Annotated in this window: 113 protein-coding genes, 1 tRNA gene and 1 riboswitch (2 of these 115 only partly in view); of the genes, 59 read left to right on the forward strand and 55 right to left on the reverse strand. The window is 58.1% G+C overall.

Annotation, left to right across the window (positions count from 1 at the left end):
* Window positions 1–2,473, reverse strand: partial view of a helicase-related protein gene (locus ACR0AH_RS05125; RefSeq protein ID WP_480590717.1) — the 5' portion only. It extends 344 nt beyond the left edge of the window; only the first 2,473 of its 2,817 coding nucleotides appear in the window; it begins with the start codon at window positions 2,471–2,473; the stop codon falls past the left edge of the window.
* 23 nt (window positions 2,474–2,496) lie between these two features.
* Complete coding sequence (locus tag ACR0AH_RS05130; protein WP_170405089.1) at window positions 2,497–3,105, reverse strand: tetratricopeptide repeat protein; 609 nt, start codon at window positions 3,103–3,105, stop codon at window positions 2,497–2,499.
* Window positions 3,106–3,135: 30 nt separating this feature from the next.
* Between ACR0AH_RS05130 and ACR0AH_RS05135 the strand changes: the two genes are divergently transcribed.
* From ACR0AH_RS05135 to ACR0AH_RS05145, 3 genes are all read left to right on the forward strand, one after another.
* Complete coding sequence (locus ACR0AH_RS05135; RefSeq protein ID WP_170393409.1) at window positions 3,136–3,426, forward strand: SCP2 sterol-binding domain-containing protein; 291 nt, start codon at window positions 3,136–3,138, stop codon at window positions 3,424–3,426.
* The gene (locus ACR0AH_RS05140; protein ID WP_170595926.1) at window positions 3,426–4,397 is read left to right on the forward strand and encodes an alpha/beta hydrolase; all 972 of its coding nucleotides are present in this window, start codon (window positions 3,426–3,428) and stop codon (window positions 4,395–4,397) included. The genes ACR0AH_RS05135 and ACR0AH_RS05140 overlap by 1 nt, the downstream gene beginning before the upstream one ends.
* 79 nt (window positions 4,398–4,476) lie before the next feature.
* Entirely contained in the window at window positions 4,477–6,297 is a 1,821-nt protein-coding gene (locus tag ACR0AH_RS05145; RefSeq protein WP_170731900.1) for a M3 family oligoendopeptidase, read from the forward strand.
* Between the two features lie 27 nt (window positions 6,298–6,324).
* Here the strand turns inward: ACR0AH_RS05145 and ACR0AH_RS05150 are convergent, their stop codons facing one another.
* Genes ACR0AH_RS05150 through ACR0AH_RS05160 form a run of 3 tightly spaced genes read right to left on the reverse strand, consistent with a single transcriptional unit; the run spans window position 6,325 to window position 8,534 of the window.
* Window positions 6,325–7,218, reverse strand: a complete 894-nt coding sequence (locus tag ACR0AH_RS05150; RefSeq protein ID WP_480590719.1) for a DMT family transporter — start codon at window positions 7,216–7,218, stop codon at window positions 6,325–6,327.
* Window positions 7,219–7,233: 15 nt separating this feature from the next.
* Complete coding sequence (locus ACR0AH_RS05155) at window positions 7,234–7,503, reverse strand: DksA/TraR family C4-type zinc finger protein (RefSeq protein WP_170393417.1); 270 nt, start codon at window positions 7,501–7,503, stop codon at window positions 7,234–7,236.
* 56 nt (window positions 7,504–7,559) lie between these two features.
* On the reverse strand, window positions 7,560–8,534 hold the full coding sequence (locus ACR0AH_RS05160; protein ID WP_170731899.1) for a Gfo/Idh/MocA family protein: 975 nt from the start codon (window positions 8,532–8,534) through the stop codon (window positions 7,560–7,562).
* 339 nt (window positions 8,535–8,873) lie between these two features.
* Between ACR0AH_RS05160 and ACR0AH_RS05165 the strand changes: the two genes are divergently transcribed.
* Window positions 8,874–9,941 (forward strand): fasciclin domain-containing protein, encoded by a 1,068-nt coding sequence (locus tag ACR0AH_RS05165; RefSeq protein WP_480590721.1) that lies wholly within the window; start codon window positions 8,874–8,876, stop codon window positions 9,939–9,941.
* A gap of 47 nt (window positions 9,942–9,988) precedes the next feature.
* On the opposite strand, the gene rpoH is transcribed toward ACR0AH_RS05165, so the two are convergent.
* Window positions 9,989–10,885 carry an RNA polymerase sigma factor RpoH gene (rpoH, locus tag ACR0AH_RS05170; protein ID WP_170393423.1) on the reverse strand — a complete coding sequence of 299 codons (897 nt, stop codon included), beginning with the start codon at window positions 10,883–10,885 and terminating at the stop codon, window positions 9,989–9,991.
* Between the two features lie 147 nt (window positions 10,886–11,032).
* A complete protein-coding gene (locus ACR0AH_RS05175; protein WP_480590723.1) occupies window positions 11,033–12,067 on the reverse strand; it encodes an RluA family pseudouridine synthase in 1,035 nt (344 codons plus the stop codon).
* Between ACR0AH_RS05175 and ACR0AH_RS05180 the strand changes: the two genes are divergently transcribed.
* A complete protein-coding gene (locus ACR0AH_RS05180; RefSeq protein WP_170563212.1) occupies window positions 12,066–12,368 on the forward strand; it encodes a DUF6476 family protein in 303 nt (100 codons plus the stop codon). The genes ACR0AH_RS05175 and ACR0AH_RS05180 overlap by 2 nt on opposite strands.
* A gap of 2 nt (window positions 12,369–12,370) precedes the next feature.
* Here ACR0AH_RS05180 and ACR0AH_RS05185 read toward each other — a convergent pair whose 3' ends face one another.
* The 5 genes from ACR0AH_RS05185 to ACR0AH_RS05205 form a co-directional block, all read right to left on the reverse strand.
* Window positions 12,371–14,371: a tetratricopeptide repeat protein gene (locus tag ACR0AH_RS05185; protein ID WP_480590725.1), complete on the reverse strand. Its 2,001-nt coding sequence runs from the start codon at window positions 14,369–14,371 to the stop codon at window positions 12,371–12,373.
* A 155-nt stretch (window positions 14,372–14,526) separates the two neighbouring features.
* On the reverse strand, window positions 14,527–15,660 hold the full coding sequence (gene nagA, locus ACR0AH_RS05190) for an N-acetylglucosamine-6-phosphate deacetylase (RefSeq protein ID WP_170510523.1): 1,134 nt from the start codon (window positions 15,658–15,660) through the stop codon (window positions 14,527–14,529).
* Window positions 15,657–16,685, reverse strand: a complete 1,029-nt coding sequence (locus ACR0AH_RS05195; protein WP_170510526.1) for an SIS domain-containing protein — start codon at window positions 16,683–16,685, stop codon at window positions 15,657–15,659. The genes nagA and ACR0AH_RS05195 overlap by 4 nt, the downstream gene beginning before the upstream one ends.
* Before the next feature lie 12 nt (window positions 16,686–16,697).
* Window positions 16,698–17,453, reverse strand: coding sequence for a GntR family transcriptional regulator (locus ACR0AH_RS05200; protein WP_480590727.1), 756 nt, complete (start codon window positions 17,451–17,453; stop codon window positions 16,698–16,700).
* Window positions 17,440–18,327 carry a BadF/BadG/BcrA/BcrD ATPase family protein gene (locus tag ACR0AH_RS05205; RefSeq protein ID WP_170731894.1) on the reverse strand — a complete coding sequence of 296 codons (888 nt, stop codon included), beginning with the start codon at window positions 18,325–18,327 and terminating at the stop codon, window positions 17,440–17,442. The genes ACR0AH_RS05200 and ACR0AH_RS05205 overlap by 14 nt, the downstream gene beginning before the upstream one ends.
* A gap of 159 nt (window positions 18,328–18,486) precedes the next feature.
* On the opposite strand from ACR0AH_RS05205, the gene ACR0AH_RS05210 reads away from it, so the two are divergent.
* From ACR0AH_RS05210 to ACR0AH_RS05235, 6 genes are all read left to right on the forward strand, one after another.
* Complete coding sequence (locus ACR0AH_RS05210; protein ID WP_170662210.1) at window positions 18,487–19,410, forward strand: N-acetylmuramic acid 6-phosphate etherase; 924 nt, start codon at window positions 18,487–18,489, stop codon at window positions 19,408–19,410.
* Window positions 19,407–20,657 (forward strand): ABC transporter substrate-binding protein, encoded by a 1,251-nt coding sequence (locus tag ACR0AH_RS05215; protein WP_170393441.1) that lies wholly within the window; start codon window positions 19,407–19,409, stop codon window positions 20,655–20,657. The genes ACR0AH_RS05210 and ACR0AH_RS05215 overlap by 4 nt, the downstream gene beginning before the upstream one ends.
* Window positions 20,658–20,723: 66 nt before the next feature.
* On the forward strand, window positions 20,724–21,638 hold the full coding sequence (locus ACR0AH_RS05220; protein WP_480590729.1) for a carbohydrate ABC transporter permease: 915 nt from the start codon (window positions 20,724–20,726) through the stop codon (window positions 21,636–21,638).
* A 10-nt stretch (window positions 21,639–21,648) separates the two neighbouring features.
* Complete coding sequence (locus tag ACR0AH_RS05225; protein WP_170393445.1) at window positions 21,649–22,488, forward strand: carbohydrate ABC transporter permease; 840 nt, start codon at window positions 21,649–21,651, stop codon at window positions 22,486–22,488.
* Window positions 22,485–23,519 carry a Gfo/Idh/MocA family protein gene (locus ACR0AH_RS05230; protein WP_480590731.1) on the forward strand — a complete coding sequence of 345 codons (1,035 nt, stop codon included), beginning with the start codon at window positions 22,485–22,487 and terminating at the stop codon, window positions 23,517–23,519. The genes ACR0AH_RS05225 and ACR0AH_RS05230 overlap by 4 nt, the downstream gene beginning before the upstream one ends.
* On the forward strand, window positions 23,516–24,511 hold the full coding sequence (locus ACR0AH_RS05235; RefSeq protein ID WP_480590733.1) for an ABC transporter ATP-binding protein: 996 nt from the start codon (window positions 23,516–23,518) through the stop codon (window positions 24,509–24,511). Before ACR0AH_RS05230 ends, ACR0AH_RS05235 begins: the two co-directional genes overlap by 4 nt.
* A 27-nt stretch (window positions 24,512–24,538) precedes the next feature.
* Here the strand turns inward: ACR0AH_RS05235 and ACR0AH_RS05240 are convergent.
* A tRNA-Leu gene (locus ACR0AH_RS05240) sits at window positions 24,539–24,625 on the reverse strand.
* 129 nt (window positions 24,626–24,754) lie between these two features.
* Here ACR0AH_RS05240 and ACR0AH_RS05245 point away from each other — a divergent pair.
* Both ACR0AH_RS05245 and lipB read left to right on the forward strand, forming a co-directional pair.
* Window positions 24,755–25,414, forward strand: coding sequence for a DsbA family oxidoreductase (locus ACR0AH_RS05245; protein WP_480590735.1), 660 nt, complete (start codon window positions 24,755–24,757; stop codon window positions 25,412–25,414).
* A gap of 39 nt (window positions 25,415–25,453) precedes the next feature.
* The gene (gene lipB, locus ACR0AH_RS05250) at window positions 25,454–26,110 is read left to right on the forward strand and encodes a lipoyl(octanoyl) transferase LipB (protein WP_170393453.1); all 657 of its coding nucleotides are present in this window, start codon (window positions 25,454–25,456) and stop codon (window positions 26,108–26,110) included.
* Window positions 26,111–26,424: 314 nt separating this feature from the next.
* Here the strand turns inward: lipB and ACR0AH_RS05255 are convergent, their stop codons facing one another.
* Together ACR0AH_RS05255 and ACR0AH_RS05260 are read right to left on the reverse strand one after the other, a co-directional pair.
* The gene (locus ACR0AH_RS05255) at window positions 26,425–27,360 is read right to left on the reverse strand and encodes a cation diffusion facilitator family transporter (RefSeq protein WP_480590737.1); all 936 of its coding nucleotides are present in this window, start codon (window positions 27,358–27,360) and stop codon (window positions 26,425–26,427) included.
* Window positions 27,361–27,846: 486 nt separating this feature from the next.
* Window positions 27,847–28,266: an HIT family protein gene (locus ACR0AH_RS05260; protein WP_170393458.1), complete on the reverse strand. Its 420-nt coding sequence runs from the start codon at window positions 28,264–28,266 to the stop codon at window positions 27,847–27,849.
* A 278-nt stretch (window positions 28,267–28,544) separates the two neighbouring features.
* Here ACR0AH_RS05260 and ctaD point away from each other — a divergent pair, with 278 nt between their 5' ends.
* The 5 genes from ctaD to ACR0AH_RS05285 all read left to right on the forward strand — a co-directional run bounded on the left by ctaD (window position 28,545) and on the right by ACR0AH_RS05285 (window position 32,610).
* Window positions 28,545–30,203, forward strand: coding sequence for a cytochrome c oxidase subunit I (gene ctaD / locus ACR0AH_RS05265; protein ID WP_170393460.1), 1,659 nt, complete (start codon window positions 28,545–28,547; stop codon window positions 30,201–30,203).
* A 162-nt stretch (window positions 30,204–30,365) separates the two neighbouring features.
* A complete protein-coding gene (locus ACR0AH_RS05270; RefSeq protein ID WP_480590739.1) occupies window positions 30,366–31,124 on the forward strand; it encodes a bestrophin family protein in 759 nt (252 codons plus the stop codon).
* Window positions 31,102–31,395 carry a hypothetical protein gene (locus ACR0AH_RS05275; protein WP_480590741.1) on the forward strand — a complete coding sequence of 98 codons (294 nt, stop codon included), beginning with the start codon at window positions 31,102–31,104 and terminating at the stop codon, window positions 31,393–31,395. The genes ACR0AH_RS05270 and ACR0AH_RS05275 overlap by 23 nt, the downstream gene beginning before the upstream one ends.
* An 83-nt stretch (window positions 31,396–31,478) precedes the next feature.
* Window positions 31,479–32,078 (forward strand): 2-hydroxychromene-2-carboxylate isomerase, encoded by a 600-nt coding sequence (locus ACR0AH_RS05280; RefSeq protein WP_170393465.1) that lies wholly within the window; start codon window positions 31,479–31,481, stop codon window positions 32,076–32,078.
* A gap of 46 nt (window positions 32,079–32,124) precedes the next feature.
* Entirely contained in the window at window positions 32,125–32,610 is a 486-nt protein-coding gene (locus ACR0AH_RS05285) for a DUF2244 domain-containing protein (RefSeq protein WP_170510555.1), read from the forward strand.
* Here the strand turns inward: ACR0AH_RS05285 and ACR0AH_RS05290 are convergent, their stop codons facing one another.
* Entirely contained in the window at window positions 32,611–33,093 is a 483-nt protein-coding gene (locus ACR0AH_RS05290) for a GatB/YqeY domain-containing protein (protein ID WP_170393469.1), read from the reverse strand.
* A 182-nt stretch (window positions 33,094–33,275) separates the two neighbouring features.
* Between ACR0AH_RS05290 and carA the strand changes: the two genes are divergently transcribed.
* The gene (gene carA / locus ACR0AH_RS05295; protein WP_170510981.1) at window positions 33,276–34,442 is read left to right on the forward strand and encodes a glutamine-hydrolyzing carbamoyl-phosphate synthase small subunit; all 1,167 of its coding nucleotides are present in this window, start codon (window positions 33,276–33,278) and stop codon (window positions 34,440–34,442) included.
* A 62-nt stretch (window positions 34,443–34,504) separates the two neighbouring features.
* Window positions 34,505–36,433 carry a glycosyltransferase family 2 protein gene (locus ACR0AH_RS05300; RefSeq protein WP_480590743.1) on the forward strand — a complete coding sequence of 643 codons (1,929 nt, stop codon included), beginning with the start codon at window positions 34,505–34,507 and terminating at the stop codon, window positions 36,431–36,433.
* Here ACR0AH_RS05300 and ACR0AH_RS05305 read toward each other — a convergent pair.
* Entirely contained in the window at window positions 36,390–37,037 is a 648-nt protein-coding gene (locus ACR0AH_RS05305; RefSeq protein ID WP_170393473.1) for a GntR family transcriptional regulator, read from the reverse strand. The two genes, ACR0AH_RS05300 and ACR0AH_RS05305, sit on opposite strands and share 44 nt — an antisense overlap.
* 100 nt (window positions 37,038–37,137) lie before the next feature.
* Between ACR0AH_RS05305 and ACR0AH_RS05310 the strand changes: the two genes are divergently transcribed.
* The 3 genes from ACR0AH_RS05310 to ACR0AH_RS05320 all read left to right on the forward strand — a co-directional run bounded on the left by ACR0AH_RS05310 (window position 37,138) and on the right by ACR0AH_RS05320 (window position 39,387).
* Entirely contained in the window at window positions 37,138–37,782 is a 645-nt protein-coding gene (locus ACR0AH_RS05310; protein WP_480569200.1) for a pyrimidine 5'-nucleotidase, read from the forward strand.
* 87 nt (window positions 37,783–37,869) lie between these two features.
* Complete coding sequence (locus tag ACR0AH_RS05315; protein ID WP_170405023.1) at window positions 37,870–38,118, forward strand: hypothetical protein; 249 nt, start codon at window positions 37,870–37,872, stop codon at window positions 38,116–38,118.
* Between the two features lie 72 nt (window positions 38,119–38,190).
* Complete coding sequence (locus ACR0AH_RS05320; protein ID WP_480590745.1) at window positions 38,191–39,387, forward strand: UbiH/UbiF family hydroxylase; 1,197 nt, start codon at window positions 38,191–38,193, stop codon at window positions 39,385–39,387.
* A gap of 31 nt (window positions 39,388–39,418) precedes the next feature.
* Here ACR0AH_RS05320 and ACR0AH_RS05325 read toward each other — a convergent pair whose 3' ends face one another.
* On the reverse strand, window positions 39,419–40,546 hold the full coding sequence (locus ACR0AH_RS05325; protein ID WP_480590747.1) for an aminotransferase class V-fold PLP-dependent enzyme: 1,128 nt from the start codon (window positions 40,544–40,546) through the stop codon (window positions 39,419–39,421).
* Window positions 40,547–40,778: 232 nt separating this feature from the next.
* On the opposite strand from ACR0AH_RS05325, the gene ACR0AH_RS05330 reads away from it, so the two are divergent.
* On the forward strand, window positions 40,779–41,480 hold the full coding sequence (locus ACR0AH_RS05330; protein ID WP_170393483.1) for a GntR family transcriptional regulator: 702 nt from the start codon (window positions 40,779–40,781) through the stop codon (window positions 41,478–41,480).
* On the opposite strand, the gene ACR0AH_RS05335 is transcribed toward ACR0AH_RS05330, so the two are convergent.
* Both ACR0AH_RS05335 and ACR0AH_RS05340 read right to left on the reverse strand, forming a co-directional pair.
* Window positions 41,477–41,935 (reverse strand): Lrp/AsnC family transcriptional regulator, encoded by a 459-nt coding sequence (locus ACR0AH_RS05335; protein ID WP_170393485.1) that lies wholly within the window; start codon window positions 41,933–41,935, stop codon window positions 41,477–41,479. The two genes, ACR0AH_RS05330 and ACR0AH_RS05335, sit on opposite strands and share 4 nt — an antisense overlap.
* Window positions 41,932–42,387, reverse strand: coding sequence for an Lrp/AsnC family transcriptional regulator (locus ACR0AH_RS05340; RefSeq protein WP_170393487.1), 456 nt, complete (start codon window positions 42,385–42,387; stop codon window positions 41,932–41,934). The genes ACR0AH_RS05335 and ACR0AH_RS05340 overlap by 4 nt, the downstream gene beginning before the upstream one ends.
* Window positions 42,388–42,518: 131 nt before the next feature.
* Between ACR0AH_RS05340 and ilvC the strand changes: the two genes are divergently transcribed.
* The gene (gene ilvC, locus ACR0AH_RS05345) at window positions 42,519–43,541 is read left to right on the forward strand and encodes a ketol-acid reductoisomerase (protein WP_170393489.1); all 1,023 of its coding nucleotides are present in this window, start codon (window positions 42,519–42,521) and stop codon (window positions 43,539–43,541) included.
* Window positions 43,542–43,586: 45 nt separating this feature from the next.
* Here ilvC and ACR0AH_RS05350 read toward each other — a convergent pair whose 3' ends face one another.
* Window positions 43,587–44,042, reverse strand: a complete 456-nt coding sequence (locus ACR0AH_RS05350) for an SRPBCC family protein (RefSeq protein WP_170626055.1) — start codon at window positions 44,040–44,042, stop codon at window positions 43,587–43,589.
* Window positions 44,039–44,347, reverse strand: a complete 309-nt coding sequence (locus tag ACR0AH_RS05355; protein ID WP_480590750.1) for an ArsR/SmtB family transcription factor — start codon at window positions 44,345–44,347, stop codon at window positions 44,039–44,041. Before ACR0AH_RS05355 ends, ACR0AH_RS05350 begins: the two co-directional genes overlap by 4 nt.
* Window positions 44,348–44,425: 78 nt before the next feature.
* Between ACR0AH_RS05355 and ACR0AH_RS05360 the strand changes: the two genes are divergently transcribed.
* Window positions 44,426–45,328: a DMT family transporter gene (locus ACR0AH_RS05360; RefSeq protein ID WP_170405007.1), complete on the forward strand. Its 903-nt coding sequence runs from the start codon at window positions 44,426–44,428 to the stop codon at window positions 45,326–45,328.
* Here the strand turns inward: ACR0AH_RS05360 and glmM are convergent.
* The 9 genes from glmM to ACR0AH_RS05405 all read right to left on the reverse strand — a co-directional run bounded on the left by glmM (window position 45,325) and on the right by ACR0AH_RS05405 (window position 57,557).
* Window positions 45,325–46,668 carry a phosphoglucosamine mutase gene (glmM, locus tag ACR0AH_RS05365; RefSeq protein WP_170393497.1) on the reverse strand — a complete coding sequence of 448 codons (1,344 nt, stop codon included), beginning with the start codon at window positions 46,666–46,668 and terminating at the stop codon, window positions 45,325–45,327. The two genes, ACR0AH_RS05360 and glmM, sit on opposite strands and share 4 nt — an antisense overlap.
* Window positions 46,669–46,701: 33 nt before the next feature.
* Window positions 46,702–47,700 carry a dihydropteroate synthase gene (gene folP / locus ACR0AH_RS05370; protein WP_170563320.1) on the reverse strand — a complete coding sequence of 333 codons (999 nt, stop codon included), beginning with the start codon at window positions 47,698–47,700 and terminating at the stop codon, window positions 46,702–46,704.
* Window positions 47,697–48,617 (reverse strand): dihydroneopterin aldolase, encoded by a 921-nt coding sequence (locus ACR0AH_RS05375; protein ID WP_170393501.1) that lies wholly within the window; start codon window positions 48,615–48,617, stop codon window positions 47,697–47,699. Before ACR0AH_RS05375 ends, folP begins: the two co-directional genes overlap by 4 nt.
* A gap of 105 nt (window positions 48,618–48,722) precedes the next feature.
* Window positions 48,723–50,096 carry a multicopper oxidase family protein gene (locus ACR0AH_RS05380; RefSeq protein ID WP_480590752.1) on the reverse strand — a complete coding sequence of 458 codons (1,374 nt, stop codon included), beginning with the start codon at window positions 50,094–50,096 and terminating at the stop codon, window positions 48,723–48,725.
* A gap of 73 nt (window positions 50,097–50,169) precedes the next feature.
* A complete protein-coding gene (locus ACR0AH_RS05385) occupies window positions 50,170–50,808 on the reverse strand; it encodes a cell wall hydrolase (RefSeq protein ID WP_170393504.1) in 639 nt (212 codons plus the stop codon).
* 186 nt (window positions 50,809–50,994) lie between these two features.
* Entirely contained in the window at window positions 50,995–53,556 is a 2,562-nt protein-coding gene (locus ACR0AH_RS05390; RefSeq protein WP_170393505.1) for a pyruvate, phosphate dikinase, read from the reverse strand.
* A 36-nt stretch (window positions 53,557–53,592) separates the two neighbouring features.
* Window positions 53,593–55,812, reverse strand: a complete 2,220-nt coding sequence (gene glyS, locus ACR0AH_RS05395; RefSeq protein ID WP_480590754.1) for a glycine--tRNA ligase subunit beta — start codon at window positions 55,810–55,812, stop codon at window positions 53,593–53,595.
* Between the two features lie 9 nt (window positions 55,813–55,821).
* Window positions 55,822–57,030: a sodium/glutamate symporter gene (gene gltS / locus ACR0AH_RS05400; RefSeq protein ID WP_170732432.1), complete on the reverse strand. Its 1,209-nt coding sequence runs from the start codon at window positions 57,028–57,030 to the stop codon at window positions 55,822–55,824.
* Between the two features lie 5 nt (window positions 57,031–57,035).
* On the reverse strand, window positions 57,036–57,557 hold the full coding sequence (locus ACR0AH_RS05405) for a DUF6446 family protein (protein ID WP_170731879.1): 522 nt from the start codon (window positions 57,555–57,557) through the stop codon (window positions 57,036–57,038).
* A 78-nt stretch (window positions 57,558–57,635) separates the two neighbouring features.
* Between ACR0AH_RS05405 and ACR0AH_RS05410 the strand changes: the two genes are divergently transcribed.
* Window positions 57,636–58,268 (forward strand): MarC family protein, encoded by a 633-nt coding sequence (locus ACR0AH_RS05410; protein WP_170626061.1) that lies wholly within the window; start codon window positions 57,636–57,638, stop codon window positions 58,266–58,268.
* Window positions 58,269–58,276: 8 nt separating this feature from the next.
* On the opposite strand, the gene ACR0AH_RS05415 is transcribed toward ACR0AH_RS05410, so the two are convergent.
* A complete protein-coding gene (locus ACR0AH_RS05415) occupies window positions 58,277–59,206 on the reverse strand; it encodes a glycine--tRNA ligase subunit alpha (RefSeq protein ID WP_480590756.1) in 930 nt (309 codons plus the stop codon).
* 205 nt (window positions 59,207–59,411) lie between these two features.
* On the opposite strand from ACR0AH_RS05415, the gene ACR0AH_RS05420 reads away from it, so the two are divergent.
* The gene (locus ACR0AH_RS05420) at window positions 59,412–61,151 is read left to right on the forward strand and encodes a serine protease (RefSeq protein WP_480590869.1); all 1,740 of its coding nucleotides are present in this window, start codon (window positions 59,412–59,414) and stop codon (window positions 61,149–61,151) included.
* A gap of 56 nt (window positions 61,152–61,207) precedes the next feature.
* Here ACR0AH_RS05420 and ACR0AH_RS05425 read toward each other — a convergent pair whose 3' ends face one another.
* From ACR0AH_RS05425 to metZ, 5 genes are all read right to left on the reverse strand, one after another.
* Complete coding sequence (locus ACR0AH_RS05425) at window positions 61,208–62,782, reverse strand: thiamine pyrophosphate-binding protein (protein ID WP_480590758.1); 1,575 nt, start codon at window positions 62,780–62,782, stop codon at window positions 61,208–61,210.
* Complete coding sequence (locus ACR0AH_RS05430; protein WP_480590760.1) at window positions 62,782–64,230, reverse strand: TrkH family potassium uptake protein; 1,449 nt, start codon at window positions 64,228–64,230, stop codon at window positions 62,782–62,784. Before ACR0AH_RS05430 ends, ACR0AH_RS05425 begins: the two co-directional genes overlap by 1 nt.
* Before the next feature lie 51 nt (window positions 64,231–64,281).
* Window positions 64,282–65,049 (reverse strand): hypothetical protein, encoded by a 768-nt coding sequence (locus tag ACR0AH_RS05435; protein WP_480590762.1) that lies wholly within the window; start codon window positions 65,047–65,049, stop codon window positions 64,282–64,284.
* A gap of 281 nt (window positions 65,050–65,330) precedes the next feature.
* Entirely contained in the window at window positions 65,331–66,434 is a 1,104-nt protein-coding gene (gene folE2 / locus ACR0AH_RS05440; RefSeq protein WP_170404973.1) for a GTP cyclohydrolase FolE2, read from the reverse strand.
* A gap of 181 nt (window positions 66,435–66,615) precedes the next feature.
* Complete coding sequence (gene metZ, locus ACR0AH_RS05445) at window positions 66,616–67,806, reverse strand: O-succinylhomoserine sulfhydrylase (protein WP_170421071.1); 1,191 nt, start codon at window positions 67,804–67,806, stop codon at window positions 66,616–66,618.
* Between the two features lie 62 nt (window positions 67,807–67,868).
* A riboswitch (SAM riboswitch) is annotated at window positions 67,869–67,946 on the reverse strand.
* Between the two features lie 130 nt (window positions 67,947–68,076).
* Between metZ and ACR0AH_RS05450 the strand changes: the two genes are divergently transcribed.
* From ACR0AH_RS05450 to ACR0AH_RS05465, 4 genes are all read left to right on the forward strand, one after another.
* On the forward strand, window positions 68,077–68,766 hold the full coding sequence (locus tag ACR0AH_RS05450; RefSeq protein WP_170421069.1) for a glutathione S-transferase N-terminal domain-containing protein: 690 nt from the start codon (window positions 68,077–68,079) through the stop codon (window positions 68,764–68,766).
* Window positions 68,767–68,879: 113 nt separating this feature from the next.
* The gene (locus ACR0AH_RS05455) at window positions 68,880–69,713 is read left to right on the forward strand and encodes a TPM domain-containing protein (RefSeq protein WP_480590764.1); all 834 of its coding nucleotides are present in this window, start codon (window positions 68,880–68,882) and stop codon (window positions 69,711–69,713) included.
* Between the two features lie 183 nt (window positions 69,714–69,896).
* Window positions 69,897–70,220 carry a 2Fe-2S iron-sulfur cluster-binding protein gene (locus ACR0AH_RS05460; RefSeq protein ID WP_170404961.1) on the forward strand — a complete coding sequence of 108 codons (324 nt, stop codon included), beginning with the start codon at window positions 69,897–69,899 and terminating at the stop codon, window positions 70,218–70,220.
* A 92-nt stretch (window positions 70,221–70,312) separates the two neighbouring features.
* A complete protein-coding gene (locus ACR0AH_RS05465; RefSeq protein WP_480438415.1) occupies window positions 70,313–71,011 on the forward strand; it encodes an FG-GAP repeat domain-containing protein in 699 nt (232 codons plus the stop codon).
* A 94-nt stretch (window positions 71,012–71,105) separates the two neighbouring features.
* On the opposite strand, the gene purD is transcribed toward ACR0AH_RS05465, so the two are convergent.
* Window positions 71,106–72,368, reverse strand: a complete 1,263-nt coding sequence (gene purD / locus ACR0AH_RS05470; protein ID WP_170465494.1) for a phosphoribosylamine--glycine ligase — start codon at window positions 72,366–72,368, stop codon at window positions 71,106–71,108.
* A 74-nt stretch (window positions 72,369–72,442) separates the two neighbouring features.
* Between purD and xseA the strand changes: the two genes are divergently transcribed.
* On the forward strand, window positions 72,443–73,927 hold the full coding sequence (gene xseA, locus ACR0AH_RS05475) for an exodeoxyribonuclease VII large subunit (RefSeq protein WP_480590766.1): 1,485 nt from the start codon (window positions 72,443–72,445) through the stop codon (window positions 73,925–73,927).
* A 3-nt stretch (window positions 73,928–73,930) separates the two neighbouring features.
* Window positions 73,931–74,593, forward strand: coding sequence for a glutathione S-transferase family protein (locus ACR0AH_RS05480; RefSeq protein WP_170596025.1), 663 nt, complete (start codon window positions 73,931–73,933; stop codon window positions 74,591–74,593).
* Here the strand turns inward: ACR0AH_RS05480 and ACR0AH_RS05485 are convergent.
* Entirely contained in the window at window positions 74,569–74,964 is a 396-nt protein-coding gene (locus tag ACR0AH_RS05485; protein ID WP_170393540.1) for a hypothetical protein, read from the reverse strand. The two genes, ACR0AH_RS05480 and ACR0AH_RS05485, sit on opposite strands and share 25 nt — an antisense overlap.
* 141 nt (window positions 74,965–75,105) lie before the next feature.
* On the opposite strand from ACR0AH_RS05485, the gene ACR0AH_RS05490 reads away from it, so the two are divergent.
* The 5 genes from ACR0AH_RS05490 to ACR0AH_RS05510 all read left to right on the forward strand — a co-directional run bounded on the left by ACR0AH_RS05490 (window position 75,106) and on the right by ACR0AH_RS05510 (window position 79,333).
* Complete coding sequence (locus ACR0AH_RS05490; RefSeq protein WP_480590768.1) at window positions 75,106–75,744, forward strand: lysoplasmalogenase family protein; 639 nt, start codon at window positions 75,106–75,108, stop codon at window positions 75,742–75,744.
* A 58-nt stretch (window positions 75,745–75,802) separates the two neighbouring features.
* Window positions 75,803–76,942, forward strand: coding sequence for a signal recognition particle-docking protein FtsY (ftsY, locus tag ACR0AH_RS05495; RefSeq protein ID WP_480590770.1), 1,140 nt, complete (start codon window positions 75,803–75,805; stop codon window positions 76,940–76,942).
* Window positions 76,943–77,030: 88 nt separating this feature from the next.
* Window positions 77,031–77,933: an EamA family transporter gene (locus ACR0AH_RS05500; RefSeq protein WP_480590772.1), complete on the forward strand. Its 903-nt coding sequence runs from the start codon at window positions 77,031–77,033 to the stop codon at window positions 77,931–77,933.
* 16 nt (window positions 77,934–77,949) lie between these two features.
* Entirely contained in the window at window positions 77,950–78,555 is a 606-nt protein-coding gene (locus ACR0AH_RS05505; RefSeq protein ID WP_170393548.1) for an inner membrane-spanning protein YciB, read from the forward strand.
* A gap of 109 nt (window positions 78,556–78,664) precedes the next feature.
* Window positions 78,665–79,333, forward strand: a complete 669-nt coding sequence (locus tag ACR0AH_RS05510; RefSeq protein ID WP_170393550.1) for a Crp/Fnr family transcriptional regulator — start codon at window positions 78,665–78,667, stop codon at window positions 79,331–79,333.
* Between the two features lie 229 nt (window positions 79,334–79,562).
* Here ACR0AH_RS05510 and ACR0AH_RS05515 read toward each other — a convergent pair whose 3' ends face one another.
* The 6 genes from ACR0AH_RS05515 to rpiA all read right to left on the reverse strand — a co-directional run bounded on the left by ACR0AH_RS05515 (window position 79,563) and on the right by rpiA (window position 85,763).
* On the reverse strand, window positions 79,563–81,005 hold the full coding sequence (locus ACR0AH_RS05515) for a Do family serine endopeptidase (protein ID WP_480503421.1): 1,443 nt from the start codon (window positions 81,003–81,005) through the stop codon (window positions 79,563–79,565).
* Between the two features lie 179 nt (window positions 81,006–81,184).
* Window positions 81,185–81,379, reverse strand: a complete 195-nt coding sequence (locus tag ACR0AH_RS05520) for a DUF2065 domain-containing protein (RefSeq protein WP_170393554.1) — start codon at window positions 81,377–81,379, stop codon at window positions 81,185–81,187.
* Window positions 81,379–82,275 carry a protease modulator HflC gene (gene hflC / locus ACR0AH_RS05525; RefSeq protein ID WP_170393556.1) on the reverse strand — a complete coding sequence of 299 codons (897 nt, stop codon included), beginning with the start codon at window positions 82,273–82,275 and terminating at the stop codon, window positions 81,379–81,381. Before hflC ends, ACR0AH_RS05520 begins: the two co-directional genes overlap by 1 nt.
* Window positions 82,275–83,417, reverse strand: a complete 1,143-nt coding sequence (hflK, locus tag ACR0AH_RS05530; RefSeq protein WP_170393723.1) for an FtsH protease activity modulator HflK — start codon at window positions 83,415–83,417, stop codon at window positions 82,275–82,277. The genes hflC and hflK overlap by 1 nt, the downstream gene beginning before the upstream one ends.
* 72 nt (window positions 83,418–83,489) lie before the next feature.
* Complete coding sequence (gor, locus tag ACR0AH_RS05535; RefSeq protein ID WP_170735319.1) at window positions 83,490–84,848, reverse strand: glutathione-disulfide reductase; 1,359 nt, start codon at window positions 84,846–84,848, stop codon at window positions 83,490–83,492.
* 129 nt (window positions 84,849–84,977) lie between these two features.
* Complete coding sequence (gene rpiA / locus ACR0AH_RS05540; protein ID WP_170645840.1) at window positions 84,978–85,763, reverse strand: ribose-5-phosphate isomerase RpiA; 786 nt, start codon at window positions 85,761–85,763, stop codon at window positions 84,978–84,980.
* A gap of 167 nt (window positions 85,764–85,930) precedes the next feature.
* On the opposite strand from rpiA, the gene ACR0AH_RS05545 reads away from it, so the two are divergent.
* Genes ACR0AH_RS05545 through ACR0AH_RS05560 form a run of 4 tightly spaced genes read left to right on the forward strand, consistent with a single transcriptional unit; the run spans window position 85,931 to window position 89,411 of the window.
* The gene (locus ACR0AH_RS05545; RefSeq protein WP_480590775.1) at window positions 85,931–86,632 is read left to right on the forward strand and encodes a glutathione S-transferase family protein; all 702 of its coding nucleotides are present in this window, start codon (window positions 85,931–85,933) and stop codon (window positions 86,630–86,632) included.
* Between the two features lies 1 nt (window position 86,633).
* Complete coding sequence (locus tag ACR0AH_RS05550) at window positions 86,634–88,007, forward strand: L-serine ammonia-lyase (protein ID WP_480590777.1); 1,374 nt, start codon at window positions 86,634–86,636, stop codon at window positions 88,005–88,007.
* 27 nt (window positions 88,008–88,034) lie between these two features.
* Window positions 88,035–88,451 carry a GFA family protein gene (locus ACR0AH_RS05555; RefSeq protein WP_480590779.1) on the forward strand — a complete coding sequence of 139 codons (417 nt, stop codon included), beginning with the start codon at window positions 88,035–88,037 and terminating at the stop codon, window positions 88,449–88,451.
* A 45-nt stretch (window positions 88,452–88,496) separates the two neighbouring features.
* Window positions 88,497–89,411, forward strand: a complete 915-nt coding sequence (locus ACR0AH_RS05560; RefSeq protein ID WP_480590781.1) for a DMT family transporter — start codon at window positions 88,497–88,499, stop codon at window positions 89,409–89,411.
* Here ACR0AH_RS05560 and ACR0AH_RS05565 read toward each other — a convergent pair.
* The gene (locus tag ACR0AH_RS05565; RefSeq protein ID WP_170645837.1) at window positions 89,356–90,063 is read right to left on the reverse strand and encodes a thiamine diphosphokinase; all 708 of its coding nucleotides are present in this window, start codon (window positions 90,061–90,063) and stop codon (window positions 89,356–89,358) included. The two genes, ACR0AH_RS05560 and ACR0AH_RS05565, sit on opposite strands and share 56 nt — an antisense overlap.
* Window positions 90,064–90,183: 120 nt before the next feature.
* Between ACR0AH_RS05565 and ACR0AH_RS05570 the strand changes: the two genes are divergently transcribed.
* Window positions 90,184–91,857 (forward strand): hypothetical protein, encoded by a 1,674-nt coding sequence (locus tag ACR0AH_RS05570; protein WP_480590783.1) that lies wholly within the window; start codon window positions 90,184–90,186, stop codon window positions 91,855–91,857.
* A gap of 98 nt (window positions 91,858–91,955) precedes the next feature.
* Here ACR0AH_RS05570 and ACR0AH_RS05575 read toward each other — a convergent pair whose 3' ends face one another.
* The 6 genes from ACR0AH_RS05575 to nthA all read right to left on the reverse strand — a co-directional run bounded on the left by ACR0AH_RS05575 (window position 91,956) and on the right by nthA (window position 96,112).
* On the reverse strand, window positions 91,956–92,663 hold the full coding sequence (locus tag ACR0AH_RS05575) for a YfaZ family protein (protein ID WP_170645835.1): 708 nt from the start codon (window positions 92,661–92,663) through the stop codon (window positions 91,956–91,958).
* A gap of 79 nt (window positions 92,664–92,742) precedes the next feature.
* A complete protein-coding gene (locus ACR0AH_RS05580; RefSeq protein WP_170393574.1) occupies window positions 92,743–92,985 on the reverse strand; it encodes a DUF2842 domain-containing protein in 243 nt (80 codons plus the stop codon).
* Window positions 92,985–94,277, reverse strand: coding sequence for an adenylosuccinate synthase (locus ACR0AH_RS05585; RefSeq protein ID WP_170465502.1), 1,293 nt, complete (start codon window positions 94,275–94,277; stop codon window positions 92,985–92,987). Before ACR0AH_RS05585 ends, ACR0AH_RS05580 begins: the two co-directional genes overlap by 1 nt.
* Window positions 94,278–94,497: 220 nt before the next feature.
* Entirely contained in the window at window positions 94,498–94,827 is a 330-nt protein-coding gene (locus ACR0AH_RS05590) for a nitrile hydratase accessory protein (RefSeq protein WP_170510675.1), read from the reverse strand.
* Complete coding sequence (gene nthB, locus ACR0AH_RS05595) at window positions 94,824–95,501, reverse strand: nitrile hydratase subunit beta (protein WP_480590786.1); 678 nt, start codon at window positions 95,499–95,501, stop codon at window positions 94,824–94,826. Before nthB ends, ACR0AH_RS05590 begins: the two co-directional genes overlap by 4 nt.
* On the reverse strand, window positions 95,498–96,112 hold the full coding sequence (gene nthA / locus ACR0AH_RS05600; RefSeq protein WP_170393582.1) for a nitrile hydratase subunit alpha: 615 nt from the start codon (window positions 96,110–96,112) through the stop codon (window positions 95,498–95,500). Before nthA ends, nthB begins: the two co-directional genes overlap by 4 nt.
* Window positions 96,113–96,263: 151 nt before the next feature.
* Between nthA and secG the strand changes: the two genes are divergently transcribed.
* The 6 genes from secG (at window position 96,264) to ACR0AH_RS05630 (ending at window position 100,629) form a co-directional block, all read left to right on the forward strand.
* Window positions 96,264–96,632 carry a preprotein translocase subunit SecG gene (gene secG, locus ACR0AH_RS05605; RefSeq protein ID WP_010439184.1) on the forward strand — a complete coding sequence of 123 codons (369 nt, stop codon included), beginning with the start codon at window positions 96,264–96,266 and terminating at the stop codon, window positions 96,630–96,632.
* A gap of 159 nt (window positions 96,633–96,791) precedes the next feature.
* A complete protein-coding gene (locus ACR0AH_RS05610; RefSeq protein ID WP_480590788.1) occupies window positions 96,792–98,435 on the forward strand; it encodes a CTP synthase in 1,644 nt (547 codons plus the stop codon).
* A gap of 102 nt (window positions 98,436–98,537) precedes the next feature.
* Complete coding sequence (locus ACR0AH_RS05615; RefSeq protein ID WP_170393586.1) at window positions 98,538–99,314, forward strand: isocitrate lyase/PEP mutase family protein; 777 nt, start codon at window positions 98,538–98,540, stop codon at window positions 99,312–99,314.
* A gap of 71 nt (window positions 99,315–99,385) precedes the next feature.
* Complete coding sequence (locus ACR0AH_RS05620; protein WP_480590790.1) at window positions 99,386–99,679, forward strand: DUF1330 domain-containing protein; 294 nt, start codon at window positions 99,386–99,388, stop codon at window positions 99,677–99,679.
* Between the two features lie 41 nt (window positions 99,680–99,720).
* Window positions 99,721–100,170, forward strand: coding sequence for a tellurite resistance TerB family protein (locus ACR0AH_RS05625; RefSeq protein WP_170393590.1), 450 nt, complete (start codon window positions 99,721–99,723; stop codon window positions 100,168–100,170).
* 21 nt (window positions 100,171–100,191) lie between these two features.
* A complete protein-coding gene (locus tag ACR0AH_RS05630) occupies window positions 100,192–100,629 on the forward strand; it encodes a tellurite resistance TerB family protein (protein WP_170393592.1) in 438 nt (145 codons plus the stop codon).
* A 31-nt stretch (window positions 100,630–100,660) separates the two neighbouring features.
* Here the strand turns inward: ACR0AH_RS05630 and ACR0AH_RS05635 are convergent, their stop codons facing one another.
* Both ACR0AH_RS05635 and ACR0AH_RS05640 read right to left on the reverse strand, forming a co-directional pair.
* Entirely contained in the window at window positions 100,661–101,239 is a 579-nt protein-coding gene (locus tag ACR0AH_RS05635; RefSeq protein ID WP_170393594.1) for a disulfide bond formation protein B, read from the reverse strand.
* A gap of 9 nt (window positions 101,240–101,248) precedes the next feature.
* Window positions 101,249–101,404, reverse strand: a complete 156-nt coding sequence (locus ACR0AH_RS05640) for a DUF5993 family protein (RefSeq protein ID WP_223118239.1) — start codon at window positions 101,402–101,404, stop codon at window positions 101,249–101,251.
* 366 nt (window positions 101,405–101,770) lie between these two features.
* Between ACR0AH_RS05640 and ACR0AH_RS05645 the strand changes: the two genes are divergently transcribed.
* The 4 genes from ACR0AH_RS05645 (at window position 101,771) to ACR0AH_RS05660 (ending at window position 105,101) form a co-directional block, all read left to right on the forward strand.
* A complete protein-coding gene (locus ACR0AH_RS05645; protein WP_170393596.1) occupies window positions 101,771–102,547 on the forward strand; it encodes an ABC transporter ATP-binding protein in 777 nt (258 codons plus the stop codon).
* A 33-nt stretch (window positions 102,548–102,580) separates the two neighbouring features.
* On the forward strand, window positions 102,581–103,330 hold the full coding sequence (locus ACR0AH_RS05650) for a transporter substrate-binding domain-containing protein (protein WP_170393598.1): 750 nt from the start codon (window positions 102,581–102,583) through the stop codon (window positions 103,328–103,330).
* A gap of 80 nt (window positions 103,331–103,410) precedes the next feature.
* Window positions 103,411–104,298: an ABC transporter permease gene (locus ACR0AH_RS05655; RefSeq protein WP_170393600.1), complete on the forward strand. Its 888-nt coding sequence runs from the start codon at window positions 103,411–103,413 to the stop codon at window positions 104,296–104,298.
* Window positions 104,295–105,101 (forward strand): ABC transporter permease, encoded by an 807-nt coding sequence (locus ACR0AH_RS05660; RefSeq protein ID WP_170393602.1) that lies wholly within the window; start codon window positions 104,295–104,297, stop codon window positions 105,099–105,101. Before ACR0AH_RS05655 ends, ACR0AH_RS05660 begins: the two co-directional genes overlap by 4 nt.
* On the opposite strand, the gene ACR0AH_RS05665 is transcribed toward ACR0AH_RS05660, so the two are convergent.
* The gene (locus tag ACR0AH_RS05665; protein ID WP_480590792.1) at window positions 105,098–105,907 is read right to left on the reverse strand and encodes a M90 family metallopeptidase; all 810 of its coding nucleotides are present in this window, start codon (window positions 105,905–105,907) and stop codon (window positions 105,098–105,100) included. The genes ACR0AH_RS05660 and ACR0AH_RS05665 overlap by 4 nt on opposite strands.
* 211 nt (window positions 105,908–106,118) lie before the next feature.
* Between ACR0AH_RS05665 and ACR0AH_RS05670 the strand changes: the two genes are divergently transcribed.
* The 5 genes from ACR0AH_RS05670 to ACR0AH_RS05690 form a co-directional block, all read left to right on the forward strand.
* A complete protein-coding gene (locus tag ACR0AH_RS05670; RefSeq protein WP_480590794.1) occupies window positions 106,119–107,438 on the forward strand; it encodes a glutamine synthetase family protein in 1,320 nt (439 codons plus the stop codon).
* A gap of 58 nt (window positions 107,439–107,496) precedes the next feature.
* Complete coding sequence (locus tag ACR0AH_RS05675; protein WP_480590796.1) at window positions 107,497–108,177, forward strand: type 1 glutamine amidotransferase; 681 nt, start codon at window positions 107,497–107,499, stop codon at window positions 108,175–108,177.
* Window positions 108,177–109,535 carry a glutamine synthetase family protein gene (locus ACR0AH_RS05680; RefSeq protein ID WP_170731847.1) on the forward strand — a complete coding sequence of 453 codons (1,359 nt, stop codon included), beginning with the start codon at window positions 108,177–108,179 and terminating at the stop codon, window positions 109,533–109,535. Before ACR0AH_RS05675 ends, ACR0AH_RS05680 begins: the two co-directional genes overlap by 1 nt.
* Before the next feature lie 12 nt (window positions 109,536–109,547).
* Window positions 109,548–110,852 (forward strand): NAD(P)/FAD-dependent oxidoreductase, encoded by a 1,305-nt coding sequence (locus ACR0AH_RS05685; RefSeq protein WP_480590799.1) that lies wholly within the window; start codon window positions 109,548–109,550, stop codon window positions 110,850–110,852.
* A 112-nt stretch (window positions 110,853–110,964) separates the two neighbouring features.
* Window positions 110,965–112,155: the 5' portion of a DegT/DnrJ/EryC1/StrS family aminotransferase gene (locus ACR0AH_RS05690; protein ID WP_480590801.1), read on the forward strand. Its footprint extends 9 nt past the window's final position; the window shows 1,191 of its 1,200 coding nt (coding positions 1–1,191); its start codon is at window positions 110,965–110,967; its stop codon lies off the right edge, out of view.

Here is a 112,155-nt window from a genome sequence, read left to right on the forward strand (position 1 = left end):
TACCGACGTCATCCGCTTCGGCATTTGCGGTCGGTGTCTCATCGACGACGGGTTGTTCCTCAGCTTCCGCCACAGGCTGCTCCGTGGGGACCGGTTTGGCCTTCTCACGTTCGCCGCGTTCGGCCTTGTAACCCAGTCCCTGCATCAGGTCTGCAAACTGTTCCAAGGTCATGCCGGTAATTGACAACATGTCGGGTTTGGCTTCGAACCCACCGCGGCTATCCTCGGACCGCAGCATGTCGGCCAACCGTTCCAGCATATCGATCCGGATCGAGCGTTCGCCCGCATCGCGGTAGCCGCACATGGTGTCATAGCCCTGCGGCGCGTCCTTGGCGACCGGAACGGTAACCAGACCCGGAGGTGGTGCTTCGGGGAACTCCTGCAAGCCACCGGACAATGCCCAAAGTACCAGACGCAGGCGCGTTGGCGCGGGTTTCAGCAGCAGCGGCATGAAGATGGTGAATTGACCGAACCGGATGCCATGTTTACGCAGTGCACCACGGGCATCCTGATCCAGATCCTTGACCTCTTGCGCGACCTGCGCGCGCGGCAGAACGCCCAGCGCCTCGACCATGCGGAAGGCAAAACCTTTGGCCAGACCGCTCAGCTCCTCATCCCGCGACAGGTTCAGCAGCGGCTCGAACAGGGCTGCCACTTTGCGGTCGATGAAATGCTGCAGGCGGCGCTGAACCTTCTGTTCCACGTCCGGCCCGGCGGCCTCATCGACAAAAACCTCGACCACAGGCTTGAGAGGCTCGGCACCGGCAACAAGTTTGCCCACGGCATACTCGCCCCACATCAGGCCACCCTGATCGGTGAAATCAATTTCGGTATCGGGCGCATTGTAGAAGCGATCGGCACGCAGATGGAATTGCGGCGCGAGTGCTTGCAGAGAGGCTGACTTCAAGGCTTTCGCTTCAGTCCCCTGCGCGCTTTTGTCCGGGGTAAACCGGAACCCTTCCAGACGACCGACGAATTCGCCTTCGACGGTCACTTCACCCTTGTCATTTACTTCGGCCAAAAGGGCCTCCTTCTGTTTGAGCCGGCGCAGCAACACTGACGTGCGCCGGTCCACAAATCGCTGAGTCAAACGGTCGTGAAGAGCGTCCGACAGCCTGTCTTCTACAGTGCGCGTTTCCTCGCGCCAATGGGATTCGTCACGCACCCAACCATTTCGTTGCGCAACATATGTCCAAGTGCGAATATATGCCAACCTTTTGGACAATGCATCAATGTCGCCATGGGTTTGGTCGATACCGCGGATTTGCCGCGCCATGAAATCATCGGGTATACTTCCGCGCTCATGCAGGTGGCCATAGATCACCTCAAGCAGGCTGGCATGTTCGGCATGGCTGATGCCGCGAAAATCGGGGATTCTGCACACATCCCATAGCAAACGGATCGACGGTCCATCGCTGGCACGGGCAACGACTTCGGTGACTTGGGACAGAGATTTCAGGACGTTCAGATCGTCAGCTGGCCGCGCTTTGATCAGGTGCTCATTGTCTGGGCTGACCTCAAGCGAGTCGACTAGTGCGTCGATTGAGCCGAACCGCAAAGCGGCATTCCGCCAATTCAACTTTTTCATAGGCGTGAACCGGCCGTCCATAATGGCTTGGGCTACGCCCTCATCCAGCGGCGGAGCCTCGCCCGTCACACCAAACGTGCCATCCGACATGCCGCGCCCGGCCCGTCCTGCAATCTGGGCCAACTCGTTGGGGGCCAGAGGCCGCATTCGGCGGCCATCAAACTTGGTCAGAGATGAGAACGCCACATGGTTCACATCCAGGTTCAACCCCATACCGATGGCATCCGTAGCCACCAGATAATCAACCTCACCGTTTTGATAGAGGTCAACCTGCGCATTCCGCGTGCGAGGGCTGAGCGCCCCCATGACGACCGCCGCCCCGCCCTTTTGGCGACGAAGCAGCTCGGCGATGGCATAGACATTGTCGACCGAGAATCCGACGATCGCACTGCGCGCAGGCATTCGGCTGATCTTTTTCGAACCGGAATAGACCAGCTGAGACATCCGTTCACGCCGGATGAACTGCGCTTCGGGCACAAGGGCCGCGATGGGGCCGCGCATGGTGTCAGAGCCGAGAAACAGCGTTTCATTGGTGCCGCGCGACCGCAACAGGCGGTCAGTAAAGACATGGCCGCGCTCGGGATCCGCGCAAAGCTGAATTTCGTCAATCGCCACAAAATCAGTGCCCATGCCTTCTGGCATCGCCTCAACTGTACAGACCCAGTATTGGGTGCGCGGCGGTACGATCCGTTCCTCGCCTGTCACCAGCGCCACAACAGACGGACCGCGAATAGCGACAATCTTGTCATAGACTTCGCGCGCGAGCAGCCGCAGCGGCAGACCGATGACACCGGTCCGGTACCCCAGCATACGTTCAATCGCGTAGTGAGTTTTACCTGTGTTCGTCGGGCCAAGTACGGCCACTACCCGGGATGACCCGCTCACCTTTGCCCCCTGCGCCCTGAGACTTACAGCGCCTTGCCTTCAACCTGAGGCTTCAGCCGATTCACGGCATTGGTTACTTCTTCATGATGGGGATGTATAGCCAGCGCACGTGAATAGGCCTCAAGTGCTTGTTCTGGCTTGCCCACGATCTCAAAGATGAGGCCAAGGCCGTAGATAGCGTCGTAGTTGTTCGGATTCAGCGTCAATGCCTGTTCAAGATCCGCCGCAGCCATGCCAAACCTGTCAATGCCGAAGAAAACCGAAGCGCGCACATGCCAACCCTCGGCAAATTCGGGTGCGTGATCGGTAAGCGCCGTCAAATGATCAAGCGCGGCCTCGACATCCCCGTCATCCAGCGCTTCGCGTCCGCGTTCCAACAGCAAATCCGCCGAAGCCGAACCTGATTGTGACCACAGCGCCTGCAATTGCCGATCCAATCCGATGGCCTGTTCGGGCGTCGATTGCGCCAGTTGCTGCAACAGTGATGCCTCGTCCCGCGAATCCGCCTGCTGCGCGATGCAACTGGTGGAAAACGTGACTATGACGGCAAGTGCCGCGACGGTACGTTTGAGATTGGTGATTGCAATACCCATAACAATGGTCAGTGTAGCGTAGCGACCGGGGATGTCCATTCACGGCGCATGAACAATATGAGGAAGACCATGAGCGATATTCTGGAAAAAGCCGCGGCGGCATTGAATGAGAAACTGTCGGGCGGCGATTTCGATGCGTCAGCCAAATTTGCCATTGCCGATCTGGGTTCTATCATTCTGGATGCAAGCGGTGCGCGGGTAAGCGACGAAGATGCTGATGTGACCCTCAGCGCCGATGCGGACACCTTTGAACAGATCCTCAGCGGCGACCTGAACCCAACCGGCGCGTTTATGTCCGGCAAGCTGAGCGTTGACGGAGACATGGGTATCGCCATGAAACTCGCCTCGGTGCTGGCCTGATGGAGTTTTCGCCGGCCCCCTTATTCGAAGACGTGGCCGGCGGCCCTGCCGATGGTGCGGCGCATTGGCTGATCACCGAAGATCGCAAACGTATCCGCGTGGCACATTGGCTGCCCGGAGGCGATACGCACGGCACGGTGATGCTGTTCCCCGGTCGCACGGAATACATCGAAAAATATGGTGATACCGCCAAGGAATTTGTGAACCGGGGCTTTGCAAGCCTCGCGGTCGATTGGCGCGGGCAAGGGCTTGCAGATCGCCTGCTGGATGATCCGCGGATCGGTCATATCGAACAATTCACCGATTACCAGCACGACGTTCGCTCAATACTGAAACTGGCCGAAAAACTGGAGTTGCCCAAGCCCTGGTACGTCATAGGCCATTCCATGGGCGGGGCTATCGGGCTTCGCGCCGTTCTGGAGGGGGCTGATTTTGCGGCCTGCGCCTTTACGGGCCCGATGTGGGGGATTTTCTTTACACCAATCATGAAGCCGCTCAGCCAGCTAACTGCCTATTGGGGGCCACGCTTGGGCTTGGGCGAGAAAACACCGCCCACCACCACGCTGGAGAGCTATGTGGCCTCACAGCCCTTCGAAGGAAACGTGCTGACACGCGATCCGGCGATGTACCGAATGATGCAGGATCAGTTGGCCGCACACCCTGAACTTGCTTTGGGCGCACCGTCTACCATCTGGCTGCGCGAGGCGCTGGATGAATGCACCTGGCTGATGGAGCAGACCGCGCCCGAGATCCCTGCCCTGACCTTCTTGGGTAGCCATGAACAGATCGTAGACCGCAAGGCCATTCGGGCACGTATGGCCAACTGGCCTAGCGGTACTCTGGTCGAGATCCCCGACGGCGAACACGAAGTTCTGATGGAGGCACCCGAGGTGCGCGGGCCGGTCTTTGATCAACTTGCTGCACATTTCGCGGCAGCCGCGGCGAAACCAAAACCCGAGCCCTGTCATTAAGGTTTGACCAGACAGCTTGCTTGTGATCCGGACGTGCCGCGCCTAAATGTTTGCCAACGCAGTTTATTCGAGGTGTTCCATGCGCGACCTTCCCTTTCCCGTCCGTGACGCAAATGCAGGCGGCGGTACCGATGATCTGGGCAATTTGCCGGAATGGGATCTGACGGACCTCTATGCCTCGGAAGATGCACCCGAACTGGCCCGCGATCTGGACTGGCTGGAAGGCGAATGTGCGTCCTTTGCCACAGATTATGAGGGTAAGCTGGCCGAATTGGACGCAGCTGGCCTACTGACCTGCGTGCTGCGCAACGAAAAGATCAACGCCATCGCCGGGCGGATCATGTCCTTTGCCGGATTACGCTATTACCAACTGACCACCGACGCGGATCGCGCCAAGTTCCTGTCTGACATGCAGGAGAAGATCACCGTCTTCACCACGCCTCTGGTGTTCTTCACGCTGGAACTGAATCGCATCGACGATGACGCGCTGGCTGCTCATTTTGCCGCCAATGCCGATCTGGCGCGATACGAGCCCGTGTTCCGTCGCATTCGCGCGATGAAACCCTATCAACTGTCTGATGAGTTGGAAAAATTCCTGCACGACCTCGGCGTTGTCGGCGACGCGTGGGAACGCCTATTCGACGAAACAATCGCGGGCCTGACCTTCACCGTCGATGGTGAAGAGCTGAATATCGAAGGTACGCTGAACCTGCTGACCGAGCAGGATCGCGCCAAGCGTGAAGCCGCAGCGCGCGAACTCGCCACCGTTTTCCAAAGCAATATCAAAACCTTCGCGCGCGTTCATAACACGCAAGCCAAAGAAAAAGAGATCGTTGATCGCTGGCGCAAAATGCCATCTGCCCAGACCGGTCGTCACCTGTCGAACGATGTCGAGCCCGAAGTGGTCGAAGCCCTGCGCGAGGCCGTTGTGGCCGCCTACCCCAAGCTGAGCCATCGTTACTACGAACTGAAACGCAAATGGCTTGGTCTGGACGTGATGCAAGTGTGGGACCGTAATGCTCCGTTGCCGATGGAGGACACCCGCATCGTCGATTGGTCCGAGGCCGAGAAGACGGTGATGGACGCCTATAACGCGTTTGATCCTCGGATGGGTGAGATCGCAGCTCCCTTCTTCTCGAAGGGTTGGATCGATGCGGCCGTGAAGCCCGGCAAAGCGCCTGGCGCCTTTGCGCATCCCACCGTGACCGAAGTTCATCCCTACGTGATGCTCAACTATCTGGGCAAACCGCGCGATGTGATGACCTTGGCGCATGAATTGGGCCACGGCGTGCATCAGGTATTGGCCGCCGATCAGGGCGAGATGCTTTCATCGACCCCGCTGACCTTGGCCGAAACTGCTTCGGTCTTTGGTGAAATGCTGACCTTCCGCAAAATGCTGGATCAGGCCGAGACAGCGGAACAGCGCAAGGTGCTTCTGGCCGGTAAGGTCGAGGACATGATCAACACAGTCGTTCGCCAGATCGCCTTCTACGACTTCGAATGCAAACTGCACGCCGCCCGTCGTGAGGGCGAGCTGACACCAGACGACATCAACGCCCTTTGGATGAGCGTTCAGGCTGAAAGCCTTGGCCCCGCATTCGAATTCATGGACGGGTACGAGACCTTCTGGGCCTATATCCCGCACTTCGTCCACTCACCGTTCTACGTCTATGCCTATGCGTTTGGCGACGGCTTGGTGAACGCGCTCTATTCGGTTTACGAAAGCGGTGCGGACGGGTTCGAGGACAAGTATTTCGAAATGCTGCGTGCCGGTGGCTCCAAGCACCATAAAGAGCTTCTGGCCCCGTTCGGACTGGACGCCAGTGATCCCGAGTTCTGGGACAAAGGCCTGTCGATGATCTCGGGATTTATTGACGAACTGGAAGCGATGGAAAGCTAAAGTTGAAAGGCAGCCTGTATGGCTGCCTCATTTCTCTTTGGCTGATTTCATCGTCGTCACGAAAATGGCCGTGACAATCAATATCGCGCCAACAATCGAAAGCGGTGTGATCGTTGCGCCCAGAAACAGTGCCGAGTTGACAAAGGTAAACACAACCGAGGCGGCGAATAGCAACGTCGCCGTCAAAGTCGACACGCGGGCGGCGGCCTCGTACCAAAGATAATAGGCAAGCGCGGTCGGCAAAACGCCCAGAAGGATCAAGAAGATCACGTCGTTTGCGGTCGGCATCTGAATAGAAAAAGCCGCCAGTGGCACCAGCAAAACGCCCGAACACAAAAAGATGCCAAACAGGAAGTTCAACCTTTCGGCAGTGGTCTCCGATGACTGCATCGCGCGGCTGCTGGAAATCAGGAACACCGCCCAGCTAAGTCCCGCCCCGATTTCCATCAGATCGCCCAGCAGGGGTTCTCCCCCGCCTTGAAAATCCCGATAGACGGTTAGAAACACACCGAGGATCGCCAGCAGGGTTGCCAATACATCAGTCCGGCCAACGGTGGTATCCGCGAAGAAATACAGAAATATCAACACGAAGAACGGCGCGGTATTCTCAAGCACCATCGCATTAGCAGCACCTGTATGTTCCAAACCTATGTGGAACAGGATATAGTTCACCACCGTCGACAACACCGCCAGCCGGAAGTTCCAATCCCTGTACTGGATTGAAACCCGTGCGCCCATCACCCGCAACATGCAGTAAATCGCAAAAGCAGCAATGAACAGGCGAGACACGGCAATCTGTAACCCGCCGAGATCACTAGTCAAATATCGCACGATAACGCTGTGCGTGCCCCATAGAAACGCGGCTAGGAACCCAAGAACCAACCCGTTTTGCAGTACTGATCTCTGCGGCTGATCCTTCACCGGGTGCTCCTCGCGTTATTTCAACTGACTGTCTTTCGAACCCCGCCGATTGATCCCGCCGCGAGATTTGAAGCTGCTGTCACGCTCTTGCTGGCAATCCAGGCACAGCTTTACGCCGGGCAGAGCAAGGCGGCGTTTTTCGGGGATCGGTTCTTCGCATTCGGCACAATGGGTCAGGCTTTCGCCCACAGGTCGCTTTTGCGCCTGCATCCGCGCCAGTTCATCTGAAATCGACGCTTCGATCTGTTCACTCACCGCGCCATCGCGCGCCCAGCCGCCTGCCATTTAGCCCTCCTGATCCGGTCGGGACAGGATACGCGAGACACCACAGGCGTGGCAAGCTAGAGCGAAACGGCGGCGTCAAAGACCTGATCGATAACCTCTTGTGTACCCCTCACGAATTCCAACGAACAGGGATATTCGACCCCTTCGCGAACCGATCGGCAGAACGCTTCGACCTGCAATTGATAGTGGTTGTCCGCTGGAAACCGGGGCACCAGAACTTCAAGGCCCGGTCGGTGCAGTTCAACCCGCGCCTCGCCGAACACACGGGCATTGAACGGAGCGGTTAGACGGATCATGCCACCTTCTCCGTGAAACACCATTTCCTGATGTGGATGCATGCGTGTAGAGACGTAGGCGGAATAGGTAAATTCGGGAAACTGCGCGCGTATCTCGGTGAAGACATCCACGTCATTTTCCCACCGGATCGCACCGTTGACCGAGACCGGCTCTTGCCCAGTCGCAAACCGAGCGCTGCCGATAACATACACCCCGATGTCACGCAGCCCGCCCCCACCGGTTTCCGCACGGTTGCGGATGTTGCCCGTGTCCGCCCGGTTGTCATAGCTGAACGCCCCGGTGACATGGACCAGCCGGCCGATCACTCCGTCCGCGATCAGTTTACGGGTCAGATGCCACTGAGGGTGATGCACGATCATATATGCTTCGGCAGCCAGCAAACCCGTCTGGTCCCTCTTTGCGATCAGCGCGTCAAACTCATCGGCCCGCATGGTCATCGGCTTTTCGCACAGCACATGCTTGCCCGCATCCAGCGCCTTCAGGCTCCATTCGACGTGAAGATGGTTGGGCAGCGGGATGTACACCGCCTCAATCTCAGGATCGGCTAGCAATGCCTCATAGCTGTTGTAGACATTCAAATCAGGGCAATATCTGGCAAAGGGCTCGGCCTTGGCCGTATCCGAGGTCGCCAACCCCGCCAGCCGCGCGCCCTCTGCCGCATGGATGGCGGGCGCCATGTGTTGTCGTGCGAATCTGGCTGCACCCAGAACACCCCAATTGACCGGTTTATGCATGCGCCCCCCCTAAAAATTGATGTAACCCGCTCACGGCGAGCTCAATGTAATTCAGTTCCTGATCTGTCTATCAACCACCTGCCAATAAGTCAGTCCCTTCTCTATCTATTTGAAAATCATACGCCTCGGTAAATTTTTTGATGAGATTAAAAAAACCCGATAACCTTATACTTTATATCGATAATCTAAAATCGATTTGCGTCAAACCTGCCCTCGCAAATCAGTTTTGTTGATCCAGTCTGATACTGCCGCCGTAGCTCAAACATCGACTGAATCATGCTCGGATGGTGCTCTGGCAACATCCGGAGCAACGGCAAACAGGGTGGGAGGCTTAATGAAATGCCAGCAACACATACGATTACAGGAACAGTGCTAAAAAGCGGTGATCCCGGAACGTTTGACAGCGACAATCAGGATTTCGACATTCTCCGCGAAGCGGTGATTGCAGCCGGGCTGGCGGAAACGCTGGACAATCCTGAGGCAGAACTGACCGTCTTTGCCCCAAATGACGCCGCCTTTATTACTCTGGCACAAACACTTGGGTATAAAGGGGATGACGAGGCTGGAGCATTGGGCCACATCATCAAGGCGCTCACCCTGCTTGGCGGCGGAGACCCTATCCCTTTGCTAACCAACATTTTGAAGTATCACGTGGTCGATGGTGAGTTCGACAGCACCACAGTGGTCGGTCTAGGCGACGGGGCTGAAATCCAAACTCTGCTTGGGTCGTCAGTCGAACTGAACCTTGAAAGCGATCCCCCCAGTCTGGGCGATGCCGATCCGGGCATCGACGATCCCGGCTTGATCGCGTTCGACGTGGATGCGTCAAACGGTATCATTCACGTACTTGACGGCGTACTTCTACCCGTCTCGGTGTCGGGCATTCTGGGCAAAAAGAACACGGACTTTATCCTGGGTGACAGCAGCGATGAATTCATCTTTACCGGACGCGGCAAAGACTTTGTTCACGGTGATGGTGGCAATGACGTGATCAAAACCGGCTCGGGCAATGATGTGGCGCTTGGCGGTGCCGGGAACGACATAATCTTCGGGGGGCGCGGAAAGGATATTCTGCGTGGCGATGAAGGCCATGACAAAATCTTCGGAGGTCGTGGGAAAGACATCATCGACGGCGGCGAAGGCAATGACAAACTCTTTGGTGGGCGCGGTAAGGACACGTTTGTGTTCGATGAAGGCGACGGTCACGACTGGATTGTCGATTTCCGCGTCGGCAAGGACAAGATCGACCTGTCCGAATACGATGGCATCACCAGCTTTGAGGACATCGAAGACGATATCGACGGAAAGCTCTTCGGGACCAAGATCGAGTTGGACGACGGAGACAGCATCTATCTATCAGGCATCTGGGCAAGCCACCTGTCCGAGTCCGATTTCATTTTCGCATAACTAAAAAAATCAGCCCGCTCATATGGCGGGCTGATATCAGTCTGGGGTTAGTTTGAACCCAGCATACCTTTTTCGCGCGCAAGCTCTCGCATCTTCTTTTGCAGCTTCTCAAATGCGCGCACTTCGATCTGACGAATACGTTCACGGCTGACATTGTACTGCGTGCTCAGCTCTTCCAGCGTAACAGCCTGGTCCATCAGACGGCGCTGAGTCAGGATGTCTTTCTCGCGATCGTTCAGAACATCCAGCGCAGCAGCGAGCAATTCGCGCCGGGCTTCCAATTCATCGCGCGCCTCGTAGTCACCAGCCTGATCGGCATCTTCATCTTCCAGCCAATCCTGCCACTGCATGGTGCCTTCGCCTTCGGACCCCACGGTCGCGTTCAGCGAAGCATCGCCACCGGACATCCGACGGTTCATGCTGATCACTTCTTCCTCGGTCACTCCGAGGTCTTCTGCAATCTTGGCCACGTTTTCAGGACGCAGATCACCTTCTTCCAGCGCGCCAATGCGTGCCTTTGCTTTACGCAGGTTGAAGAACAGCTTTTTCTGCGCCGATGTTGTACCCAGTTTCACCATCGACCACGACCGAAGGACGTATTCCTGGATCGAAGCGCGGATCCACCACATGGCATAGGTCGCCAACCGGAAGCCTTTTTCGGGGTCAAATTTCTTGACCGCCTGCATCAGGCCCACATTGGCTTCGGAAATCACCTCGGCCTGCGGCAAGCCATAGCCGCGATATCCCATGGCGATCTTGGCCGCCAAGCGCAGATGAGACGTGACCATTTTATGCGCGGCCTCGGTATCCTGTTCCTCGACCCAGCGCTTGGCCAGCATATATTCTTCCTCCGGCTCCAGCAGAGGAAACTTGCGAATCTCCTGCATATAGCGGTTCAGCCCACCCTCGGGTGTCGGCGCTGGAAGATTTGAGTAATTTGCCATTTATTTCTGCCCCTTGGACAAATGTTTAAGCCCTTAACATGGGATATGGGTACCAGACCCGATACATTCAAGAGGATCTGTTAACAGTCTGAGATTAACCCTATGTAAAGGAAAGCTGAAAAGGCCTTTTTCACAAGCCTTTGCAGTTTATTTCAGTGGTTTTCTGAGATTTTCCAGCAGGTCCGCCATATCCTGCGGCAGCGGGGCTTCAAAACGTAATGCCTGGCCCGAAACCGGGTGTTCGAAGCCTAACACTGCTGCGTGCAGAGCTTGGCGGGGGAAAGCCTGCACCGCCTCGGCGGTTTCGGGCGTGAATGCCCGCGCGGCCAGTTTGCGCTTTCCGCCGTAAACCGGGTCTCCGACAAGCCCGTGGCCGGCATGGGCCATATGGACACGGATTTGATGCGTTCGGCCCGTCTCAAGCCAGCATTCGATCAAGGACAGACCGCCGGGCGTTCCAAAAACTTCGACAATCCGCGCCCGTGTCACTGCGTGGCGGCCTCCGTGAAACAGCACGGCCTGCTTTTGCCGATCCGTCTTGTGCCGCGCCAGTTGAGTTGTTAGGCGCATGATGTTGCCGGGCTCAAAACTGACACCCTTGATCCCACGCAACCGAGGGTCATTGGCATCCGGCACACCATAGCAGAACGCGCGATAATAGCGCTCGACGCTATGCGCCTCGAACTGGGCAGCCAGCCCGTGATGCGCCGCATCCGATTTCGCCACAACCAGCAACCCGCTGGTTTCCTTGTCGATCCGGTGCACGATGCCCGGGCGCTTGACGCCCCCAACACCCGAGAGATCATCCCCGCAATGATGCAGCAGCGCATTGACTAGCGTACCGTTCGGCGAGCCCGGCGCCGGATGCACGACCATCCCTGCTGGTTTGTTGATCACGATCAGATCGTCGTCCTCATAGACGACTTCAAGTGGGATATCCTCAGCGCCGATATGACTATCTTCGGCCTCGGCCACGGTGATCCCAATCTGCGCGCCTTCGGTTATCTTAGCTTTGGGGTCTTCAACGGCGACGCCATCAACGGTGACGGCACCCTCATTGATCAGTCGGGCCAGCCGGGTGCGCGACAGGTTCTCTTCCGCTGGCACATCCCGCGCAAGCGCCTTATCAAGGCGGGGCGGCGGAGCGGCCGCGATATGAAACTCTATCAGGCGGGTGCCCATGACTGTCCCTTCCGAACCTCAGGAACCGCAGGAAACACCGCAGCTTCGACTGCTGCGGCGTATGGTCATGCTGTTGACCGCGGTAATGATTGGCGGGGTTCTAGTGACATTCGCCCTGATTGTCATCCGCCTATCGGACCGCACTCCGAAGCTGCCCGACCAGATCGAACTTCCGGACGGCGCAAAAGCGCAAGCGTTGACCATCGGCAACAACTGGTATGCGGTCGTGACCGAGGACAATCGGATTCTGATCTTCGACAAGACAACCGGAAAACTACGGCAAGAGGTCGCGCTGGATTAGCGTCAGGCCTGACCCGAAAGCCGGTTCAGCTGATTGGTAAAGCGCTTGTGAGGCGGATAGAGATCGCGCGCTTTCTCAAGATAGGGACGTGCCTTGTTCTTGTTCCCGCGCCGCATGTGTATCTGGCCCGCCATGCCCTGAATAACGACGGTCACGTCATCAAGATCGGCAGCTTTCAGAATAAGCTTCTCGCCCTGCCCGATCTTGCCCGTCCGCTCAAGCAAGTGACCCATGGCGAACATGAGAAACGGGCTTTCCGGGTCACAAGCCAGCGCCTCAGCCATCGTTCGATGCGCAGCTTCGGTATCGCCTTCTGCTTCGTAAAGTTCGGCCAGCCGCTTTTGGTACAAGGCACTTTCCGGCACACCAGCTACGATCTGGCGGGTTTTATCGATCGCCTGAGCTCCGGATATTTCCCCTAGATGCCTCTGTAGTATCACCCTCGCGCCCAACAATCGCGGGTCGTCTGCTGGCACGTCGTGAACCTCATCGAGTGAGGTAGAAAGCGCTTCCAATCTTTGTTGGTGATCAAAGATACGACTTGCGCGTTGATCCAGCGCCAACTCGGCCCAATCCAAGAGTATGAAATCGAAGTTGCAAGGACGCCTGACAACAACATTGCGCTGAACCAGATACAGGTTATTGAACGGTGGAAATCGGCGTTGCCGAACGACCTTCTGCAACGACCAATCCACAGGCGGCATTAGCCTAAGCGCAAGTTGGGCGCAGTAGAGCATTCTGGACCCCAGCACCACAACATCCGGCCGTAAGGGTTTGGACCAGAACGCTTTAGCAAAGTGCAGCGTCGCCGCACCGCGCTTGCCCTGCATGCCAAGAACAGCGCCGCGCAACGCGCACAAAACAGTATAGTCTTCGGGCCAGAGATGCGGGTTCTGCAATCCCTCTTTGGCATGTGCCTCGCTTTCCTGCCACTTCGACAGGTAAAAACAGTTCAGGGATTGCAGAAGTGGCATAAAGGCGTTGTCGGCCCCGGCGTCCAGAATAGGTTTCGCATTATCATACGCCTCTTCGCAGCGATCCTGCGCTGACAGATGTTGCACCGCCTTTGAATAGATATGCGCCGCCTCTGAGGGATTCAGAAAGGCCGATGGCCCCTTCGCAACCCGTTCGATGAACCGCGCATTGGCCGCCTGCATCTCATCCTTGGACAATACATCGCGGAACACTTTACGCTGCTGCCCCGAAATCCGGGCTGCAGCCATTGAAAAGCCAGATATGTGTGGCGCGATCACCTGATCCGCCCGTGACATCGCAAAAAGCTCCAGAAAGTCCCGCTGCGCCCGGGTCAGAGCCGACAGATCAGCGATATCCGACATCTGCATGAGCTCCGGAAACCGTTGCTTGAAACGGTCTATCACCTCTGGCTGATCCGAAAACATGATCGCCGTCTGGCCCTTGGATTTCTCCAGATGGGCCTCGTAAAACTCGTCAGGTTCGATCTTGGCGGGCCAGATCGAATGCTTCCATGGTAATCCGTTCAGGATTTCTCCGCGCCGAATGTGGTAAGCCGAAACCCCCTGCCCCGAGAGCTTCTGATCCGCGCGATCCATGATCTGACGAACCTCATCCACAAATCCAACGCTATGTATGAAATCGCGATAGCGGGGACGGATGGTTTCGATATCTTCCCACGGGAAGCCAAATATCTCGCTCGCTTCTTCGACCAGAACCGAACGGCCAGAAGCCAAATGGTCGATCAGCCGCTCGGGCGATGGATCGTGTTGGAAGGCCCAAATTGGCAGAGCGGTCGCGCTTATCGCGTCGAACTCTGCCTGATCAAGGAAATGCGCATCCATCCAGTCTTTGGTGAATAACTCCTCAGGATGATCCAACTCCGGCGCATCGGCGCCTTGCGGGAACCAGTTCACCCGGTATTCCGTCCCAAAGTCTTCGGCCAGACGGATACAGGTCAGGATCATCAGCAGGCGCGCGCCCAAACAATCCGTACGCTGACCAATGAAAACGCCACGCGTTTGGATCATTGCGCGATCCGGGTGGTCAATGCCCTGCCAACTATTCCAATTATCTGATACATACAGACATTCCCAAACCACGTTCGCCTAAGGTCTTACACAACCGCTACAGTTGAGGCGAGATGCGAAAAACGCGGTGTTTCGCAATTTGTTGCAATGCGAGGTTAAGCAACCGCCGGACGGGCCTGCGACAAGTCCGGAGAAATGCGAATGGCCTGCGAGATCAAGTTCAGGCGCGCGATTGAGCGCTGGGAAATGATATCCGCCGGAATGCGTGTGGCCGCTGCCAAGGCGTCCGTCAGTGAAACGCCGACATCCGTTGTCAACACGCGCAGCGCGGTGGTCAGGTTCAGATCGGCCCCGGCCAGGGTTCCATCCGGTAAGGTCAGCCTGCTGTTTTCACGTTGGATGACACGCCCTTCCAGCTTGAATTCCCGCAGATCCGTTCCAGCAACGGCCATCGCGTCGCTCACCAGAAACAGATGCCCCGGCCCCTGTTTAGCTGCAAAGGCGGCGCGCATCGTCTGCGGGTGAACATGGATTGCATCCGCTATCAACCCGGCAGACATCGCACCGCTGGACAAGACTGCGCCAACCAGCCCCGGTTCGCGGTTGCCCAACTGACTCATCGCGTTAAACAAATGGGTGGCGCAGTGCGCGCCCGCCTGTGCGTAAGCCACGCAGGTTTGAAACTCGGCATCACTGTGCCCCAACGACACGATGACCCCCGCCTTGCTGAGCGTTTCGACCTGAGCAATCGTGACACTTTCAGGCGCAAGCGTAACCATCAATGCAGGCAACGCCCCTGCCGCTTCTATCAGCTGTGCAAGATCAGCGTCCTGCATCCGGCGGATCAGCCCGCCGTCATGCGCGCCCTTGCGTCGCACCGAGAGATGCGGCCCCTCAAGATGCAAGCCGACAATCCCCTGAACTCCGCGCTGAATGGCCTGAGAAGCAGCAGAAATGGCAGCCGTTGTCTTTTCGGGCGTGTCCGTGATCAGCGTCGGAAGGATCGACGTCGCGCCAAGCTTGCGATGAGCCGCCGCAATACGCTGTACTGTCTCGACCGATGGATCGTCGTTGAACATGACGCCTCCGCCGCCATTCACCTGCAAATCTACATAGCCGGGGCTTAAAATATCGCCCGACAGATCCTGAACCATCTCATCCGAAGGCAACTCGGCTTCGGGCAAAATACTGTCGAGCAGCCCGCCGACGAAACGGGCGGCGTGGCCGTCCTTCAGGGTTTTACCATCAAAGATAGGCCCACCCGCGAAGGTGATCGTCGCATCGGTCATACCGTCTCCGTCACTTTCCGCAGGTGACGCGGCGCATCGGGATTGATGCCCCGGCGCGTGGCCACAGTTTCGACCATACCGTAGAACGAAGCGATTGAGGCTACCGGATCTGTCATCCAGTGCGTGGTGCGGACATGTGGTAGCCTCACGGCATCAGACACCTGATTGGTCGTTGCGAAGACTTTTGCGCCCTTAGCTGCGAGCGCATCGGCGACTTCGGCGATGTTGGCCTCAGCCGCGTCTCCGGACGAGAACGCAATCACCGGAAAGCCCTGATCCACGATCGAAACCGGGCCATGCAGAACTTCGGCCGAGGAATAGCTTTCCGCATGAATCTGGCAGGTTTCCTTGAATTTCAGCGCCGCCTCATTCGAAATTGCCCAGGACATCCCACGTCCCAACGTGAACAGGGATTGTCCATCGACTGCCTCGACCACCGCGCTCCAATCGCAGGTGATCGCCCGCGATAAATCTTCCGGCAATTTGTGAATTGCAGCCAGCAAAGTGTCATCACCCTTTACCTCGGCCAACAGCCAAAGCCCGGCGACCAGAGAGGTGACGAAAGTCTTGGTGGCAGCCACGCTAAGCTCGGGGCCTGCAAGGATGGGCAGAGCCGAGGTGGCGTTCTGGGCCAGTGCAGACGTGGTATCGTTCGTGATCGCCACCGAACATGCGCCGCCTTCTGTCAGGGACTTCGTCAGCTGTACGATGTCGGGGCTTTGACCCGATTGAGATACCGAAATACACAGCGCACCGGGGCATCGCATATCGACCCCGTAGATCGATTTCACGCTCGGCCCAACCGAGGCCATGGGCAGGCCCAGCAGCAGTTCCGAAGCGTATTTCAGATAGCTGCAGGCATGGTCCGACGAACCTCGCGCAACCGAAATCAGGAAGCCGGGATCGTGCGCGCGGATCGCGCTGGCCGTCTTTGTAATCGCCGTGGCACCATCAGTGAGAAGCCGATCAACGGCAAAAGGTATCTCATTGATTTCCTGCCGCATTTGAGTTGTATCGCTGGACATGAGCCCCGCCTTTCAGGTTGACAGACGCAGCTCTGCCACGAAATCGTAAGCATCGCCGTGATAGATGGATCGGGTCAGTTCAGCAACGCGCCCGCTTTCTAGATACGAGGTCCGCTGAATGCGCAGCCCCGCCGTACCTTCTGCAACATCAAGCAATCCAGCCTCGGTTGCTTCGAGATTGATGGCCGAGATTTTCTGGATCGCGCGCACCGGACGATTGCCTGAGTGTTCGAGTAAGGCATAGAGAGATCCGGTAACCTCAGTCGGGTTGGGCAATATATCCAGCGGCAACGCCGCGCGTTCCAGCGCCATCGGTCGCCCGCCAGCCGCGCGCAGACGATGAATGCGGGCGACCTGATCACTCGCCGATAGGCCCAGCGCCAGCATCTCATCAGGTGACGGCAGGAATATTCCGCGCTCCAACCAGGTTGAAGTCGTTTCAAAACCGCGCCTCTCCATGTCTTCGGTAAACGAGGTCAAATGCGACAGCGACTGCTCAACCCGCGCAACCGCTTGACGCACGAATGATCCCGAGCCTTGCCGCTGTTCAATCGCGCCTTTGCGCACAAGTTCCTGAATCGCCTTGCGGACCGTCACCCGCGACAGGTCTGTCAGTTCGGCAATCTCGCGCTCGGGCGGGAGTGAACTGTTCGGGGCCAGAATACCCTCTTCGATCCCCTGCTCCAGCCGCTGCCGCAACTGCACGTAACGCGGACCGGCAGTCTGACCCAGCCAACCCTCGGGCCGCAAGAAGTCAGCAACGCTCATGTCGGGTCTCCTTTTGAAAGGCGTGGGCCAACGCGGTGGCACCGGTCAACGGATCGCCCAGCGGTTCGGCCAATTCCTGTTGCATTGGCGCAGGCAGAAATTCCGCATATTGCGGGCCGATGCCGCCGGTCAGGCAGATCGAAAGGCCGGGCATCCAGCCCATCGCCAACATCTGATCCGCCAAATACTGCGCACTATCCTCCATGATCGACAGCGCAAGCGCATCCCCTTGCTTTGCGTGTTGCGTGACAACAGGCGCCAGCGCTCCGAACTCGGTAGGCGACATCTTGGAGGCGGTCCTGACAATCCCAGCAGCGCCATCAAAACGCGACAACAGGCTGTCCGCCAATTCAGACGCAGGCTTCAGAGCGTCCACACAGTCAAGCGTAAAGGCCAAAGCCCGCCGCCCAACCCATTGCGCCGAGGCCTGATCCCCGAGAACAGGTCCCCAGCCCCCGGCAAATGACCTGCGATCCCCATTCTGGACCGCCAGAAAAGAACCCGTTCCGCAATGCGCTACGAAACCGTCTTTCGAACCCAACGCACCACGTAATGCGGCGGGCCTGTCATCTTCAATCAGAACATGGTCAAATGGCAGCTTTTCTGCCAGCCGATCAGCCAGCGCGCGCCCCGTGATACCGGCCAGCCCCAAGTAGGCTGGCGCACGAGCGATTTGAGTTGCCTCTAGTCCGGCACGTCGGGCCAAAGCAGCAATTCCGTGCATCAACTCAGCGCAGGCTGCGTCAAAATCGGTTGATACATTTGCCGCACCAACCTCGACACACTGAACCGCAGAGCCGTCTGAAACAGCAAGACGGCAGCGTGTTCCACCGCCATCAGCGGCCAGCACAATGGTATCAGAAGGGCGACTCATGGAGATACCTTTATAATACCTATTTCTAATTTTGAAGACCAAATTCCACAATAATGCAGTAATAATTGTCTAAATCTTGAAAATAGTGGGTATAAAAATAAAATGGTAGACTAATGGTATCTAAAAGGTATGATATTCAAAATCTCGGGGGAGAATCACGTGACCAAGCCAGTTACCGAACAGCTACATCAAGACGCGATCGGACTTGACGCCCGACCGCTGACTGAGGTAGCCGAGCTGCTGGCCCGCTCGCAAGCCGACGCTGCCGCTGCCCCGCTTTCCTCGCTGCCCACCCTCTGCGCAGGCGCAAAAGCTATGGCGCAATCCATCCGATCGGGCGGGGTTTTGCGCTATTTGGCGGCAGGCTCTTCCGGCTTGATGGCCGCCTCGGATGCGCTGGAACTGGGGGGAACTTTTTCGATACCAGCCCGCCAGATTCGCATCCACATGGCAGGTGGATTGCCCTCAGGGGTAGAGATGCCGGGAGATGTCGAAGATGCCACCGACGGCCTTGCCCGTGAACTGGCCGATCTTTCTGCCAAAGACACCTTGATCACCGTCTCGGCCAGCGGAACCACACCGTACACAACCGCAGCAGCGCGGATCGCGCGGGACAGAGGCGCCACGGTTATCGGCATTGCCAATAACGGGGGCACCGAACTGTTGCAGCTTTCTGACCATCCAATCCTGCTTTCGACACCACCTGAACTGATCTCGGGCTCTACCCGCATGGGCGCTGGTACAGCGCAGAAAATCGCACTGAACATGCTTTCGACGCTGATGGCGATGGAGCTGGGGCATATTCAGGACGGCATGATGATCAATTTGCGTGCTGACAATGACAAGCTACGCGCCCGAGCCAACGGGATCGTCTGTCAGTTGACCGGCGTTTCCTCCGCTCAGGCTACAAAGGCGTTGACTGCGGCAGAGGGCAACCTCAAATGCGCGGCCCTTTTGGCTGTAGGCGCAGGGTCCCTGGACGCGGCGCAAGCAATGCTAAGCAACACCGACGATCACCTCCGCCCTGCGCTGGAGCGGATGAAACAAAACCAAGAAACCATCAACCTGGGAGATATCAAATGACACGCAAAGTTCTGAGCCTTGCCTTGATGAGCACGGCGCTGGTCACAAGCGCCTATGCGCAAGAGGCCACTTTGACCATCGAAAGTTGGCGAAACGACGATCTGGCATTGTGGCAGGAAAAGATCATTCCGGCGTTCGAGGCCGAGAATCCCGGCATCAAAGTAATATTCTCGCCCTCTGCACCGGCAGAATACAACGCTGTCTTAAACTCAAAGCTCGAGGCCGGTTCGGCTGGCGATCTGATTACCTGCCGTCCGTTTGATGCCTCGCTTGCGCTATACGAGTCGGGGCACCTGACCGATCTGTCTGATCTTGAGGCCATGGGAAATTTCTCGGACGTGGCCAAATCTGCGTGGCAAACCGATGACGGTTCGGCCAGTTTCTGCGTCCCGATGGCGTCAGTGATTCACGGCTTCATCTACAACAAAGATGCGTTCAATGAGTTGGGCATCGAAGTTCCAACTACCGAAGCTGAGTTCTTTGCCGCCCTCGATAAGATCAAGGAAGACGGTACCTATATCCCGATGGCGATGGGCACCAATGACCAGTGGGAAGCCGCAACGATGGGCTATAACAATATCGGCCCGAACTACTGGAAGGGTGAAGAAGGTCGTCAGGCGCTGATCAAAGGCGAGCAGAAGCTGACCGACCCCCAGTGGGTCGCCCCGTATGCGACACTGGCCAAGTGGGCGGACTACCTCGGCGACGGGTATGAGGCACAGACCTATCCCGACAGCCAGAACCTGTTCACCCTGGGTCGTGCAGCGGTCTATCCAGCAGGCAGCTGGGAAATCTCGGGCTTCAACACGCAGGCCGATTTCGAAATGGGCGCCTTTAAGCCACCGGTCCAGAACGCGGGCGATACCTGCTATATTTCGGACCACACCGATATCGGCATAGGCATGAACGCGGCGAGCGAAAACCAAGAAGCTGCACGCACCTTCCTGGCTTGGGTCGCAAGCCCGGAATTCGCCAGCATCTTCGGTAACGCCCTACCTGGTTTCTTCCCGCTGTCCAGCACTCCGGTCGAGCTGGAAGATCCACTGGCCAAAGAAATCGTCGGTTGGCGGGATGAGTGCGAAAGCACAATCCGCTCGACCTACCAAATCCTGTCGCGCGGCACACCGAACCTCGAAAACGAGACTTGGGGTGCATCCGTTGCAGCCATCAAGGGTGCCGAGACACCCGAGGCACTGGGTCAGCAACTGCAAGACGGTCTGGCCAGCTGGTACGCACCGCATCAGTAACACCTAGGCCACTCACACCGGACGCGGCCACCGCGTCGCGTCCGGACCTTTCCCCCGGAGATTCCCATGCAGACCCGCCGCATACGCTGGCACATTGCCGTTTTCCTCGCCCCTGCGGTGCTGGTCTACACGGCAGTGATGATCTTCCCCTTGTTCAACACACTGCGCCTCGCACTGTTCACCGAGGTTGATCAGACACGTATCTACGTGGGCTTGCAGAATTTCCGCACCCTGTTCTTCGATCCGATCTGGTCCGAGCAGTTCTGGAACGCTTTGGGCAACAACTTCTGGTTCTTCCTGATCCACATGCTGGTTCAGAACCCCATCGGCATAGCTTTGGCCGCGCTTCTGTCGCATCCACGCTTGCGGTTTGCCGCGCTCTATCGGTCCGCGATCTTCATTCCGACCATTCTGAGCTTTGTGATCGTCGGTTTCGCGTGGAAGCTGATATTGTCCCCGCTTTGGGGCATCGCACCTTCAATGCTGGACGCCATTGGTCTGAAGTCGCTGTTTGCACCATGGCTGGGCAAGGAAGAATACGCGCTGACAACACTGGCACTTGTCTCGGTCTGGCAATTCGTCGGCATCCCGATGATGTTGGTCTACGCCGCCCTGCTGTCGATCCCCGAAGAGATCCTTGAAGCCGGAGAAATAGACGGCATCACCGGTGCTTCGGCGTTCTGGAAGATCAAGCTGCCGCTGATCATTCCCTCGATCGGCATCATCTCGATCCTTACATTTGTGGGCAATTTTAACGCGTTCGATCTGATCTATGTCTCGCAAGGTGCACTGGCGGGCCCGGATTTCTCAACCGACATCCTCGGCACCTTCATGTACCGCACCTTCTTTGGCTTCCAGCTGCAACTTGGCGACCCGCATATGGGCTCCGCCATCGCTGGCGCGATGTTCGCCATCATTCTCGTGGGTGTCTGCATCTACCTCTTCGGCATCCAGACCCGGATGCGCCGGTATCAACTGTGAGGATAGCCGGATGAACAAAGCACGCCATAACCCGCTGAACACGGCCGCCATGCATGGGGCGCTGATCCTCTACACGTTGATCGCCCTCTTCCCGGTCTTCGTGATCATCATCAACAGCTTCAAAACCCGACGCTCGATTTTCCGCGAGCCGCTCGCTCTGCCCGATGCCGAAAGCTTTTCTCTCATCGGTTACCAGACGGTTATGAAACAGGGGGATTTCTTCCTCTATTTCCAAAACTCACTGATCGTGACCGTGGTGTCGCTGGCCTTCGTTCTGCTGTTCGGCGCCATGGCCGCTTTTGCCCTGAGCGAATACAAATTCAAGGGCAACACTCTGATGGGCCTCTATCTGGCGCTTGGGATTATGATCCCGATCCGCATCGGCACCGTGGCGATACTTGAGATGATGGTGGCAACCGGGTTGGTGAACACCCTTTGGGCCCTGATCCTTGTCTATACCGCGCAAGGTCTGCCGCTGGCGGTGTTCATCCTGTCTGAATTCATGCGGCAAGTCTCGGACGATCTGAAGAACGCAGGCCGCGTCGATGGGCTATCCGAATACACCATATTCTTCCGATTGGTCCTACCGCTGGTCCGCCCCGCCATGGCGACCGTGGCCGTGTTCAACATGATCCCCATCTGGAACGACCTTTGGTTCCCGCTGATCCTTGCCCCGGCCGAGGAAACCAAAACACTGACGCTGGGCAGCCAAGTCTTTATCGGCCAGTTCGTCACCGACTGGAACGCGGTTCTGTCGGCGCTCAGCATGGCGATCCTGCCGGTGCTGGTGCTCTATGTCATCTTCTCGCGCCAACTGATCCGCGGCATCACTTCAGGAGCTGTCAAATGACCAAAGTTCTGATCGCTGGCCTCGGCAATATGGGGCTGAGCCACGCTTTGGCCCACCATCATCACCCGGACGCGCAGATTGTTGGGTTGGTGAACCGATCCGGTCGCGTGGATCATCCAGATCTGTCGATCTATCCGGCCTATTCGGATTTTCACACCGCTCTGGCAGAGACCAAGCCCGATCTGGTGGTCGTGGCGACCTACTCCGACAGCCACGCCGATTTCGCCTGCGCGGCGATGGAGGCCGGGGCGCATGTATTTGTCGAAAAGCCGCTAGCGACCACTGTGGCAGATGCCAAGCGCGTTGTCGAAAAGGCCATTGAAACCGACCGCAAACTGGTGATCGGTTACATCCTGCGCCACCATCCTTCGTGGATGCGCCTGATCGCCGAGGCGCGCGACCTTGGCGGGCCTTACGTCTTCCGACTGAATCTCAACCAACAAAGCAGCGGGGCCGAGTGGGAAACACACAAAGCTCTAATGCAGACCACCTCGCCCATCGTCGATTGCGGTGTGCATTATGTCGACGTGATGTGTCAGATCACTGACTCCGACCCCGTGCGAGTCCACGGCATGGGCCTTCGCCTAAGCGATGAGATCGCCGAAGACATGTACAACTACGGCCAGTTTCAGGTGGTCTTCGAGGATGGCTCGGTCGGCTGGTATGAGGCCGGTTGGGGCCCGATGATGTCCGAAACCGCGTTCTTCGTGAAAGACATCGTGTCGCCCAACGGCTCGGTCTCGATCACCGATGGCAACAAGGGCGCATCCGCCGATATCGACGGACACACCAAGGTCGGCGGCCTTCTGGTCCATCGCCCCGACGGCGACCAGAAAATCGACATGCCGGATGAACCCGGTCATCAGGAGCTCTGCGATGCCGAACAAGCCTATATGCTGCGCGCCATCGCCGAGGATATCGACCTGACCCGCCATATGAACGACGCCGTGCAATCGCTGGCCATCTGCCTCGCTGCCGATGAATGCATCCGCACTGGCCAACCCATTTCGCTGAAAGAGGCATGCACATGACCGCCCTGACGCTGACAAACGTGAACAAGTCCTTCGGCACTGTCGAGGTACTGAAAGATATTAACATCGAAGTCGAAGACGGAGAATTCGTCGTCTTCGTCGGCCCCTCCGGCTGCGGCAAGTCCACCCTGCTACGCGTGATCGCGGGGCTGGAGGACGTGACCTCGGGCGAAGTGCGCATTGGCGGAGAGGTGATGAACCTTACGCCGCCCTCGAAACGCGGCATCGCGATGGTGTTCCAAAGCTATGCACTCTATCCCCACCTGAATGTGCGCAAGAACATGTCGCTGGCACTGAAACAGGAAGGCCAGAGCAAGCAGGTCATCGAAGAACGCGTCGCCAAGGCCAGCAAGATGCTGAACCTTGAGCCCTATATCGACCGTTACCCCTCAGAACTGTCAGGCGGCCAGCGCCAACGAGTCGCCATCGGTCGCGCCATCGTGCGAGAACCCAAACTGTTTCTGTTCGACGAACCCTTGTCCAACCTCGATGCCGCCTTGCGCATGAACACGCGGCTTGAGATCGCCAACCTGCACCAGCAGCTCGACGCATCTATGATCTACGTCACCCATGACCAGACCGAGGCGATGACGCTCGCCGATAAGATCGTCGTGCTGCGCGATGGGCGTGTCGAACAGGTCGGAAGCCCGATGGAGCTTTACAATAATCCTGCTAACCAGTTCGTTGCAGGTTTCCTCGGTGCGCCCTCGATGAATTTTTTCCCAGCCAGCGTGATCGGCGACAGCGCAGATACGACGCTGGGTATACGCCCCGAAGATCTGTATCTGAACGACGAAGGCCCCCTGACCGCGAACGTGACCCATGTCGAGCATCTGGGCGGTGACACCAACGTGATCGCGATGATGCAAGACCACCAGATCACCGCGCGCCTGTTCGGCCAGCATCAGGTCAACGCTGGTGAATCCGTCCATTTCGGCTACGCCCAGGATCGAACCTACCGCTTCAACCAACAGGGCGCCCGTCTCACCTGACAATTTCGGGTAACGATTTCAGGATGTTGGTGCGGTCGAGAAGACTCGAACTTCCACGGGTGTTACCCCACAGCGACCTCAACGCTGCGCGTCTACCAATTCCGCCACGACCGCACTGCCAATGACTTGGTAGAGGGGCGTATAGACGCTGAACCGCGCGATGTGAAGAGGCAAAAACACAGCCGATTGAAATCACGTGCTTTAGCCATATCTAACCGCGATACAATGCAATCTGGAGCAGCCATGCCCTCGCCCGATCCCCGCCCTACCGTGCAGATTGATGTCGTCTCGGATGTGGTCTGTCCGTGGTGTATCGTAGGTTTTCGTCAACTCGATGCCGCGCTGAAGCAAGAGAATGTGCCGGCCAGATTGCGTTGGCATCCGTTCGAACTGAACCCCAACATGGGGCCAGAGGGGCAGAATCTGAGGGAGCATATTGCCGAGAAATATGGCTCGACGCCCGAGCAAAGCCAGCAGGCGCGCGAGCGGTTGACTGCGTTGGGTACTGAACTTGGGTTCACCTTCAATTTCACTGATGACAGCAGAATCGCGAACACCTTTGCCGCGCATCAACTGCTTGACTGGGCGGAAACACAGGGGCGTCAGCATCCGCTGAAACTGACCCTGTTCGAAACCTATTTCACCAAGCAACAGGATGTCTCTGACGTCGAAGTGTTGATGGGCGCGGTCGAGACGGCCGGGCTCAACCCGGAGGCGGCGCGAACCGCACTTGAATCAGGTGCGCATGCCCAACCGGTGCGTGAAAAACAAGATTTCTGGACCAGCCGAGGCATCTCGGGCGTGCCTTCGATGGTGTTTGGAGGGAAATATCTGCTGACCGGCGCACAGGGCACGGACACTTATGCGCAGGTCCTGCAACGCTGCCTGGCCGAGGCCGCCTGACCCCTTCCCCCTGCCCCGCAGACGGTCTAAGGAACGAGCATGGAATGGAAGACTACCGACGGGCTGATCGACTACGACGAGGCCACTGCCTTCATGGAGGCGCGCGTTGCTGCGATTGCAGCGGGTGAGGCGGACGAATGCATTTGGCTGTTGGAACACCCTCCGCTTTATACCGCTGGGACTTCTGCCAAGCGAGAAGATCTGACCGATCCGGATCGCTTTCCGGTCTATGAAAGCAAGCGCGGTGGACAGTACACCTATCACGGCCCCGGTCAGCGCGTTGTTTACGTCATGCTTGATGTGGGCAAACGCGGTCATGATGTGCGCCGCTTTGTGCAGCAGCTTGAGGCATGGGTGATTGCGGCTCTGGCCGAGTTCAATGTCACCGGTGAGATCCGCGACGGCCGCGTGGGCGTCTGGGTGCAACGGCAAGACAAGCCGCTGACGATCACCGGCCAGCCAGCCGAGGACAAGATCGCGGCCATCGGCATTCGCCTGCGGAAATGGATCAGCTTTCACGGCATCTCAATCAATGTCGAGCCGGACCTGTCACATTTCACCGGTATCGTGCCCTGCGGAATTCAGGAACACGGGGTGACCTCACTGGTCGATCTTGGGTTGCCGGTGACCATGGATGACGTCGATGTTGCGCTAAAAAAGACCTTTGATGAGGTATTCGCCACCGAAGGCGCCTAGTTTATAGGTGATTCCACGTATTCGGACAGATCTGGCCAGAATACGCAAAAGACAATGCTAGAATTTGGGGCACTCTGTTTCGAAAATCATTCAGAAAATTCCTTTGAATGGTCTCAATTCGCCTCAAATTCAGGGATTCTTCACATCCTCTCCTTACAAACGCCATCTGACCACATAGTATGTAGTGACCGTTCATGAGTGAGTGGTGTGTTAACCGGTGATCTCAGGGCTGCCCTGCGAAATCCGTGAAAGTGTTTGGTTACGAGTCTGCCGTTCCGACCCCATATCGGAACGGCAATTCTCGTTTTAGGCCCCTAAATCTGTTGATGCCCAAATCGGGTTGATCCGACGCAAGCGTGCCCGCTGGCTTCGATTTCAAGCGTAACATGACCAAGCCCAAACTTGTTCTGCAGAACCTGCTTGGCCATCACCCGGATATCCTCGGCACTATCTTGTGCGTCGGGTTTGATGACCAGATGCGCCGACAGCGCGGGCTCACGCTCCTGCATGCTCCACAGATGGATGTGGTGAACTCCTGCCACGCCCGATACGCCTTCAATGGCTGTGGCGACCTCTTCCGGATCCAATTCTGTTGGCGCGCCCAACATCAGAACGCGTATGGTTTCACCGATCTCGGATTTGACGTGCCAAAAGATGTAAAGTGAGATCATGATGGTGACCGCTGGGTCGACCCAAGTCCAGTTGAAGACAATTACAGCGGTACCTGCGACAATCACGGCGACGGACCCCAATGCATCGGCCACATTGTGCAGGAATGCCGCACGAATATTCATGCTGTCCTTGGACATGGAATAGGTCAGCATAGCGGTGACAAGGTCGACGACCAATGCGATCCCAGCGATCCAGACAACGATCCAGCCATTAACCGGCTCGGGCTCCACAAACCGCATTACGCCTTCGTACAGCAGATAAACCGACAGAACGATCAGTGTTGTGTAGTTAACCAGCGCCGCTACAACCTCGGCCCGGCCATACCCGAAACTCATACGCGCGTTTGCGGGTCGACGAGCGATCTTGCGGGCAAAGAATGCGATGACCAGCGCAATCGCATCTGACAGGTTGTGCAAGGCGTCCGCAATCAAGGCGAGCGAACCTGAAATAACCCCGCCCACAATCTGTGCCAGCGTCAAGAACATATTGACCGCGATGGCCCAGGCAACGCGCGCATCGCCGGCCTGCGGATCAACATGCGCGTGGCTGTGCCCTTTGTGGGAATGCTGATGAGCCATTTTAGTGTGTCCTATTTACTGAATCACCATGCTACATAATTCCTCTAGTGACTAGAGGTTCAAGGGGGTGTTTTCGAAAATGAATGCAATCGGGGCTCCCTCATTTCGCACTGGATTCAGAGCACCTACGATCCGGTTCTGGACTTCTACCGCCGTTCGAACCTACCGCGGGTAGTCGGCGCCGCTATGACGAAACCGCGCTGCGGCGGTTGCAATGCGTACGCCATGGCCAAGATCTGGCCAGCCGCTGGCCCAATTAGAGGCCTTGCTCACACTCGAAAGTGCAAATGGAAAAACTTGAACCGGGCTAATGATATCGCCGGACAGCAGCCTGATGATTTACGAGTCCGGATCGCACGCATGAAATGAATGGAACAAGACTGATCCGTATTCCTCAGGTCTGCGACGGGCAGCGCTGTTACGCAAGTGTCGTGCTCCATGCGTTTGGTGATCACGACGCCTGCGACAGCTCGCTTCGAAGGTGGATCAGGTCAGTGCCGCGCGGATCTTGTCAGCGTGTTGAGCAATCAGGTCAAAATCGCCCATTTTACCGGGCGGGCGTATCGAGACGCCCTCGTGGCGCGGCAATACATGCACATGAAGGTGAAATACCTCTTGCCCGCCTGCGGCCTCATTGAATTGCTGAACGGTGACGCCATCAGCGTCAAACGCTTCTTTCACAGCGTGAGCCATCTTCTGTACCGTCGCCATCACCGCTGCCAGTTGCTCGGGCGTTGCATCCAGCATGTTGCGACAGGGGGTTTTGGGGATCACCAACAAGTGCCCGTCCGCCCGGGGCATGATATCCATCAGCGCGACGGTGTCGTCGTCTTCATACACACGGTTTGACGGGATTTCTCCGCGCAGGATCTTGGCAAAGACATTTTCGGGATCATATGCGGTCATTACGGGCCTCCGGTGTTGGACTTACACTTTGTTCTGAGCCGCCGCTTGATGCGGGTCAAGCGGGTTTCCCCGTCACCACTTGTAATCGCGGACTGAATCCCCAAATCCCTCGCATCCGAGGTCAGATTATCGCGCAGCACAGTCTGCCCGCGACAATTAATCTTGATCCAGATCAAACTCGACCATTGAAGGTCGCCCCTTCGCAATCTAAAACCAGCAGGAATCCCGCGCGTTGGAGAGGTCCGACTGCGCGGTACAGTTGCAACAGGAGGCACCTAATGGCAGACGCAGCCATTCATGGTCACGAGCATGAAGATCAGCGCGGCTTTTTCACCCGCTGGTTCATGTCGACCAACCACAAGGACATCGGGATTCTCTACCTGGTCTTTTCGGCCCTTGCCGGTCTGATCTCGGTTCTGATGACTGTCTATATGCGGCTCGAACTGATGCACCCCGGTGTTCAGTATATGTGCCTCGAAGGGTTCATGGCCGATCCATGCACCCCCAACGGTCACCTCTGGAACGTGATGATCACCTATCACGGTGTTCTGATGATGTTCTTCGTTGTCATCCCCGCCCTCTTCGGCGGATTTGGCAACTATTTCATGCCGTTGCAGATCGGTGCGCCGGATATGGCGTTCCCGCGGATGAACAACCTGTCCTTCTGGCTGTATGTCGCTGGCACCTCGCTGGGCGTCGCCTCGCTGCTCAGCCCCGGTGGTAATGACCAGCTTGGTTCAGGTGTAGGCTGGGTTTTGTATCCACCGCTGTCGACGACCGAAGGCGGCATGTCCATGGACCTTGCGATCTTCGCCGTGCACGTATCGGGCGCCTCCTCGATCCTCGGCGCGATCAACATGATCACCACCTTCCTGAATATGCGTGCCCCGGGCATGACACTGTTCAAGGTGCCTCTGTTCAGCTGGTCGATCTTCGTCACTTCGTGGCTGATTCTGCTGTCGCTGCCGGTTCTGGCAGGCGCGATCACCATGCTGCTGATGGACCGCAACTTTGGCTTCACCTTCTTTGATCCGGCCGGTGGCGGCGATCCGATCCTGTATCAGCACATCCTTTGGTTCTTTGGCCACCCGGAAGTGTACATTGTGATCCTGCCCGGCTTTGGCATCATCAGCCACGTGATCGCGACCTTCGCGCGCAAACCAATCTTCGGCTACCTGCCGATGGTCTGGGCGATCATCGCGATCGGTGTGCTGGGCTTCGTCGTATGGGCGCACCACATGTACACCGTTGGCATGTCGCTGCGCCAGCAGGCCTACTTCATGCTGGCCACGATGGTCATCGCGGTTCCGACCGGCGTTAAGGTCTTCTCGTGGATCGCGACCATGTGGGGCGGCTCGATCGAGTTCAAAACCCCGATGCTGTTCGCCTTCGGCTTCCTGTTCCTGTTCACCGTTGGTGGTGTGACCGGCGTTGTGCTGTCGCAGGCCGGCGTGGACCGTGCCTATCACGACACCTACTACGTCGTTGCGCACTTCCACTACGTGATGAGCTTGGGTGCCGTCTTCGCGATCTTCGCTGGCGTGTACTTCTACTTCTCGAAGATGACGGGCCGTCAGTATTCCGAGTTCTGGGGCAAGGTTCACTTCTGGCTGTTCTTCATCGGCGCCAACCTGACCTTCTTCCCGCAGCACTTCCTGGGCCGTCAGGGCATGCCACGCCGCTATATCGACTACCCTGAAGCGTTTGCTCAGTGGAACTTCGTTTCGTCGATTGGTGCGTTCATCTCGTTCGCCTCGTTCCTGCTGTTCTTCGGCATCGTGATCTACGCCCTGCTGCGTGGTGCGAAAGAGACACGCCCGAACCCGTGGAACGAATACGCGGATACGTTGGAATGGACCCTGCCCACGCCGCCGCCTGAACACACGTTCGAGCAGCTGCCCAAGCAGGAAGACTGGGACAAGGGCCACGCGCACTAATCCCGCCATCCAAACCAAATTCAGCAAAGCCCCGCCCCGTGCGGGGCTTTGTGTTTTTTACGCCCCCAGTCCGCAACTTGCTGCACCCAACACGTAGACGCACCAAAGATCAGGCCGCTAGTATTTGCGAAAACAGCATAATCTAAGACGGGTGCGCGCCACATGATTCTCCATCACGGCATCACACTTCGGCAACTGGTCAAAGGCTCTGCCGGGTTCATTTGCATCGTCATGGCCTGGATACTCCCGCTTGAACTAGTGGATGAAGTTACTCCGCTTGAGTTGATCTCGAACTCCAGCCCACCGGTCACGATGCTGGGTTTGGCAGTGGCATTTTTTCTGGGTTTCAAGAACACCTCGGCCTATGGCCGCTGGGTCGAGGCCCGCAAGATCTGGGGGGACATCGTCAACGCCAGTCGCGATTGGGGCAACACGATCAGCAATCTGGTTCAGGCTGACGGCACGCCGCTTGCGCCCGAGATACGGCGTGAATTGCTGGAACGTCATATCGCTTGGCTCAACATGCTGGCATTTCAGCTGCGCCAGCCCGCAACGCATGGACGTGCCCGCCGCCCGTGGATGTTCGGGCACAAACCGGTCGTGGACAAAATCGCGCTGCATCAGGAACCCGAATGCTGGCGCGATACCCAACTGGCGGCTGATATGCCTCTGATCGAAGGGAAATCCAACCGTGCCGCGTACCTGTTGTTTCTTCAGGGTGAGCGGCTTTCATCACTGGCGCAATCCGGCAAGATCGACCCCTATTGGCATGTGGCGCTGATGAACCGGCTAGCACGGTTTGCAGACGCGCAAGGCCAAAGCGAACGTATCAAGAATACCCCCTTCCCCGCGGCAGGTCGCCGAGGTCGGGCGCATCTTCAGCTATATTTTTATCTTCATGTTACCGCTGGCGTTGAATGACCAACGCTCGATCACCGCTGGCATGGGCTGCTCGGTAACAAAATCCGTTCTGCTTGACTGGGCAGTCTTTGCTCCGATCGGGGCGTTGGTTTGCTGGATTTTCTTCGTGACTGAACGGGTCAGCGCCTCGATGGAGGACCCGTTCGAAGGCGACGTAACCGATGTTCCGATCTCGTCCATCTGCCGTATGATCGAAATCGACCTGCGCCAGATGACTTCCTGCGGCACTGCCCCTCAGCCGACAGAACCCATCGATAAAGCGCTAGTTTGACCACTTAAATTGCGCAAAGATCGAAAAAACCTCCGTTTTGCGGTATTCTGGTTGGCAAAGCCCCTTTTGACAGGAGCCTTGCTATGCCCGAGATCGACTTTTGGTATTCAATCGGCAGCACTTACAGTTTTCTGACCATCACGCGCCTGGATGGCTGGTGCGAAGAAAACGATGCGACAGTAACCTGGCGCCCCTTCAACGTGCGCACGGTGATGTCGGAACAGCAAAATATTCCCTTCGCTGGCAAACCGGTGAAGTCGGCCTATATGTGGCGCGATATTGAGCGGCGCGCTGCGAAATATCACATCCACGCCAAACTTCCCGCCCCCTATCCAATTTCTGACCTGGCGCTGGCAAATCAGGTGGCTTTGCTGGGCATGCAGGACGGCTGGGGCGCCGGGTTCACGCAAAATCTTTATCGGATCTGGTTCGAGGACGGGATTGAAGCCGGTAGCGAAAGCGCCATTTCCGAAGCCCTGCTTCGGTGCCAACAAGATCCACGCCTGATGCTTGCCCGTGCCCGCAGCCCGGACGCTGTTGCAGCCTTGGAGGACGAGACAAACAAGGCCATCAAACTGGGGGTTTTCGGCGCACCCAGCTTTGTTGTCCGCGACGAAGTGTTCTGGGGTGATGACCGGCTTGACGATGCCCTGTCGTGGGTCCGCGTCGGCCACGTTGTCTGACTGATTTTTGCTTCGACATTGCGCCGGTCTGAGCTAGGTTCTCGCCATGCCTTATCAATGGACAGAAAACTCGGACGCTGAACAGGAACTGCGGCTTTGGCCGCACAACTCCTTGCCACCACGTGGTGCAATGACCGTCATCTTGTCGGTGTTCCTGTTCGGACTGATCCCGCTGCTGGCGATGTTGGGTTCGATCGTCCTGTGGGGTCTGCTGCCGTTCCTGCTGCTGACGGTTCTGGGCCTCTGGTTGGCAATCCAGACAAACTATCGCGCGCGCAGCGTGTTCGAGGTTCTGACCTTAGGCCAGACGCAAGCCCACCTTGTGCACCACCACCCAGACAAGGGCGATCAGGAATGGACCTGCAACCGCTATTGGGCCCGTCCCGAAATGCACACCAGCGGTGGTCCGGTACCCCACTACGTAACGCTGATCGGCGATGGGCGCGAAGTTGAGATCGGCGCGTTCCTGTCCGAGGACGAGCGGATCGCGCTGTTTGATGATCTGAGTCAGAAACTGCGCAAATCGACGTGATTAAGCGCCGTTGGAGTTAGCGCAAAGATGATCTTTGACCATCGGTCCTACTTTGCCGAAATCCATCTGACCGGTATAGCGCGACTTCAACTCGCCCATCACCTTGCCCATATCGCGGATTGAGCCCGCCCCAGTAGACGTGATGGCGGTCTGAATGGCCTTGCTAACTTCGTCGTCGTCCAGCTGTTTGGGCAGGAATTCCTCAATCACCTCAACCTCGCGCAGTTCCCGCTCGGCCAAATCAAGGCGTCCGCCCTCTTCATAGGCGCGTGCGCTTTCCTTGCGCTGCTTGGTCATTTTACCCAGAATTTCAAGCACTTCAGCATCGCCGCAGCCCTTGGTCTCTTCATTGTCAGAGGCGCGCGAAGCAATATCACGATCCTTGATCGCCGCATTGATCAGGCGCAGTGTCGAAAGACGCTCGGCGGCTTTGTCTTTCATAGCTTGCTTCAGGGCAGAGTTCACCCGTGATCGCATATCCATATGGTCTGTCCATCCCCATGGCAAAGGAACCCTGACCATATCGAAACAAAAAGGTTGGTACAACAGTGGACATTAATTGTAACTCATTGATTTTTAACAATAGCCCAAAATTTGAACAGACTTGACCCTAGCGTATAACCCACTTAGTTATGCGCCCGTTTACCTTGCAGGAGAGTCGCGCCATGGCCCAGAACGCCCCGTCCAAGCCCACCGCATGTCTGGCGTTGGCCGATGGAACCCTGTTTTACGGTGTGGGCTTCGGCGCAACCGGTCAAACCGAGGCCGAGTTGTGTTTCAACACCGCCATGACGGGCTATCAAGAGATCATGACCGATCCTTCTTATGCGGGCCAGATCGTGACCTTCACTTTCCCGCATATCGGCAATGTCGGAGTGAATCCCGAAGATGACGAAACCGGCGACCCGGTGGCAGCCGGGATGGTGGTCAAATGGGACCCGACCGAGCCGTCGAATTGGCGCGCGACAGAAGAGCTAAAAAGCTGGTTAGCCCGCCGTGGTCGCATCGCAATCGGCGGCGTCGATACCCGCCGCCTGACCCGCGCGATCCGCCAGCAAGGCGCACCGCACGTGGCGCTAGCTCATGATCCCGAGGGAAACTTCGATATCGAAGCCCTGATTGCTGCAGCGCGTAGTTTTGCGGGTCTCGAAGGGATGGATCTGGCCAAAGAAGTCACCTGCGCCCAAAGCTATCGCTGGGATGAGATGCGTTGGGCTTGGCCCGATGGCTACCAGCGTCAGGAAGCTCCGATGCACAAGGTGGTCGCGATCGACTATGGTGCCAAGCGCAACATCTTGCGCTGCCTCGCCTCGGCGGGTTGCGACGTAACCGTATTGCCCGCCACCGCAACGGCTGCGGAGGTGCTGGCACACAAGCCGGACGGAGTGTTCCTGTCAAACGGACCCGGCGATCCGGCGGCTACCGGCGAATATGCTGTTCCGATGATAAAGGAAGTGCTGGATACAACAAATCTGCCCGTCTTTGGCATTTGCCTAGGCCATCAGATGCTGGCACTGGCGCTTGGCGGGCAGACGATCAAGATGAACCACGGCCACCATGGTGCCAATCATCCTGTCAAGGATATGGAAACCGGCAAGGTCGAGATCACCTCGATGAACCACGGCTTCGCCGTGGACGCGGAAACACTGCCCGATGGCGTAGTCGAAACGCATCGCTCTCTGTTTGACGGCTCGAACTGCGGCATCCGCATGACGGGTCGCCCGGTTTATTCGGTGCAGCATCATCCAGAAGCGTCACCCGGCCCGCAGGACAGTTTCTACCTGTTCGAACGCTTTGCCGCGGCGATGGCGGATCAAAAAGCACAAGCTTAAAGGCAAATTCAACAGCGTTAACCGTGTGTTAACTCTGACTAAGCAACCCTGCCGGATGTTACATGCGGCAGGGTTTCGTTATGGTCGAATTGAATCTCCAGCGTCAGACACTGGCGCAGCCTGTGCCCGGGCCGCATTCGCGCAAACCGCTCGGCACATGTCTCGTCGAACAAGGCATCATCACACCCGACCAGTTGGCGCGCGCCCTGCGGATGCAAGTATTCCAGAACGCGCCATTGGGGGAAATACTGGTCAGTGAAGGATGGGCCAGCCGTGCGCAGGTTCTCTCGGCGCTGTCTGACCAAACCGGCCTTCAGATCGCCGATCTTGCGCAGGTACCACCTGCCGCAGACCTCTGTTTGCTCGAACCGGTCGAGTTTTGGTTGGAGCACAATGTACTGCCCTGGATGCGTGTGGGGCCAATCCTGCTGATCGCTACAGCCAGGCCAGATACATTCGACGCAGTGGCAGACGCATTGAAACGCCACCGTTACACAATCATCCCGGTTCTGGCAGGACCCGAGCAGATCGATGCCGCCATCGCCCGTCAATATGCTCAACCGCTGGCACAAGCTGCAGAAACTCGCGTTGAGGCGCGGCAAAGCTGCAGGAATTGGTCGGCCCAGACGCGCCGTGGGCCGATCATTGGATTTATCCTGTTCGCGGCACTCTGTGTTTGTTTCCCGATAGTTGGCCTCGGCCTTCTTTTGGGCTTTGCACTGCTGACCCTAGGACTGTTCTTGTCTCTCAGGCTCTCGGGGCTCATTGCTTATCTATGGCGAGAAAAATCTGAGCCAACAACAAAGACCTCTGAGTCACTTCGCCTACCCCGCGTCTCGATCCTTGTGCCGCTATATAAGGAACGCGAGATTGCCGATGACCTGATCGCCCGGCTGCGCCGCCTGACCTATCCCAAAGCGTTGCTGGATGTCATTTTGGTGCTGGAAGAGCGGGATGACGTAACCAATGAGGCGCTCAGGCAAATAGAACTGCCAACCTGGATGCGCGCCATTGTTGTGCCGGATCGGGGTGACCTGACCACCAAGCCCCGTGCGATGAACTATGCGCTGGATTTCTGCCGTGGAGAGATTTTGGGCGTTTGGGATGCCGAAGACGCGCCGCAATCCGATCAGATTGAAACCGTTGTCCGCCATTTCGCGAACGCCCCAAAGGAAGTGGTGTGCCTGCAAGGTATTCTAGACTACTATAATCCGCGCACCAATTGGCGGTCGCGCTGTTTTAGCATCGAATACAGCGGCTGGTTTCGCGTCGTCCTGAAAGGCATCGCGCGAATTGGTCTGGTCGTTCCGCTGGGCGGCACAACCTTCTTTTTTCGCCGCGACAAGCTGGTCGAACTGGGCGGTTGGGATGCCCATAATGTCACCGAAGATGCCGATCTGGGTGTCCGCCTAAGCCGTGCCGGATATCGGACCGAGATCGTCAGCACCACGACCTATGAAGAGGCGAACTTTCGCGCCTGGCCATGGGTCAAGCAGCGTTCGCGTTGGCTGAAAGGGTTCATGGTAACCTATCTGGTGCATATGCGCGCACCACGCCAATTGCTGCGCGATCTGGGGTTGCTGCGCTTTTTGGGCTTACAGGCCTTTTTTCTGGGAACACTGGGCCAATTCCTTCTGGCCCCGCTTTTGTGGGCGTTCTGGCCCATCTTTTTCGGGCTGCCCCACCTGTATCAACCAATCCTGACACCCGGTTTATTGACTGCCTGCGTGGTTCTGTTTCTCGTCGCCGAAGCCGCCAACCTATTGGTGGGTATCTGCGGTGTCATCGCAGGCAAACGCAGGTTCCTGCTACCCTGGGTGCCGACCATGGTGCTTTACTATCCGCTGGGCGTGTTGGCGGCCTACAAAGGCCTGTGGGAACTGGCGGTCAATCCGTTCTTCTGGGACAAGACCCAGCACGGCCATGCGGTCGAGGAACGTGAGGCCGCTATTTCTCGCGCCGGATCGCATCCTGTTTCAGCCGCGTCATGAAAGCGACCGAAATGTGATCCTGCAACGCCTTGGCCGCCGCGTCCTCGTCTCGCGCCGCAATCGCGTCCACGATGCCTTTGTGCTCGCTCTGCGCAATCTCGCCACGCCCTTCTGCGGCCAGCGATGTGGTCGCCATCAAGGCCATGGTCCGATGCACCAGATCAAGCTGCTGCACCAGATAGCGGTTATGCGAAGCCAGGTGAATCTGTTCGTGAAATCTCCGGTTGGCCCGCGACAGCGCAACAGGATCTCCGATCAACTCATTATCGGCCACCACCATGTCCCGCAGGACCCGAATTTCCTCTTCGGTTGCGTGTTTTGCGGCCAGACGTGCGGCCAGCCCTTCCAATTCACGCCGGACAACATAAAGCTCGGCCATCTGGTTGTGATCCAATGAGGCCACGATCAACGACCGCCCGTCCCGTTCCAGCAACGACTGCGTTTCCAGCCGCTGCAGCGCCTCGCGGATCGGAGTACGCGAAACGCCAAACCGCTCGGCCAGTTCGCTTTCCACCAGCCGATCACCAGGCTTGTAGACACCGACGTCTATCGCTTCGAGAATAAGGCTATAGGCGTCCGTATTGGACTGTTTGGATTGGGGCATCGGCTGAATTGTCTCCTCGTTCGGACCTGTCTAGCCGCCACACGCCCCCCCGATCAAGTGCGGCATTGAAAACCGCAGCCCATCGCCCTAAACCCAAAGCATGGTCAAACCTGCCTTTTTCCATGTCACCCAATGGGTGTTCGATCTAGACAACACGCTTTACCCGCCGCATATGCGCCTGTTCGATCAGATCGAAGTGCTGATGACGGATTACGTCGTGCAAGCTATCGGCGTCGACCGCCCCGAGGCCGACCGGTTGCGTTCGCATTACTGGCGCGAATACGGCACGACACTCGCGGGCCTGATGGCAGAGCACGATCTGGACCCCGATCCCTATCTTCACGCCGTGCATCAGGTGGACATGAGCCATATGGAACCCGATGTTGCGCTGGCGGAACATATCCGCGCTTTGCCCGGGCGACGCATTGTCTATACCAATGGATCTGCACCTTATGCCGAGCGCGTTCTGGCGGCACGCGGTCTGAATGGGCTGTTCGACGCGATCTATGGCGTAGAACACGCAGGCTATCGTCCCAAGCCGCAAAAAGCCGCGTTCGAGGCGATCTTTGCGCAGGATGGAATCGATACAGCGAAAGCCGCCATGTTCGAAGATGATCCACGCAATCTGGCCGCCCCGCACGAGATGGGAATGCGTACCGTGCACGTCGCGCCTGACCCGCACGAGGCTGACCATATTCACCATCACACCGATGATCTGACCGGGTTTCTGGGTCGCCTGCGATAGGCTGTCACACTGCGACGATCTGTTCGTTTCGCAGGTGCAGAATTGACCCCATATGCTGCTCAGCGACGAACAGAATCGGAGACCCCAATGACCGCGCTTGAGATGCCTCAGCGCCTGCCTCTTTGGCAGCGCCTTTTGTTTGCAATTCCCGTGTTTGGCTGGATGGCCCGGGACGCGGCCAATGCCGAAGCTGAAGACCTTTATTATACAGCCGCGGCGCTGGTCAGCATGTGGGGCTGTTCCATCCTTCTGTTCGGCCTGCCGGGTCTTTATATTCCCGCCCTGATGCTGGTGCCGACGATGTTCCTTGTCCTGATTTTGATCTCTCGGGGATAAAGCACGAGACAGGATGTCACTTGGCGCCCACCGCGCAACAGCACTAGTGTCTGCGGCAACGGAGACATACTCATGACTGACAGCTGTGACATCCTGATTTCCGGCGGCGGAATCGCCGGATTGACCGCCGCCGCCGCCTTTGGCGCTGCCGGGTTCGACGTAGTCTGCGTCGATCCCACCCCTCCGATCACCGAGCGGGACGTGGACGGATCGGATCTGCGTACCACCGCTTTTTTGCAGCCTGCCCACGGTCTGTTGGAACAATGCGGGCTTTGGGCCAAACTGGATGCCCACGCCGCGCCCCTGCAGATCATGCGCATCGTAGATGCGGGCGGAGATGTGCCTGAACCGCGCGTCGTGCGTGATTTCAACGCCGCCGATATCTCGGACCAGCCATTCGGATGGAACCTGCCCAACTGGCTGTTGCGCCGCGAGATGGTAGTACGCTTGGCCGAATTGCCAAATGTCGATTTCCGCCCGGGCACCGGCACGGTCAGCCTGTTCACCCGCACCAATGAGGCGCGGGTCGGCCTGAGCGACGGAACCCGCATCCGCTGCAAACTGGTAATCGCCGCCGACGGGCGCAGTTCACCAATGCGCGAAGCTGCCGGGATCAATGTTCATACCACGCGCTACGGCCAAAAGGCCCTCGCCTTCGCCGTCACCCATCCCATCCCACACGACAATGTCTCGACCGAGATTCACCGCTCGGGCGGGCCGTTCACTTTGGTGCCCCTGCCCGACTGGCAAGGCCAGCCGTCCTCGGCGATTGTCTGGATGGAACGTGGGCCACGTGCCGTTGAACTGCTAAACCTTGAATCCGACGCGTTCGAAGCCGCCATGACCGAACGCTCTTGCGGGCTGTTCGGACCGCTGAAATTGGCCTCACGCCGGACGATTTGGCCGATCATCAGCCAGTCGGCGGAACGGTTGTCGGGCGAACGCATCGCGCTGATGGCCGAGGCCGCGCATGTGGTGCCACCTATTGGTGCGCAGGGGCTGAACATGTCGTTGGGCGATCTGCGCTGCTTGCTGGAATTGACGCAAGCCCGGCCCGAGGGCTTAGGCGATGGGCAGATGTTGGATTCCTATCACAAGGCCCGCCATACCGAGATCGAACTGCGCGTCAAGGGCATCGACCTGCTGAACCGCGCCTCCATGATCGAAGCGCGTCCGCTGCGCGACGCACGAGCGATGGGGCTGAATGCGCTCTATTCCCTACCACCCGTGCGCAAGACGCTCATGCAAATGGGCCTCGGCGTCCGCTGAACCGCAGGGCGGGCTTCTACCCGCCACGCTATTACAGCACCTGATCCAGAACCCGTTTCAGGCGCGCAATCGTGTCGTCAACATCATACAGCTTGTCCAAGCCAAACAGGCCGAGACGGAAGGTGCTGAACCCTTCGGGTTCGTCACATTGCAGCGGTACGCCGGCTGCGATCTGCATGCCCAGGGCCGCGAACTTCTTGCCGTTCTGCACTTCGGGGTCTGCTGTATAGCTGACCACCACACCCGGCGCGCCGAACCCTTCGGCGGCAACCGACATGACGCCCTTGTCCCTAAGATAGGCCCGGACGCCATCACCCAGCGCCCATTGCGCCGCGCGCAGCTTTTCGAAGCCGTACGCGCGCGTCTCGGCCATTGTGTCGCGGAAGGAAAGCAGAGAATCCGTCGGCATGGTGGCGTGATAGGCATGGCCGCCATTCTCGTAGGCCTGCATGATCTGGCGCCATTTCTTCAAATCTATCGCAAAGCTATCGGATGAGGTTTCTGCCAGCCGCGCCTCGGCGCGTTCGGATAGCATGACAAGACCGGCGCATGGCGTTGCGCTCCACCCCTTCTGCGGAGCCGAGATCAGCACATCCACTCCGGTGGCCTTCATATCGACCCAGGCACAGCCCGAGGCGATGCAGTCCAGCACCATCAACGCCCCTACCTCATGCGCAGCAGCGGCCATCGCTGTCACATAATCATCAGGCAGAATCACTCCGGCCGAGGTCTCAACATGCGGCGCGAAGACAATACCCGGTCGTTTCTCATGGATTGTCGCCACAACTTCATCAATCGGGGCCGGAGCAAAAGGTGACGGGCTGGAATTGCCGGTTTCGCGCGCTTTGAGAACGGTGGTCGACGATGTCAGATCACCTGACTCGATGATCTGGCTCCACCGATATGAAAACCACCCATTGCGTACGACAAGCACATCAGCACCCCGCGCAAACTGTCGCGCGACGGCTTCCATCCCATAGGTGCCTCCGCCGGGAATGACCGCAACGCCTTCAGCATTGTAAACTTCACGCAGCATTGCCGAAATATCGCGCATGACTCGCTGAAAACTTGCAGACATATGGTTCAGAGAACGGTCGGTAAAAACCACCGAGAACTCCTCCAGCCCGCCCGGGTCAACAGTATTCAGTAGTGCCGGCATGATGCATCCTTTCTATTGGGTCCTTTTTGTTCTGCCTTGTCTTGCGCGCTCGGTAAAGCGTCAAACGCGGCCTGAAGTTGACCCAAAGTAACCCACAGCCAAAAATTTCATTTTGAGTTTTTACATGCCACAATTAGCAGAAATGACGCCAACCAGAGTCAGGTCCCCTTTACACCCTAGCGTGTTTCTGAACAGATACACACACTTTGAACAAGAACGGATAATTTTACTCGTGACTGCGCAAAAGCGGATTAGTTTTCAAGTCGTTCGAGACGAGGTAAAGCGGCGGATTGAATCCCGCATATGGCCTCAGGGCTCGCTTTTACCCACCGAAACCCAATTAGCGGAAGAGTTCAATTGTGCCCGCGCCACAGTGAACCGGGCGCTGAGGGAGCTCGCCGAACAGGGCTTTGTCGAGCGCAAGCGCAAAAGCGGAACGCGGGTCAAGAAAGAACCACGCAAACAAGCCAAGCTTGAAATTTCACTTGCGAGACAAGCGGTTGAGAACCAAAACTCAGCCTATCGCTATGCTCTGGTGGAACGGAACGTGGTCTACAGCCCCGGCTGGCTGACCTCGCAACTGAATGTCGAACCGGACGCGCGCGTTCTGCACGTGATCTGCATGCACTATGCAGACAACCGCCCCTTCCAGCTTGAAGAACGCTGGATCAATATCGAAGCCGTACCCGAGGTCGAGCAAGCCGACCTCAACAAAAGTGGCCCACACGAATGGTTGTTGAATGCTGCCCCGTTCACCGAAGCTGAAATCGCCTTTTGCGCGATCTCGGCGGACAATCGTCTAGCTGATTTCATGGGCACAACCACTGGCACTTCGATGATTCAGCTGGAACGGACCACGTGGAAGGACGGGCAACCGATGACTTTCGCCCGCATGACCCATCATCCGGGGTTCCGCATCCGCACTAAATACTAACCGATCGGCCCGGGCAGGCGTTCTTCGCTCAGCAGTACATTGGCTTCGACCTCTCCGGCCCCTGGTAAGGTCATCACCCTTCGGCGCAGAACCCGTTCGAAGTCTGCCAGATCCCGCGCCACGACGCGCAAGCGATAATCATAAAGACCCAGCACATGCTCAACCGTCTGCACCTCGGGAATGGCGCTGACGGCACGTTCAAAATCTTCAAGGCTGACCTGCCCTTTTCGCGCAAGTTTCACGCCGAGAAAGACGGTCACTCCAAAACCCAGGGCCTCGGCATTCAGACGCAGCCGCCGCCCCTTGATCACGCCTGCTTCTTCCAGTCGACGAATACGCCGCCAGGTCGCAGGCTGCGATAAGCCAAAGCGGCGCCCCAGAGCCCCCGCGCTTTGGGTCGCGTCCTGCACCAGCGCGCGCAGAATTCTGCGGTCGATCTCATCCAGTTCGATCATACCGGCAACACCTCATCCCGTTTGACTCGGGCGATATGCATAAGGGCTTCGATATCGGCGATATGCGGTAGGGTCAGAATGCGATCGCGATAGACCTGTTGATAATGCGCCATATCTCGCGCCAACACCGATAGGCGCACATCCACCCGACCAAGGAAGGTCTGGATCTCGATCACCTCGGCCACGTTCCGCGCCGCCGCCGTGAATTCGTCGAACGCCCGTGCCTGCGTCTTGTCCAGCGTTATTCGCAAAGAGACCTCGACCGCATAGCCCAAGGCGGCCCAGTCGATAACGGCTTCCTGCCCCTCGATCACTCCTGCCGCCTGCATTTTTTCGATCCGGCGCCAGCAGACGCCCGAAGTGATGCGGCATCGCTCAGCCAATTCTGCCGTTGTCAGGCTTGGCTCGGCCTGGAAGTGGCGCAGTATACGTCGATCAACATCATCAAGCATGATTTTTTCACATTTCGTTCAATAGAAGAATTATTCTTCATCTATTTGTCAAATACTCAATCCAAACCCTATCGCCAATAGCAATCACGCAAGATAGAAGCACATCAATCGAAACTGAAAGGACCGGCGAAATGCGCGTCTATTACGATCGCGATTGCGACATCAACCTGATCAAAGACAAAAAAGTGGCGATTCTGGGCTACGGCTCGCAAGGCCACGCCCACGCGCTGAACCTGCGCGACTCGGGCGCCAAGAACCTGGTCATCGCCCTGCGCGAAGGCTCCCCCTCGGCCAAGAAAGCCGAAGCGGAAGGCCTGCAGGTGATGGGCATCGCCGAAGCCGCAGCCTGGTGCGACGTTATTATGTTCACCATGCCTGACGAACTGCAAGCTGAGACGTACAAGAAATACGTGCACGACAACATCAAGCCAGGTGCGGCCATCGCGTTCGCCCACGGCCTGAACGTCCATTTTGGCCTGATCGAGCCGAAAGAAGGCGTCGACGTGATCATGATGGCCCCCAAAGGCCCCGGTCACACCGTGCGCGGCGAATACACCAAAGGCGGCGGCGTTCCTTGCCTCGTCGCGGTCGACAACGACGCGACCGGCAAAGCGCTGGAAATCGGCCTGTCATACTGCTCGGCCATCGGTGGCGGCCGTTCGGGCATCATCGAAACCAACTTCCGCGAGGAATGCGAAACCGACCTGTTCGGTGAGCAGGCTGTTCTGTGCGGCGGTCTGGTTGAACTGATCCGCTGCGGCTTTGAAACGCTGGTTGAGGCCGGCTACGCGCCCGAGATGGCATATTTCGAGTGTCTGCACGAAGTGAAGCTGATCGTTGACCTGATCTATGAAGGCGGCATCGCCAACATGGATTATTCGATCTCGAACACGGCTGAATATGGCCAGTACGTCACCGGCCCGCGTATTTTGAAATACGACGAGACCAAAGCGCGTATGAAAGAGGTTCTGAACGACATCCAGCAGGGTAAATTCGTCCGTGACTTCATGCTGGAGAACGCTGTAGGCCAACCGACCATCAAAGCGTCGCGCCGTGCGAACGATGAGCACATGATCGAGGAAACCGGTGCAAAACTGCGCGCCATGATGCCCTGGATCTCGGCTGGTAAAATGGTCGACAAAGAAAAGAACTAAGTCTGACAAATGTCAGCGAAAGGGCGGCCCCGGTGGCCGCCCTTTTCATTTGGTGACAGCATTTGCGTAGCATTCGCCCAGAACATAATCCCAGCCACTGTCGTAACCGGTGCGTTTGTCCGACGCCTCAGATGCCCAGACTTCCCAGCCCGAATGGGTCAGAGTGACCGTGGTATGCCCGGCTCCGTGGGCTACGAACCGGACCTCAACCCGCGTGGGGCGGTCGGTGTTGGTGCCAGGGTGCCAGCTAAAGGCCAAGCGAGCCCCCTGCTCGAAGATCAATACCTTGCCCCAATCAGCGCGGGTGCCATCGAACATGGTTTCATAAACCGCACCGCCGACATGAGGTTCGATCACAACTGCCAGCGCAGGCTTGCCTTGCGCCGCTGAGACAGCGTGCCCATCCAATGGCCACCATTTGGCAATGCGATTTACAAAAACATCAAAGGCGTGCTCGGGCGCTGCGTTCACAACAATGGTCTTGATGATTGGTTCGATCATGCATCTCGTCCTTCGTTTACCTCGGCGGCGAAACACTCCAACACGTCCGACCAGTATTGCTCGAGCCAGGCGCGCAGTTCTGCCAGCCCCTCGGGTCGGGCGGCATAGATGCGGCGCGTTCCCTCAGCCCTGCAAACGACAAGTCCGGCATCGGACAAGACCTTTAAATGTTGCGAGACCGCCGGGCGGCTTACGGGCAAATCCGCAGCCAGATCACCAACCGCCCTGGGGCGCTCCGCCACCTCCTCAAATACCTTGCGACGGGTCGAATCCCCTAAAGCCGAAAGCACTTCTTTGTAAGCCATATCTTACGGTAAGTAATGACTTACCTAATGTCAATATCAGCGCGTGACACCGTCAGATTCGCGGGATAAGTGGATGGAATGGTTCAACAACCGACAAAACAGGATTGGAGCGGTGTTTTCACGCTGGGCCTCATCTGGGGCGGGACGTTCATGGTGGTTGCCATGGCGCTGGAAGGCTATGGACCGGTCACCGTGGCGACGTCGCGCACCACATTGGGTGCCGTTATGCTGCTGGTGCTGATGCGCCTTACCGGACGGCGTATTCCGAGTTTGACACCAGCCCTTTTGAGTTCGATTTTCTTCATCGGCATTCTGTCGACGGCGGTTCCCTTCATGCTGTTAAGCTGGGGGCAACAATTTGTCCCTTCGGCCTTTGCGGGTCTGTCCATGGCGGCGATTCCGCTGATGGTTCTGCCGCTGGCACATTTCTTTTCGGATGAGCCTATGAACCTACGGCGTCTGGTCGGCGTTTGCCTTGGCTTCTCTGGCGCGCTTGTGTTGATCGGGCCCGGTCTGGCGCAATTGGGTCAGGGTACGCAGCCACTGGCGCAAATGGCCTGCGTCACGGCAGCCTTGTGCTACGCCAGTTCGTCGATCCTGACCCGCCGCTGCCCTCCGATTGAACCGATGGCTCTGGCAGCCCTGACGCTGCTGGTTGGCGCAGTACTATTGATACCTATCATGCTGCTAACCGAGGGGCTGCCCTCGTGGCAGGGAACGCGCCCCAGTCTGGCCCTGATCGTTCTGGGCCTTGTCCCCACGGCCTTCGCCACCCTGCTGCGAGTATCCATCACCCGCAGCGCCGGGTCCGTCTTTCTGACGCTGGTGAACTATCAGGTGCCCGTTTGGTCGATGGTGTTCGGGGCCTGGATTCTATCCGAAGCCCTGCCGCTGCGGTTCTATATCGCGCTTGCCATGATCCTAACCGGGCTGGCAATCAGCCAGTGGTTCACTCTGCAGAAAATGCTACTGGGGCGTTAACCTGTCGCCGCCTCAACCTCGGATACGATCCCATCGACCACTTGGGTCAGCAGTGCGGCATCCTCGCATTCCGCCATCACCCGGATCAGAGGTTCCGTGCCCGATTTGCGGATCAGCAAACGCCCCTGCCCATTCAGACGCGCCTCGGCCTCGGAAATCGCGCTTTTGACGCTGGCCGCTTCCAGCGGGGCCTGCCCTGCGCTAAAGCGCACATTCTTCAGCAATTGCGGCACCGTCTCAAACTGGCGCGATAGGTCCGAGGCTTTCTTGCCGGATTGCACCATCTCTGCCAGAAAATGCAGCCCCGCCATCAGACCGTCGCCGGTTGTGGCATAGTCGCTCATCACGATGTGACCTGACTGTTCGCCACCAAGATTGAAACCACCCTCGCGCATCCGTTCAACCACATAGCGGTCGCCAACGGCAGTCCGCTCCAGACGCAGCCCCTGCCCGGCCAGGTGCCGCTCCAACCCGAGGTTCGACATCACAGTGGCCACCAAGGCGCCGCCTTTCAACTGATCCGCGCGGGACCACGCGGTCGCCAACAGAGCCATCAACTGATCCCCATCGGCGACAGCGCCAGTTTCGTCGATCACAACGACGCGGTCGGCATCCCCATCCAGACAGATACCTACATCGGCGCCGTGTGAAACCACGGTTTCGGCCGCAACACGAGGCTGGGTTGAGCCACATCCGAGGTTGATGTTCTTGCCGTTCGGCGCGATGCCGACCGGGATCACATCTGCTCCCAACTCCCAAAGAACTTCCGGCGCAGTACGGTGCGCGGCACCGTTGGCGCAGTCGATCACAACCTTCAGCCCATCCAAGCGCAGATTGCGCGGCAGCGATGATTTCACACGCTCGCCATAACGGAACCGCGCATCGTCGACCCGACGCGCACGACCAATATTCTGCGCCTGTGCGGGGCTTACGCCTTCTTCGATCAGCCGCTCGATCTCAATCTCGGCCTGATCGGACAGCTTGAACCCGTCCGGCCCAAAGAATTTAATTCCATTGTCGATCGCCGGATTGTGGCTAGCCGAGATCATCACGCCCAGATCCGCGCGCATCGAGCGCGTCATCAACCCTACCGCAGGAGTCGGCACCGGCCCCAGCAGAAGCACGTTCATACCGGTCGAGGTCAAACCTGCCGTCAGCGCATTTTCCAGCATATAGCCCGACAGCCGCGTATCCTTGCCAATGACAACGCGATGTACGCCTGAGGCATCGCGGCGGAAATAACGCCCCACAGCCGCGCCAATCCGCAAAGCCATTTCCGCCGTCATAGGGTGCGTGTTGGCGGTGCCCCGCACCCCGTCGGTTCCAAACAGCTTGCGCATAAGTCGGTCTCCTGAAAATTCCTTTTGCCCGGATTACCGGACGGCGGCCCATAGACGCAAGGCCTGAGCCGTCTCGGCCACGTCATGTACCCGTACAATCTGCACGCCCTGTGATATTCCCGCCAGAGCTACCGCGATTGACCCCGGCGCGCGGGCATCCTTGCGCGGCTCTTTACCGATCTGACCAATAAATCCCTTGCGCGAAACGCCCAGAAGGATTGGACAGCCCAGCCCGTGAAACAGGCTGAGATTGCGCAGAAGGGTCAGGTTGTGGTCCAGATTCTTGCCAAACCCGATGCCCGGATCGATGACAATCAAATCGCGGCTGAGCCCCAGTCCTTCAAGATGCGCGATTTGCCCCTCAAGGAAATCGTAAACATCCAGCAGAACATTGTCATAGTGCGGGTCATCCTGCATCGTGGTCGGATCACCCTGCATATGCATCACACAAACCGGAGCCTCAATCTGCGCGCAAAATGGTGCAAGTTTAGGATCGAAGGTAAATCCCGACACATCGTTGATCAGTCCCGCACCCGCCTGATGCGCTGCCTTGGCAACACCGGCCTTGCGAGTATCGATCGAGATCAACACATCCGTCTCGCCCCGAATTGCCTCAATCAAAGGGCGTGTGCGGGCAATCTCTTCGTCTTCAGGCACAAAATCAGCGCCCGGGCGCGTGGATTCGCCGCCAATGTCCAGAATACTTGCACCATGCGCTACCATGTCGGCGGCAGCGGTCCGAGCGGCCTCGACCGAGTTATGCAGCCCCCCATCCGAGAAGCTATCCGGCGTGGCATTCAGAATGCCCATGATCTGCGTTCGTGCCATATCAAGTCCGGCAATCGCTGGACGCGCGCAGGTCAGACGATCCAGCTGTTCCTTTGGGATTTCAACGGCATCGACGATCTGGGTGCTTTGCCCGCGCTCAATCCGCTCGGCCTGTGAGAACCACAGCACCTGCCCTGCAAGTGGCACCGCCCCGTCGACGCGCGTGCTCCCATGCTGGACCAATGGGCGGTAATAGACGGTCACAGTTGCGCCTGCTCTACCGGAACTGCGCGCAATGGCGTTTTGGGGGCTTCGGGCAGGTCTCCGCCAATAACCAGCATCTCGCTGGCTTCAAAGGTTGCTGCGAACCAAGCAGCCAGCGCCACCGCGTCAGACGGCGCGGCTGAGGGGCCATCGACCGCATCCAGAACAATTTTGGAGGGTGCCCAAACACAAATCTGGCCGTTTTTCATCGCCCAATCCAACTCGGTCCGCGTTGAAACGACCACGCAACGGTGATCGCGCGCAGCCAGAACCCAGGCGTTCTGTTCAATTGCCAACAGATCTATCCGGCGTTGGGTCATTGCGTGACCCGTCTGCGGCACATCCAGATCAGACGCCCCAACACACAGGATCAGCGGGCGCTGGCGATTCTCAAGCTGGTCGATCCAGCCGGTGAGATTACCTGATGAAATCGCTGCATTCGACAGAAAGACCAACCGTGGATGTGGCCGCTCTTCTTCGGTCACATCATGATGTACCGCATCCTTGCCGCGCACGATCTCGACGCCAAGCGCGCCAGGTCCACGATCCAGTTTTTCAATGCGAACAAAGGCTCTTACAGCCTGAGGCTCAAGCAGAATGCGCTCCGCCACGCGATCTGCCAGTGTCTCGAGCAAATTTAGTCGCTCAGCAGCCAGCTCGAACGCAATCGCTTCGGTTACACGGTCGTAAGACAGAATACGATCCACGTCATCATCGATGGGGTCTGTCAGCGGACGCACCTCGACCACGATGTTAAAGCAGATCCGTTGCGTGGTACCGCGTTCGGCCTGAAACGCCCCGATCTCGACCTCAACGATGTGATCGCGCAGCGAAATGCGGTCCAGCGCACCGCGCGCGGCGGTAGCCTCGGACCGTTCGGACGGGTGCGCAAAGGCAAGACGGATTTCAGAGCTCATGCGGCGGACCTTTTCGGGCTCGGTGGACTGATGATCAGCCCACTTTAGGCGTTTCGCGGGCGTATAGCATCGCAGCAAACGCCTTTCCAGCTACGGAATGCGGCGTTACGTGACCCGGAACCAGCTCATCATACCCGATGCCGCATGGCCTAGCATGTGACAATGCAACAGCCAGTTGCCCGGATTGTCAGCTACCAACGCTACTTGCCGCACCTGCCCTCGTTCGACTAGAACAGTGTCGCGCCACGGCCCCAGTGTACCGTCCTGCAGGATAATGCGAAAATGGTGTCCATGCAGATGCATCGCATGTGGAAACGCCGTTTCATTTGCGAATTCAATCCGATGAACTGATCCCAATCGCGCATCCAGAAACGGATCATCTGGCCGCTCTGCATATCCGTTCAAAGCCCAGAATCGTCCAAGCTGAGCCAACTCGCGCCCCGACAGCTCGGAATCGCCCAATTTGGCGCTCTCCAGCCAGCGCATTGCCCCCCCCTGCATCGTCATACGATGCAGAGGTGTATTCTGCAGTTCAATTTCGGGCATTCGGTTTGCTGGCAACGGTCTAACTTTTGCATCAGCAATACGCGATGCTACTCCGAACACATCAAATTTGACGAGTCCGTAAGCGCCATCCCGTTCTACACTCACAATACTTGCCGTCTGGCCGGATTCCGCTGAGACATCAACGATCAAGTCAACCCGCTGCGCAGGCGCTAAAGGAAAACTGCTCTCAACTCGCAATGGAACCTCAAGCGGCATACCGTCAAGCGCAACAATCCAGCCAGCAAGCCCGTCGAGCGCTACGTCGAATACCCGGGCATTCGCGGCATTGATCACCCGCAATCGCAATCGTTCAGACGCTTGCACTGGATAAGAAGGGTCAAACTCTCCGTTCACCGTTACAATGTTGCCCAGCCGACCCGCATGGCTCAGATCATGAGCATTGTCGAAATCGCTGGATATCTTTGCGCTCTCGGTGTCAAGGCGCCAATCGTCCAGCATTAAGGTCAGGTCCTGATCAACATCGGGTCCGCTGGCTTCTTCGACGATCAAAGGGCCATAAAGCCCACGCGCGACCTGCTCCATCGATTGGTTGTGCGCATGATACCAATAGGTTCCCGCATCCGGCACCACGAAATCATATTCAAAGTTGGAATCTGGCTGCACAACTTCCTGCGTCAGGCCGGGCACTCCATCCATCGCATTGTCGATCCGGATGCCATGCCAGTGAACGGTCGTTGGTTGCGGCAGCATGTTTACAAGCTTGCGGCGTACCCGAGCCCCCTGCGGAACACGGATTTCCGCGCCCGGAACACCGCCGCCATAACTCCAGACCGGAGTTTCCGGATATCCCTGGGGCGCGATCTGCTGGAGGGAAGTCTGTGCCACCAGTTCGGTGGCAGATGCCATCGCCACGCGTGGTATCATCGACAAGGCCAGGGTCGATTGCAGAAACTGTCGGCGTGATATGGTCATTGCAAGCCTCCTGGCTCGCAACATAGTTGGTAAAACGCCTGTTGCCAGCACCCTTCCAGCGCTGGTGCGTCAATCAGTTGCTGGCCGTGCGATAATTGTGCTTGTAGAAGATATGCACGCCAATACGCGCCGTTTCTTTATAGACGCGGGACCAGGACGGGCGCACTGCCTTGGTGTGGTAGTGCGTGGCACCTGCGGTCATCTCTTCAGCTACACCATCGATTGCGGCACGGGCGACTTTCGAAACGCGATCATAAGCGCGTTTTTCGTTGATAATCTCTTTCTGCCCGTCACAGGTGTAGGTGAACTGGCACTGATATTTCTTGCCCGTTCCTTGCTTTATCACACCGCACAGTGAATCCGGAAAGCGACCGCTTTCAACACGGTTCAGGATAACCTCGGCCACTGCAAATTGACCGCGTACGCTTTCACCGCGAGCCTCGAAATACAGCGCTTCGGCAAGACAACGGAAATTTTCATCTCCGGTCGCCTTTGGCTGCTGGTCCAGCCAGGCTTTGGTGTAGGAGATTTCGACTTTTTCCGGCGCCTTACGCGGCTTAAACAGTTTCAGGTAATCGCGGAAGCTTTGTGCTGGCAACTCGTTACGTGTGACCAACTCAACAGATTTTGTATCGCCTTGCCTATCGGCAAAGGACAAACTCGGTAGCAAGGCTGCGGCCCCCACGGCAACAGCCACTATGTAGCGTCTCATCAGATAACCTCGCACAGGCACAAACGCGCCATACCCTCCCCCGGCGGGCGCGACGAGGCTAATACCCCAGACGAAGCGAGACGTCCAGTTCTGAAAAAAATGCAAGAGAAAAACCGCTCACGCCGCCAATTATTATCGACAGCGGAACGTTTCTTACGCCACTATTTCTAGGTAGGAGACAGTTAGTCAACCCCCAAGTTTGGACGAAATCGCCAGTTGAGCGGCAGACAGCCGAGCGACAGGAACCCGGAAAGGGGAACAGGACACATAGTCGAATCCAAGTGACCGGCAGATTGCGATTGATTCGGGGTTACCACCATGTTCGCCACAGACAGAAAGCGTAACGTCTGGTTGGGCTTGACGCCCGCGCTCGGCCCCCAGCTTCAGCAATTCACCTACCCCATCTGCATCCAGAACGTGAAATGGATCTTCGCCAAACACGCCTTGGCGGACATATGCCGACATGAAGCGCCCCGCGTCATCGCGCGACAATCCGTAGGTCATCTGGGTCAGGTCGTTTGTTCCAAAGCTTAGGAAAGCGGAATGTGGCGCAATCTCATTCGCGCGCAGACAGGCCCGAGGCGTTTCCACCATCACTCCCAATCGATAGTCGAACTCCTGCCCCTGCTCCGAGGCAACCTCGGCCGCTACAGTATCGATGCGTGTTTTGACCAGTTCAACCTCGCGCTTGGCCGAGACCAGCGGGATCATGACCTCGGGTACGACAGGGGCACCTTCTTTGCTGGCCTCAACCGTCGCCTCGAAGATCGCGCGTGCCTGCATGTCGTAGATTTCCGGCACGGTGACACCCAGACGAACCCCGCGCAATCCCAGCATCGGGTTGTATTCGCTCATCGCCTCGACCCGACGTTCGACATCCGAGATTGGCAAATCCAGCGCCTCAGCCAGCTCGCGCTGACCAGTGCGCGTAGTGGGCAGAAACTCGTGCAAGGGCGGATCGAACAGGCGGATGCAGACCGGCTGCCCCTCCATAATCCGGAACAACTGCACAAAATCCTGCCGTTGCATCGGCAGCAACCGTTCCAACACAGCAGCGCGTCCAGATGGGGTCTGCGCAAAGATCATTTCGCGCATTACGGTCAAACGACCGGGATCGAAGAACATGTGTTCCGTTCGGCACAACCCGATCCCTTCTGCTTTGAAGTTTCGTGCAGTTTGCGCGTCAGCGGGTGTATCGGCGTTGGCGCGGATGGCGATGTCCCGCTCGGCATCGGCCCAGCTCATCAGTGTCTGAAAGCAATCATCCAGCGCCGCTTCAAGCATCTCGGGTTGTCCGGCCAATACCTGACCCGAAGTCCCATCGATGGTCAGAATATCGCCTGTCTTGAACACACGCCCATCCGGTGCACTTAGCAGCTTTTTCTTGGTCTGAAACCGCATTTCGGACGCGCCGACAATACACGGTAGACCCAGACCACGGCCAATCACCGCCGCATGGCTGGTGATCCCGCCCTTTTCGGTCAGAACAGCTACTGCGGCATGCATTCCGCGCACATCTTCGGGCGAGGTTTCACGGCGCACAAGAATACAGGGCTCCCCCCGCGCTGCGCTGGCCTGCGCTTCGGCAGCCGTAAAGACAATTCGACCGGTCGCTGCACCGGGGCTGGCCGCGATGGCTGTGGTCAGCACATCACGCTCGGCCTCAGGATGGACCTGCCGGTGCAGAAGTTCATTCAGCGAATGCGGGTCGATCCGCATCACGGCCTCTTGCGGCGGAATGATCCCGTCTTCGGCCAAGCGCACCGCGATCCGCATCCCGGCCCGCGACCCGCGCGGAACCCGCACGCCGTCCAGAATATGCACCTTGCCGTTCTGCACCACGAATTCGACCTGCATCTCTTCGCGCAGCTTCTCGCGCATTAACGCAGCGTGGGCCTTGAGATCGGCAAAAGCCTCGGGCGCCACATCCTCCAGCGATTGGCCGCGTTCATCCTTTTCCAGATACAGCGCAGCGACACCTTCCCCCAGCGCATCGCGCCCCTGGCTCTGGCTCAGATACCGGCCCGTGATCTGGGGCATGCCTGTCGCAGGGTCAATCAGTTGCAATACGCCCGAGCCGCATTCGCCCTGCCCGACGCCCGGGATCATCTCTTGAATCACCAGCCCCAAACCGGCATCCGCAGGTGCGCCCTTGGCCTGCCGCAGCAGCCGGGCCGACGTGCCATCCCAGGCACGCGCCATCGAACGCAGAACACCAATCAGTTGCTCTCCTCGATCTTGCGGGAAGGCCTCGTCGGTTTCATCTTCATACGCCCGTAGGGACAAGCTCAGCCCTTCGCGCCCATCCGCATCGATGGTATCGAATACGTCAGGGTCCAGACGCGCAATATGGAGCGCATAGCTCTGCACAAACCGCAGATATAGCGCCGCCGCTGCATCCGCCCCCATTTCCGCAGACCGATCCAGATATCGGGCATCGTTCATGCCGATATTCAGCACCGCCCCCGGTCCACCCCAGTCAGGATCTTCCGAACTGGGCCGTACACACAGCAATGACTCGGCGTCGAACTGTTCCAGAATGGCCGCGATGTCCGGAATGTCGCCCTGGGCAATTCGCTGCACCGCGTCAAAAGAAAGGGCCACGGTCCGCGGCACCGGCATGTCCAGCCGGACCAGTCGTTGCAGGCACTTTGCCCGGCCACCATGGGTATTGGCGGCAACGGGTGCTTTTGGAGTGATAAGCGTGGTATGCGGATTATTCTGCACTGCGGCACCTTTTGGTTTCACCGCAGCATAAGCCCCTGCGCCCTTGGCGCAAGGGCGTTATCCCTCGATACGCGTCAGATCAGCAACGCTAGAGCAGACCTTACGGATCTGGCTCAGCAGGTTCAGACGGTTGCGGCGCAGAATGTCATTATCGGTATTGACCTGCACGTCCTCAAAGAACGCATCCACCGGCCCGCGCAGTTCGGCCATTGCCGCCATCGCTGTCGGGAAATCCTCGGCCTTCAGCGCGGGATCGATCTTGGCCTCTGCCGCGTCAAGCGCTGCAAACAGTGCCTTTTCGCTGTCAGTTTCAGCAAACTTCACATCCGCGCCGTAAGAGTATTCGACTCCATCCTTCTCTTCCGCCTGAGACAGGATGTTGTTCGCACGCTTGAACCCCTGCACGAGGTTCTCTCCATCCTCGGTCGCAATCACCGCATTCAGAGCGCGGGCGCGTTTGACCAGCAGGTTGAGGTCGTCATTCCCCTCCATCGCGATACAAGCGTCGATGACATCATGGCGGATGCCTTCGTCTCGGAGGAAGACTTTGAGGCGGTCGTGGAAGAAAGAGAGAAGATCGTCAGACGCGTCAGGAACCTTTTTCTCAAGCTCAAGAAATGCTGCTGCGGGCGATCCTTCAAGCTTTTCTTTGACAGTCTGGAATGAAGCACCAAAGACACCATGTTTTGCGATTTCTTCCAGGAGATCGCGGACATTCGCTTCGGGCAAAGCCTCATTGATAGCGCGTTCTGATCGAACCAGTTGACTATCGAAAAAACGGTCCAACCGAAGACGCAGATCATTATTCACGATTAGTCGAATTACCCCTAACGCCGCGCGACGCAGAGCAAACGGGTCCTTCGACCCGGTTGGTTTCTCATCAATCGCCCAAAATCCTGTCAGCGTATCTAGCTTGTCGGCCAGCGCTACGGTCACCGACAGCGGTGCGGTCGGCACGTCATCCGACGGCCCCAGCGGCGAGTAATGCTCCTGCGCCACAGCCGCGACGGCAGCGTCTTCGCCAGCCGCTTCGATATAATACCGCCCCATAAGCCCTTGAAGTTCAGGAAATTCATAGACCATTTCGGAGTTCAGATCAGCCTTGGCCAAACGCGCGGCTTTCTCGGCCTGATCCGCATCCACCCCGACCACCGGGGCCAGTTCTCGGGCCAGCGCGGCAATGCGGTCGATGCGTTCCGCCTGAGTGCCCAGCTTGTTGTGGAAAGTCACATTCTCCAACGCGCGGGTCCATTGGGCGATGTCCGACTTGGCAACGCGCAGGTCGTTCTCCCAGAAGAATTTCGCATCGGCCAGACGGGCCGACAAAACCTTCTGGTTCCCCGCCAAAATGGTCGCGCCGTTATCGGCGGTCTCGCGATTGGCGACGGTAATGAAGCGCTCGATCCGCCCCGTCTTGGGGTTCTTCACAGAAAAGAACTTCTGATGCTCTTTCATCGAGGTCTGCAGTACCTCGGGCGGCAGCTCAAGAAACTCCTCGTCGATCTGCCCCATCAGCACAACGGGCCATTCGATCAGACCGGCAACTTCTGCCAGCAGACCCTTGTCGTCGACGACTTCCAGACCTGCGGCGAAGGCCATGTTCTGGGCATCGTTCCAGATATGTTCGGCACGCTCTTCGGGCGACAGCACCACGAAGGCGCGTTTCAGCTTGGCGGCATAATCCTCGAACGAGGTCACCGTAAACCGGTTCGGGGCCATGAAACGATGGCCCTCAGTCGTATCACCGGACGTGATCCCTTCGATCGCAAGCGGCACGACCTGCGCGCCTGCTTCATCGGTCAGGATGCAAAGGATCGAGTGCAAGGGCCGTACCCACCGCATCGATCCAGCCCCCCAGCGCATGGATTTGGGCCAGGGGAAGTTTCGAATGGTAGCTTCTAAGACCTCGGCGATGATTTCAGCTGCTGGACGACCCGCCTTTTCAATGGTGGCGAAATACACTGCGCCTTTGGGCGTGTCGCGCTCTTCCAGCTGGTCTCGGGTCAGTCCCGCGCCGCGTAGAAAGCCTTCGATGGCTTTGTCAGGCGCGCCGACCTTTGGGCCTTTGCGTTCTTCGCGGATTGTCGGGCTTTCCGCCAGCAGGCCTTCAACCGCCAGCGTCAGGCGACGCGGCGTCGTCAGCGCAGCGGCAGAGCCATAGGTCAGACCGCCTTCGACCAGACCATCGGTGATCCGCTTTTTCAGGTCTTCACCGGCGCGGGTCTGCATGCGCGCGGGGATTTCCTCGGAAAACAGTTCGATCAGCAGGTCGGGCATTTTCGGTCCTTAGAAATTGACAATCGTCTGGATGACGATGGCATTGGCGATGTCCACAAAGAATGCGGATACAAGGGGCAGTACGATAAAGGCAATAGGCGACGGGCCATATCGCTTGGTTACGGCGGTCATATTTGCGATAGCTGTGGGGGTAGCACCCAGAGCGAACCCTCCGAACCCGGCGGCCAGAACGGCGGCGCGGTAATTCGATCCCATCAACGGAAACAGAACCCAGATCACGAACACCACGGCAAACAGGGTCTGGGCGGTCATGATCACCGCAATCGCAAGGCCCAGTTCGGCGATGGTCCACAGTTGCAGGCTCATCAGCGACATCGCCAGAAATGCACCAAGCGCGAATTCCGAGATCAGCGCCAGCGAGGGTGTGCGTGAGACCGGCTTGGCATTCGGCGCGAACATGGCGCGGAGATTGGCAATCACGATCCCCATGATAAGGCAGGGCACAAACAACGGCAGTTTCAGCCCTGCGGCGCTGATTGCTTCGCTCAGGATCGCGCCTGAAATGATCGCGAGGTTGAGATACAGCAGCACCCGCATGATTGTCAGATGATCAATCTCGGATTTCTGGTCGACCTCATTGGGCAAACCCACCGTATGCTCTTCCCCGGGGCGTTCGGGGCTGAGATTGCGCCCCTCGATCAGCAGCCGCGCAATCGGCCCCCCGACCAGAGCGGCCAGCACGAGACCCAATGTGGCCACGGCCACCCCCAACTCGGTTGCGCCACTCAAACCGGTGGCGCCCGCAACTTCGGGGGCCCAGGCGATCGCGGTTCCGTGCCCCCCGATCAGCGCAGCAGACCCGAACAGCACCCCGGCTTGCGCCGGATAACCGAACATCGCGGCCCCCACTGCGCCGATCACGTTTTGCGCAAAGATGGTCAGAAGCGTCAAAATCAGAAGCAAAAGCAAAGGCTTGCCACCCGCGATCAAATCGGACAGACGGGCATTTAGACCAATCCCGGCAAAGAACAGAACCAATAGAAAGTCTCGTGCGGTCAAGCCAAAGGATAGCTCAATGCCGAAACCAAGATACAGCGCCAATACCACGAGCGAGGCCAGAAGGCCCCCGGTTACCGGCTCGGGGATGTTGAAGCTGCGCAATTGTGCGACACGGGCGTTGATCTCTGCCCCCAGCAGATAGACCGCAAAGCCCAGCGTTGCTGTCAGGAACTCCGGTATCTCAACGACCATCCCCATCTGCATCAGCCCTCGGGCCTGGGTGGGCACTCCTCGCCCACAACCGTGCCGTCATAGGCTTTTTCACCGCAATTGTTCAGCGCATGCCAGACGTAGCCTTTACCATCCTGTGTAATGGCAACGATCCGGTCGACACCATAATGGATGTTCTTGGTGCCCAAGAAAGCCTGTGCTTGACCCGATTTCAATACGTCGGCCAGCGCAACTGCGTCGTAGCAGTCAAACCATCCCGGTGCGGTCAATGGCTCGGGGTTCTCGACAGGGGTAAAATCCACCATCTGATCCGGCCTTAACTCGGTTTCGAAACAGGCCCGATACCGGATCGGAGAACTGTCGGCGTCAATGGCCTTAAACCCAGTATAGGCGATGGCTTCGGGCGCTTCCGCCCCTTGCGCCAGCAGGACCACATCCTGGCCCGGGCGCGGTTCTACCTCATAATAGAACCCATAAACCTGCAGGTAATACATCCCAGCACCGGCCAGAAAGCCAGAAATCAGAAGGATTAGCGCAACCAATTTTCCAGTCATCGTTTACGCCACCTCTTTCAAGTTCATAGAAAATAAGACAGGTTCCCAAGCAGTACGGTCAGAAACGAGGCTACTCGCATGGAAACCACTCTTGCCGTCGGATTCTTTGGCGCGCTTTTTGCAATCATGAATCCGATTACCAACTTGCCTGTGTTCCTGAGTGTAACGCAAGACCTGCCCATTTCGGATCAACGCAAAGTGGCTGTGAAGACTGCGCTTTATTGCACGATCCTCGGTGGCGCCTTCGCTGCGATCGGCAGTCACGCGCTTGGGCTCTTTGGCATCAGCGTCGATGACCTGCGCGTCGCCGGTGGCCTTGTTGTACTGATGATCGGCCTGAACATGCTGAACGGGAACCAGAGCAGCTCGCATCATGGAACCGACGGAGAAAAGAAATCCTATCCCGCGCCCGAGACCGTTGCGTTCTATCCCTTGGCTTTTCCCATTCTGGTCGGCCCCGGAACAATCACAACACTGATCCTTTATGCGCACCACATCAAAACCCCGGTCGAAGCCGTTGTCTATGCAGGTGTATTTCTGTTCGTGGTGGCCTTGCTTTTGATCACGTTCTGGAACGCATCGGCGTTGGCTAAGCGGCTGTCGGACAATGCCCGAGTGATAATGAGCCGCTTCATGGGCATGATCCTTGCGGCTATCGCAATCAGCATGATCGCAGACGGCCTGAAGGCGTTGTTGCCCGGACTGGCCTAGGCGCTGCATCAAGCTTCGAACCCGGCAGCCTCGGTCTGCACGAACGCATCTGCGCATTGCTTGGCCAATGCGCGAACGCGGCCGATATAGGCCTGTCTTTCGGTAACCGAAATCACCCCGCGGGCGTCCAGCAAGTTGAAGATGTGGCTGGCCTTGATGCACTGATCATATGCGGGATGCGCCATGATGATGCGCTTGCCCGTCTTCGGGTCGTCATGTTCCTGCGCCAGAATGGTCGCGCATTCGGTTTCAGCCTCTTCGAAATGACGCAGCAGGACCTCGGTATTGGCAATATCGAAGTTCCAGCGGGCGTATTCCTCTTCGGTCTGCTTGAAGATGTCGCCATAGGTCAGCGGGCTGGGCGACTGAGGATCGTTGAAGGGCATGTCCATCACATGGTCGATGCCCAGTACATACATGGACAGACGTTCCAGACCATAGGTCAGCTCACCCGAAACCGGCGCACACTCATGGCCGCCGACCTGCTGGAAATAGGTGAACTGGCTGACTTCCATGCCGTCACACCAGACCTCCCAGCCCAGCCCCCAAGCACCCAGGGTGGGGCTTTCCCAGTCATCCTCGACAAAGCGGATGTCGTGCAGATCCATGTCGATGCCGATGGCCTCAAGGCTGCCCAGATACAGCTCTTGCAGATCCGGCGGGCTGGGTTTGATCAGCACCTGGTATTGATAGTAATGCTGCAACCGGTTCGGGTTTTCGCCATAACGTCCGTCTGTCGGGCGACGCGAGGGCTGAACGTAGGCCGCTGACCAAGCCTTGGACCCCAAAGCGCGCAACGTGGTTGCTGGATGGAACGTACCTGCGCCGACCTCCATGTCATAGGGCTGTAGGATCGCACAACCTTTCGACGCCCAATAGGACTGAAGCCTTAGGATAATCTCTTGAAATGAACGTGGTGCGCTATTGGGTTCGGTCATGACAATTCCCTTGGACGCCCAAGCGCCCGGTTCCGGTGGGTTCGGCCCTTCCTATGCAAGGCATCCAAGGGCGTCAACGGGCCAATCGGCCACTCTGTCGCTGAGCGGCCACACACAGAATTCCCCGTATTCCGGGCATGGCAATCGGACCACGATTCCGCGTAATCTGCGCCAAAGTGAAAACACTGCAGAACACGGGCAGACAATGACACGCGTATTTACTGTTATTACATTCTTTATCTTCTTCGGCCTGCGCGCCGCTTTTGCCCAGCAAGATGCGGGCGTCTTTGTTCAGATCGAGGCGCAGCCGTCGCTGCGCGAGGCGCAGGAACGGGCGCAGGTCTATGCGAACGCACTGCCCGATGTGAACGGGTTTCGGCTGAATTCCGGCTGGTATGCCATTGTTATCGGGCCCTATTTACGCGACGACGCCGAACAGGTGCTGCGCGTTTACCGGGCCGAGCGTCAGATCCCATCGGACAGTTTCATCGCATTCTCCAGCGCGCTGGGGCAACAGTTCTGGCCCATCGGTGCCAACATCCTGAACCGCGGCGTCGTCACCGCCCCGATCCAGCCCGAGCCGCAGCCAGAGCAGCCCTTGGCCGGTCTTACCCTGCAGGACGCAGATGAAACCCGTTCGCAGGCTCTGCAAGGCGAACGCCTTTTGACCGCGCAAGAGCGCAGAGACCTGCAAACCGCGTTGCAGGCAGCCGGGTTCTACAATTCAACAATTGACGGAGCCTTTGGTCAGGGCACCCGCCGCTCGATGGGCGATTGGCAACGTTCCAACGGGTTCGACGCGACTGGCGTTCTGACCACGCTGCAGCGCAAAACCCTGATGGATGACTACAACGCTCCACTGATCAGCGTCGGGATGGCACGCTATTCCGACCCGCAAGCCGGGATCGAACTGGACATGCCAATAGGCGTCTTGGGCTTTGACCGTTACGAGGCACCCTTTGCCCATTTCAACCCCACTTCTGATCTGGACGCCAAGGCGCTGCTGATCTCGCAGGAAGGCTCTGCCGCAACCCTGCGGGCGCTCTATCAAGTGATGCAGTCGCTTGAAATCGTTCCTCTGGACGGTGAGCGCAGCCTGCGGGGCAACAGCTTCACGATTGAAGGGCGCGGAAATGGCATGACCTCGTTCACGCAAGCAGCTCTGAAAGACGGCAAGATCAAAGGTTTCACGCTGGTCTGGCCTGCCGGGGATGAGGCTCGCCGTGCCCGAGTTCTGGCCGCGATGCGCGCAAGCTTTGCCACGACCGATGCCGTACTGGATGCCGGTGCCGGAGCGGATGCCGACCAGCGCATCGATTTGATGTCAGGACTGCAAATCCGCAAACCGCGGCTATCGCGATCGGGCTTCTTCGCCGACGCTGATGGTACGGTTCTGACGGTTACCGAGGCCGCTGAAAGCTGCACCCGCATCACGCTGGACGGAGACCAAGAGGTTCAGCTGGCTTGGCAGGATGCCGACCTTGGTGTCGCTGTGCTGCGTCCTAGCCAGACCCTTGCCCCGATCAGTGTTGCCGAGTTCCGCGCGGGCGTTCCGCGTATTCAGTCTCAGGTCGCTGTTTCGGGCTTTTCTTACGAAGGCGCGTTGGGTGCCCCTACTCTGACCTTTGGCGAAATCGCTGATATCCGCGGCCTGAATGGAGAAGATGGCGTCAAACGCCTTGCACTGTCCGCCCAGCCCGGCGACGCGGGAGGACCTGTTTTTGACGATAGCGGCAGCGTTGTTGGCATGTTGCTACCTGCCCCTTCCGATGGGCGTACCCTGCCCGACTCGGTCAGCCTTGCGGCGAATGTGGCACGTCTGACCGAGGTTCTGACCAAGGCGGGCATCTCAGGTCAGCCCGCGCAAGGCTCAGCCCAGATTTCACCCAACGAACTGAGCCGCAGAGCCAACGGAATGACCGTTCTGGTTCACTGCTGGGACTGAACAATCAGGTTCAGGGAAAAGGCGCTGCACGAAGGTGCACGCCTTTTTTCATAGGTTTACAGGATATCCGGTGTGACCCGTATCAATGTGGGAACCTCGGCCTGAAAGGCGGCGCGCACTGCGGCCTGCATCTCATCCAGCGTCTTCGGTGCAGCTGACAGCGCCCCGAACGCCTCGGCCAGTTTGCAGAAATCCGGGTTTCGCGCGATCACCGCATTGGGCGCGATCTGTCCGCGCACCATGCTCTCTTCAATCTCTTTGAGTTTACCATTGTCCCACAGAATGATGGGTAGCGGCAGGCCGAGTTCGACAGCAACCCCAAGCTCTTGCATTGTGTAGTGAAAACCATAGTCACCCGCGATGACCGCTGTGGGTTTGCCCCGCCGTGCTACTGCACCACCGATCCCGGCTGGCAGGGCGTACCCCAGCGTGCCAAATCCAGTCGGGTGGTGCCAATGATAAGGAAAGCCCATGTCCCAGACTTCTTTCGCGACATACGCGAATTGGGTCATGTCCGAATAAATCATCGTATCCAAGGGCATGGCCGCCCTGAGTGCATCGACCACGGGGACAATGCCCGGGCGCTCGGCATCTACCTCGGCCCGCCAGCGTGCGCGCGCCTCGCGCACCTCGTCCGCAGACCAACCAGCGGCTGGTTTTACCTGATCGGACACTGCCCACAGCGCATGCGCAAAACTCTCACCATCTGCCTGCAGTTTGACAGCCGCACGATTGTGGTCTGACAGCACTTGCGGGTCCAGATCAACACGCACCATAGTTGCGTTGTGGCCCAGATCATGGCGCCACAGATCAACCTCGCCCAGTTCAGCACCGACAACAACGACAAGATCAGCCGAGGCAATTACTTTGGCGCTGCCCGGTCGTGGCAGCATCGATCCGAAATCCAGCGGATAATCGGACCCGGCCAGCCCGCGACCGGCATACGTCGTGAAGCACGCCGCCCCCAACTGGGTCAGGATCTGTCGCCAAAGGTTAGACCGGCACCCGCCGCCTAATATGAACAAAGGCCGCTGCGCGATATTCAGCAGCGACAGAACCGGTGCCACATCCGGTGGAACAGTCTGGTTGCGCAAGGAAGGCTGGTTTGGAAAAGGCGCAGGCGCTGCCTCGGCCTCCAATTGCGCGATGGGTACCTGAATGTGTTTCGGTCGCGGGCGCGACAGCTCAAACTCTTCGAAGGCGCGCTCGATCAGACCATAGGCAGCCTGGGCATTGTTCGCCTGACAGGACCAGTCTGTAACTGTCTCGGCCGCAGCGCGCTGATCCTTCATCTGATGCAATTGGCCACGCAGTGCTTGTGTCTCTTCGAGGCAAGAAGACAACACCAGCATCGGCACCGAATCCGAATAAGCCTGCCCCATCGGCGTCATAATGTTGCACAGGCCCGGTCCGGTGATCACATAGGCCACCCCCGGCTTGCCAGACGCGCGGGCATATCCATCGGCCATGAAACCGGCCCCCTGCTCGTGCCGGGCCAGAACATGCGTGATCCCGGCCTCTTCGATACCGCGATACATCTCCTGATTATGCACGCCCGGTATGCCAAAGATCACGTCAACGCCACGATCCTTAAGCATGTGCGAGATCTGCGCCCCAAGGGGTCGTTTCATTAGCCTCTCCAGAATTGAACGGTAAAGATTGCGTAGACAGCCAGCAGTTCAAGGCGTCCGACCAGCATCCCAATCGTCAGCAGCCACTTGGCACCGTCATTCAGCCCCGCAAAGTTGCCTGCTGGCCCGATCTGTTCCCCCAGTCCCGGCCCAACATTAGCCAGTGCCGTCGCGGCCCCCGATACCGAGGTGATAAAGTCCAACCCAGTCAGGGCCAGCGCCCACGACAGAACCCCCATCGATAGTGCAAAGAACATGAAGAAACTCATGACCGAGGTCAGCACGTCGCGACTGATCGGTCGTCCATCATAGCGCGGCACGAACACACCATGCGGCGAACGAATTCGGCTGAGCTGGGTTTTAATCGACGCAAACAGCAATTGATAGCGGAACACCTTGATCGAACACGCGGTGGACCCCGCGCAACCGCCAATCAATCCGATCAGGAAGAACAACATGACCGGGAAACTGCCCCAGCCCATATAGTCGACACTCGCGTACCCGGTGCCCGAAATGATCGATGTGATGTTGAACAGCGACTCGCGGAACGCCTGCTCCCAATGGTGCGGAAAAACCGAAGTCAGGAAGATCGACATAGTCACAACCAGAACCACGATGGTTGCCAGAAACGCCCGAATCTGGCTGTCTTTCCACAACGAGCTTGTGTGACCATTGGCCAATTGCACATACCGCACAAATGGCAGCGCCGCGAGGATCATGAAGATGGCAGCGGCATATTCCAGAGGTCCCGAAAACCGGGCGAAAGAGCTGTCATAGTTTGAAAACCCGCCCGTAGCGATTGTGGTCATGGCATGCACGACGGCGTCAAAAAAGCTCATGCCGAAACCGGCATAGACCAATGCGCAGACCACCGTCAGAAATACGTAGATCAAGGAAATCTGCCCGGCGATCTCTTGCGCGCGGGGAAGAATTTTCCCCATAGTTTCAAACCCTTCCGAGCGGAAGATCTGCATCCCACCAACGCGCAGCTCGGGTAGGAACACCATCGCCACGACGATGATTCCGATGCCCCCCAACCATTGCAAAACGCCCCGCCAGAGCAACAAGCCCTGTGGCAGTTCGTCTAGCCCCGAGATCACGGTTGAACCTGTGGTGGTCAGCCCCGACATCGCCTCGAAATAGGCATCGACGAAACGCAGTTCAGTTTCGCCGAACAGAAACGGAATTGCGCCAAAAACCGGCAACGCCACCCAGACACCCGAGGTCAGCAAAAAGGTCTGACGGATGGTCAGACCTTCGCCCACCCCGTTGGAACAACTCATCGCAAGAACACTGCCAGTCAGCAGTGTGATGACCGCGCTTTCAAAGAAAACATGCCACTCGCCCCGCCCCTCGATCATGTCGACAAGCATGGGCAGTAGCATGGTCGCCCCTAGAATGGCGACCAGCAGGCCAATCACATATCCGACCGGGCGAAGATCCATCATGACGGGCAGCGTTGGCGCGCCAGCCCGACGGTGTCAAGCAGATGATCCGTGTTAACTGTCGGATTTTATCTCAACGCCCGGCATCGCGGGTGGCTTCGACGGGGCGCGTGCGCGACGCGGTGCTGGTTTGGCCTGCTCAGCCGACGCAGCTGCGGGTTTCTTCGTCGCAGGTTTTGCAGCGGCAGGTTTCGGAGCCACTGTGGCCTGAGGCGCAGCTTTTGCCGGGGCGGACTTTGCTGGGGCGGGCTTAGCTGCCGCAGGTGCCTTGGGCGCCGCTTTTGCCGTGTTTGCTGATGCTTTCGGCGCTGCGGCTGCCGGTTGTGCCTTGGCTTGTGCTGAAGATTTGAACTCCGCAACCGGCTTGGCCGCCGTTGATATTGGCTTGGCCGCTTTCGAGGCGGGTTTTGCAGATACTTTGGCCTTCGCCGGTGCTGCTTTCATAGCCGGTTTGGCTACCGGGGCCGCCTTGGGTGCAGCGGCCGCAACCTTAGGAGCCGCCGTTTTCGGCGCTGGTTCCGCCGCAGGCTTAGCCGCCGCCTTCGGCTTTGGTGCTGCTTTGGGTTTCGGCGCGGCTTTAGGCTTTGCTGCAACCTTGGCTTTTGCAACCGGTCTTGCTGGCTTTCGCGTTGCTGGGGTCGCCGCTTTGCGGGCAACCGGTGCGGGTGCCTCGGCTGTCTTCAATCCGTGCAGAGGTACCATCGGCAGATCAAACGCCGCGCGGGTCATGATCTGCATGATCTCAATCTGGCTGGTCATTGCGTAACCGGCCATCCGGATGGCCGCTGCCTGAAACTCAAGCGGTTGAGTAATCGGATTCATTGCATGTCTCTCCTGATAAAACCGAGGCAGCGGGTAGATGAGTAAAGGACCCCGCCCGCCCCAATCGTCCGGGCGGATTTGCAGGTTGGCGGTCCAAGGCGTTGCACGTCCCGGTTTCCTTTCGGGCTGCGCGACCCGGTTTTTACGGATGCGCAGCAGCTGCACTCGGGGACAATCTAGCGCAATTCAGGGTGCGGATGCAGCATTTCTTGCTGCAATGCGGCAAAAAAGCGCCCATGCAGGATTTTTGACTGTTTTTCCAGCAGCTTCCGCAGGGTCAATCAGCCCACATGAAACAGCGTCGTGAACAAACGCGGGTCCAGGCTCGCGGTTTCGAAGGTTGGACCTTCGGTTAGAATCGAGACCGCATCATGGCTGTGCAGGCTTTCCTGATGGCTGGCGATCACACGGAAATCGCCGACATGATGATCGGCCTGCAGCTCGGCGCAGAACAGACGCGCGGCATCTTCCACGAATATGGGATTGGCAGCGTTCAGTTCCGCAAAGGCCTGTTCATCTTCGCGCTTGACCATCACCTGAGTTTCGGTTGGCACCGCGCGGCGGCACAGCGCGATCAGGTCTTCGAACCACAGACAATCGGCGTTGCAATCGATAACCACCGAAATCCGCGCCACCGAGCGCTGGGAATGCGGCGTCGCCAACTGCCCGCGGGTTGCGCGCGCGTGTTCGCTCAGTTCCAATGAACAGGGGCATGTGGACGAATAGACATAGTCCAGATGCATAATCTTCAGACGTTCTCCGCCTTGATCAACCAGTTCCAGCGCGATGTCGTAATACTGGTATCCGGACAAGCCCGAACGCAGGCTCTCAATCCGATCGGGATAGGAAAACCGCATCTGTATGCGCGCATCCAAACTATCCAGATCAGTCAGATAGTCGTTCAGCGCTGCCTCCATCACCTCAAAACTAAAGGTGCGCTCGGCGTGCTTGTAGAAGGACCGCATGATACGAGACATGTTGATGCCCTTCTTCTCGGCCTCAAGGCTGACAGACCCGGTGACCGAGGTCTCAAGTGTCAGCTCGGCACCGCTTTTGCGATGGAACCGGATCGGCAGACGGAAATTCGAGATGCCGACATGCTGGATCTGCTGCTTCGAACCCCGGATCAGGCTGGACGGACCGTTTTGCAGATCCGGCAATGTGGCCTTGTAGGCTGCATCCGCCTCGAACTCGTGGGGATATTCGCGCGACAGGGCTGGATAGTTTGACGGCAACAGCCCCGGGACAAGCTGCGCAATGGCCGGGTCCAGTTGACTGATCTCGGCCGCCGAGGCTGATTTCGCCCATTCGCGCAGCACCTTGAGCGCTGCTGCGGCCTGATCGTGATCGGGTGTCTCGTTGATGTCGCGCGGATGAATGTTCATTGGCACGGATCCCTTGCTAGGCCGACGGTTATATACCACCGAGGTTTAATTACCAGTCCTGAACGATACGCGCGGAATAGCAGTCCGGATCGAAATTCGAGGCAAGAAATCGTCATTTTACAACCAAATGCGCCGGATCAGGCGGATCACATCCGCCTGATGGTGCATTCCCGGCGCATCACTAGCCCTGAGATACGTCTAGCGCGCGCTGGATATCCGCCAGCAAATCACCGGCATCCTCAAGCCCAACCGAAAGGCGGATCAGGCCCGGCGTGATACCCAACTCATCGCGTTGTTCGTCACTCAGACGCTGGTGCGTTGTGGTGGCCGGGTGCGTTGCGATCGACTTGGCATCGCCCAGATTGTTCGAGATCACAGGGATCGTCAGCGCATTCAGGAAAGCAAACGCCGCCGCTTTGCCGCCCTTGATGTCCAGCGACAGAACCGTACCGCCCTTGCCGCCCAGCTGCTCTTGCACCAACGCGTTTTGCGCATGGGTTCTCAGCCCGGGATACAGAGTCCGCTCCAATGCAGAATGCCCTTCTAAAGCTTCTGCAATCTTCTGCGCGCTGTCGGCTTGCGCGTTTACGCGCAGGGCCATAGTTTCAAGACCTTTGACCATGATCCAAGCGCTGAACGGGCTAAGCGCACCGCCGGTGTGCTTCATGTAAGGCTCGACCGTGCCACGGATGAATTCCTTAGTGCCGATGATCACGCCGCCCAGCGCCCGGCCCTGCCCGTCGATATGCTTGGTCGCCGAATAGACCACCACGTCGGCTCCCTGTTCGATCGCGCGCGAGAACACGGGTGTCGAGAACACGTTGTCCACGATTACAACCGCACCCACCGCATGGGCCAGCTTAGACACGGACGTGATGTCGATCACTTCAAGCGTCGGGTTCGACATGGATTCAAAAAACACTGCCTTGGTGTCAGGCCGGATCGCGACCTCCCACGCGTCCAGATCGGTGCCGTCTACAAAGGTCACCTCAACGCCATAACGCGTCAGGATGTTTTCAAGGATATACAGACAGGACCCAAAAAGCGCCTTGGCTGAAACCACATGGTCGCCCGCCCGCAGCATCGAAGTCAGCGCACCGTTCACAGCGGCCATACCTGAAGCGGTGGCAAACGCATCCTCGCCGCCTTCCAAAGCTGCGATACGCTGCTCGAACATCGACACGGTGGGGTTGCCGTAGCGGGCATAGATGAACTCATCCGGGCCGCTTTCAATAAACCGGGCCTCGGCCTGCTCGGCGTTATCGTAGACAAACCCCTGCGTCAGAAAGATCGACTCAGAAACCTCATTGTACTGACTGCGACGGATGCCGCCATGGACGGCTTGGGTGCGTTTGTTCCAGCTCTCGCTCATCTCATTCCTTTCAGCCCCGCATTGGAGGCAAACAAAAAACCCCAGACGCGGCCAAGCGAAAGGGGTCTTTCATCCTGACCTTTTAGCGGTGTTGTTTAACGTGGCCCGCAATCCGGTAACAAATCGCCACATGAATGAAGATGCGTTTACGCCCCGCCCCGGAACACGTCAAGCCCGACTGATCACCGGTCACGCTTTCGTAACACGGCCAGGCGCGCTCTTGCCGTTTGTGCAGAAAGCTTCATGATCGCCCAAACTCAAGGAGGCCCCATGATTGAACTCTATTTCTGGCCCACGCCCAACGGCTGGAAAGTGTCCATCGCTCTGGAAGAGATGGAGCTGCCCTACAAAACCCACCTGATCAACATCGGCAAGGGCGACCAGTTCGATCCCGAGTTTCTAAAGATCTCGCCTAACAACCGTATGCCCGCCATCGTCGACCCGGACGGCCCTGACGGCGCGCCTGTTTCGGTCTTCGAAAGCGGCGCGATCCTGATGTACCTCGCCCGCAAGACCGGGCGGTTCTACGGCAATACCGAACGTGACAGGATCGCAGTCGAGGAATGGCTGATGTGGCAAATGGGCGGCGTAGGCCCGATGGCCGGCCAAGCGCATCACTTCCTTAAATACGCCCCACATCTGGACCCGCCACAAGACCATCCCTATCCGAAAGACCGCTATCGCAGTGAGGTCGGGCGTCTCTACGGCGTGCTCGACCGCAGGCTGGCCGAAAACGAATACGTCGCCGGCGATTTCTACTCCATCGCCGACATGTCGATCTGGGGCTGGGCCAGCCTATGGGAAGGCCAGCAACAGGTGCTTGAGGACAAACCGCATTTCACCCGTTGGCTGGACATGATGAGCGCCCGACCCAGCGTGCAGGCAGGCCGAGCCTTACATGCAGAACTGCGCGGGGATCATCGGGACCGGCAGTCGCAGGGGGTATTGTTCAGGCGGTAATCGTTACCGAAAACCATCATCGGCATTTGACACACAACCTTCCAGGGTCGGGCCGTATCCCGGTTGCTATTGTGTCGCTCGGTGATACGCTTCCGAAAAACACGCGGGCAGCCATGAGAATTGTTTTCGTCTTATTAATGATTTGGGCCAATACTGCATTTGGGCAAACTTATCCCGACTATCAAAGCACGACCGTCAACGACTTTGCCAATTTGCTCAGCGCGTTGGACGAGGAGGCACTTGCTGAGCAACTAGATGGGCTCAAACGCGAGACAGGGGTCGAAATGACCATCCTGACACTGCGCACTCAAGGCGGCTATGCCGACGGTCTGACGCTCGAACAGTTTGCCACCGGGCTTTTTGACCACTGGGGGATCGGCGACGCTTCTCGAAACGATGGTGTGCTTGTCATGGTCTTACGGGATGACCGGGCTATGCGAATCGAGCTTGGCGCCGCCTATGGGCGCGACTGGGATCACGCCGCGGAACGCATTGTTGACACGCAATTCCTCCCGGCTTTCAAAGCAAACAATTATGCAATCGGGATCAAGGCCGGCACTACGGCTATCATAGATCAGATCATACAGCCTTTTCGCACTGGCGAGGCCGCGCCCGCCAAGAAAACAAATGATGATCTAGGTCTCTGGATATTTGGCCTCTTTGCCATGATGATTATGATGCTCAAAGGCCGCAATTTCATAAGTGATGGTCTGGTACGACTTCGAACCTGCCCAAAATGTGGGAACCGCAGTCTGCGCCAGAGGCGACGCATCACGCTCTCCGCAAGTACAACGAGGGCCGGTTCGGGTATTCGCCGGATCGAATGCCTAAAATGCGATTACGCTGAAGAAACCAGCTACTATATCCCTCAGGTTTCCCAAAGCTCTGGCGGGGGCGGTTTCGGCGGCGGTCGATCTGGTGGCGGGGGCGCGTCCGGGCGCTGGTAGCACTCATCAGGCAAATTCGTTTTCTCAGGGTTTCCCTACAATCGCGTCGCCAGGCACGCAAACTTAGCCTTACCAAAGCCGCAAAACTCCAAACACGGCATCCAGAGTCGCAATTGCCACTGGAATCACCTAATTCCCTTCACTAAGAAAGCTCTCGAACATCGCAAAAGGAAGACGCAAGCAATGGCAAAGATCACCTATGTCGAGCACAGCGGTACCGAACATACAGTCGACGTCGCCAACGGGCTGACGGTCATGGAAGGGGCCCGCGACAACAACATCCCCGGCATCGAGGCCGATTGCGGCGGCGCCTGCGCCTGCTCGACCTGCCACGTCTATATTCATCCTGACTGGGTCGAGAGAATCCCCGCCAAGGACGACATGGAAGAAGACATGCTGGACTTCGCCTATGAACCCGACCCGACCCGCTCGCGCCTGACCTGTCAGATCAAGGTCACCGACGCGCTGGATGGTCTGGTTGTGCAGATGCCCGAAAAGCAGATCTGATGCACCCTGATGCGCCGCGCCAGCCCAACCGCCTTTGGCACCGTCGGGCGCGCGGCGCTGTTCTGATGGTTTGCATTTGGCTAACGGGGAATATGCCCGCAGCCAGCGGCGAAACCAAAGTATCTGCTCGCTTCACGGAACCAACAACACGCTACGCCCACGGGGTGCTTGGCGACGCCATCGAATACGGTGCTTTGGAAATCGGCGTCGGTACAAGTCTTTCCTCGGCGGCGCGGCGAAAAGTCGATAGCTCCAAACGCTCGACCGTTACAATACGTCTGCCTGAAGACCGCGTATTCGAAGATCTTGCCCCACGCCTGGCCGATATCGATCAGGACGGGTTGCCCGAAGTCATCGTTGTAGAGACCCAGCAGCATACGGGTGCTCAACTGGCGATCTATGACGTCAATGGTCAAAAAATCGCCGCCACCCCCCATATCGGCACGCGCAACCGCTGGCTCGCCCCCATCGGTGCCGCCGATCTGGATGGTGATGGACATGTTGAGATCGCCTATGTCGACCGCCCACACCTTGCGAAAACTCTGCGCATCTGGCGTTACAAAGACGGTGAACTCATTGAAATCGCGACAATCCCTGGCCTTACCAATCACAGGATCGGAGAAGATTTTATTTCAGGCGGTCTGCGCCAATGCGAAACGCACCCTGAGCTGATCCTCGCCAGCGCCGACTGGTCGCGGATCATAGGCGTCTCGTACAGCAAAGGCTGGCGACAAAAAGACCTCGGACCACTCAACAGTCTCAAAGATCTGGCCAACGCACTAAAGTGCTGATCCGATCTTCATCTGGCCATAAATACCTCGGGGAGCGCGAGGGGCTGGCCCCTCGCCCCGAAATCATCAAGCCGGGCGCAGCCCGACTACTGAGTTAAAGCGCGCGCCAGCCGATGTCGCGACGGAAGAACCCTTCAGGCCAATCAACACCTTCAACCATGTCATACGCCCGGTCGCGTGCGTCTTTCAGCGTTTCCCCACGCGCAGTCACATTCAGAACGCGGCCACCCGCGGCCTGAACCTTGCCTTCAGCCGCTTTTGTCCCCGCGTGGAATACCATGTTGCTACTATCCTCGGCCAGATCGCCCAGGCCGTTGATCACAGTGCCTTTTTCATAAGAACCAGGATACCCCTTTGCCGCCATCACGACCGTGATGGCGTGATCGTCGGCCCAGTTCACCCGCGTCTCAGCCAAGCGACCCTCGGCCGCCGCGTGCATCAGGTCCATGGCCTGAGCGCCAAGGCGCATCATCAGTACCTGACATTCGGGATCTCCGAACCGCACGTTGTACTCCACCAACCTGGGCTGACCATCCTTGATCATCAAACCGGCGTAGAGCACACCCTGAAACGGTGTCCCGCGCCGCTTCATCTCGGCCACCGTCGGGCGCACGATCTGATCCATCGCAAGGGCCTCGATCTCGGCGCTCAGCACCGGGGCCGGAGAATAGGCGCCCATCCCCCCAGTGTTCAGCCCGGTATCGCCCTCGCCGACGCGCTTGTGATCCTGCGCTGTGCCGATCGACAGGATATCCTCTCCGTCACAGAGCACGAACAGAGACGCCTCCTCGCCCTCCATGAACTCCTCGATCACCACTTCGGCCCCCGCGCCACCAAAGGCTCCGCCGAACATGTCGTCAATCGCGTCCAGGGCGGTTTGCTCGTCCATCGCAACGATCACGCCCTTGCCGGCAGCCAGCCCATCGGCCTTGACCACAATCGGGGCCCCCTGCGCACGGATGTATTCCTTGGCGGGCTCAGCCTCGGTGAACCGGGCATAAGCCGCCGTCGGCGCGCCGGATGCGTCACAGATTTCCTTGGTGAAGCTTTTTGAGGCCTCCAGCCGCGCCGCTTCTGCCGAGGGCCCGAAAACCAGCACACCCGCTTCGCGCAGCCGGTCAGCGACCCCTGCGGCCAAAGGCGCTTCGGGGCCAACGATCACGAAATCAATCGCGTTTTCCTCGGCAAAGTTGACCACAGCACCGCCATTCTCAATGTCCACCGCCGCGCACTCTGCGATCTGGGCGATCCCGGCATTCCCCGGCGCCACAATCAGGCGATCACATTTGGGGTTTTGCATCACCGCCCAAGCCAGACTGTGCTCGCGTCCACCGCTGCCGAGAATGAGGATATTCATGAAACGCTCCGATCTGCTTGGCCTTGCCTGCGCGGCGTTCTAAGCTGCGCAGAGATTTGACACAAGGCGCTGAAATGTCCGACCTGCTAGATGACCCGATTCCGGGTCAGAACACCCCCGAATACACTGTCTCGGACATCTCAGGCGAGGTGAAGCGCACGCTCGAGGGCACCTTTGGCCGAATCCGTGTGCGTGGAGAAGTGGGCCGCGTGTTCAAGGCCCGTTCGGGTCATCTGTATTACGACATAAAGGACGACCGGAACGTGCTGGCCTGCACAACTTGGAAAGGGCAGATTTCTGGTCTTTCAGTTGTTCCCGAAGAAGGCCTCGAGGTTGTCGTCACCGGGCGCCTGACAGCTTTTGGAGCCCAGTCGAAATACAACCTGAATGTCGATGAAGTCGCCGTCGCCGGGCAAGGCGCGCTGATGGCATTGCTGGAAAAGCGCAAAAAGCAGCTCGAATCCGAAGGCTTGTTTGCGGCTGAACGCAAGAAACCCCTGCCCTACTTGCCGCAGATCATCGGCGTTGTCACTTCGCCCTCCGGTGCGGTGATCCGAGACATCTTGCATCGGCTGCGTGATCGGTTCCCGCGCAAAGTACTGATCTGGCCCGTCGCGGTTCAGGGGGCAAACTGTGCCCCCGAAGTGACCCGCGCCATCGAAGGCTTCAATCAACTCACACCGGGCGGGGCCCTCCCGCGACCCGACCTGATTATCGTCGCGCGCGGCGGTGGGTCCATAGAAGACCTCTGGGGCTTCAACGAAGAAAGCGTCGCGCACGCGACTGCAGCCTCAGAAATCCCGCTGATCTCGGCCGTCGGGCACGAGACGGACACCACCCTGATCGACTATGTCTCGGACCGCCGCGCGCCTACGCCAACCGCCGCTGCCGAACTTGCCGTACCGGTCCGCATGGAACTGCTGGCTTGGACCAACGAACAAGGGGCCCGCCTGTCGCGCGCGGCAACAGATGCCGTACAACGCCGCAGTCAACGGCTGCGCGATCTGTCGCGCGCGCTGCCGCGCCCAGACACACTGCTGGAAAGCCCGCGCCAAAGGCTAGACCAGATATCCGAGCGCTTGCCCAACGCGCTGATCCGGGGTGTTCAGAACCGCCGCGTCAAACTGCTGGACAGTGCGGCGCGTCTGCGCCCCTCGACCCTGCGCAGCTTTGTCGAAACCCGCCGCGATCGCTGGCGCAACCTGTCCTCGCGCCTGTCAATGCGCCCGATCCAGCGCGAGCTGGAAACACGGCGCGACGCTCTGAATCGCCTGTCCGAGCGTTTGAATGCCGCACAATCCACACGGCTGGACCGCCTCCGCCAGCAGATGGAGGCCACCGATCGCCTGCGCGAAACGCTGAGCTACAAAGCGACGCTCGGACGTGGCTACGCCGTCGTGCGCGCCGAAGGAGAGGTCATCACAACCAAAGCTCAAGCCTCCGGTCACGCTGTTCTTGAGATCGAATTCGCTGACGGTCGCCTCAGCACCGGGGCTGCGGGCAAGGCGCCACCCAAGAAATCCAAACAGGCACCTCCTGATCAGGGATCGTTGTTCTGACCGATGTTGACGATCTGGGGCCGTAAAACATCCTCGAACGTTCAGGCCCTAATGTGGTGCGTGGGTGAGCTTGGCCTAGAATACCAGCGTCACGATCTTGGCCATCGCTTCGGCGGGCTGGACACTGCAGCGTTTCGGGCACTGAACCCAAACAAAACCATCCCCGTCCTGCAAGATGGCGACAACCCACCGCTTTGGGAAACCGGCGCCATCCTGCGATATCTGGCCACCCAATATGGCGAACAGGCATTCTGGCCTTCAGATCCTGCCCGGCGCGCCACGATCGACAAATGGGCCGAATGGGCGAAACTCAACGTGGCGATGGCGTTTACCGTTCCGGTGTTCTGGCAAATTGTGCGAACACCCGTTGAACAGCAGGACCAAACGGCGATCCATCGGGCCGTCAGCGATTTGGAAATCAAACTGGCAATCGCAGACAAGGAGCTGGACCAAAACACGTTCCTTGCGGGTGAGCATTTTACACTGGCGGATATACAGTTCGGCCACGTCCTTTACCGCTACTACGATATCGACATCGTCCGCGCACCGTTACCGCATTTGCGTCGATACTATGAACGGCTAACCGAAAGGCCCGCGTTTCAACATCACGTCATGCTGGACTATGAAGACCTGCGACCATTTCAGACCCCGACATCCGGTCCGTAGCACAACATCTCTTCGCCAATATCCTCGGCCTCGTACAACTCGGTCGCTGTCGGATCGCCCTCGAATTGTGCGATCAAACCGCCCCCGGATTGCCAGAAAACCCAGCATTGCGGCGCCAGTTGATCCTCATAGATGAAACAGATCTGATCTTCCTGCTCGTACCAAACTCCGTTCATGCAATTGCCATCCAGAAATGACCAGATGACTCGGCGGTCTGGCAGATACCGTTCGACTCCGTAGGCCTGCCCATCGAACCCGTAATACAAGGTTTTTCCACGCGTATACGCATCGAATTCAGACCCCGTCAGAGGCGACTGCGCCGCAACGGGCTGTGAGGCAAGGGTCAGCAGAATCAAGCAAATTCGGATCATGACCACACTGTGTCAGAAGCAGCCCACAAGTGCCATTCAACCTTTCCACATTGCGACGATCGGCAAGATAACTCCACGTCACGCCTTGATGCACCGCCGAGATCATGGCGATGATTGACTCAAAAACATCGGGGACGCACCATGACGACACTTCTTTTCTGGATTGCGGCGGCCTGCGCGCTGGCCTACCTGCCACTTACCGCGCGCCCGGCTGGCACCCTGCGTAGCATGCTGAAAACAGCATCGGTCGTGCTGCTGGCAGGCGTCGCCATACTGGCAAGCGCGCCATGGCTCCTGATCCTCGCCCTCACCTTCTGCGCGATAGGTGATGCCCTTCTGTCACGCGAAACCGACAGCACATTCATGGCAGGCATCGGTGCATTTGCTGCGGGGCATTTGGCCTATATCGCCTTGTTTATGACGAGCCCCAGCAGCAGCCCTGAACAGATCTTCGACCACCCCGCGATCTTCTGGTCCCTGATCATCCTGGGCATCGTTATGGCCACGCTGCTCACCCCCCGCGCCGGAGACCTCAAAATCCCCGTCCTCGCCTATATTCCAATCATCCTGGGCATGGGCATCACCGTTCTTGCCCTTCCCGAAACTGGAGCACTACGCTGGGCCCTTCCCGCCGCGATGGCCTTCATCGCCTCGGATCTGGCGCTTGCGACTGAAAAGTTCCTGCTACCTGCCAATCACCCGACCCTGAAGCTTACGCCCTATCTGGTCTGGCCGCTTTACTGGGCTGCCCAAGCCGGGTTTCTGATCGCCTTCACCTGACCCTTTGCAACTGCCTTCAATCCACATTAGGTGAGGGGAACACCTGCGGAGATCAAAAATGGCGATTTTCTCAAAGCTCAAGGACAAGCTGTTCAAATCCTCATCGCGCCTCGAAGAGGGGCTGGATGCAATTGTCGAGGATGGCGGCGAGGAAACCCCAAATCCTGATCCGGTGATCCCCGAACCTGAGCCCGAACCGCAACCGGTTCCCGAAGTGCCGGAACCCACGCCCGCGCCCCAACCGGTCGAGCCTCCCGCTCCGATCCCGGCTGATCCCACACCGGCGCCTCCACCCCCAGAGGTTCCAGAATCCAAGGGTTTGATGGGTCGCCTGTTCGGCCGAAATGAATCCAAGACCGTTGTCCGCCGCACGCTGGATGACGACATGCTGGAGCAACTCGAAGAGCTTCTGATCGCCTCGGATATGGGCGTCGACACCGCCTTGCGCGTTACGTCCAACATGGCCGAGGGCCGCTTTGGTCGCAAACTCTCGACCCAGGAAATCAAACAGCTGCTGGCGCAGGAGGTTGCCCGCGTGATGGAACCCGTGGCCAAACCAATGCCGATCTACCCCAAACGCCCGCAAGTGGTGCTGGTTGTTGGCGTCAACGGTTCGGGCAAAACTACGACAATCGGTAAGCTTGCCAGCCAGTTCAAAGCCGCCGGCAAGAAAGTCGTCATCGCCGCCGGAGACACATTCCGCGCCGCCGCCGTCGAGCAGCTGCAGGTCTGGGGTGACCGCGCAGGCGTTCCAGTGCTCACCGCCCCCGAAGGCTCCGACCCTGCTTCGCTGGCCTTTGATGCGCTGACCAAAGCGCAGAACGAAGGTGCCGACCTGCTGATGATCGACACAGCAGGCCGCCTGCAAAACCGCGCCGACCTGATGGAAGAGCTGGCCAAAATCGTCCGCGTCATCCGCAAGGTTGACGACACCGCACCGCACAACACTCTGCTGGTGCTGGACGCCACCACCGGGCAAAACGCCCTCAGTCAGGTCGAAACCTTCCGCAAACTGGCCGATGTCTCGGGCCTCGTGATGACCAAACTGGACGGCACAGCCAAAGGCGGCGTGCTGGTCGCCCTCGCCGACAAGTTCGGCCTTCCGATCCACGCCATTGGTGTCGGTGAGCAAATCGACGACCTCGCCCCGTTTGATCCCGAAGAATTCGCCGCCGCCCTGACGGGCTTACAATCCTGATCCGCCCCTTCATCTGGCCGAAAATACCTTCGGGGGGCGTGGGGGGCAGACAGCCCCCCACTCTCTCCGCCCAAGCGAAAGCCCCGATTTGAGCGACTGGCTGATCTCCCTCGAAGGCACCGAAGCAGGCCACCAACTCGCCCTCGCGCTCGCGCTGATGGCGGCCTTCCTGCATGCGGTTTTCGGTGCACTGCAAAAAGGCCGCCACGACCCGTGGATGTCGCGCGGGGCGATCGATGCCTGCTACTGCCTTATGGCGATGCCATTCGCCTTCTTTATCGTGCCATGGCCCGAACCTTACATGTGGCCGATCTTTGGCGTCGTTTGGCTGATCCATATCGGCTATAAGGTGCTGCAGGCGATGGCCTACACCAAAGGCTCCTATACCGTTGTCTATCCGGTCGTGCGCGGTACTGGCCCGCTCTTCACCGTGATCGGAGCCTATCTTTTGTTCGGTGAAACCTTCTCGGCCATCCAATGGCTTGGAGTCGCGACGCTTCTTGCGGGTATCTTCGGCCTTGCCGCCTATAACCTGCGCTACCTTGAGACCAATCGAGATACGCTGCGAATCGCGCTGGTGCTGGCGGTCGTCACGGGTCTCTTCGTGGCGCTCTATACGACCTATGATGCCTACGGTATCCGCGCTACGGCCGACCCGTTCACCTTCCTTGCGTGGTTCTTCATGATCGACGGGGCCGCGATGCCTATCTATGCTGCGCTCAGATACCGCGCAATGATCCACCGCCCTGCGCTTGGACCTCTGATGCTTCGCGGGTTCGCGGGCGGCATCATTGCGCCGATGTCCTTCGGTGCCATCATGCTCGCCACGCGACTGGACAAGGTCGGAGAGGCGGCGGTCCTGCGCGAAACCTCCACCGTTTTCGCAGCACTCATCGGCTGGCTGGTGCTGAAAGAAACTGTCGGCCCCAGACGCATTGCGTTGATGGCATTGATTGCACTCGGCGCAGTAATAGTTGAAATGGGCGGGTAAGCAGCAGGTTGGAATCATGGCAGAGAAAAAAGACATCAACCCATTCCTCAAACAGGTACTGGAACTTGGCCCCCCACTGGCCTTCTTCTTCATCTACCTGCGCCTGCGTGATGACAATTTCGTGATCGGCGGCACCGAGTATTCTGGGTTCATCGTCGCCACCATCCTGTTCGTGCCGCTGATGCTGGCTGCCATGGGCATCCTTTGGTACCTGACGGGCAAACTCAGCCGGATGCAGATTTTCACCGCATTCATGGTGATTTTCTTCGGCGGCCTCACCGCGTGGTTCAATGACGAGCGGTTTTTCAAGATGAAAACAACGCTGGTCTATGGCTTCTTTTCCGCCATCCTCGGGATCGGGCTTTTGCAGGGGAAATCCTACCTGGCATATGTTCTGGACGAGATGCTACCCATGCAGCACGAGGGCTGGATGATCCTCACCCGGCGCCTGTGTGCCTGTTTCGCAGTACTGGCCGCAGCCAATGAATTGGTCTGGCGCACGATGTCAACGGACCTATGGGTCAAGATCGAAACCTTCGGCTTTCCCATCGCCTTGATGGCGTTTCTGATGATGCAGTTCAACCTGCTGCAAAGCTATATGGATGATCCCGACAAGCAATAACTGTTCTTGCCCAAGCGTAACAAGCTAACAAAATTTCTTGGCTTAAGCTTGAAGCTGTGAAAAGTTGGGTCACCACCCGCACCACTCAACCCCGGAGATCAGCGCCCGAATGATGGCATTTCCCAACAGTGGATTCCTGTCCGAAGCCTCTGAAGAGCTGCGCACCATGTTGGCAGCCCAGGCCACCGAAGTCACATTGGATCGGGGCGATGTCCTGTTCGAGCAGGACGATGAAGGCGATGCGCTCTATGCCATTCTTTCCGGTGCGCTCGAAGTGTCATTTCTTGCGTCGAGCGGGCGCAAGCTGTCTCTCAGCATGATGCGCCCAGGTGAGGTGTTCGGGGAAATCGCGTTGTTCGATAGCGGTCCCCGCACCGCAACCGTAACAGCAGCTGAGCCCTCCAAAGTCCTGCGCGTTCGCCAGAAAGACATGATGGCGCAGATCCGGGAACATCCTGACCTTGCGGTGGATCTGATCCGCTTGGCCGGTCTTCGCATGCGTTATATGGGCGCTCAATTGAACGAGCAGGTATTCCTGCCGATGCCGATCCGACTGGCGCGCAAGCTTTTGCACCTGGCAGGACAACAGGACAGCCCAACGGCACGTATCACGCTTTCGCAGAGCGAATTGGCCGAATTTGTCGGTGCGACGCGTGAGGCAGTGTCAAAGACCATTTCGACATGGAAACGCGACAATGTCGTCGAAGCTTCGCGCGGCGGGCTGCAGATCCACGACTTTGACGCGCTGCGGCAACTGGCCGAATCCGATTTAATCTAAATTTTCGGCACAGATGTGATCCGCTTCACATACGCAGCTTTAAGATTGCCCTAAGGTCAATCCCGTTACCGTAGGAGGTCGGTTTTATCATCCCCGATATCTGTCCACCGACCTCTCCCTGTACAGAGCCATATGCCTTCCCCGGCATATGGCTTTTTTCTTAACGAAGTATGAAAAAGGCCGGGAAAATATCCCGACCTTCTAATTTCGGATCTGTTCGCTGAGTTTATTATTCTAGGCTCAGCGCTACGAACCGGGGTTCCCCGCCCCGCCGCACCAGCAGCAACAGAGATTTGCGTCCTGCTTCACGCGCCTCATCCATCCGCGTCTCCAGATCAGTGATCGAAGTCACCTTCTGCTGCCCCGCCTCAGTGATAAGATCACCGGCGCGCAGACCCTTTTCAAAGGCTTCCGAGGATTCATCAACATTGGTCACCAACAATCCTTCGGCATCGGCATCCAGACCCAATTCCTCGCGCTGGCTATCCCCCAGCGGAGCGATGGTCAGGCCAAGAATATCCTTGTCTTCCTCCGTCGGCGTTTCGGCTTCCGGCTCTTCGCCGTTCTCTGCACGTTCGGCGTCTTCGCGGCGGCCCAGCGTCACCAGCACGGTCTGGGTGCCTCCATCACGGTGCACGACCACACGCACAGATTTGCCAACGGTGGTCTCTCCCACCTGCCGCACAAGGCCGCGTGTATCCTCGACCTCGACGCCATCAAAGCTGATGATCACGTCTCCGGCCAGCAGGCCCGCTTCTTTTGCCGGGCCGTCCGGTACATCGCTGATCAACGCACCTCCGGGTTTGTCCAGCCCCATCGCCTCGGCCATATCCTCGGTCACGTCCTGAATGCGCACACCCAGCCAACCGCGGCGGGTCTCCCCGAACTCACGCAGTTGATCAACGACCTTGATCACCACGTTCGAAGCCATCGAGAAACCAATCCCGATCGAGCCGCCATTGGGCGACAGGATCGCAGTATTTACGCCGATCACCTCGCCATTCATGTTGAACAGCGGCCCACCCGAGTTGCCCCGGTTGATCGCAGCATCGGTCTGGATGTAGTCATCATATGACCCGCTCAGTGCCCGATTCCGGGCCGAGATAATCCCTGCTGACACCGAAAAGCCTTGCCCCAGCGGGTTCCCCATCGCGATCACCCAATCGCCCACGCGGGCAATGTCGCTGTCACCGAACTGCACGTATTTCAGCGGCCCTTCCGCCTCGACTTTCAGCAGCGCGATGTCGGTCTTTTCGTCCCGGCCGATTACCTTGGCAACCAAATCTTTCGCGGGCTGGCCATCACCGGGAAAAAACTCGACCAATATCTCATCGGCTTCGGCAATCACGTGATTGTTGGTGACGATATAGCCGTCTTCCGAGATCACGAAGCCCGAGCCCAGCGCATTGCTGCGACGTGGACGATTTTCATTGTCTCCGCCATTGCGATCCTGAAACTCTCGGAAAAAGTCTTCGAATGGTGAGCCCTCAGGCACGATCCCTTGCGGGCCAGTCTGGCCTTCGATCAGTGTCGACGTGGTGATATTGACCACCGCAGGGCTAATCTGTTCAGCCAGCGGTGCCAGGCTATCACCCCGTGCCTGCGCGGACACAGATTGAGCCAAAACCAGCAGCACCCCCACTAAGGTCAGCCACATCAGCCGCATCTTCATAACAAAATCGTCCCGTCGGACGGACACACTGCGCGCCTTAGCCTGCACTTGGGGTCTCCTTGTTGACTAATTCTCTGTTGGCATCACCTGGATGCCCTTCTTTGCAACCAATGTAGTCAGTTTGTCCCGGCCCGCAACTCGGGATCGCGGGGAAATCACCGGTGCGTGAAACCATCGCATCAAAAACCGACCTGATATGCGCCCCACAGCAGCACCAGCCCACTGACCACACAAAGCAGCCCGACCAGCCGCCGCGCCTGTTCCGGCAACGCGCGCAGCGCCTCAAGCATGCGTTCAATAAGCGAAGGGGCCAGCGCATAGGCCAGCCCCTCGACAATCAGTACCAGCCCGAAGGCCAGAAGGATCATGCCCATCACTCAGCGGCCGCAGCTGCCGGTGCCCGACGCCCGGTCGGAGAAGCAAGGTAGTTGAAGAACTCCGAGTCCGGGCTCAGGATCAACGAGCTGTTGCTGCCTTGCAGGGCATTCTCATAGGCGGTCAGCGAACGGTAGAATTCAAAGAACTCCGGATCGGCACCATAGGCTTCGGCGAAGATCGCGTTGCGTTCGGCATCGGCCTCACCGCGAATGATCTCGGCCTCACGGTTGGCGTCGGAAACCAGTTCAACCACGGTCCGGTCGGCCTGCGCGCGCACACGCTGCGCGGCTTCGTTACCGCGGGCGCGTTCGTCGGTCGCTTCACGTTCACGTTCTGCCTTCATCCGGTCAAACGTCGCCTCAAGGTTGGCCTGCGGCAGATCGGTCGCCTTCAGACGCACGTCGATTACGTTCACGCCCAGCGCACGTGCCTGTGCAATCGCGCTGTTGCGGATACGCAGCATCAGTGCGGCACGATCCGAACTCAGGATGTCACGGGACGAAACCGAACCCAGTACTTCGCGGGTTTCGGCGCGCAGAATGCGGTCCAGACGATCCTCGGCAACCGGGATACCGCCGACACCAACGGCCTGACGGAACTGTTCCAGATCAGAAATCCGGTAGCGTGCGAAGGCATCGACCACCAGACGACGATCGTCCAGAGGCGTCACTTCCAGCGGCTGAACGTCAATCGACAGGATACGGTCGTCATACCGCACCACTTCCTGAATCAGCGGGATTTTGAATGCCAGCCCCGGATCTTCCTTAACCGCAACAACGCGACCAAATTGCAGAACCAGAGCTCGTTCACGCTCGTCCACAATGAAGATCGAGGACAGAACACCGACAATCGCAAGAAAGATGATCGGCAGAATAAACGTTGTCTTACGCATCAGTTGCTCTCCCCTGCAGGGTTACGGCGCAATTCGTTGAGCGGCAGATAAGGCACGACGCCCTGCCCCGATCCTGTCGAGTTTTCATCCAGAATGATCTTGTCCACGTCACCCAGCACCTGCTCCATGCGTTCCAGATACAGACGTTTGCGGGTCACATCAGGTGCTTTGGAATACTCCTCCAAAACCGCGCTAAAGCGGCTGGCTTCACCCTGTGCACCGTTGATCTGCTGGGCACGATAAGCTTCAGCCTCTTCCAGTACCTGCGCGGCTTCACCACGCGCCTCAGCGAGAACGCGGTTGGCATAGGCGTCAGCGACGTTCTGCAACCTGTCACGCTCCTGCGCGGCGGCCTGAACGTCGCGGAACGCGGCAATCACGTCCTGCGGTGGGTCAGCCTTGTCAAAGTTCACACGAACGATGTTCACACCCGAATCGTAGCTGTCCATTGTCTCTTGGATCAGTTCCTGCAGGCGATCAGCAATGATACCGCGATCCCGGTTCAAGATCGGCGCAAGTTCGCTCTGCGCAATAATCTCACGCATCGCCGATTCAGACACGGCGCGGATCGTCTGGCGCGGATCACGCAGGTTGAACAGGAATTTCGCCGGGTCGTTGATGTTCCAGACAACCTGATAATCGATATCAACCACATTCTCGTCACCGGTCAACATCAGACCATCGTCGCTGCCACGAGCACCGCCCATGTCTTCGTTCTGTTCGCGGGTCACCGGAATGACCTCGGCGGTTACAAACGGCCACGGGGCAAAATTCAGGCCCGGATTTCCCACAGCCGAGAATTCGCCCAGAAATAGTTCGACGGATTGTTCTTCCGGTTTGACGGTATAGAAGCTCGCCAAACCCCAAAGACCAGCCGCAACAAGCAGACCAATCGCAACGGTTCCCTTAGTAAACGCGGGTCCACCGCCGCCGCCCGAACCATTTGTACCACGGCCACCGCCGCCGCGACCGCCCATCAGGACGCGCAGCTGTTCCTGGCCCTTTTTCATCAGCTCATCGATCTCGGGGATCTGCGGGCCGTCACCTTCGGGGGGCTTGCGCCCATCCCCGTTGTTACCCCGATTTCCTCCGCCTCCGGATGAGCCTCCGCCCCCCCAGGGGCCGCCGCTGTTGCCCGCCATATGTATCTTTTCCCTTGTGTTGGACCGTGTGATCACGGGTTCCCTTGTAACGTGTGTGCGCGCGCTTGCAAATCAAGCCGTGCGCACAGGTTGCCGCATTGTCACCAGTTCTTCGGCCATCACCGGATGAACTGCAACCGTACGGTCGAAATCTTCTTTGGTGGCACCCATCTTTACGGCAATTCCGGCAAGTTGGATCATCTCACCCGCGCCTGGCGCAACGATGTGACAGCCGAGGATTTTCCGCGTCTCTTGCGACACGATCAGCTTCATCAGCACGCGCTGTGTGCCTCCGGCAAACGCCTTCTGCATGGGCTTGAATGAGGTCGCATAAACCTCGATCGGTTCCTGTTCCGCAGCCGCTTCCTCGCTGAGGCCCACAGTACCCATTTCCGGCTGGGTAAAGATGGCGGTCGGGATCAGTTCGTGATCAACGGGCGTTGGGTTGCCTTTAAAGACGGTCTCGACAAAGGCCATGCCTTCGCGGATCGCCACAGGGGTCAGGTTCACCCGATCGGTTACATCACCAATGGCAAATATCGAGGGCACGCCTGTCTGGCTGTACTCATCCACGATGATCTCACCCTTGCGACCGCGCGCAACGCCCAAAGCCTCAAGCCCCAGATCATCCGCATTCGGCGCGCGACCCGTGGCATACATCACAACGTCGAATAGCTGCTCGGAGCCATTTGTGGCCTTCACCCAGATTTTGTCGCCTTGCTTTTTCATCTCAAGCACGTTGGTACCCAGATGCAGGTCGATCCCGTTCTGGCACATCTCTTCACTGATCAGCCCGCGCGCCTCATCATCAAAGCCCCTCAGAATCTGCGCCCCGCGATAGAACTGAGTCGTTTTGACCCCCATCCCATTCATGATCCCGGCAAATTCACAGGCGATATAGCCACCGCCAACGATCAGCATGGATTCGGGCAGTTCCTCCAGGTGGAAAATCTCATTCGAGGTGATCGCAAGATCAGATCCGGGGAACTCGGGTACAACCGGGCGACCGCCCGTTGCGACAAGAATATGCTTGGCTGACTTGCGGGTACCATCAGCCAGTTCCACCGTATGCGGATCAACGACATGAGCACGCTGGTCGAAACTCTCGACACCATTGTTCTTCAGGATATTGCGGTAGATACCTTCCAACCGATCGAGCTCTGCGTGCAGCTTAACTTTGAAAGTGTTCCAGTTGAACGCACCCGGCTGCATGTCCCAGCCATAAGCCTGCGCGTCCCCGACCGTATCCGCGAACTCGCTGGCGAAAACCATCAGCTTCTTGGGTACACAGCCACGGATCACGCAGGTTCCGCCGTAACGATCCTCTTCCGCCAGAGCCACCTTGGCGCCGTTTTCACCCGCCGCCACCCGTGCCGCGCGAACTCCGCCCGAGCCGCCTCCGATGACGAACAGATCATAGTCAAAGCTCATGTACGAGTTCCTTTTATTCCGCGTGGCCAAAATTCACTGGATATCTGGGCGCAAATCCTGAACTGCCAACCCCTGACGCGGGAAATAGTGATTTTTCTTCTGCAGTTTATCGCGCTACTTGCCTGATCTTTAGTCCGCCAGATCGGAAAACAGGTTGTCCCCACCGTCACCCAGCATATCGGTCAGGACTGTACCCTCATTGATATCACGCAATTCGACCCGGCCATCGCCATAACCAATGACAACCTTGTCGCAAATATCAATGAACAGCCCATTTTCGACCACACCCGGGATCTGATTCATTACCAGTGCCAATTGGCGGGCATTGCCGATCCGCTTGAGATGCAGGTCCAGAATGTGATTGCCCTCATCTGTAACCTTGGGCGCCTCACCGTTCATGCGCAAAGTGACCGAGGTGCCCAGCACATCCATTGTGTCCAGCGCTTCTTCAATCAGGGTGCGGGTGGTCTGCCAGCCGAACGGGATCACCTCAACCGGCAGAGGGAATGCGCCCAGCGTCTCAACCTCTTTGCCTGCATCCGCGATCACCACCATCTGATCGCTGGCTGTGGCCACAATCTTTTCCTGCAACAGCGCAGCACCACCGCCCTTGATCAGGTTGAACTCGCCATCGAACTCATCCGCGCCGTCGATCGTCAGGTCCAACCAGCCGGCCTGATCCAGCGAGACGACCTCGATCCCTTCTTCCCGCGCCAATTGCGCCGTCGCGGTCGACGTCGGAACGCCCTTGATTTTCAACCCCTCATCGCGCACCCGTTCACCCAGGCGGCGCACCAACCACGCGGCGGTCGAGCCTGTCCCCAATCCCACACGCATCCCGTCCTGAACAAGATCGGCGGCGCGACAGGCAGCAACGTATTTCGCTTTGTCGATGGGCGACAAATCTCTGGTCATGGCAGCTTCCCCCAAGAATACAGCCAGACTTATACGGAATGCCCCGCGCAACTGCGAGAGGCAAAACACGCCATACCTGTGCTAACATGTCGCTGAAATACGCGTTTCCGATAGGAAACGTCGCAATCAGCCTCTATTGTGATCGCCAGACCCCTTAGATAGTCGCCATGGAATCGCCATACCGCCTGCACTACGCCCCCGACAACGCCTCGCTGGTGATCCGACTGGCGCTGGAACAGATGGGCCTACCCTATGAGACCGTACTGGTCGATCGCGCCAGCGATGCACAGAATAGTGCGGCGTATCGGGCGTTGAATCCGAACGGGCTGATCCCGGTGCTGGAGACGCCCCAGGGTCCGATCTTCGAGACCGCCGCAATCCTGCTGTGGCTGGCTGATACGCATGGGCAATTAGCCCCGACACAGGTCAGCCCTGATCGGGCGGCATTCCTGAAGTGGCTGTTCTTCGCCTCGAATACCCTGCATGCCGATCTGCGAATCCTGTTCTATGCCGAAAAATACATCGCGGCAGATCAAGCCGATACACTACGCTCCGGCATCCACCCGCGGCTGCGGCAGCACCTGAATCTGCTGGATGCTCAAGCCCAAAAAGCGCCCGACTGGTTCAGTGCTGATCACCCTTCAGTCCTGACGATATATGTCGCCTGCATGATGCGCTGGATGGCGCTTTATCCCGCTAAGGCGGACCGCAGCTGGTATCAACTCGCCGACACGCCTTATCTGCAAAAAATCCTGATGCAGCTAGAATCAAACCCGTCGACCCGCGCAGCTATTGCCGCCGAGGGGCTGGGGGTCACTCCCTTCACCTCGCCGACCTACGCCAACCCTCCAGAAGGCTCAGCTACCTGATATGTTTCTCTCTGTCTTCGATATGTTCAAAGTGGGCATCGGCCCATCTTCTTCCCACACCATGGGTCCGATGGTGGCCGCCGCACGGTTCCTTGACCTGATGCGCGCCTCACCGTTCGAATTCGCGGGCTTGCGGGGTTCACTGCACGGCTCGCTGGCTTTCACGGGTGTCGGCCACGCCACCGACCGCGCTACCATTCTGGGCCTCGCCGGGTTTGTGCCTGACACCTATGACAACGACAAGGCCGAAGCCACACTGGCAGCTATCGCAGAATCCCATACGGTGACACCCGAAGGCCTGCCGACGCTGAGCTTTGATCCCAAAGCCGATCTGATCTTCGACTACGACAACAATCTGCCCGGTCATGCCAATGGTATGATCCTGATGGCCACTGACGCACAAGGCGATGTCATCCTGCGTCAGGTCTACTACTCCATCGGTGGAGGATTTGTTCTTACGGAAGAGGAATTGGCCGAAGGCAAGGCAACTGACGAAGGTGCGCCTGTGCCCTTCCCGTTCAAATCCGCCGCCGAAATGCTGCAAATGGCCAAAGACAACGGTAAAAGCATCGCTCAGATGAAGCGCGAAAATGAGATCGCGCGCGGTTGCGCGGATAGCTTTGCCAAAGGCACCGCGCGTCTTTGGCAGGTCATGAATGACTGCATCGAGCGTGGGCTAAAAACGGATGGCATCCTGCCCGGTGGTCTCAGCGTGCGCCGCCGCGCCAAAGGCATTCACGATGCCCTGCTGGCGGAACGCGGCATGAACCTGAACGCCCCGCATACGATCAACGACTGGATGAGCGTCTACGCCATGGCCGTGAACGAGGAAAACGCAGCCGGTGGGCAGGTTGTCACCGCCCCTACAAATGGCGCGGCAGGCGTGCTGCCATCAGTTCTGCGCTATTACCTCGATCACGTGCCCGGCGCGTCCGAAAGCCATGTCGAGGATTTCCTGCTGACCGCCGCCGCCATCGGTGGTCTGGTCAAGTTCAACGCTTCGATCTCGGGCGCTGAAGCGGGCTGTCAGGCCGAGGTTGGCAGCGCGTCAGCCATGGCTGCGGCAGGCATGTGCGCCGTGATGGGCGGTACGCCTGAGCAGGTTGAAAACGCCGCCGAGATCGCGTTGGAACATCACCTTGGCATGACCTGCGATCCAGTCGCGGGCCTTGTGCAGGTGCCGTGTATCGAGCGTAACGGATTGGGCGCGATTAAGGCCGTCTCGGCGGCCTCGCTGGCCCTGCGTGGCGACGGCAAGCACTTTATGCCTTTGGACGCGGCCATTGAAACGATGCGCCAGACCGGCGAGGATATGCACGAGAAATACAAAGAAACATCTTTGGGCGGGTTGGCCGTCAACGTGCCGAACTGCTGATCTGACAGCAAGAACAAGTGGGGTGACATGCGCGGACACTGCCTGTGCGGCAAGATTGGATACGAGGTTGATCCTCCGGTTCTGTCCTGTGTCACCTGCCATTGTGACAGCTGCCGTCGCCAATGCGCCGCTCCGATGACCACCTATTTCGGCGTGCGCGACGGCAATTGGCGCTGGATCGGGGAAGAACCGAAACGCTTCAACTCCTCCCCCGGGGTCGAGCGCAGTTTCTGCCCCCATTGCGGCACACCGATATCCTTCCGGTCGACGGTGATGTCGGATGTGATGCATCTCTACGTCGCGACACTGGAAAATCCCGAAGTACTCAGTCCGGCCTTGCATGTCGCGCACGAGGAAAAGCTTAGCTGGCTGCAGCTTGGTGACGGCCTGCCCACCTGCATCGGCCCGGATTACACCAAAGTCCAACCCCTGCCCGACACCTGAGATCAGAGCTTCCCCCTCTGCCGCGAAACCGCTAGCGTCGCGCACATGACTCAGGATCGCCCCGTTCTCGGCATCATATTGATGCTCGGTTTTTGCGTGCTCGCACCACTGGGTGACGGGATGGCAAAGCTGTTGGGTGAAACCACAGCTTTGGGACTGCTGGTACTGGTGCGGTTTGCTGTTCAGGCGATGATCTTGATCCCACTGATCGCGATGACCGGCAAGCCATGGAAGATGACACCGCGCGTTTTGCGCCTAACGATGATCCGCACCCTTCTGCACATCATTGGGATCGCTGCGATGTTCACAGCGCTGCAATATATGCCGCTGGCCGATACCGTGGCCATCGCCTTTGTAATGCCTTTCATCATGCTGCTGTTGGGCAAATATGTTTTGGGCGAACAGGTCGGCCCCCGTCGTTTGATCGCCTGTGTCGTGGGATTCATTGGCACCTTGCTGGTGATCCAGCCCAGCTTTGCTGAGGTCGGCGCGCCCGCCTTGCTGCCCCTGATCGTTGCGGTGGTCTTCGCCCTGTTCATGTTGGTTACGCGGCAGATCGCCAAGGAAACAGACCCGGTTGCACTGCAGGCGGTATCGGGGGCCATGGCGACCGCCTTTTTGCTTCCGATTGTCCTGCTGGGTTCCCAAATCGGCCTGCCCGCAATGTCCCTGACCATGCCCACGGCTGAGACACTCTGGCTGCTGCTGGGAATCGGTGTGCTGGGCACCGTGGCGCATCTACTTATGACATGGTCTCTGCGCTATGCGCCGTCTGCGACTCTGGCCCCGATGCAATATCTAGAGATTCCGGTCGCCACCCTGATCGGCTGGCTGATCTTCCACGATCTGCCAAACGGGCTGGCCGCGCTAGGCATCGGCATCACCATCGCGGCCGGGCTCTACGTTATCCTGCACGAGCGGGCCAACGCTCGGTCCGGCCCGACTGAAACGCCTGCATGACCTGATCCAACGCCGCGCGCGGCAGGATCGTCAGCAACCCGGGTCCATCGACCTCAAGCGTTAGCGCGCCTAGCGCTCGGTTTGAGGTTCCGACCTGCCCGTCCGGTTCTAGCACCAGATCATCAATCGGCCATTCCAGCCCCTCGCTGCGCCCGGTCACCCGCCGCAGCGGAAACAATGAAACCGTGTCTCCTACTGTGAGCTCCAGACTGATCCTGGGTGGCGCATGAAAGACAATTTCTCGTGCGCCCAACAGGACACAAGGCCGATCCTGCAACCGAACCAGAGTATTGAACGCCACCAACTGATGATCCACCCGCGCGCCCAGAAATCCTGCTGCCAGCACCACAGGCGCATCCATATTGCGCAGCGCCTTGTCAAAATCGGTGCTGTTCTGCTCGGATATCCGGAACAACCGATCCTTGGGAATCCGGGCCCGATATTCTGCCGTAATCGAGTCCAAATCGCCGATCACTGCGTCCGGCATCCGTCCCGAATCAATCAACGCAGCCGCACCGCCATCCGCCGCAACGGCAGAATTGACGCGATTTAGCACCAGATTCACATCCTCTGAACAGATTTCGCCCCCACCAAACAGCCCGATTGGCCCGCCAGAGCGAACAATTGCCCCATTTTCCACAAGATTGACCATATTTTCCAGTTTTGGACATAATGAAACCACAAAATGATAGCTTCATGGCTAGAGTTTCGAGTCGGTTGCCCCTGCTGTGTCTGGTAGTCGACCTGGTAGTTTGTAAAGGACATGCGTCTGATGGTACAGAACAACAAGGTACTCACCGTTTCATACGGCACCTTCTCGTGCACCCTCGAAGGCTTTGACGATTCATTTGAAACAATGAAGGCGATCGCCGAGTATTTCCGGGACCTTGCAGCGGATGACCGATACTTCGGATCGGAACCTCCTCAGCCTGACGCCGAGATGCTGACCCGGATCGCACAGCGGGACGCCGCACAGAAGGTTGAAGCCAGCCAGAACGAGACCGGCCTGTTGCTGCGCGCAACGGAAACCGCCCCGGTTGCTGCACCGACCCCCGCTGCAATTGCGCCAGCCACAGCACCTGAACCTGTTCAGCCTGTCGCGGATGTTGTTCCCCCTGCTCCGTCTGCTCCGCAATCCGAAGATGCTCCCGCCGCTGACAGCATCGCAGCCAAGCTGCAGCGAATCCGGGCTGTTGTTTCGCATTCCGATGCTGCCCCTGCCGGATACTCTGAAGACGAAGACGTCAGCTATCTGCAGCCCGTGAAGCCAAAGGTAGATGCAATTTCTGCCGCTTTTGAGTCCGGCGCGCTGAGCCCGGCCGATCTGGAAGACACTGCTACGGACGACGCTCCGGCAACGGCCCCGCAGGTCGAACAGCCTGCCGAACCCGAGCAAATGGCAACCATCGCTGAGCTGCCCGTTCAGGACGAAGAACCTATCGCACCTGCCACCAACGAGCAGGACGAAGTCGAAGCAGCCCCGATCATCTCACCGGCGATCACTGCCGATCTTGAAGACGAGGACGAAGCGCCCGAACAGCCGGCAGCCGATGTCACGGACAAGGACGTGTTGTTCTCGGACCTCGACGACGAATCTGAAACTGAAGACGAAGGCCCCTCAAACATCCTGAATGACCAGGACAACACCGACGAAGATGAAACAACACCGGATCTTACCGGCCTCGCCCATGGCGTCATCTCGGCCGAGGATGAGGCGCTGCTGCTTGACGAAATGGCGCTGGTAGAATCCGAGCTGGCGGCAAACACGACGGCTGAGCTGCCCGATATGACGGGTCTGGATCAGGACGTCTCGCGTCTGATGGACGAAGCGGGCGCCCATATGGATGATCCTGCCACCAGCGGCCAGCGCGAAACATATTCTCACCTGCGCACTGCCGTTGCTGCAACCGAAGCAGACCGCGAAGATGGCGCAGACAAATCTCAGACCCCCGAGGATGATTATCGCGGTGATCTGGCCTCGGTCGTCAATCCACGCCGACCCGAGATCGAGGTCACCAGTGAACGCCCCACCCCGGATGCTGCCGCACCATTGAAACTGGTGGCTGAACAGCGGGTGGATACCGAAACGGCTGACACCGGCCCGGTGACACCGCGCCGTGTCACCTCGGCGGACGAGGAATCTGCAGATGAAGAAGGTGGTTTTGCAGCCTTTGCGCAAGAACAGGGTGCCCAATCACTACTCGACCTGCTGGAAGCTGCCGCGGCTTATCTGTCCTTCATCGAAGGTCAGGAGCAGTTCTCGCGTCCACAGCTGATGAACAAAGTTCGCTCGCTCAAGCAGGACTCGTTCAACCGCGAAGAAAGCTTGCGCTCATTCGGTCAGTTGCTGCGGGACGGCAAAATCGAAAAGGCCGGAGGTGGCCGTTTTGCCGCCTCAACCCAAATCGGGTTCCGCCCGAGCGACGACGAGCGTGCCGCTGGCTGACACCAAGATCCCCCAATTCCCCCTCAAGACAAAATTGGGCCAGAGGAAACTCTGGCCCTTTTTCGTTTCGTGGCTGGCAGCCAAAAAGCCAGTCAAGTTCAGAAGTTGAACGCCAGCGCCACGTAAGGGCCGGTCAGGATCAGATCAATCACATCGCGCCCGTCTTCAAACTCAACATCCAGATGGCGATACCCGCCCGCAACGTTGATATTCTCACGCCACTTCCAACTAGCCTGCACCAGCGCTTCCCACTGGAATTCCGAGCCATAACCGAAGCCGCCGATATTGCCCATCGCTGTGAGGCTCCAGCGGTCATTCAGCGCGTAGTTATAGCGTGCGCCGATCAACGGGTCGGTCCAGCTTTGATCTGTGCTGAAGGTGCGATCCAGCACGGTGGTCGAAACATCCAGGTCCCAATGGCGCAGCCCGGCCAACACTTCCAACCGTGACCGATCATCCTGATAGACCGCATAGCTGGCCGCCAGTGAGACCATCGTGCCTTCAAGATCCCAACTGGCTGCATCGTCAAACCGACCGACCGAGACATCGTCACCCAAATTGAGATAATTGAATTCACCACCAATGGTCCAACGCCCATTTCGGGCCTGACCAGCGATCAGGAACGCACCCTTCAGAATGTCGAAGATCGAGGTATCCCCGTTCACCGGCGGGTTTGGTCCCACGTCCAGTGAGGTTCTGAATTCCGGCCCCCAGAAATAAGGCGCAATGGTATAGCGCCAATCATCGGCCTGAGCGCTGCTCGCGATACATGTTGTGGTAACCGCCGCTAATACCCGGTTTTTCATGCCCTATCTGCCTCTGGTTGCCGCGAAAGAAAGTCGCAAACATCGTGCCACGCAGAAGACACCAAGACAATCGGGCGGCTTAGCTTTGATCTTGATCCGGGTCCTCTTTGCCCACCCCGCGGAAGACAAATTTGAACGGCAACGCCCAGACAATGCCAAGCGCGACATATACCAGAAGTTCCAGCCAGATCGGCGGGCGATCCAGCCAGTTCACGATTGTCACAACCGCAACGATATAGATGGGGAGCCCGATCAGCAGCAGCACCAATGACCACCGCCGACGTGCCTTATAGCTGAGGCCGGGTTTGTCGTTGCTGCTCATCAATCTGCAAACGGGTCGGTCACCAGAATGGTGTCCTCCCGCTCCGGGCTGGTGGACAAAAGGGCGACCGGACATTCGATCAATTCCTCGACGCGGCGCACGTATTTGATCGCGTTCGCAGGCAAGTCTGCCCAACTGCGCGCGCCTTCGGTGGATTCGCTCCAGCCCGGCATCTCTTCGTAAATCGGCGTGCAACGTGCTTGCTGGTCGGCGGCGGTCGGCAGATAGTCCAGACGATTGCCATCCAGCTCATACCCGACACAAATTTTCAGCGTCTCGAACCCGTCCAACACATCCAGCTTGGTCAGGGAGATGCCGTTCACACCGCTGGTCGCGCAGGTTTGGCGTACCAGACAGGCATCGAACCAACCACAACGGCGTTTGCGCCCCGTCGTGGTGCCGAACTCATGCCCCCGTTCGCCCAGGCGTTGGCCATCTTCGTCGTCTAATTCGGTTGGGAAAGGCCCCTCACCCACGCGGGTCGTGTACGCCTTGACGATGCCCAAAACGAAGTCGATCGAACCCGGCCCAATCCCAACGCCTGTCGAGGCCTGGCCCGCAATTACATTCGACGATGTCACAAACGGATAGGTCCCGAAATCGATATCCAGCAGCGCACCCTGTGCGCCTTCGAACAGGATTCGCTTGCCTGCCTTGCGCTTCTCGTTCAGCACCTTCCACACCGGTGCTGCGAAAGGCAAAATCTGCGGCGCGATCTCTTTCAACTGCGCAATCAACGCGTCACGATCAATAGGTTCCAACCCCAGCCCATTGCGCAGCGCATTGTGATGGACCAGAGCCCGATCGACCCGCAGCGCCAGCGTCGCATCATCAGCCAGATCAGCCACCCGGATTACACGCCGACCAACCTTGTCTTCATAGCATGGACCGATCCCGCGACCGGTCGTGCCGATCTTGGCCACCGAGTTCTGGCTTTCGCGCGCACGATCCAGCTCGCCATGGAACGGTAGGATCAGCGGGGTGTTCTCGGCAATCATCAGCGTCTCGGGCGTGATATCGACACCCTGCGCGCGGATGGTACCGATCTCTTTGATCAGGTGCCAAGGGTCCAGAACGACCCCATTACCGATCACGCTCAGCTTTCCACCGCGTACCACGCCCGAAGGTAGCGCATGCAGTTTGTAAACCTCACCCTCAATGACCAGCGTGTGCCCGGCATTATGTCCACCCTGAAAACGCGCGATCACATCCGCTCGCTCACTGAGCCAGTCGACGATCTTGCCTTTTCCTTCGTCGCCCCACTGGGCGCCGACAACAACCACGTTGGCCATATCCGGTCCTTTTGCGCTGAATATTCAAACCCGGCTCATATAGCCGGGCACAGACGGCAGGGAAACCGATATTTCGCCGCAGATACAAATCGTGCCGCTCGCGATGCCTCCGGTGGAGGTGATTTTGGCCTGATGAAGAGCGGATCCCCTGCTTCATCTGGCCAAAAGTACCTCGGGGGAGTCGCCCGGACGGGCGGCGGGGGCAGCGCCCCCTCTGCTTTTAGCGCAATTGTACGGGATGACCGTGGGGTGTTGTCAGGTAAGCCTCTTCCCATGCATTGCGAAGATCCTGGACATCATCAGTGGGCGCTTCCCCCTGCTCAGCCAGCAGCGCCTCCAAGGTCTCCAACCAAGCGTGAAAGTAATCGTCCCCACCATCCAGATCTTTTTTGAGGCCGTTCCGTTTCAAAGTATTGGAAAACCGTTCCGCCCAGTCCGGCCAATCAAACCGGCCCGCTTCGTTCAAGGCCACTGTGACCGCAAAAACCTGCGCGTGCCAGGGCTCGGCAAAAATCGGCTCGGGGGCTGAGTGAGTGATACAATCGCTCATGCGGGCTCCAAATAAGACTGCCAGAGGTCCAGCACGACTTCATCCGCCGGGTGCTCAGGGTTTGCCCAAAGTTCTGAGGCGGGAAACACGACCGCGTAGAGCGGCTCAGGGGCTTCACCCAACCCATGGGCGTTGGAATCCGGCAGGACATGAGTGCCATGCAGCCTGAGGATGCGACCCGTCGCACCGGCGGCATAGATTGGCAACCGGGTGTGGCCGCCATCAACCAGTCGATTGGCGCTGTGGCCCAGGGTTCGAACGGCTTGCCCGGTTTGAAACCGAACTGCGACGTTCGACGGGCGATCTGCGGGTCCGCCCTTGGCCAAGGCGCCTGCGACGGCGTCAGCCTTCAGAGTACGCTCAGTCAGAGGATGAACACCATCCCCGTCAACACCGCGCAAATCATCAAGCGTCAGGACACCCTTTTCGACCAGAAGATCAGCCAGACCAGACATCCATTTCTCATAGTAAGAAAACCGCGCGTAGTCCGTAGGAGACAACCTTTCCCGCGCGTGGCGTGAGACATCGATATTCCATTGCCCCAGAAACCCCGCAGCGAGCGTTACCGCCAGCGCCCGACCGTGCCAGTCTTCGGCAAACACCGGCGCGTCTTCGGGTTCCGGGTTCACCGGACCATCACCAAAGCGCCCTCCCATATCATGTACGCGCGTCATGACGGCACCTTGGGTAGCCCAGTGCCGATCATGCTGTCGCGGGTGACCAGCGCCGCCAATTCGTCCGCGTTCAATCCTTCTGTGCCCTCTGGGCGCATCGGCAGGACGAGGTAACGAATTTCGGCCGTCGAATCCCAGACGCGAACCGATGTACCTTCGGGCAAGGTAACACCAAACTCAGACAGGACCTTGCGCGGCTCTCGCACGGCGCGGGCGCGGTAGGCGTCAGATTTGTACCAGCCGGGTGGAATTCCTAGCAGCGGCCACGGGTAACAGCTGCACAAGGTGCAGACGACCATGTTGTGCTGTTCAGGCGTGTTCTCGACGACCACCATATGCTCACCCTGACGACCGTAAAACCCCAGATCGGCCACGACCGATGTGGCGTCCGCCAGCAGCGCGGCTCTGAAATCGGGATCACTCCAAGCCTTTGCAACAACATGCGCGCCGTTCTGTGGCCCTATCTTGTTCTGATAAGTATCGATGATTTCATCCAGCGCTGCAGGATCAATCAGACCCTTGCGGGTCAGAATCGTCTCAAGCGCTTTGACGCGCAGCGCGGGTTCGGGAGGCAACAGGGCGTGCGGGTGGTCGTGATCATCATGTGGCATGAGGCGCAGCCTGCGCGACAGCACAGCGCTCTGTCCAGTCTCTTTGGTGTGATATGAAACATCACCGCACGTGATGCCAACTCGTGACTTGCCCCCGCTGGCAAACTTGCATAAGTACCACGCGATACACGCCACGCTGTACAGGACCACCATGGAAAACGTCGTTCTCATCATCCACCTTCTTCTGGCCTTGGGCCTGATTGTCGTTGTGCTGATGCAACGTTCCGAAGGCGGCGGCCTTGGCATGGGTGGCGGTGGCGGCGGGGCCATGACGGGCCGCGCGGCAGCAACGGCGTTGGGCAAGCTGACATGGATCCTGGCCGCGTGCTTTATCGTCACCTCGATCACGCTGACGATTCTGGCGGCCCAGAAATCTTCTGGCAGCTCGGTGATTGACCGTTTGGGCGTGCCTGCCCCGGCCCCGGCTGAGGAAAGCGCTCCGGCAGTCCCATCGGCAGATGAATTGTTGCCGCCGGCGCAAGGCGACAATGCTCCGCTGATCCCGCAGGCGGCCGACTAAGCCACAAAACCTAGAAAATCATAAGGGAACTGCAACAGCATCTTGCGGTTCTCTTGCGCTATGTGCGCGAATCCTTTATACGTGAAGTCCCGTGATGCAGCGGTTTTTTCGAACCGCCGGGCAGCTAATAATGACGTCTCACGGGAGCAGCCGAAAAACATGGCGCGTTTTATTTTCATCACTGGTGGTGTGGTTTCGTCCTTGGGCAAAGGACTGGCTTCGGCGGCGTTGGGATCGCTGTTGCAGGCCCGGGGATATTCGGTGCGTCTGCGCAAGCTGGACCCCTATCTAAACGTCGATCCGGGCACCATGTCGCCCTTCGAACATGGCGAAGTATTCGTTACCGATGACGGCGCTGAAACCGATCTGGACCTTGGCCATTACGAACGCTTCACCGGTGTGGCGGCACGCAAGACCGACTCGGTCAGCTCGGGGCGGATTTATTCCAACGTGCTGGAGAAAGAACGCCGTGGAGATTACCTCGGCAAAACCATTCAGGTGATCCCGCACGTCACGAATGAGATCAAGGATTTCATCGCGATTGGCGAGGATGAAGTTGATTTCATGCTCTGTGAAATCGGCGGCACCGTAGGTGATATTGAGGGCCTGCCCTTCTTTGAAGCGATCCGCCAGTTCAGTCAGGACAAGCCGCGCGGTCAGTGTATCTTCATGCACCTGACGTTGCTGCCCTATATCAAAGCCTCGGGCGAGTTGAAAACCAAGCCAACCCAGCATTCGGTGAAAGAGTTGCGCTCGATCGGTCTAGCCCCCGACATTCTGGTCTGCCGGTCCGAGGGACCGATACCAACCAAAGAACGCGAAAAGCTGGCCCTTTTCTGCAATGTCCGCCCTGACAGCGTGATTGCCGCACAAGACCTCAGCACCATCTACGACGCCCCGCTGGCCTATCACCGTGAAGGTCTGGATCAGGCGGTTCTGGACGCATTCCAGATCAGCCCGGCCCCCAAGCCCGATCTGGCCAAATGGGAAGACGTCAGCGACCGCATTCACAACGCCGAAGGCGAAGTGAAAGTAGCCATCGTCGGCAAATACACCCAGCTTGAAGATGCCTATAAGTCAATTGCCGAGGCGCTGACCCATGGCGGCATGGCCAATCGCGTCAAGGTCAAGGTTGAATGGGTCGATGCCGAGGTGTTCGACACCGAAGACGCCGCCCCGCATCTGGAAGGCTTCCACGCCATCCTCGTCCCCGGTGGTTTTGGCGAACGCGGCACCGAAGGCAAGATCAAGGCCGCTCAATACGCGCGCGAGCACAAGGTGCCCTATCTGGGCATCTGTCTGGGCATGCAGATGGCCGTGATCGAAGCCGCACGCAACGCGGCGGGAATCACCGAAGCCGGGTCCGAAGAATTCGACCATGAAGCCGGGAAAAAGCGTTTTGAACCCGTTGTTTACCACCTGAAAGAATGGGTGCAGGGCAACCACAAGGTCGAACGCAAAGTCGGAGACGACAAGGGCGGCACCATGCGTTTGGGCGCCTATGATGCGGTTCTGGCCGAAGGCTCGAAGGTCGCGGAAGTCTATGGCGGCACCCAGATTGAGGAACGCCACCGTCACCGCTACGAGGTCGACATCAAGTACCGCGACAAACTGGAAAAGGCAGGCCTGAATTTCTCGGGCATGTCCCCGGATGGTCGCCTGCCGGAAATCGTCGAATGGTCGGATCACCCATGGTTTATTGGTGTTCAGTATCACCCGGAACTGAAATCCAAACCCTTCGACCCGCACCCCCTGTTCCGCGAATTCGTGCGCGCCGCGAAAGACACCTCGCGTCTGGTCTGATCACGGGCCGATAACAGATTTGTACCAGTCGGCGCGAAATATCTTTACGCGCCGGCGGTTTGCACGGTTAACTGCCGCCATAGCAGCGACAGGAGACCGGCCATGACCGATCAGATTACCCAAGCAGAAACATTTGCCGCCCTGCACAAGAAGGGTGATCCGGTCATCCTCTATAACATTTGGGACCCCGGCAGCGCCGTCGCTGTACGCGATGCAGGGGCCAAAGCGCTGGCGACTGGCAGTGCTCCGGTCGCGATGGCGCAGGGGTTTTCGGACGGCCAGAACATCCCGTTTGAGTTGGCGTTAGACAACGCTCGCCGCATTGTCGAGGCGGTTGATATACCGGTCACCATGGACCTCGAAGGCGCTTATGCCGAGGATACTTTTGGCATATCGGCCAATGTCAAACGCGCGCTGGAAACCGGAGTAATCGGCTTTAACTTCGAAGATCAGGTCGTTGGAACTAAAGATCTTTATGACATTGAAACACAGGCAGCGCGTGTCGCTGCGATGCGCGAAAGCTGTGACGTGGCCGGTGTTCCCGCCTTCATCAACGCCCGCACTGACATCTTCCTCAAAGCCGCTCCGGACACGCATGATCAAGCGATGCTGGATGACGCCATGGCCCGCGCGGCAGCCTACGCCGATGCCGGAGCCAGCGGGTTCTTCGCGCCGGGCCTGAAAGACGAATCCATGATCGGCCAGCTTTGCGCGGCCACCGACTTGCCGGTCAACATCATCGCCCTGCCCGGCACGCCTGACACGCCGACGCTGGCGAAACTCGGCGTGGCCCGGATCAGCTATGGCCCGGTTCCCTATCGGCAAATGACCGCTTGGTTACAGGATTCAGCACGCGCCGCGCTGCAATCCGGTGGATGATCCACTTTTAGGGGATTGCATTTCAACCTGTTCCTCCGCACCTTGCATCCGATACCAGCGGAGGACACCTTGTGGCCAAAGGATACTGGGTTGCCCATGTCGATGTAGACGACATTGAAACCTACAAATCTTACATTGCTGCCAATGCGGCCCCATTCGCCGATTGCGGGACCAAGTTTCTTGTACGCGGCGGCGAGAGGAGCGAGCCCGAAGGCAAGGCTCGCGCCCGCACAGTTGTCATCGAATTTCCCAGCTATGAACAGGCGCTGGCCTGCTATGAAAGCGATGCCTATCAAGCCGCCAAGGCCTTGCGCGATCCGGTTTCGACCGGCGATCTTGTGATTATTCAGGGCTATGAGGGCTAGCACCGCTTGGCGCGCCTCGAATTACGGAATATCCTGCCGATATGTTGAAAAAATTCTTCCAGGCCTTTCGGCCGCCGCAACATGACAAACTGCCCGATCCTGATGCCGAACTGGCCCTGGGGGCATTGCTGGTGCGTGTCGCGCAGGCCGACCGCGACTACAAGCTGGAAGAGATCAGCCTGATCGACCGCATTCTTGCGCGACTTTACCAGCACAATGCGATCGAGGCCGCCAAGGTCCGCGCCACCTGCGAAAAATTGCACGCAGCTGCTCCGGAAACAGATACATTCGGCAAACTGATCCGCGAAACCACCGATCTTCAGGAACGCTTGGCCGCGCTTGACGCCCTGTGGGAGGTCGTGCTGGCCGATGGCAACTCGGACGAGGGCGAGGTCAAGATCGTCGAAGAAGCCCGCATTGCCATGGGCCTCAGCTTCAACGACAGCAAAGCGGCACGCGAGCGGATACAAAGCCGCTTGGAAGCGACCTAGGCTGTCTCTATATAAACGCTTATGTTCAGTGATTTCCTGTCCCGGCTCACGCAGCCGCAGCCCGACCCGCTTGTCGAAGATGATGCCCGTCTGGCCCTCACCGCCCTGTTGGTGCGTATCGCTCGGTCCGACAACGACTATGCCGATACCGAAATGGCCCGAATCGACCGCATCTCGGCCGAACGCTACGGCCTGTCGCCATTTGAGGCCGCAGCCCTGCGCGCCCGCGCCGAAGACCTTGAAGCCGAGGCGCCCGACACCGTCCGCTTTACTCGCGCCATCAAAGAGGCCATCGCCTATGACGACCGCCTGGCCGTTGTGCAGGCCATGTGGTCGGTCGCACTGGCGGATGGGCACCGCAGCGGTGAAGAGGATTCTCTGCTACGCCTTGTCGTCAGCCTGCTCGGCGTGAGCGATGTGGATTCGGCGCTTGCAAGACAAAAGGCGGCGAAGGTCTGATCAACCGGCAAGCCTTTGGGCGTTGTCAGCGCTATGAATCGCTGCCTTCAAGCTCATTCAGAAACTTGTAGTCTGTCGGCGGATCGTCACAGATGCCGGGCCCACACTCCAAAAGCGCCGAACCAGCGTTCGCGACGGCCAATGCCAAAATCAGGAAAAACGCTGTTTTGGCCAATGTACTTCCTCCGAAGCGTTCGGTTGCCCGAACGTCCGACGCAAGATCATACTGCTTCTCGAATACCAGCATGATTGCGGTGCCAAGGATGATCAAACCAAAGGCAACTCCCGCCCAGGTATAGAAGTGTAGGCCCAGAACCGGGGAGCCGTAGTGCCCTGTTCCGGGCACGATATGCAGCAGAATCTGCCGGATCGAAACACTGATCCCAAAGATCGCCGCCACCAGCACGATGCCATAGTTTCTGGCGCGCGTACCCCACAACAGGTTCAGAGCAAGCCCGAACCCAACGGCCACGAATCCCACGCGTTGGAGCAAACATAACGGACAGGGCAGTTCGTAAAGGACAAGCTGAAAGTAGAAGGCAAGCACCAGAACCAGGCAAACCGCCAGTGCACCAATCGCATTCATGTTACGAGCAAATTCAGGTGACATTGGACGACCTCACAGTTGAATCGTTAAGGGGGTCGTGGCGTGAAACTTCAGCCAGTAGGCACTCGCCAAAAGCGTCAGCACGAACAATGCGTATGAAATTCTGACCAGCTTAAAGTATGCCAGCACCATCGTGCCGGCGAACAATGCAAATAATAGCGCGATCACAAGAAGCCCCTTACGTGAATTGAATTCGTATATTTCAATCTTTAACTCAAAACGAATTATTCCCAAATTCAAACAGTTTTGGTGATTGGATCAAGCCAGTTCAATAAATTCGGTTTCGCTGAGGATCACCTCGGTTGATCCGGAATCCTGTGACCTGAATCTCTGGACCGCAATCAAGAGATTGATCTGGCTGACCTGTCGATAATGGTGCATCGAGTCACAGAATGCGCCCAACAAACTGACAGTTTAGACAGCGCGACCGCCCGATTTGGCAATTTCGCTGCGTGAACTTGTCAATTGCGCATTGCATTAGCCCGATTTTTCAGCCCTATTACCGCACCAACACCAATCATATCTGGACTGCCCGTGACAGACGCCGCTCCCGTCATTGAGATCAAGAACCTGCACAAAAGCTTTGGCCAACTCGAGGTGCTCAAGGGCGTGGACATCACCGCACATCGCGGCGACGTCGTGTCGCTGATCGGATCATCCGGCTCGGGGAAGTCTACCCTGCTTCGCTGCTGCAATCTGTTGGAAGACAGCCAAGAGGGCGAGATTCTGTTCAAAGGCGAGCCCGTCCGTTGGACTGGCAGCCACAATCATCGCCGTCCCGCCGATCCCAAGCAGGTGCTGCGCATCCGCACAAATCTGTCGATGGTGTTCCAGCAGTTCAATCTGTGGGCCCATATGACCATCCTGCAGAATGTGATGGAGGCTCCGGTCACTGTCATGGGCCGCGACAAGGCCGAGGTCGAAGACAGCGCGCGCAAATATCTGGAGAAGGTCGGCATTGGCGACAAATGCGACGTCTATCCGGCGCAACTATCGGGCGGACAGCAACAACGCGCCGCAATCGCACGTGGGCTGTGCATGGAACCTCAGGCGCTGCTGTTTGACGAACCGACCTCAGCGCTCGATCCCGAACTGGAACAGGAAGTGATCAAAGTGATCAAGGATCTGGCCGCAGAAGGCCGCACCATGATCATCGTGACCCATGACATGAAGATGGCTGCGGATATCTCCAGCCACGTTGTGTTCCTGCATCAGGGCCTGATCGAAGAAGAGGGTTCAGCCGAAGACATTTTCACTGCCCCTGAATCCGAACGGCTTCAGGGCTTTCTCTCCGCCACTCAGGCGGCTTAACCAACGGACAGAACCAATAAAGGGGAGTAACTCATGAAAAACCTGATTCTGACCACCGCAGCGCTGGCGTTGACCGCCGGTATCGCAATGGCCGAAACCGTGCGCATGGGCACCGAAGGCGCCTACCCTCCGTACAACTTCATCAATGATGCTGGTGAGATCGACGGCTTCGAGCGTGAAGTCGGTGACGAGCTGTGCAAGCGCGCTGGTCTGGAATGCGAATGGGTCAAGAACGACTGGGATTCGATCATTCCGAACCTGGTCTCGGGCAACTACGATACCATCATCGCCGGCATGTCGATCACTGACGAACGCGATGAGGTCATCGACTTTACCCAGAACTACTACCCGCCGACAGCCTCAGCTTACGTAGCTGCTTCAGATGGCGCTGACACGAAAGGTGGCATCGTCGCTGCACAGACCGCAACCATTCAGGCCGGTCACGTTGCTGAATCCGGCGCGACTCTGGTCGAATTCGCCACCCCCGAAGAAACCATCGCCGCCGTGCGCAACGGCGAAGCGGATGCGGTGCTGGCGGACTATGACTTCTTGGTCCCGATTGTTGAGGAATCCGGTGGCGAGCTGGTCTTTGTCGGCGATCTTGTCCCGCTGGGCGGTGGCATCGGCATGGGCCTGCGCGAGAGCGACGCAGAACTGCGCGGCAAGTTCGATGACGCTATTTCGTCCATGAAGGCGGACGGCACGCTCAACGAGATGCTGGTCAAATGGTTTGGCGAAGGTATCGCTACATACAACACAGACGGCTCGGTCGTAACCAACTAAGCCCTCCGTCCAATTGTCCGGCGCGTGCGCGCGCCGGACCTGCCGGACCTGAGACCGGCCAGACGTTCGAAAGACGCCTTATGTTCTCCTACTGCGCTGATCCTGACACGCTGGGCACGTTCCGCTGGTTCTCGTGCTATCTGACCAATGGCGTCCACTGGTCGTTCTACTTGTCGTTCTTCAAGGTGCTGGGTCTGCTGGCCGTCACCGCCCCGGTCGCCCTGAGCTTCGGTTTTGCCGGCGCTATGGCAGCGCGATCGCATTTCCCGCCGCTTAGCTGGCTGGGTAAGGCCTATATCGCCATCGTGCGTGGCGTGCCTGATATCGCTTTCTTTCTGTTCTTCGTGATCGCTCTGGATCAGGGCTTTGAATGGCTGCGCCATAAAGTGCTCTGCCCCGAATGGACCGATCCGGTGCGGCAGGGCAACGACTTCATCGTCTGTCAGGCCGCCAAGCTGCCGCTGGGCACTGCACCCGAATGGGTGCATGAAACCTACGGCTTCTTCCTTGCCGTCGTCACATTCTCTATCGTGTTCGGCGCGTTTGCCGCCAACGTCCTGTTCGGCGGCATGCGCGCTGTACCACACGCCCAGCTTGAGACGGCCGCAGCCTACGGCATGACACGCCGCCAGACCTTTTGGCGTATCCTGGTGCCGCAAATGTGGGTCTACGCCCTACCCGGCCTATCGAACCTGTGGATGGTGCTGATCAAGGCCACGCCACTGCTGTTTCTGCTGGGCATCGAAGATATCGTCTATTGGGCGCGCGAGTTGGGCGGCACAAAAACATCCCGCTTTACCGATTACCCTCATGGCGACTGGCGCATGTGGTACTTCCTCGCCCTGCTGATCTTCTACCTCGGCATGACCCGCGTCTCGGAAATCGGGCTTGAGAAACTGATGCGCCGCCTGTCCCATGGTCAGGCCACATCGGGCGGAGAGCTTCTGCGCAAGGAGACCACCGCATGAGCTGCATCCAGACCATTCAGGACTACGGCCTCCGTTCGCTGGGCTTTGGCGAGCGCCTGCTGCCCAAAACCGATTTCACCCTGTGCGAGCACTTCACGCTGATCGGCTCGGGCATGATCTGGAATATCTATTTCGGGATCATGGCGATGGTCACGGGGTTCTTCCTCGCCACCGCGTTGGCCGTCGGCAAAGCCTCGTCGAATAAATGGCTGCGTAAACCGTCCGAGTGGTTCATCTTTTTGTTCCGCGGCTCGCCGCTGTTCATCCAGTTCTTCTTCGCCTATTTCTTCTTCCTTTCGCTGAAGAAGCCCTATCCGATGTTCGACGCCTTCACCTCGGCCTGGCTGGGGGCGCTGATCGTGCTGTTCCTGAATACTTCCGCCTATTCGGGCGAGATCTTCTATGGCGCCCTTCGTTCAATCCCCAAGGGCGATATCGAAGCCGCCGACGCCTATGGCATGTCCGGTTGGTCGCGCTTCCGACGTATCGTTTGGCCCACAATGCTGCGGCTGGCGTGGCCCGCCTATACGAACGAAGCGATCTTTGTCTTCCAGTCCACCACACTGGTCTTCTTCTCGGCCTTCCCGGCCTGGCAACAACGGGGCGACGCGCTCTATTACGCCAGCTACTTCGCGGACAAGACTTTCAACCCGTTCATCCCCTACCCGATTCTGGCGTTCTATTTCATCCTGCTGACGCTGGTCATCGTTTGGGGCTTCGGAAGGGTCAACAAACGCCTGAACCGCCACCTACCTGCCGAGCGGAAAGCCAAGATGCGCTTCCGACTAAATCTGGCGCGCTAAGCCCACTCCACCGGGTTCAGCCGGAACAGTTTCGAAAGCTGCTCATAGACCTCGGGCACCTCGTGCTTCAGCGCCTTCGGGCGCTCAAAGAACACTTCAACCGAAACGGCAAAGAACTCTTCATGCCCGGTCGCGCCATACGGATCGATGACTGTCCGCCGCCCGCTTTCAACCGCATCGATATGCGCGTCATAGGCGCTCAGGAACACCTTTTCCCATTCCGCGAATGTCTGCCCTTCACTCAGGATCGGTACGCCATTTGTACCCCCGGACAGATCATCGATCTGATGCGCAAATTCATGCAGCACTACGTTCTGCCCGTCGCGATCATCCAGAGCGCCCTGCTGGCTGTGTGCCCATGATAAAATGACCGGTCCGCGATCCCAGCTTTCCCCGGTCCGCACGATCTCTTTCTCGGACACGACATAGCCCGAGCGCCGCTGCTGCTTTGACTTGAACGCATTGGGATAGATCAGAATGGTCGTCAGATTGTCATACCAAATGTCGCTATTGATCACGAGCAAACAGGCCTGCGCCGCAATCGACAGCTCCATCTCCTCAGTCACTTCCAACCCGTCGCAGCCGTAGAAGCTCACTTGATCCAGAAACAGGTTCACCTTGCCATCCAAGTGGCTGCGCAGCCCGGCGGGCAGCCGCCGGATGATGGGAACTTGCTGATCAATGATGTCCCGTTGATCCGAGGTCAGACGCGTCGCCAACAGCGCCGCGCGGGCCTGTCTCTTGGACCAGACGTAATAGCCGACCCCGCCTGCGATCAGTAACACTATGGTAAGAAAGATGAACATATATGAGACTATAGGCATCGCTACGCCCGGCACAATCGGGCACCTGAATGTTGTACAACTCGGAAGACAGCGGTCTCGACCACTGTACAAGTCGGTTGATTTTCAACATCGCGCCCCACCGCAAGCGACGCCTGTTCGTAATTTGATCAAATTTCGTGACAAGACGCTAATCCTGATTTAAACCTCTCGTGACTAGACCACGGAGCCCCCAATGGACCTGAGCGCCCTGCATACATTCCGCGTCGCCGCCTGTGACCTCAACGGTCAGATGCGTGGCAAACGCGTGCCGCCCTCATACGGTGCCAAGTTGGACAAAGGCGCCGTACGCATGCCGTTCTCTGCGCTCAATGTCGATCTCTGGGGCGCTGATATCGAAGGCAGCCCGCTTGTCTTCGAAAGCGGTGATGCAGATGGTGTGTTGCGCCCCACCGGGCGTGGTCCGATTCCCATGCCCTGGCTGGATACACCCACCGCGCTGGTGCCCATGTGCCTCTACCACGATGACGGCACGCCTTTTGCAGGCGATCCGAGACACGCGCTTTCTACGGTTCTGGATCGATTCTCCGAACGGGGCTGGTCGGTCATCGCCGCTACCGAACTCGAGTTCACTCTGCTTGACGCCTCAGGCGACCAACCGCAGCCTCCGATCAACCCAGTCACGCGCCGCAGGCTGCGGGACGAAGCCGTTCTGTCGATGGCCGAAATGGACGCGTTTGATGCGTTCTTCACCGATCTCTACGATGGTTGCGCCGCTATGGGTATTCCCGCTCAGACTGCAATATCTGAAAGCGGGATCGGTCAGTTCGAGATCAATCTGAACCATCAGGACGCCATGCGCTGCGCCGATGATACGTGGCTTTTCAAGACTTTGGCGCGTGGCGTGGCCCGCAAGCATGGCTTCACAGCAACCTTCATGTCCAAGCCCTATGCCGAGGATGCGGGCAACGGGATGCATGTGCATTTCTCGGTCGTCGATGTCGATGGACGCAATGTCTTCGATGACGGAGGGGCCGAGGGAACCGATGAACTGCGCTCGGCGGTTGCTGGATGTCTGACTGCGATGCCCGGCTCTACGCTGATCTTCGCGCCGCATGGCAATTCTTACACGCGCCTCGTGCCTGGTGCCCACGCACCCACCGGAGCAAGCTGGGCCTATGAAAACCGCACAGCGGCCCTGCGCATTCCGGGTGGTGCACCTGCCGCCCGACGGATCGAACATCGCGTTGCCGGCGGTGACATCAACCCCTATCTCATGCTGGCCGCAGTTCTGGGCGCGGCAATGGTTGGGATCGAGGATGGCCTGCGACCGCCCAGCCCGATTTCGGGCAATGCCTATGAGTTGACCGATCTGCCGCAGCTGGCAGCCGACTGGCCGTCGGCCATCTCTGCTTTCGAAACTGACCCGGTAGTTGCGCGCATTTTCCCGGACGATCTGATCCGCAACCTGGTGATGACCAAACGGCAGGAAATTGCACGATTCGCGTCCCACCCCCCTGACGAGCACTGGCTCAGCTATCTTGAGAGCGTTTGAACCTCTTGCCCAGCTCGCTTCGCTCCGTTAGAATAAATTTGATCAAATTTGGTGAACTATGAAAATCGGCATCCTTGTAACCGGCCACCCACCCGATGAATTGCATGAGCAATTCGGGGAATATGATGGCATGTTTCGCGCATTACTGGGTGGGAACGGCTTTGAATTCCAAACATACGCAGTGGTCGATGGTGAGTTTCCGGAAGACGCGCATCAGGCCGACGGGTGGATTATCACCGGATCTCGTCATGGCGCATACGAAGATCACGCTTGGATTCCCCCGCTTGAACAGCTGATCCGGGATATTCAGAAGACAGGGAACCCTTTGATTGGTGTTTGCTTTGGCCATCAGATCATCGCACAAGCGCTTGGTGGAAGAGTGGAAAAGTTTGATGGTGGCTGGGCCGTAGGACGCACGGAATACAGCTTTGGCGATCAGACTGTCACCCTGAATGCTTGGCATCAGGATCAAGTGACCAAACTGCCCGCAGGTGCGGTGGTCACCGGTACGAATGACTTTTGCCAAAACGCCATGGTCACCTATGGCGATACGATCTGGACCGTGCAGGCCCATCCTGAATATGGAAATGACTTCATACAGGGCTTGATGGAGACCCGAGGCAAAGGCGTGGTTCCCGATGCGTTGATGCAGGCGGCAGCGAACCGGAAAGATGCCCCGGATGATAATGCCAAAATCGGACACCACATGGCAGAGTTCCTAAAGAAAGCGAGGGCCTGATGGCCGACTGGACAGATCAGCTGCCTGAGGCGGCGCGCACCTACTTTGAAGGCAAACGGCTGGATGAGGTTGAATGCATCATCTCTGACCTGCCCGGCATCGCCCGCGGCAAGGCGGTCCCGGCGTCAAAGTTTGCCAAGCAATCCTATTTTCACCTACCCGACAGCATTTTCTACCAGACCATCACAGGGGATTGGGGCGAAGCTGCAGGTGAGGACGGTTTCATCGAGCGGGACATGATCCTGAAACCCGATTTCTCAACTGCGTCGGCCGCTCCTTGGACGGGCGACTGGACCTTGCAGGTGATTCACGACGCGTTCGACCGAGATGGCGAGCCGATCCCTTTCAGCCCCCGCAATGTGCTCAAACGCGTTGTGAAGATGTATCACGACAAAGGTTGGAAGCCGGTTGTCGCCCCCGAGATGGAATTTTTTCTTGTCGCGCCGAATGTAGATCCCGCGCAAGGGATCAAGCCGATGATGGGCCGCTCGGGCCGACCTGCGGCGGCGCGGCAAGCTTACTCGATGACAGCGGTCGATGAATTCGGGCCGGTGATCGACGACATCTACGACTTTGCCGAATTTCAGGGGTTTGAGATCGACGGGATCACGCAAGAAGGCGGTGCCGGACAACTAGAGATCAACCTCCGTCATGGCGATCCGGTGAAGCTGGCGGACGAGGTATTTTACTTCAAACGTCTGATCCGCGAAGCCGCGTTGCGTCACAACTGCTTTGCAACATTCATGGCGAAACCGATCGAAGATGAACCGGGCTCGGCCATGCACATCCATCACTCGATTATCGACATGGAAACGGGTCAGAATATCTTCTCGGGCCCTCAGGGCGGAGAAACGGACGCCTTCTACAACTTCATCGCCGGCTTGCAGAACCACCTGCCTGCAGGGCTGGCGGTGATGGCACCGTATGTGAATTCTTATCGCCGCTACGTCAAAGACCATGCGGCCCCGATAAATCTGGAGTGGGCACGCGACAATCGCACAACTGGCATTCGCGTACCTCTGTCCGGCCCCGAGGCGCGCCGGGTCGAAAACCGCATCGCAGGCATGGACTGCAACCCTTATCTTGGTATCGCATTGTCGTTGGCCTGTGGCTATTTGGGCCTGACTCAGCAAGAACGCCCACGCCGCCAATTCTATGGCGACGCCTATGAAGGCGACGGCGATATCCCTCAGATCATGGGTGAAGCTCTGGATCTGTTTGATGAAGCCACTGCCCTGCACGAAGTTCTGGGTCCCGAGTTCGCCCGTGTCTACGGCATCGTCAAACGTGCTGAGTACGAAGAGTTCCTGCAGGTCATTTCCCCGTGGGAACGCGAGCATCTGCTGATGAACGTCTAGGGCAAAGACGCGATGAACCTGCTGTATTCTAATGACCGCAAGGCGGAGTACCCGCCGAGCTGGTATGCCGCGACGGCGCACGCCTTTGACCGCCACCCGGCGCTTGAAGGCGACCATACCGCAGACGTCTGCATTGTCGGAGGCGGTTACACGGGCCTTTCGGCAGCATTGCACCTGGCTGAGGCTGGGTTCGATGTTGTCCTGCTGGAAGCTCATCGCGCGGGCTTTGGGGCTTCGGGTCGCAACGGAGGCCAACTGGGCAGCGCGCAGCGTTTGGATCAAGAGGATCTTGAACGGCTTGTCGGCGATGAAGATGCGTTAAAGCTTTGGGATCTGGCCGAAGAAGCCAAGGATCTGGTAAAATCTCTGATCTCAAAACATCAGATCGATTGCGACCTGAAGCCCGGCATTGCGGTTCTGGGCTTTAACAACTCGGAGCGCGCAGAGCTACATGATCACGCGGCGCATCTGTCGGGTAAATACAAATACGACCAAATCGAAACTTTAGATGCCGATGCCGCGCGCGGGCTTTGCCCCTCACCAGCCTATGCGGGTGGGTATCTGGACAATGGTGCCGCGCACCTACACCCGTTGAACTACGCCCTCGGCCTTGCGCGTGCCGCCGTCAGAACCGGATCAAGACTGCATGAAGACACCGAAGTTCTTGGCATCGATCAGGGCGCTCGTGTCACTGTACGCACTGAAAAGGGCAAGATCACTGCCGATCACGTTATTCTGGCCTGCAACGGATACCTCGGAGATCTGAACCGGCAAGTTGCATCGCACGTGATGCCCATCAACAATTTCATCGCGGCAACCGAACCTTTGGGCGCTGAAGTGCAAAAAGTTTTGGCCAAAGATATCGCCGTTGCTGACACCAAGTTCGTGATAAACTATTTCCGGCTAAGCGCCGATGGCAGGCTGCTGTTTGGGGGTGGCGAAAGTTATGGTTATCGTTTCCCCGAGGACATCGCCGCAAAAGTCCGTAAGCCGATGACCGAGATTTTTCCGCATCTGCGTGACGTCAAAATCGACTACGCATGGGGCGGAACGCTGGGCATCACCATGCGGCGCATGCCCTATTTGACCCGGGTTGCGCCAAATATCCTGTCCGCCTCGGGTTATTCTGGCCACGGCGTCGGCACCGCGACCCATGCGGGGCAACTCATGGCGTTGGCGATCCAGGGGCAGGCTGAGGGGTTCGATACCATGGCCCGCGTTCCTGCAGTGCCCTTCCCGGGTGGTCCTGCTTTGCGGACGCCGTTGCTGATACTGGCCATGACTTGGTATGCGCTGCGTGACAGGCTGGGTATCTGAACACATTCTTTACGACGAATTGGTGAAATCTCGCTGACGATGCGAATTGGGACTTGGCTTGCCTGCACATCGAATTTATATTTCCCAAAGATAAAATTCGGGAAATCCAAATATGACGCTTGTACCCAACGTTCATGAAGCCGAACCCATCCCCGCAGCCGCCCGAGACGCAATCGACGCCCTGATGAAGTCAGGCGATCTGTTTCGCTATACCGCACCTCAGGATGCGCCCGTTGCTCTTCTGGAGGCAGAGTTTGCCGAACTGCTCGGCACAAAATACGCGCTGGCGGTTTCTTCCTGTTCTGCCGCGCTGTTTTTGTCGCTCAAGGCGCTTGGGTTGCCCCGCGATGCGCGGGTTCTGATCCCCGGATTTACCTTTGCCGCCGTGCCGTCATCGATTGTTCACGCGGATTGCATTCCGGTTCTGTGCGAAGTCGGGGACAATTATCGCGTCGATATGGCCGATTTCACGGCCAAGCTGGACAGCGTGCAGGCAGTGATCATCAGCCATATGCGCGGCCATACCTCGGACATGGACGCGATTATGGAGCTGTGTGAAGCTCGCGACATCCCGGTGATCGAAGACGCCGCCCACTCATTGGGCACAACCTGGCATGGGCGCAATATTGGCACCATCGGTAAGGTCGGCTGCTTCTCGTTCCAGTCCTATAAAATGATCAACGCAGGCGAAGGTGGCATTCTGGTCAGCGACGATGCGGATCTTGTGGCGCGCGCTGTTATCATGTCGGGCGCATACGAACACAACTGGAAAAAGCACTCTGGCTCACCAGAGCTGGAACAGGCCTTTGCCAAATGGCAGAACCAGTTGCCACTGTTTAACCTGCGCATGAGCAACCTCAGCGCCGCAGTCATTCGCCCACAAATCCCCGAACTAGCCCGCCGTGTCCGCGACGGGCTGGCAAACCATGACTATGTGGCTGATCGTCTGAACACATCGCCCTACATCGATGTCCCTGCCCCCCTGACACCCGAGCAGCGCGCACCGGATTCGATCCAATTCAATCTGGTTGACCTCAGCGACGATGAAATCCGCGCCTTTGCCGCCGCAGCCGAGGCACGCGGTGTCAAGGTGCAGGTCTTTGGCCTGAGTCAGGATAACGCTCGTGCCTTCTGGAACTGGCAGTTCCTACCCGAACAGTTCGACCTGCCACAGACCCGTGCGATGCTGATGAAGGCCTGCGATGTACGTCTGCCCGTGCGTTTGACGCGCGATGAACTGGACGTAATCTCGGACATCCTGCTGGCTTCTGTTGGCGAGGTTGTCGGCCCGGTGCCAGTCTAC

The organism is Ruegeria sp. AM5 (assembly GCF_056540645.1).

Bases quoted from the DNA above. Each gene is read 5' to 3' on its own strand.
- ACR0AH_RS05130 (WP_170405089.1), bottom strand. From the start codon at position 3,105: ATGGACATCCCCGGTCGCTACGCTACACTGACCATTGTTATGGGTATT.
- ACR0AH_RS05135 (WP_170393409.1), top strand. From the start codon at position 3,136: ATGAGCGATATTCTGGAAAAAGCCGCGGCGGCATTGAATGAGAAACTG.
- ACR0AH_RS05140 (WP_170595926.1), top strand. From the start codon at position 3,426: ATGGAGTTTTCGCCGGCCCCCTTATTCGAAGACGTGGCCGGCGGCCCT.
- ACR0AH_RS05145 (WP_170731900.1), top strand. From the start codon at position 4,477: ATGCGCGACCTTCCCTTTCCCGTCCGTGACGCAAATGCAGGCGGCGGT.
- ACR0AH_RS05155 (WP_170393417.1), bottom strand. From the start codon at position 7,503: ATGGCAGGCGGCTGGGCGCGCGATGGCGCGGTGAGTGAACAGATCGAA.
- ACR0AH_RS05160 (WP_170731899.1), bottom strand. From the start codon at position 8,534: ATGCATAAACCGGTCAATTGGGGTGTTCTGGGTGCAGCCAGATTCGCA.
- ACR0AH_RS05165 (WP_480590721.1), top strand. From the start codon at position 8,874: ATGCCAGCAACACATACGATTACAGGAACAGTGCTAAAAAGCGGTGAT.
- rpoH (WP_170393423.1), bottom strand. From the start codon at position 10,885: ATGGCAAATTACTCAAATCTTCCAGCGCCGACACCCGAGGGTGGGCTG.
- ACR0AH_RS05180 (WP_170563212.1), top strand. From the start codon at position 12,066: ATGACTGTCCCTTCCGAACCTCAGGAACCGCAGGAAACACCGCAGCTT.
- ACR0AH_RS05175 (WP_480590723.1), bottom strand. From the start codon at position 12,067: ATGGGCACCCGCCTGATAGAGTTTCATATCGCGGCCGCTCCGCCGCCC.
- ACR0AH_RS05185 (WP_480590725.1), bottom strand. From the start codon at position 14,371: ATGATCCAAACGCGTGGCGTTTTCATTGGTCAGCGTACGGATTGTTTG.
- nagA (WP_170510523.1), bottom strand. From the start codon at position 15,660: ATGACCGATGCGACGATCACCTTCGCGGGTGGGCCTATCTTTGATGGT.
- ACR0AH_RS05195 (WP_170510526.1), bottom strand. From the start codon at position 16,685: ATGTCCAGCGATACAACTCAAATGCGGCAGGAAATCAATGAGATACCT.
- ACR0AH_RS05200 (WP_480590727.1), bottom strand. From the start codon at position 17,453: ATGAGCGTTGCTGACTTCTTGCGGCCCGAGGGTTGGCTGGGTCAGACT.
- ACR0AH_RS05205 (WP_170731894.1), bottom strand. From the start codon at position 18,327: ATGAGTCGCCCTTCTGATACCATTGTGCTGGCCGCTGATGGCGGTGGA.
- ACR0AH_RS05215 (WP_170393441.1), top strand. From the start codon at position 19,407: ATGACACGCAAAGTTCTGAGCCTTGCCTTGATGAGCACGGCGCTGGTC.
- ACR0AH_RS05220 (WP_480590729.1), top strand. From the start codon at position 20,724: ATGCAGACCCGCCGCATACGCTGGCACATTGCCGTTTTCCTCGCCCCT.
- ACR0AH_RS05225 (WP_170393445.1), top strand. From the start codon at position 21,649: ATGAACAAAGCACGCCATAACCCGCTGAACACGGCCGCCATGCATGGG.
- ACR0AH_RS05230 (WP_480590731.1), top strand. From the start codon at position 22,485: ATGACCAAAGTTCTGATCGCTGGCCTCGGCAATATGGGGCTGAGCCAC.
- ACR0AH_RS05235 (WP_480590733.1), top strand. From the start codon at position 23,516: ATGACCGCCCTGACGCTGACAAACGTGAACAAGTCCTTCGGCACTGTC.
- ACR0AH_RS05245 (WP_480590735.1), top strand. From the start codon at position 24,755: ATGCCCTCGCCCGATCCCCGCCCTACCGTGCAGATTGATGTCGTCTCG.
- lipB (WP_170393453.1), top strand. From the start codon at position 25,454: ATGGAATGGAAGACTACCGACGGGCTGATCGACTACGACGAGGCCACT.
- ACR0AH_RS05255 (WP_480590737.1), bottom strand. From the start codon at position 27,360: ATGGCTCATCAGCATTCCCACAAAGGGCACAGCCACGCGCATGTTGAT.
- ACR0AH_RS05260 (WP_170393458.1), bottom strand. From the start codon at position 28,266: ATGACCGCATATGATCCCGAAAATGTCTTTGCCAAGATCCTGCGCGGA.
- ctaD (WP_170393460.1), top strand. From the start codon at position 28,545: ATGGCAGACGCAGCCATTCATGGTCACGAGCATGAAGATCAGCGCGGC.
- ACR0AH_RS05270 (WP_480590739.1), top strand. From the start codon at position 30,366: ATGATTCTCCATCACGGCATCACACTTCGGCAACTGGTCAAAGGCTCT.
- ACR0AH_RS05275 (WP_480590741.1), top strand. From the start codon at position 31,102: ATGTTACCGCTGGCGTTGAATGACCAACGCTCGATCACCGCTGGCATG.
- ACR0AH_RS05280 (WP_170393465.1), top strand. From the start codon at position 31,479: ATGCCCGAGATCGACTTTTGGTATTCAATCGGCAGCACTTACAGTTTT.
- ACR0AH_RS05285 (WP_170510555.1), top strand. From the start codon at position 32,125: ATGCCTTATCAATGGACAGAAAACTCGGACGCTGAACAGGAACTGCGG.
- ACR0AH_RS05290 (WP_170393469.1), bottom strand. From the start codon at position 33,093: ATGGATATGCGATCACGGGTGAACTCTGCCCTGAAGCAAGCTATGAAA.
- carA (WP_170510981.1), top strand. From the start codon at position 33,276: ATGGCCCAGAACGCCCCGTCCAAGCCCACCGCATGTCTGGCGTTGGCC.
- ACR0AH_RS05300 (WP_480590743.1), top strand. From the start codon at position 34,505: ATGCGGCAGGGTTTCGTTATGGTCGAATTGAATCTCCAGCGTCAGACA.
- ACR0AH_RS05305 (WP_170393473.1), bottom strand. From the start codon at position 37,037: ATGCCCCAATCCAAACAGTCCAATACGGACGCCTATAGCCTTATTCTC.
- ACR0AH_RS05310 (WP_480569200.1), top strand. From the start codon at position 37,138: ATGGTCAAACCTGCCTTTTTCCATGTCACCCAATGGGTGTTCGATCTA.
- ACR0AH_RS05315 (WP_170405023.1), top strand. From the start codon at position 37,870: ATGACCGCGCTTGAGATGCCTCAGCGCCTGCCTCTTTGGCAGCGCCTT.
- ACR0AH_RS05320 (WP_480590745.1), top strand. From the start codon at position 38,191: ATGACTGACAGCTGTGACATCCTGATTTCCGGCGGCGGAATCGCCGGA.
- ACR0AH_RS05325 (WP_480590747.1), bottom strand. From the start codon at position 40,546: ATGCCGGCACTACTGAATACTGTTGACCCGGGCGGGCTGGAGGAGTTC.
- ACR0AH_RS05335 (WP_170393485.1), bottom strand. From the start codon at position 41,935: ATGATCGAACTGGATGAGATCGACCGCAGAATTCTGCGCGCGCTGGTG.
- ACR0AH_RS05340 (WP_170393487.1), bottom strand. From the start codon at position 42,387: ATGCTTGATGATGTTGATCGACGTATACTGCGCCACTTCCAGGCCGAG.
- ilvC (WP_170393489.1), top strand. From the start codon at position 42,519: ATGCGCGTCTATTACGATCGCGATTGCGACATCAACCTGATCAAAGAC.
- ACR0AH_RS05350 (WP_170626055.1), bottom strand. From the start codon at position 44,042: ATGATCGAACCAATCATCAAGACCATTGTTGTGAACGCAGCGCCCGAG.
- ACR0AH_RS05355 (WP_480590750.1), bottom strand. From the start codon at position 44,347: ATGGCTTACAAAGAAGTGCTTTCGGCTTTAGGGGATTCGACCCGTCGC.
- ACR0AH_RS05360 (WP_170405007.1), top strand. From the start codon at position 44,426: ATGGTTCAACAACCGACAAAACAGGATTGGAGCGGTGTTTTCACGCTG.
- glmM (WP_170393497.1), bottom strand. From the start codon at position 46,668: ATGCGCAAGCTGTTTGGAACCGACGGGGTGCGGGGCACCGCCAACACG.
- ACR0AH_RS05375 (WP_170393501.1), bottom strand. From the start codon at position 48,617: ATGAGCTCTGAAATCCGTCTTGCCTTTGCGCACCCGTCCGAACGGTCC.
- ACR0AH_RS05380 (WP_480590752.1), bottom strand. From the start codon at position 50,096: ATGACCATATCACGCCGACAGTTTCTGCAATCGACCCTGGCCTTGTCG.
- ACR0AH_RS05385 (WP_170393504.1), bottom strand. From the start codon at position 50,808: ATGAGACGCTACATAGTGGCTGTTGCCGTGGGGGCCGCAGCCTTGCTA.
- glyS (WP_480590754.1), bottom strand. From the start codon at position 55,812: ATGCCCGACCTGCTGATCGAACTGTTTTCCGAGGAAATCCCCGCGCGC.
- gltS (WP_170732432.1), bottom strand. From the start codon at position 57,030: ATGGGGATGGTCGTTGAGATACCGGAGTTCCTGACAGCAACGCTGGGC.
- ACR0AH_RS05405 (WP_170731879.1), bottom strand. From the start codon at position 57,557: ATGACTGGAAAATTGGTTGCGCTAATCCTTCTGATTTCTGGCTTTCTG.
- ACR0AH_RS05410 (WP_170626061.1), top strand. From the start codon at position 57,636: ATGGAAACCACTCTTGCCGTCGGATTCTTTGGCGCGCTTTTTGCAATC.
- ACR0AH_RS05415 (WP_480590756.1), bottom strand. From the start codon at position 59,206: ATGACCGAACCCAATAGCGCACCACGTTCATTTCAAGAGATTATCCTA.
- ACR0AH_RS05420 (WP_480590869.1), top strand. From the start codon at position 59,412: ATGACACGCGTATTTACTGTTATTACATTCTTTATCTTCTTCGGCCTG.
- ACR0AH_RS05425 (WP_480590758.1), bottom strand. From the start codon at position 62,782: ATGAAACGACCCCTTGGGGCGCAGATCTCGCACATGCTTAAGGATCGT.
- ACR0AH_RS05430 (WP_480590760.1), bottom strand. From the start codon at position 64,230: ATGATGGATCTTCGCCCGGTCGGATATGTGATTGGCCTGCTGGTCGCC.
- ACR0AH_RS05435 (WP_480590762.1), bottom strand. From the start codon at position 65,049: ATGAATCCGATTACTCAACCGCTTGAGTTTCAGGCAGCGGCCATCCGG.
- folE2 (WP_170404973.1), bottom strand. From the start codon at position 66,434: ATGAACATTCATCCGCGCGACATCAACGAGACACCCGATCACGATCAG.
- metZ (WP_170421071.1), bottom strand. From the start codon at position 67,806: ATGAGCGAGAGCTGGAACAAACGCACCCAAGCCGTCCATGGCGGCATC.
- ACR0AH_RS05450 (WP_170421069.1), top strand. From the start codon at position 68,077: ATGATTGAACTCTATTTCTGGCCCACGCCCAACGGCTGGAAAGTGTCC.
- ACR0AH_RS05455 (WP_480590764.1), top strand. From the start codon at position 68,880: ATGAGAATTGTTTTCGTCTTATTAATGATTTGGGCCAATACTGCATTT.
- ACR0AH_RS05460 (WP_170404961.1), top strand. From the start codon at position 69,897: ATGGCAAAGATCACCTATGTCGAGCACAGCGGTACCGAACATACAGTC.
- ACR0AH_RS05465 (WP_480438415.1), top strand. From the start codon at position 70,313: ATGCCCGCAGCCAGCGGCGAAACCAAAGTATCTGCTCGCTTCACGGAA.
- purD (WP_170465494.1), bottom strand. From the start codon at position 72,368: ATGAATATCCTCATTCTCGGCAGCGGTGGACGCGAGCACAGTCTGGCT.
- xseA (WP_480590766.1), top strand. From the start codon at position 72,443: ATGTCCGACCTGCTAGATGACCCGATTCCGGGTCAGAACACCCCCGAA.
- ACR0AH_RS05480 (WP_170596025.1), top strand. From the start codon at position 73,931: ATGTTGACGATCTGGGGCCGTAAAACATCCTCGAACGTTCAGGCCCTA.
- ACR0AH_RS05485 (WP_170393540.1), bottom strand. From the start codon at position 74,964: ATGATCCGAATTTGCTTGATTCTGCTGACCCTTGCCTCACAGCCCGTT.
- ACR0AH_RS05490 (WP_480590768.1), top strand. From the start codon at position 75,106: ATGACGACACTTCTTTTCTGGATTGCGGCGGCCTGCGCGCTGGCCTAC.
- ftsY (WP_480590770.1), top strand. From the start codon at position 75,803: ATGGCGATTTTCTCAAAGCTCAAGGACAAGCTGTTCAAATCCTCATCG.
- ACR0AH_RS05505 (WP_170393548.1), top strand. From the start codon at position 77,950: ATGGCAGAGAAAAAAGACATCAACCCATTCCTCAAACAGGTACTGGAA.
- ACR0AH_RS05510 (WP_170393550.1), top strand. From the start codon at position 78,665: ATGATGGCATTTCCCAACAGTGGATTCCTGTCCGAAGCCTCTGAAGAG.
- ACR0AH_RS05515 (WP_480503421.1), bottom strand. From the start codon at position 81,005: ATGAAGATGCGGCTGATGTGGCTGACCTTAGTGGGGGTGCTGCTGGTT.
- ACR0AH_RS05520 (WP_170393554.1), bottom strand. From the start codon at position 81,379: ATGGGCATGATCCTTCTGGCCTTCGGGCTGGTACTGATTGTCGAGGGG.
- hflC (WP_170393556.1), bottom strand. From the start codon at position 82,275: ATGCGTAAGACAACGTTTATTCTGCCGATCATCTTTCTTGCGATTGTC.
- hflK (WP_170393723.1), bottom strand. From the start codon at position 83,417: ATGGCGGGCAACAGCGGCGGCCCCTGGGGGGGCGGAGGCTCATCCGGA.
- gor (WP_170735319.1), bottom strand. From the start codon at position 84,848: ATGAGCTTTGACTATGATCTGTTCGTCATCGGAGGCGGCTCGGGCGGA.
- rpiA (WP_170645840.1), bottom strand. From the start codon at position 85,763: ATGACCAGAGATTTGTCGCCCATCGACAAAGCGAAATACGTTGCTGCC.
- ACR0AH_RS05545 (WP_480590775.1), top strand. From the start codon at position 85,931: ATGGAATCGCCATACCGCCTGCACTACGCCCCCGACAACGCCTCGCTG.
- ACR0AH_RS05550 (WP_480590777.1), top strand. From the start codon at position 86,634: ATGTTTCTCTCTGTCTTCGATATGTTCAAAGTGGGCATCGGCCCATCT.
- ACR0AH_RS05555 (WP_480590779.1), top strand. From the start codon at position 88,035: ATGCGCGGACACTGCCTGTGCGGCAAGATTGGATACGAGGTTGATCCT.
- ACR0AH_RS05560 (WP_480590781.1), top strand. From the start codon at position 88,497: ATGACTCAGGATCGCCCCGTTCTCGGCATCATATTGATGCTCGGTTTT.
- ACR0AH_RS05565 (WP_170645837.1), bottom strand. From the start codon at position 90,063: ATGGTCAATCTTGTGGAAAATGGGGCAATTGTTCGCTCTGGCGGGCCA.
- ACR0AH_RS05570 (WP_480590783.1), top strand. From the start codon at position 90,184: ATGGTACAGAACAACAAGGTACTCACCGTTTCATACGGCACCTTCTCG.
- ACR0AH_RS05575 (WP_170645835.1), bottom strand. From the start codon at position 92,663: ATGAAAAACCGGGTATTAGCGGCGGTTACCACAACATGTATCGCGAGC.
- ACR0AH_RS05580 (WP_170393574.1), bottom strand. From the start codon at position 92,985: ATGAGCAGCAACGACAAACCCGGCCTCAGCTATAAGGCACGTCGGCGG.
- ACR0AH_RS05585 (WP_170465502.1), bottom strand. From the start codon at position 94,277: ATGGCCAACGTGGTTGTTGTCGGCGCCCAGTGGGGCGACGAAGGAAAA.
- ACR0AH_RS05590 (WP_170510675.1), bottom strand. From the start codon at position 94,827: ATGAGCGATTGTATCACTCACTCAGCCCCCGAGCCGATTTTTGCCGAG.
- nthB (WP_480590786.1), bottom strand. From the start codon at position 95,501: ATGACGCGCGTACATGATATGGGAGGGCGCTTTGGTGATGGTCCGGTG.
- nthA (WP_170393582.1), bottom strand. From the start codon at position 96,112: ATGCCACATGATGATCACGACCACCCGCACGCCCTGTTGCCTCCCGAA.
- secG (WP_010439184.1), top strand. From the start codon at position 96,264: ATGGAAAACGTCGTTCTCATCATCCACCTTCTTCTGGCCTTGGGCCTG.
- ACR0AH_RS05610 (WP_480590788.1), top strand. From the start codon at position 96,792: ATGGCGCGTTTTATTTTCATCACTGGTGGTGTGGTTTCGTCCTTGGGC.
- ACR0AH_RS05615 (WP_170393586.1), top strand. From the start codon at position 98,538: ATGACCGATCAGATTACCCAAGCAGAAACATTTGCCGCCCTGCACAAG.
- ACR0AH_RS05625 (WP_170393590.1), top strand. From the start codon at position 99,721: ATGTTGAAAAAATTCTTCCAGGCCTTTCGGCCGCCGCAACATGACAAA.
- ACR0AH_RS05630 (WP_170393592.1), top strand. From the start codon at position 100,192: ATGTTCAGTGATTTCCTGTCCCGGCTCACGCAGCCGCAGCCCGACCCG.
- ACR0AH_RS05635 (WP_170393594.1), bottom strand. From the start codon at position 101,239: ATGTCACCTGAATTTGCTCGTAACATGAATGCGATTGGTGCACTGGCG.
- ACR0AH_RS05650 (WP_170393598.1), top strand. From the start codon at position 102,581: ATGAAAAACCTGATTCTGACCACCGCAGCGCTGGCGTTGACCGCCGGT.
- ACR0AH_RS05655 (WP_170393600.1), top strand. From the start codon at position 103,411: ATGTTCTCCTACTGCGCTGATCCTGACACGCTGGGCACGTTCCGCTGG.
- ACR0AH_RS05660 (WP_170393602.1), top strand. From the start codon at position 104,295: ATGAGCTGCATCCAGACCATTCAGGACTACGGCCTCCGTTCGCTGGGC.
- ACR0AH_RS05665 (WP_480590792.1), bottom strand. From the start codon at position 105,907: ATGTTCATCTTTCTTACCATAGTGTTACTGATCGCAGGCGGGGTCGGC.
- ACR0AH_RS05670 (WP_480590794.1), top strand. From the start codon at position 106,119: ATGGACCTGAGCGCCCTGCATACATTCCGCGTCGCCGCCTGTGACCTC.
- ACR0AH_RS05675 (WP_480590796.1), top strand. From the start codon at position 107,497: ATGAAAATCGGCATCCTTGTAACCGGCCACCCACCCGATGAATTGCAT.
- ACR0AH_RS05680 (WP_170731847.1), top strand. From the start codon at position 108,177: ATGGCCGACTGGACAGATCAGCTGCCTGAGGCGGCGCGCACCTACTTT.
- ACR0AH_RS05685 (WP_480590799.1), top strand. From the start codon at position 109,548: ATGAACCTGCTGTATTCTAATGACCGCAAGGCGGAGTACCCGCCGAGC.